General features: G+C 33.3%; 105 protein-coding genes, 3 tRNA genes, 3 rRNA genes and 1 pseudogene (2 of these 112 running past the window's edge). 57 read left to right on the forward strand and 55 right to left on the reverse strand.

The annotated features are described in order from the left end of the window. Positions 1 to 630: the 5' portion of a polysaccharide deacetylase family protein gene (locus C8C83_RS14260; RefSeq protein WP_121330051.1), read on the reverse strand. 231 nt of this gene lie to the left of the window's left edge; 630 of the gene's 861 nt are visible here — the first part of the coding sequence; it begins with the start codon at positions 628 to 630; its stop codon lies beyond the left edge, outside the window. Positions 631 to 1,038: 408 nt separating this feature from the next. Here C8C83_RS14260 and tgt point away from each other — a divergent pair, with 408 nt between their 5' ends. The 13 genes from tgt (at position 1,039) to C8C83_RS14325 (ending at position 13,956) form a co-directional block, all read left to right on the forward strand. Further along, positions 1,039 to 2,169 carry a tRNA guanosine(34) transglycosylase Tgt gene (gene tgt / locus C8C83_RS14265; protein ID WP_121329134.1) on the forward strand — a complete coding sequence of 377 codons (1,131 nt, stop codon included), beginning with the start codon at positions 1,039 to 1,041 and terminating at the stop codon, positions 2,167 to 2,169. A 68-nt stretch (positions 2,170 to 2,237) separates the two neighbouring features. Next, the gene (locus C8C83_RS14270; protein ID WP_121329135.1) at positions 2,238 to 3,326 is read left to right on the forward strand and encodes an LptF/LptG family permease; all 1,089 of its coding nucleotides are present in this window, start codon (positions 2,238 to 2,240) and stop codon (positions 3,324 to 3,326) included. Further along, a complete protein-coding gene (locus C8C83_RS14275; RefSeq protein ID WP_121329136.1) occupies positions 3,313 to 4,200 on the forward strand; it encodes a DMT family transporter in 888 nt (295 codons plus the stop codon). Before C8C83_RS14270 ends, C8C83_RS14275 begins: the two co-directional genes overlap by 14 nt. A 111-nt stretch (positions 4,201 to 4,311) precedes the next feature. After that, positions 4,312 to 5,265, forward strand: a complete 954-nt coding sequence (locus C8C83_RS14280) for an acetyl-CoA carboxylase carboxyltransferase subunit alpha (RefSeq protein ID WP_121329137.1) — start codon at positions 4,312 to 4,314, stop codon at positions 5,263 to 5,265. A gap of 140 nt (positions 5,266 to 5,405) precedes the next feature. After that, positions 5,406 to 6,950 carry a replicative DNA helicase gene (gene dnaB, locus C8C83_RS14285; protein WP_121329138.1) on the forward strand — a complete coding sequence of 515 codons (1,545 nt, stop codon included), beginning with the start codon at positions 5,406 to 5,408 and terminating at the stop codon, positions 6,948 to 6,950. 135 nt (positions 6,951 to 7,085) lie between these two features. Next, complete coding sequence (locus C8C83_RS14290; protein ID WP_121329139.1) at positions 7,086 to 7,472, forward strand: hypothetical protein; 387 nt, start codon at positions 7,086 to 7,088, stop codon at positions 7,470 to 7,472. Continuing rightward, on the forward strand, positions 7,473 to 8,108 hold the full coding sequence (locus C8C83_RS14295; protein ID WP_121329140.1) for a hypothetical protein: 636 nt from the start codon (positions 7,473 to 7,475) through the stop codon (positions 8,106 to 8,108). Positions 8,109 to 8,124: 16 nt separating this feature from the next. Beyond that, entirely contained in the window at positions 8,125 to 8,889 is a 765-nt protein-coding gene (locus C8C83_RS14300) for a hypothetical protein (RefSeq protein ID WP_121329141.1), read from the forward strand. A gap of 126 nt (positions 8,890 to 9,015) precedes the next feature. Then, positions 9,016 to 9,756, forward strand: coding sequence for a hypothetical protein (locus C8C83_RS14305; protein WP_121329142.1), 741 nt, complete (start codon positions 9,016 to 9,018; stop codon positions 9,754 to 9,756). Between the two features lie 129 nt (positions 9,757 to 9,885). After that, entirely contained in the window at positions 9,886 to 10,626 is a 741-nt protein-coding gene (locus C8C83_RS14310) for a hypothetical protein (RefSeq protein ID WP_121329143.1), read from the forward strand. A gap of 160 nt (positions 10,627 to 10,786) precedes the next feature. After that, entirely contained in the window at positions 10,787 to 11,578 is a 792-nt protein-coding gene (locus C8C83_RS14315) for an ATP-binding protein (RefSeq protein WP_121329144.1), read from the forward strand. 110 nt (positions 11,579 to 11,688) lie between these two features. Then, positions 11,689 to 12,354 (forward strand): response regulator transcription factor, encoded by a 666-nt coding sequence (locus C8C83_RS14320; protein WP_121329145.1) that lies wholly within the window; start codon positions 11,689 to 11,691, stop codon positions 12,352 to 12,354. A 342-nt stretch (positions 12,355 to 12,696) separates the two neighbouring features. After that, entirely contained in the window at positions 12,697 to 13,956 is a 1,260-nt protein-coding gene (locus C8C83_RS14325) for an asparagine synthetase B (protein ID WP_121329146.1), read from the forward strand. Here the strand turns inward: C8C83_RS14325 and C8C83_RS14330 are convergent, their stop codons facing one another. The 12 genes from C8C83_RS14330 to thrS form a co-directional block, all read right to left on the reverse strand. After that, positions 13,957 to 14,760, reverse strand: a complete 804-nt coding sequence (locus C8C83_RS14330; RefSeq protein WP_121329147.1) for an endonuclease/exonuclease/phosphatase family protein — start codon at positions 14,758 to 14,760, stop codon at positions 13,957 to 13,959. It abuts the gene before it with no gap. Positions 14,761 to 14,871: 111 nt separating this feature from the next. Then, complete coding sequence (locus C8C83_RS27235; RefSeq protein ID WP_158598155.1) at positions 14,872 to 15,039, reverse strand: hypothetical protein; 168 nt, start codon at positions 15,037 to 15,039, stop codon at positions 14,872 to 14,874. A gap of 145 nt (positions 15,040 to 15,184) precedes the next feature. Further along, positions 15,185 to 15,853: a response regulator transcription factor gene (locus C8C83_RS14335; RefSeq protein ID WP_121329149.1), complete on the reverse strand. Its 669-nt coding sequence runs from the start codon at positions 15,851 to 15,853 to the stop codon at positions 15,185 to 15,187. A 12-nt stretch (positions 15,854 to 15,865) separates the two neighbouring features. Beyond that, the gene (locus C8C83_RS14340) at positions 15,866 to 17,641 is read right to left on the reverse strand and encodes a tetratricopeptide repeat-containing sensor histidine kinase (protein WP_121329150.1); all 1,776 of its coding nucleotides are present in this window, start codon (positions 17,639 to 17,641) and stop codon (positions 15,866 to 15,868) included. A gap of 2 nt (positions 17,642 to 17,643) precedes the next feature. Further along, the gene (locus C8C83_RS14345) at positions 17,644 to 19,419 is read right to left on the reverse strand and encodes a tetratricopeptide repeat-containing sensor histidine kinase (RefSeq protein ID WP_121329151.1); all 1,776 of its coding nucleotides are present in this window, start codon (positions 19,417 to 19,419) and stop codon (positions 17,644 to 17,646) included. Between the two features lie 2 nt (positions 19,420 to 19,421). Then, positions 19,422 to 21,146: a tetratricopeptide repeat-containing sensor histidine kinase gene (locus C8C83_RS14350; RefSeq protein ID WP_233566080.1), complete on the reverse strand. Its 1,725-nt coding sequence runs from the start codon at positions 21,144 to 21,146 to the stop codon at positions 19,422 to 19,424. A 161-nt stretch (positions 21,147 to 21,307) separates the two neighbouring features. Next, the gene (locus tag C8C83_RS14355) at positions 21,308 to 21,742 is read right to left on the reverse strand and encodes a carboxymuconolactone decarboxylase family protein (RefSeq protein ID WP_121329152.1); all 435 of its coding nucleotides are present in this window, start codon (positions 21,740 to 21,742) and stop codon (positions 21,308 to 21,310) included. 78 nt (positions 21,743 to 21,820) lie between these two features. Continuing rightward, positions 21,821 to 22,381, reverse strand: a complete 561-nt coding sequence (locus tag C8C83_RS14360) for a cyclic nucleotide-binding domain-containing protein (protein ID WP_121329153.1) — start codon at positions 22,379 to 22,381, stop codon at positions 21,821 to 21,823. Between the two features lie 149 nt (positions 22,382 to 22,530). Beyond that, the gene (gene rplT / locus C8C83_RS14365) at positions 22,531 to 22,875 is read right to left on the reverse strand and encodes a 50S ribosomal protein L20 (RefSeq protein ID WP_007810721.1); all 345 of its coding nucleotides are present in this window, start codon (positions 22,873 to 22,875) and stop codon (positions 22,531 to 22,533) included. 171 nt (positions 22,876 to 23,046) lie between these two features. After that, positions 23,047 to 23,244: a 50S ribosomal protein L35 gene (gene rpmI / locus C8C83_RS14370; protein ID WP_007810722.1), complete on the reverse strand. Its 198-nt coding sequence runs from the start codon at positions 23,242 to 23,244 to the stop codon at positions 23,047 to 23,049. Between the two features lie 104 nt (positions 23,245 to 23,348). Continuing rightward, positions 23,349 to 23,900 carry a translation initiation factor IF-3 gene (gene infC / locus C8C83_RS14375; protein WP_072974136.1) on the reverse strand — a complete coding sequence of 184 codons (552 nt, stop codon included), beginning with the start codon at positions 23,898 to 23,900 and terminating at the stop codon, positions 23,349 to 23,351. Positions 23,901 to 23,922: 22 nt separating this feature from the next. Next, complete coding sequence (gene thrS / locus C8C83_RS14380) at positions 23,923 to 25,869, reverse strand: threonine--tRNA ligase (RefSeq protein WP_121329154.1); 1,947 nt, start codon at positions 25,867 to 25,869, stop codon at positions 23,923 to 23,925. 1,170 nt (positions 25,870 to 27,039) lie between these two features. Here thrS and C8C83_RS14385 point away from each other — a divergent pair. The 6 genes from C8C83_RS14385 to pafA all read left to right on the forward strand — a co-directional run bounded on the left by C8C83_RS14385 (position 27,040) and on the right by pafA (position 34,644). After that, a 16S ribosomal RNA gene (locus tag C8C83_RS14385) occupies positions 27,040 to 28,553 on the forward strand. Between the two features lie 133 nt (positions 28,554 to 28,686). Further along, positions 28,687 to 28,760, forward strand: a tRNA-Ile gene (locus tag C8C83_RS14390). 107 nt (positions 28,761 to 28,867) lie between these two features. Beyond that, positions 28,868 to 28,941: transfer RNA gene (locus C8C83_RS14395), tRNA-Ala, on the forward strand. A 192-nt stretch (positions 28,942 to 29,133) separates the two neighbouring features. After that, positions 29,134 to 32,015, forward strand: a 23S ribosomal RNA gene (locus tag C8C83_RS14400). Positions 32,016 to 32,193: 178 nt separating this feature from the next. After that, positions 32,194 to 32,303 (forward strand): 5S ribosomal RNA (gene rrf, locus C8C83_RS14405). Together the 16S, 23S and 5S rRNA genes with 2 tRNA genes alongside form the textbook arrangement of a ribosomal RNA operon. A gap of 694 nt (positions 32,304 to 32,997) precedes the next feature. Then, a complete protein-coding gene (pafA, locus tag C8C83_RS14410; protein WP_121329155.1) occupies positions 32,998 to 34,644 on the forward strand; it encodes an alkaline phosphatase PafA in 1,647 nt (548 codons plus the stop codon). A gap of 135 nt (positions 34,645 to 34,779) precedes the next feature. On the opposite strand, the gene ald is transcribed toward pafA, so the two are convergent. Further along, complete coding sequence (gene ald / locus C8C83_RS14415) at positions 34,780 to 35,898, reverse strand: alanine dehydrogenase (RefSeq protein WP_121329156.1); 1,119 nt, start codon at positions 35,896 to 35,898, stop codon at positions 34,780 to 34,782. A 199-nt stretch (positions 35,899 to 36,097) separates the two neighbouring features. Between ald and C8C83_RS14420 the strand changes: the two genes are divergently transcribed. Continuing rightward, complete coding sequence (locus tag C8C83_RS14420) at positions 36,098 to 36,556, forward strand: Lrp/AsnC family transcriptional regulator (RefSeq protein ID WP_041516998.1); 459 nt, start codon at positions 36,098 to 36,100, stop codon at positions 36,554 to 36,556. A gap of 62 nt (positions 36,557 to 36,618) precedes the next feature. On the opposite strand, the gene C8C83_RS14425 is transcribed toward C8C83_RS14420, so the two are convergent. Further along, positions 36,619 to 38,067, reverse strand: coding sequence for a glyceraldehyde-3-phosphate dehydrogenase (locus C8C83_RS14425; protein WP_121329157.1), 1,449 nt, complete (start codon positions 38,065 to 38,067; stop codon positions 36,619 to 36,621). A gap of 219 nt (positions 38,068 to 38,286) precedes the next feature. After that, on the reverse strand, positions 38,287 to 39,687 hold the full coding sequence (locus tag C8C83_RS14430) for a trypsin-like peptidase domain-containing protein (RefSeq protein ID WP_121329158.1): 1,401 nt from the start codon (positions 39,685 to 39,687) through the stop codon (positions 38,287 to 38,289). 139 nt (positions 39,688 to 39,826) lie between these two features. On the opposite strand from C8C83_RS14430, the gene dapF reads away from it, so the two are divergent. The 4 genes from dapF to C8C83_RS14450 all read left to right on the forward strand — a co-directional run bounded on the left by dapF (position 39,827) and on the right by C8C83_RS14450 (position 43,509). Next, positions 39,827 to 40,609: a diaminopimelate epimerase gene (gene dapF / locus C8C83_RS14435; protein ID WP_121329159.1), complete on the forward strand. Its 783-nt coding sequence runs from the start codon at positions 39,827 to 39,829 to the stop codon at positions 40,607 to 40,609. 93 nt (positions 40,610 to 40,702) lie between these two features. Further along, entirely contained in the window at positions 40,703 to 41,236 is a 534-nt protein-coding gene (locus C8C83_RS14440; protein ID WP_099709223.1) for a GNAT family protein, read from the forward strand. Positions 41,237 to 41,246: 10 nt separating this feature from the next. Then, entirely contained in the window at positions 41,247 to 42,287 is a 1,041-nt protein-coding gene (mltG, locus tag C8C83_RS14445) for an endolytic transglycosylase MltG (RefSeq protein WP_121329160.1), read from the forward strand. A 574-nt stretch (positions 42,288 to 42,861) separates the two neighbouring features. Next, on the forward strand, positions 42,862 to 43,509 hold the full coding sequence (locus C8C83_RS14450) for a peptidoglycan-binding protein LysM (protein ID WP_099709221.1): 648 nt from the start codon (positions 42,862 to 42,864) through the stop codon (positions 43,507 to 43,509). Positions 43,510 to 43,561: 52 nt separating this feature from the next. Here C8C83_RS14450 and scpA read toward each other — a convergent pair whose 3' ends face one another. From scpA to dnaA, 10 genes are all read right to left on the reverse strand, one after another. After that, entirely contained in the window at positions 43,562 to 45,700 is a 2,139-nt protein-coding gene (gene scpA / locus C8C83_RS14455) for a methylmalonyl-CoA mutase (protein ID WP_121329161.1), read from the reverse strand. A 12-nt stretch (positions 45,701 to 45,712) separates the two neighbouring features. Further along, a complete protein-coding gene (locus C8C83_RS14460) occupies positions 45,713 to 45,916 on the reverse strand; it encodes a hypothetical protein (RefSeq protein ID WP_121329162.1) in 204 nt (67 codons plus the stop codon). A 44-nt stretch (positions 45,917 to 45,960) separates the two neighbouring features. Beyond that, positions 45,961 to 47,325, reverse strand: coding sequence for a methylmalonyl-CoA mutase subunit beta (locus tag C8C83_RS14465; protein ID WP_132011794.1), 1,365 nt, complete (start codon positions 47,323 to 47,325; stop codon positions 45,961 to 45,963). 16 nt (positions 47,326 to 47,341) lie between these two features. Continuing rightward, positions 47,342 to 47,677 carry a septum formation initiator family protein gene (locus C8C83_RS14470; RefSeq protein ID WP_121329163.1) on the reverse strand — a complete coding sequence of 112 codons (336 nt, stop codon included), beginning with the start codon at positions 47,675 to 47,677 and terminating at the stop codon, positions 47,342 to 47,344. A gap of 153 nt (positions 47,678 to 47,830) precedes the next feature. Continuing rightward, positions 47,831 to 48,439, reverse strand: coding sequence for a uridine kinase (gene udk / locus C8C83_RS14475; protein ID WP_083695767.1), 609 nt, complete (start codon positions 48,437 to 48,439; stop codon positions 47,831 to 47,833). 257 nt (positions 48,440 to 48,696) lie between these two features. Further along, positions 48,697 to 49,578, reverse strand: a complete 882-nt coding sequence (locus C8C83_RS14480) for an SDR family oxidoreductase (protein ID WP_165877239.1) — start codon at positions 49,576 to 49,578, stop codon at positions 48,697 to 48,699. A gap of 77 nt (positions 49,579 to 49,655) precedes the next feature. After that, a complete protein-coding gene (locus C8C83_RS14485; protein ID WP_121329164.1) occupies positions 49,656 to 50,783 on the reverse strand; it encodes a methionine aminotransferase in 1,128 nt (375 codons plus the stop codon). Positions 50,784 to 50,838: 55 nt separating this feature from the next. Beyond that, positions 50,839 to 51,552 carry an SAM-dependent methyltransferase gene (locus C8C83_RS14490; protein WP_072973224.1) on the reverse strand — a complete coding sequence of 238 codons (714 nt, stop codon included), beginning with the start codon at positions 51,550 to 51,552 and terminating at the stop codon, positions 50,839 to 50,841. 91 nt (positions 51,553 to 51,643) lie between these two features. Then, on the reverse strand, positions 51,644 to 52,111 hold the full coding sequence (locus tag C8C83_RS14495; protein ID WP_121329165.1) for a low molecular weight protein-tyrosine-phosphatase: 468 nt from the start codon (positions 52,109 to 52,111) through the stop codon (positions 51,644 to 51,646). Between the two features lie 9 nt (positions 52,112 to 52,120). Beyond that, on the reverse strand, positions 52,121 to 53,548 hold the full coding sequence (dnaA, locus tag C8C83_RS14500) for a chromosomal replication initiator protein DnaA (protein ID WP_041517015.1): 1,428 nt from the start codon (positions 53,546 to 53,548) through the stop codon (positions 52,121 to 52,123). A 186-nt stretch (positions 53,549 to 53,734) separates the two neighbouring features. Here dnaA and C8C83_RS14505 point away from each other — a divergent pair, with 186 nt between their 5' ends. Next, complete coding sequence (locus tag C8C83_RS14505; protein ID WP_121329166.1) at positions 53,735 to 54,139, forward strand: thioesterase family protein; 405 nt, start codon at positions 53,735 to 53,737, stop codon at positions 54,137 to 54,139. A gap of 31 nt (positions 54,140 to 54,170) precedes the next feature. Here C8C83_RS14505 and C8C83_RS14510 read toward each other — a convergent pair whose 3' ends face one another. The 3 genes from C8C83_RS14510 to ribD form a co-directional block, all read right to left on the reverse strand. Then, a complete protein-coding gene (locus tag C8C83_RS14510; protein WP_121329167.1) occupies positions 54,171 to 54,803 on the reverse strand; it encodes a YigZ family protein in 633 nt (210 codons plus the stop codon). A 204-nt stretch (positions 54,804 to 55,007) separates the two neighbouring features. Beyond that, the gene (locus C8C83_RS14515; protein WP_121330054.1) at positions 55,008 to 55,610 is read right to left on the reverse strand and encodes an HAD family phosphatase; all 603 of its coding nucleotides are present in this window, start codon (positions 55,608 to 55,610) and stop codon (positions 55,008 to 55,010) included. Next, positions 55,603 to 56,652, reverse strand: a complete 1,050-nt coding sequence (ribD, locus tag C8C83_RS14520) for a bifunctional diaminohydroxyphosphoribosylaminopyrimidine deaminase/5-amino-6-(5-phosphoribosylamino)uracil reductase RibD (RefSeq protein WP_121329168.1) — start codon at positions 56,650 to 56,652, stop codon at positions 55,603 to 55,605. Before ribD ends, C8C83_RS14515 begins: the two co-directional genes overlap by 8 nt. A 108-nt stretch (positions 56,653 to 56,760) precedes the next feature. Here ribD and C8C83_RS14525 point away from each other — a divergent pair, with 108 nt between their 5' ends. The 3 genes from C8C83_RS14525 (at position 56,761) to C8C83_RS14535 (ending at position 58,920) form a co-directional block, all read left to right on the forward strand. Next, positions 56,761 to 57,246, forward strand: a complete 486-nt coding sequence (locus C8C83_RS14525; protein WP_121329169.1) for a GNAT family N-acetyltransferase — start codon at positions 56,761 to 56,763, stop codon at positions 57,244 to 57,246. 86 nt (positions 57,247 to 57,332) lie between these two features. Continuing rightward, positions 57,333 to 58,187, forward strand: coding sequence for a peptide chain release factor N(5)-glutamine methyltransferase (gene prmC / locus C8C83_RS14530; RefSeq protein WP_121330055.1), 855 nt, complete (start codon positions 57,333 to 57,335; stop codon positions 58,185 to 58,187). 499 nt (positions 58,188 to 58,686) lie between these two features. Further along, positions 58,687 to 58,920: a hypothetical protein gene (locus C8C83_RS14535; protein ID WP_121329170.1), complete on the forward strand. Its 234-nt coding sequence runs from the start codon at positions 58,687 to 58,689 to the stop codon at positions 58,918 to 58,920. A gap of 731 nt (positions 58,921 to 59,651) precedes the next feature. On the opposite strand, the gene C8C83_RS14540 is transcribed toward C8C83_RS14535, so the two are convergent. Next, positions 59,652 to 60,896, reverse strand: coding sequence for an ABC transporter permease (locus C8C83_RS14540; protein ID WP_121329171.1), 1,245 nt, complete (start codon positions 60,894 to 60,896; stop codon positions 59,652 to 59,654). Positions 60,897 to 61,084: 188 nt separating this feature from the next. Between C8C83_RS14540 and hisS the strand changes: the two genes are divergently transcribed. The 12 genes from hisS (at position 61,085) to C8C83_RS14600 (ending at position 72,128) form a co-directional block, all read left to right on the forward strand. Beyond that, positions 61,085 to 62,512: a histidine--tRNA ligase gene (hisS, locus tag C8C83_RS14545; protein ID WP_121329172.1), complete on the forward strand. Its 1,428-nt coding sequence runs from the start codon at positions 61,085 to 61,087 to the stop codon at positions 62,510 to 62,512. A gap of 315 nt (positions 62,513 to 62,827) precedes the next feature. Continuing rightward, positions 62,828 to 62,898 (forward strand) — tRNA-Trp (locus C8C83_RS14550). Between the two features lie 361 nt (positions 62,899 to 63,259). Then, positions 63,260 to 63,838, forward strand: a complete 579-nt coding sequence (locus tag C8C83_RS14555) for a nucleotide exchange factor GrpE (protein ID WP_121329173.1) — start codon at positions 63,260 to 63,262, stop codon at positions 63,836 to 63,838. 79 nt (positions 63,839 to 63,917) lie between these two features. After that, entirely contained in the window at positions 63,918 to 65,027 is a 1,110-nt protein-coding gene (dnaJ, locus tag C8C83_RS14560) for a molecular chaperone DnaJ (RefSeq protein ID WP_099709207.1), read from the forward strand. Between the two features lie 165 nt (positions 65,028 to 65,192). Then, entirely contained in the window at positions 65,193 to 66,113 is a 921-nt protein-coding gene (locus tag C8C83_RS14565) for an ATP-binding cassette domain-containing protein (RefSeq protein ID WP_121330056.1), read from the forward strand. A gap of 101 nt (positions 66,114 to 66,214) precedes the next feature. Beyond that, positions 66,215 to 67,531 carry an ABC transporter permease gene (locus C8C83_RS14570; RefSeq protein ID WP_121329174.1) on the forward strand — a complete coding sequence of 439 codons (1,317 nt, stop codon included), beginning with the start codon at positions 66,215 to 66,217 and terminating at the stop codon, positions 67,529 to 67,531. A gap of 111 nt (positions 67,532 to 67,642) precedes the next feature. Further along, positions 67,643 to 68,806, forward strand: coding sequence for a sigma-54 dependent transcriptional regulator (locus C8C83_RS14575; RefSeq protein WP_121329175.1), 1,164 nt, complete (start codon positions 67,643 to 67,645; stop codon positions 68,804 to 68,806). Positions 68,807 to 68,908: 102 nt separating this feature from the next. Then, positions 68,909 to 69,574 carry a DEAD/DEAH box helicase gene (locus C8C83_RS14580; protein ID WP_121329176.1) on the forward strand — a complete coding sequence of 222 codons (666 nt, stop codon included), beginning with the start codon at positions 68,909 to 68,911 and terminating at the stop codon, positions 69,572 to 69,574. Between the two features lie 81 nt (positions 69,575 to 69,655). Next, entirely contained in the window at positions 69,656 to 70,471 is an 816-nt protein-coding gene (locus tag C8C83_RS14585) for an alpha/beta fold hydrolase (protein WP_121329177.1), read from the forward strand. Positions 70,472 to 70,491: 20 nt separating this feature from the next. After that, the gene (locus C8C83_RS14590) at positions 70,492 to 70,710 is read left to right on the forward strand and encodes a DUF2007 domain-containing protein (RefSeq protein WP_089350858.1); all 219 of its coding nucleotides are present in this window, start codon (positions 70,492 to 70,494) and stop codon (positions 70,708 to 70,710) included. Between the two features lie 74 nt (positions 70,711 to 70,784). Further along, complete coding sequence (locus C8C83_RS14595) at positions 70,785 to 71,588, forward strand: Cof-type HAD-IIB family hydrolase (RefSeq protein ID WP_121329178.1); 804 nt, start codon at positions 70,785 to 70,787, stop codon at positions 71,586 to 71,588. 12 nt (positions 71,589 to 71,600) lie between these two features. After that, positions 71,601 to 72,128: a GNAT family N-acetyltransferase gene (locus C8C83_RS14600; protein WP_121329179.1), complete on the forward strand. Its 528-nt coding sequence runs from the start codon at positions 71,601 to 71,603 to the stop codon at positions 72,126 to 72,128. A 114-nt stretch (positions 72,129 to 72,242) separates the two neighbouring features. On the opposite strand, the gene C8C83_RS14605 is transcribed toward C8C83_RS14600, so the two are convergent. After that, positions 72,243 to 72,764 (reverse strand): hypothetical protein, encoded by a 522-nt coding sequence (locus C8C83_RS14605; protein ID WP_121330057.1) that lies wholly within the window; start codon positions 72,762 to 72,764, stop codon positions 72,243 to 72,245. 491 nt (positions 72,765 to 73,255) lie between these two features. Here C8C83_RS14605 and mtaB point away from each other — a divergent pair, with 491 nt between their 5' ends. After that, positions 73,256 to 74,590, forward strand: coding sequence for a tRNA (N(6)-L-threonylcarbamoyladenosine(37)-C(2))-methylthiotransferase MtaB (gene mtaB / locus C8C83_RS14610; protein ID WP_121329180.1), 1,335 nt, complete (start codon positions 73,256 to 73,258; stop codon positions 74,588 to 74,590). A gap of 300 nt (positions 74,591 to 74,890) precedes the next feature. Here the strand turns inward: mtaB and C8C83_RS14615 are convergent, their stop codons facing one another. From C8C83_RS14615 to C8C83_RS14670, 12 genes are all read right to left on the reverse strand, one after another. Next, positions 74,891 to 75,400 (reverse strand): hypothetical protein, encoded by a 510-nt coding sequence (locus C8C83_RS14615; protein ID WP_121329181.1) that lies wholly within the window; start codon positions 75,398 to 75,400, stop codon positions 74,891 to 74,893. A 105-nt stretch (positions 75,401 to 75,505) separates the two neighbouring features. Further along, positions 75,506 to 76,222 (reverse strand): 3-ketoacyl-ACP reductase, encoded by a 717-nt coding sequence (locus tag C8C83_RS14620; protein ID WP_121329182.1) that lies wholly within the window; start codon positions 76,220 to 76,222, stop codon positions 75,506 to 75,508. Positions 76,223 to 76,334: 112 nt separating this feature from the next. Next, on the reverse strand, positions 76,335 to 76,922 hold the full coding sequence (locus C8C83_RS14625; protein ID WP_121329183.1) for a phospholipid scramblase-related protein: 588 nt from the start codon (positions 76,920 to 76,922) through the stop codon (positions 76,335 to 76,337). A 302-nt stretch (positions 76,923 to 77,224) separates the two neighbouring features. Next, positions 77,225 to 79,354, reverse strand: a complete 2,130-nt coding sequence (locus C8C83_RS14630; protein WP_121329184.1) for a VWA domain-containing protein — start codon at positions 79,352 to 79,354, stop codon at positions 77,225 to 77,227. 35 nt (positions 79,355 to 79,389) lie between these two features. Beyond that, positions 79,390 to 80,361 carry a hypothetical protein gene (locus tag C8C83_RS14635; protein ID WP_121329185.1) on the reverse strand — a complete coding sequence of 324 codons (972 nt, stop codon included), beginning with the start codon at positions 80,359 to 80,361 and terminating at the stop codon, positions 79,390 to 79,392. 2 nt (positions 80,362 to 80,363) lie between these two features. Next, entirely contained in the window at positions 80,364 to 80,864 is a 501-nt protein-coding gene (locus C8C83_RS14640) for a sigma-70 family RNA polymerase sigma factor (RefSeq protein WP_121329186.1), read from the reverse strand. Between the two features lie 305 nt (positions 80,865 to 81,169). After that, complete coding sequence (locus C8C83_RS14645; RefSeq protein WP_121329187.1) at positions 81,170 to 81,796, reverse strand: hypothetical protein; 627 nt, start codon at positions 81,794 to 81,796, stop codon at positions 81,170 to 81,172. A 9-nt stretch (positions 81,797 to 81,805) separates the two neighbouring features. Then, complete coding sequence (locus C8C83_RS14650) at positions 81,806 to 82,276, reverse strand: hypothetical protein (protein WP_121329188.1); 471 nt, start codon at positions 82,274 to 82,276, stop codon at positions 81,806 to 81,808. A gap of 307 nt (positions 82,277 to 82,583) precedes the next feature. After that, a complete protein-coding gene (locus C8C83_RS14655) occupies positions 82,584 to 83,006 on the reverse strand; it encodes a hypothetical protein (protein ID WP_121329189.1) in 423 nt (140 codons plus the stop codon). A gap of 5 nt (positions 83,007 to 83,011) precedes the next feature. Next, on the reverse strand, positions 83,012 to 83,365 hold the full coding sequence (locus C8C83_RS14660; protein ID WP_121329190.1) for a hypothetical protein: 354 nt from the start codon (positions 83,363 to 83,365) through the stop codon (positions 83,012 to 83,014). Positions 83,366 to 83,389: 24 nt separating this feature from the next. Beyond that, entirely contained in the window at positions 83,390 to 84,226 is an 837-nt protein-coding gene (locus C8C83_RS14665) for a hypothetical protein (RefSeq protein WP_121329191.1), read from the reverse strand. A gap of 24 nt (positions 84,227 to 84,250) precedes the next feature. Then, entirely contained in the window at positions 84,251 to 84,901 is a 651-nt protein-coding gene (locus C8C83_RS14670; RefSeq protein WP_132011795.1) for a hypothetical protein, read from the reverse strand. A 229-nt stretch (positions 84,902 to 85,130) separates the two neighbouring features. Between C8C83_RS14670 and C8C83_RS14675 the strand changes: the two genes are divergently transcribed. The 6 genes from C8C83_RS14675 to C8C83_RS14700 all read left to right on the forward strand — a co-directional run bounded on the left by C8C83_RS14675 (position 85,131) and on the right by C8C83_RS14700 (position 93,031). Continuing rightward, a complete protein-coding gene (locus C8C83_RS14675; protein ID WP_121329193.1) occupies positions 85,131 to 86,012 on the forward strand; it encodes a PPK2 family polyphosphate kinase in 882 nt (293 codons plus the stop codon). A gap of 195 nt (positions 86,013 to 86,207) precedes the next feature. Next, on the forward strand, positions 86,208 to 87,659 hold the full coding sequence (locus C8C83_RS14680) for a hypothetical protein (protein WP_121329194.1): 1,452 nt from the start codon (positions 86,208 to 86,210) through the stop codon (positions 87,657 to 87,659). Positions 87,660 to 87,754: 95 nt separating this feature from the next. Beyond that, the gene (locus C8C83_RS14685; protein ID WP_132011796.1) at positions 87,755 to 89,536 is read left to right on the forward strand and encodes a cytochrome c peroxidase; all 1,782 of its coding nucleotides are present in this window, start codon (positions 87,755 to 87,757) and stop codon (positions 89,534 to 89,536) included. Between the two features lie 590 nt (positions 89,537 to 90,126). Further along, a complete protein-coding gene (locus tag C8C83_RS14690; protein ID WP_233566082.1) occupies positions 90,127 to 90,726 on the forward strand; it encodes a porin family protein in 600 nt (199 codons plus the stop codon). Between the two features lie 125 nt (positions 90,727 to 90,851). Next, positions 90,852 to 91,901 carry a histidine kinase gene (locus C8C83_RS14695; RefSeq protein WP_121329195.1) on the forward strand — a complete coding sequence of 350 codons (1,050 nt, stop codon included), beginning with the start codon at positions 90,852 to 90,854 and terminating at the stop codon, positions 91,899 to 91,901. Positions 91,902 to 92,320: 419 nt separating this feature from the next. Continuing rightward, positions 92,321 to 93,031, forward strand: coding sequence for a LytTR family DNA-binding domain-containing protein (locus C8C83_RS14700; protein WP_199174556.1), 711 nt, complete (start codon positions 92,321 to 92,323; stop codon positions 93,029 to 93,031). A 2-nt stretch (positions 93,032 to 93,033) separates the two neighbouring features. On the opposite strand, the gene C8C83_RS14705 is transcribed toward C8C83_RS14700, so the two are convergent. Together C8C83_RS14705 and C8C83_RS14710 are read right to left on the reverse strand one after the other, a co-directional pair. Next, complete coding sequence (locus tag C8C83_RS14705; RefSeq protein WP_121329196.1) at positions 93,034 to 93,969, reverse strand: DUF6268 family outer membrane beta-barrel protein; 936 nt, start codon at positions 93,967 to 93,969, stop codon at positions 93,034 to 93,036. Between the two features lie 171 nt (positions 93,970 to 94,140). After that, complete coding sequence (locus C8C83_RS14710; protein WP_121329197.1) at positions 94,141 to 94,683, reverse strand: hypothetical protein; 543 nt, start codon at positions 94,681 to 94,683, stop codon at positions 94,141 to 94,143. 188 nt (positions 94,684 to 94,871) lie between these two features. On the opposite strand from C8C83_RS14710, the pseudogene C8C83_RS14715 reads away from it, so the two are divergent. From C8C83_RS14715 to C8C83_RS14725, 3 genes and pseudogenes are all read left to right on the forward strand, one after another. After that, positions 94,872 to 95,144: pseudogene (locus C8C83_RS14715) on the forward strand (MATE family efflux transporter); the annotation flags it as partial. A gap of 219 nt (positions 95,145 to 95,363) precedes the next feature. Then, entirely contained in the window at positions 95,364 to 95,591 is a 228-nt protein-coding gene (locus C8C83_RS14720; protein WP_056247475.1) for a hypothetical protein, read from the forward strand. Positions 95,592 to 95,663: 72 nt separating this feature from the next. After that, entirely contained in the window at positions 95,664 to 97,598 is a 1,935-nt protein-coding gene (locus C8C83_RS14725) for an LTA synthase family protein (RefSeq protein WP_121329198.1), read from the forward strand. 71 nt (positions 97,599 to 97,669) lie between these two features. Here the strand turns inward: C8C83_RS14725 and meaB are convergent, their stop codons facing one another. The 5 genes from meaB to C8C83_RS14750 form a co-directional block, all read right to left on the reverse strand. Beyond that, the gene (gene meaB / locus C8C83_RS14730) at positions 97,670 to 98,767 is read right to left on the reverse strand and encodes a methylmalonyl Co-A mutase-associated GTPase MeaB (protein WP_165877240.1); all 1,098 of its coding nucleotides are present in this window, start codon (positions 98,765 to 98,767) and stop codon (positions 97,670 to 97,672) included. A 162-nt stretch (positions 98,768 to 98,929) separates the two neighbouring features. Further along, complete coding sequence (locus C8C83_RS14735) at positions 98,930 to 99,571, reverse strand: NAD(P)H-binding protein (RefSeq protein ID WP_121329200.1); 642 nt, start codon at positions 99,569 to 99,571, stop codon at positions 98,930 to 98,932. Between the two features lie 57 nt (positions 99,572 to 99,628). Further along, entirely contained in the window at positions 99,629 to 100,036 is a 408-nt protein-coding gene (locus C8C83_RS14740) for an Rrf2 family transcriptional regulator (RefSeq protein ID WP_121329201.1), read from the reverse strand. 154 nt (positions 100,037 to 100,190) lie between these two features. Then, positions 100,191 to 100,655, reverse strand: a complete 465-nt coding sequence (locus C8C83_RS14745; RefSeq protein WP_121329202.1) for a hypothetical protein — start codon at positions 100,653 to 100,655, stop codon at positions 100,191 to 100,193. Positions 100,656 to 100,709: 54 nt separating this feature from the next. Beyond that, complete coding sequence (locus tag C8C83_RS14750) at positions 100,710 to 101,276, reverse strand: Crp/Fnr family transcriptional regulator (protein WP_121329203.1); 567 nt, start codon at positions 101,274 to 101,276, stop codon at positions 100,710 to 100,712. A gap of 319 nt (positions 101,277 to 101,595) precedes the next feature. Here C8C83_RS14750 and C8C83_RS14755 point away from each other — a divergent pair, with 319 nt between their 5' ends. Beyond that, positions 101,596 to 102,507, forward strand: a complete 912-nt coding sequence (locus C8C83_RS14755) for an AEC family transporter (RefSeq protein ID WP_121329204.1) — start codon at positions 101,596 to 101,598, stop codon at positions 102,505 to 102,507. Between the two features lie 112 nt (positions 102,508 to 102,619). Continuing rightward, entirely contained in the window at positions 102,620 to 103,258 is a 639-nt protein-coding gene (locus C8C83_RS14760) for a peroxiredoxin (RefSeq protein ID WP_121329205.1), read from the forward strand. A gap of 84 nt (positions 103,259 to 103,342) precedes the next feature. Here the strand turns inward: C8C83_RS14760 and C8C83_RS14765 are convergent, their stop codons facing one another. Together C8C83_RS14765 and purB are read right to left on the reverse strand one after the other, a co-directional pair. Further along, positions 103,343 to 105,592 carry a cation:proton antiporter gene (locus C8C83_RS14765; RefSeq protein WP_121329206.1) on the reverse strand — a complete coding sequence of 750 codons (2,250 nt, stop codon included), beginning with the start codon at positions 105,590 to 105,592 and terminating at the stop codon, positions 103,343 to 103,345. A gap of 242 nt (positions 105,593 to 105,834) precedes the next feature. Further along, positions 105,835 to 107,181, reverse strand: coding sequence for an adenylosuccinate lyase (gene purB / locus C8C83_RS14770; protein ID WP_121329207.1), 1,347 nt, complete (start codon positions 107,179 to 107,181; stop codon positions 105,835 to 105,837). Positions 107,182 to 107,415: 234 nt separating this feature from the next. Here purB and C8C83_RS14775 point away from each other — a divergent pair, with 234 nt between their 5' ends. After that, on the forward strand, positions 107,416 to 109,662 hold the full coding sequence (locus C8C83_RS14775) for a tetratricopeptide repeat protein (RefSeq protein WP_165877241.1): 2,247 nt from the start codon (positions 107,416 to 107,418) through the stop codon (positions 109,660 to 109,662). A gap of 32 nt (positions 109,663 to 109,694) precedes the next feature. Here the strand turns inward: C8C83_RS14775 and C8C83_RS14780 are convergent, their stop codons facing one another. Together C8C83_RS14780 and C8C83_RS14785 are read right to left on the reverse strand one after the other, a co-directional pair. Beyond that, positions 109,695 to 110,387 (reverse strand): sterol desaturase family protein, encoded by a 693-nt coding sequence (locus tag C8C83_RS14780; protein ID WP_121329210.1) that lies wholly within the window; start codon positions 110,385 to 110,387, stop codon positions 109,695 to 109,697. Further along, entirely contained in the window at positions 110,384 to 111,085 is a 702-nt protein-coding gene (locus C8C83_RS14785) for an NAD-dependent deacylase (RefSeq protein ID WP_121329211.1), read from the reverse strand. The genes C8C83_RS14780 and C8C83_RS14785 overlap by 4 nt, the downstream gene beginning before the upstream one ends. Before the next feature lie 677 nt (positions 111,086 to 111,762). On the opposite strand from C8C83_RS14785, the gene cysC reads away from it, so the two are divergent. The 4 genes from cysC (at position 111,763) to C8C83_RS14805 (ending at position 114,811) form a co-directional block, all read left to right on the forward strand. Further along, positions 111,763 to 112,296, forward strand: coding sequence for an adenylyl-sulfate kinase (cysC, locus tag C8C83_RS14790; protein ID WP_121329212.1), 534 nt, complete (start codon positions 111,763 to 111,765; stop codon positions 112,294 to 112,296). A 124-nt stretch (positions 112,297 to 112,420) separates the two neighbouring features. Further along, positions 112,421 to 113,104: an aspartyl/asparaginyl beta-hydroxylase domain-containing protein gene (locus tag C8C83_RS14795; protein WP_121329213.1), complete on the forward strand. Its 684-nt coding sequence runs from the start codon at positions 112,421 to 112,423 to the stop codon at positions 113,102 to 113,104. A gap of 11 nt (positions 113,105 to 113,115) precedes the next feature. Beyond that, on the forward strand, positions 113,116 to 114,084 hold the full coding sequence (locus tag C8C83_RS14800; RefSeq protein WP_121329214.1) for a sulfotransferase family protein: 969 nt from the start codon (positions 113,116 to 113,118) through the stop codon (positions 114,082 to 114,084). A gap of 64 nt (positions 114,085 to 114,148) precedes the next feature. Then, positions 114,149 to 114,811: an RNA methyltransferase gene (locus tag C8C83_RS14805; protein WP_121330059.1), complete on the forward strand. Its 663-nt coding sequence runs from the start codon at positions 114,149 to 114,151 to the stop codon at positions 114,809 to 114,811. A gap of 103 nt (positions 114,812 to 114,914) precedes the next feature. Here C8C83_RS14805 and C8C83_RS14810 read toward each other — a convergent pair whose 3' ends face one another. Continuing rightward, on the reverse strand, positions 114,915 to 115,343 hold the 3' end of the coding sequence (locus tag C8C83_RS14810; RefSeq protein ID WP_199735291.1) for a YARHG domain-containing protein. Its footprint extends 492 nt past the window's final position; the window shows 429 of its 921 coding nt (coding positions 493-921); its start codon lies off the right edge, out of view; it ends in the stop codon at positions 114,915 to 114,917.

Here is a 115,343-nt window from a genome sequence, read left to right on the forward strand (position 1 = left end):
TCTTAGTTCACCTTTTTCGAAGTCGCTGAAATATCCAATTAAAAGATTGTCGGCTACGAGTGTGTTTTCGAAATTATATTCTTCGTTAGATAAACTGATAGATTCTACAAATTGTTTGTTGATGAAAACGGGTAAATTATAAGTTCTTCCGAGTTCTTTGTAGATTTCTAAAATTTCGGGAGTTACGCCAACGCTGCACATATGTGAGTCGAGATGTGTAGGCTTGATTCCGAATTGTAAAGCTTTTTCGATTTGTGCCGTAAGTTCTTTTTTTATTTCGGAAAGTTTGGCGTTGTTTTTAAAATCTGCTCTGGTTTTGTAGAAATAGCCGTTTTTGTCGACTAAACTTGAGACTTCTTTGATTGGAAGAACTGGACCAAATTTGTAGTTTTCCCATTCGCAAGTCAGCGTTAAGTGAATTCCGCAATCATAATTTGGATTGTTTTTGGCGAATGTTGCCATTTCAAAAAACCACGCGCACGGAACCATTATACTATAGGAGTTTACAGATCCGTTTTGTAGCGTTTTTATCGTGGCTTGATTTTCGGAATGTGATAATCCTGCGTCGTCGGCATGAATGATTAATAGTTTTGTGTTTTCGGGATATCCAAGTTTTTGAGCTAAGTTCATTTTTTTGTCTTTGTTGTGGTGAATAAATGGCACGCGGATTTTTGCAGATTTAAACGGATTTTTTATTGTTATGCTTTTGCTTTGCGGGGCTTCGACTTCGCTCAGCCTGAGATAAGGTTTATTCAAATTTAGAAATTTCTAATGGAACTTTCATGTCTTTTTTTTGCGTTAGGGATAGAAACGGATAGCCCACAGCCTGACGAAGGAAGTGCGAGGACTTGCAGTGGATAGCCCGACCGAAGGGAACGCCCAAAGTATTTAAATTGCAATTATAGAAATTTAAAACTCCAAGTTTCAGGTTTTCTTTGTTTCAGGTTTCAAGTTGATTATCTAATTTTCTAATTGCCAAATTATCTAATTTATTTTCCCTGAAATTAGCTTATCTTTGCCGACTGAAAAAAGAAACAGATGAAGTTTGATTTATTACAAAAAGATCCGCAGTCTAAAGCTAGAGCGGGAAGTATTACTACAGATCACGGCGTAATTGAAACGCCTATTTTTATGCCTGTTGGAACGGTTGCTTCTGTAAAAGGTGTACATCAGCGTGAGCTAAAAGAAGATATTAATCCGGATATTATTCTGGGAAATACATACCATTTATATTTACGTCCGCAGACTGAAATCCTTGAAAAAGCTGGTGGATTGCATAAATTCATGAACTGGGATCGTAATATTTTGACGGATTCTGGTGGTTATCAGGTTTATTCTCTTTCGAATAATAGAAAAATTAAGGAAGAAGGAGTAAAGTTTAAATCGCATATTGATGGTTCGTATCACTTTTTTTCACCGGAAAGTGTAATGGAAATTCAACGTACTATTGGAGCTGATATTATTATGGCTTTTGATGAATGTACGCCTTATCCTTGTGATTACAGATATGCACAACGTTCAATGCATATGACGCACCGTTGGCTGGATCGTTGTATTAATCATTTGGACAAAGTGCCTTATAAATATGGATATGAGCAAACGTTTTTTCCAATTGTTCAAGGAAGTACTTATAAAGATTTACGTCGTCAATCTGCAGAATATATTGCCAATTCAGGACAACAAGGAAACGCTATTGGTGGTTTGTCTGTAGGAGAACCTGCGGAAGAAATGTATGCAATGACTGAGGTTGTTTGCGAAATTCTGCCAGAAGATAAACCGAGATATTTAATGGGAGTTGGAACTCCGATTAATATTTTAGAAAATATTGCGTTAGGTATTGATATGTTTGATTGCGTTATGCCAACTCGAAATGCCAGAAATGGTATGTTATTTACTGCAAACGGAACAATTAACATCAAGAATAAAAAGTGGGAAGCTGATTTTTCTCCAATTGATGAAATGGGACACACTTTTGTAGATACTGAATATACAAAAGCTTATTTGCGTCATTTATTTGCTGCTAATGAGTATTTAGGAAAACAAATTGCGACGATTCATAATCTTGGTTTTTATATGTGGTTGGTTCGTGAAGCCAGAAAACATATCTTAGCAGGAGATTTCAGACCATGGAAAGAAATGATGGTTAAAAATATGAGTCAAAGACTTTAAAAATATGTTTATTTGTTTAATCGTTTATTCGGTTAAACGATTAAACAAATAAACGATTAAACTTTACTATGCTGACGATAATAGATAAGTATATTTTAAAAAGATATTTAGCGACTTTTTCGGTGATGATATTACTATTTATTCCAATTGGAATTGTAATTGATGTCTCTGAGAAGGTTAATAAAATGCTTGAAAACAAGATTCCGTTTACTGAAATCGCGATTTACTATTATAACTTTACCGTTTATTTTGCGAATTCATTATTCCCGATTTTTTTGTTTTTATCAGTAATTTGGTTTACCTCAAAACTGGCAAATAACACGGAGATTATTGCGATTTTGAGCTCTGGAATTTCATTTACACGTTTCTTAAGACCATATATTATTGGTGCTTCAATAGTGTCAGTTTTTGTGCTTTTGATGGGATTTTTTATTGTTCCTGCTGCCAGCGAAGGTTTTAATAATTTTAGATATACGTATTTAAAAGGAGGTGGTAAAACAGAGATGATGGGGAATAATACAAATGTGTACAGGCAGCTTGATGATAACGATTTTATTTTTGTAAATAGTTTTAACGAAGAGTCTAAAACCGCTTTTAATTTTTCGTTGGAGCATTTTGAAAAAGATATATTGACTTATAAAATTACTGCAAGTCGTATTAAATGGGATCCAAAAGCGAAGACCTATATTTTATATGATTACACTAAAAGAACCATTGGAGACTTGAACGATGTAATTGAAAAAGCACCGGAAAAAAAGGTGGCTTTTAAATTTGAGTTGGCCGATTTAACTCCTGTAGTTTATATTGCAGAAACGCTTCCGCTTGGAAAATTAATTGATTTTATTGAAAAAGAACGTAAAAGAGGTTCCGGAAATATTAATACCTATTTAGTGGTACTTTATAAGAAATATAGCTTACCGGTTTCGGCTTTTATTTTGACCATTATAGCAGTGGCAGTTTCGTCAATGAAACGTCGCGGTGGTATGGGAACGAATTTGGCTATTGGAATTGCGATTGCATTTTCTTTTGTTTTCTTTGATAAAATATTCGGTACTCTTGCCGAAAAATCTACATTCTCACCTTTATTAGCCGTTTGGTTTCCAAATATTGTTTTTGGAATTCTGGCGGTTTACTTATTACGCAATGCGAAACGATAATTTAAAAAGTTATTTAAATCTACATTTAATTGTTTTTATCTGGGGTTTTACAGCCATTTTGGGCGCTTTAATTACAATTGATGCCGAAAATTTGGTTTGGTTTAGAATGCTTCTTGCTATGATTTTTTTAGGAGCATTTATTGTCTATAAAAAACAATCTTTTCAAGTTCCGATAAAAGAACTTTTTAAACTGATTTTTGTTGGTTTACTGATTGCTTTGCATTGGATATTCTTTTTTAAAGCAATTCATGTTTCTAATGTTTCAATTACACTTTCGATATTTTCTTTGGGAGCATTTTTTGCCTCTTTATTAGAGCCGCTTTTTTACGGGAGAAAAATATTATTTTATGAAGTTTTCTTCGGATTAATTATAATTGCCGGACTTGCTTTGATATTGCAAGTGGAAATTAAATATCTTACAGGTGTTTATTATGCATTGGCAGCTATTATTCTGGGTGTTTTATTTACTCTGATGAATGGTAAATTAATTTCAGATCATGAACCGTCTGTTATTACATTTTATGAATTTGGTGCAGGAGTTTTCTTTATTTCTCTTTATTTTTTAGTTCAGGGAAAATTTACTGCCGATTTTTTTACAATGTCATTAGATAACTGGATTCTATTACTCGTTTTGGCATCTGTTTGTACGGCTTATGCATTTACTGCTTCGGTAAAAGTTATGCAGAAATTAACGCCTTATACGGTGATGTTAACAACTAATTTAGAGCCTGTTTACGGAATTATTCTGGCTTATTTTATTCTTGGAGGAAAAGAAAAAATGAGCACAGAATTTTATATTGGAGCCATTATAATTGTAATTACAGTTATCTTAAATGGCGTTTTTAAACATTATAAAAATAAGAAAGAACTGTAATAGTTTACTTATTTTTAAATCACAATTTGATACTTTACTAACAATTAACTGTGCCAATGATATAATATTTTTATATTTGCGGTTCGATTTACAAACAAAATTCAAAAATCCATGGAATATTTAGATTTTGAGCTTCCAATCAAAGAACTTGAAGAACAGTTAGAAAAGTGTGTTATTATTGGAAAAGAATCTGATGTTGATGTAACACCAACCTGCAAGGAAATCAACAAAAAATTAGTAGAAACTAAGAAAGAAATATACAAAAACCTTACGGCTTGGCAACGTGTTCAATTGTCAAGACATCCAAATAGACCTTATACTTTAGATTATATCAGAGCAATTTGCGGTGAGACATTTTTAGAACTTCACGGAGACAGAAATTTTAAAGATGATAAAGCTATGGTTGGCGGACTTGGAAAAGTAAACGGACAATCGTTTATGATCATTGGTCAGCAAAAAGGTTTTAATACAAAAACACGTCAGTACCGTAACTTTGGTATGGCAAATCCTGAAGGATACCGTAAAGCTTTGCGTTTGATGAAAATGGCAGAGAAATTTGGTATTCCGGTTTTAACTTTGGTAGATACTCCGGGTGCATATCCAGGACTTGAGGCCGAAGAAAGAGGACAAGGAGAAGCTATTGCGAGAAATATTTTTGAAATGGTTCGTTTACAAGTGCCAATTATCACAATCATTGTTGGTGAAGGTGCTTCTGGTGGAGCTTTAGGAATAGGTGTTGGAGATAAAGTTTATATGTTAGAGAATACTTGGTATTCTGTAATTTCTCCAGAATCTTGTTCTTCGATTTTATGGAAAAGCTGGGAGTACAAAGAACGTGCTGCAGATGCTTTAAAATTGACTTCATCTGATATGAAAAAACAAAAATTAGTTGATGATGTTATTCCGGAACCACTAGGAGGAGCGCACTATGATCGCGAAACTACTTTTAAAACAGTTGCCGAATACATTACCAAAGGATATAATGAATTGAAAGACTTATCAACAGCCGACTTAATTGCCCAAAGAATGGACAAATACAGTAACATGGGCGAGTATAAAGAGTAAATTCTTACAAGATTGATTAAAATCCGAAGCCTTACAGTTTCGGATTTTTTTTTGGTTATGAACAAAAATCACTTATTTATAAACAATTAATAGTTATAACTCGATAGCGATCTCTTTTTAAATTTCGCTACTTTCGCCATATGGAAAATTTCAAAAATGCAAACCCTGCAAAGGTAGATAAAACCACAATTATCAGTTTAGAAAAAGGAAAATTACCGCCGCAAGTCCTTGAATTAGAGGAGGCAGTTCTTGGTGCGATGATGATTGATAAAAAAGGGGTAGATGATGTAATTGATATTTTACAGGCTGATGCTTTTTATAAAGATTCACATAAATTTATTTTTGAAGCAATTGTTCAGCTTTTTACCGAAACACAGCCAATTGACTTGCTGACCGTTTCGACCCAATTGAAAAAAAATGGAAAACTGGAATTAGCCGGTGGAGATTTTTATTTAATTCAGCTTACGCAAAAAATCGCGTCTTCAGCGCATATCGAATTCCACTCACGTATTATTCTTCAAAAATTCATTCAAAGAAGTTTGATTCGAATTTCGTCTGAAATTATCGAAGCGTCTTATGATGAAACTGCAGATGTATTTGATTTGCTGGATCAAGCCGAATCAAAATTATATGAAGTAACACAAGGAAATATTAAACGTAGTTCTGAAACTGCACAGAGTTTAGTACTTCAGGCTAAAAAGAAGATTGAAGAAATTGCTAAACAAGAAGGTTTAAGTGGTGTTGAAACTGGATTTCATAATCTTGATAAACTGACTTCAGGATGGCAACCCAGCGATTTAATTATTATCGCGGCGAGACCTGCGATGGGAAAAACGGCATTCGTACTTTCGATGGCGAGAAATATTGCTATTCAGTACGGGCATGGAGTGGCTTTGTTCTCTCTGGAGATGGCATCAGTTCAGTTAATCACGAGGCTTATTTCGTCAGAAACAGGATTATCATCAGAGAAATTACGTACTGGTAAATTAGAACCTCACGAGTGGGAAATGTTGAGTACCAAAGTAAAAAACTTAGAAAAAGCTCCTTTGTTTATTGATGATACGCCATCGCTTTCTATTTTCGATTTAAGAGCAAAATGTCGTCGTTTAGTTTCACAGCATGGTATCAAAATTATTATTATTGACTATTTGCAGTTGATGACTGCGGGAGGAAATAATAAAGGTGGAGGAAATCGTGAGCAGGAGATTTCGACAATCTCCCGAAACTTAAAGGCCTTGGCAAAAGAGCTAAACGTTCCGGTAATTGCACTTTCGCAGTTATCGCGTGCCGTTGAAACGCGTGGATCCAGTAAACGTCCTTTGCTTTCGGATCTTCGTGAATCTGGGGCGATTGAGCAGGATGCGGATATTGTATCGTTTTTATACCGACCAGAATACTACAAAATTGAAGAATGGGATGATGATGAGGCATCGCCAACTACCGGTCAGGCCGAAATTATGATCGCGAAACACCGTAATGGTGGTATTGAGAATATTCGATTGAAATTTATAGGACATCTTGGAAAGTTTGATAACCTTGATGATTTTTCAGGTAGTTATGATGATTTACCGTCAAAAATGAATCATGATGACAATCCATTTATAACTAAAAATTTACCATCAGCAAATGAAGCATTTGGAAGCAACCTGAATGATGATGATGATGATAGTGATGTTCCATTTTAACAAATTATTAAAAAGCCTTATTTTAAGGCTTTTTTTGTATTCAAATGTTAAAATTCTTAATAAAATTCTGTAGTTTAGCAATTCGATTGTCTAAACAGTCGTCTATTAACTTGTAACCAAAAACAAATTTATATTATGGCAGATGAAAACAAATTAAAAGAAGGGGATACTCAAATTTCTTTAGTAACAGCACAAGAATGGGTAAAAAATTGGAAAGACCCAAAACAAAATGAAAATAGAGTTAAGGTAGATTCGTACCTAATTCCAGTGCAAAATTTAGCGCTTGTTCTAGCTCAGGGAATTGATGCTGCAAGAGCATATGTTGGAATTAATAGTAAAGGAGCACAAACTTTAATGATTGTGGGAACAAAGTATGATCCTAAAACAGGTATTTATGTAGATATGATTCCTACTGGTAGCGGTGAAGAAGAAATACTTTCTGCAATTCCTAGTGCGATTTACGATTTTACAGAACCAAGCCCTCCAGGTAAAGCTGATCCAAGTAGTCCGCTGAATGTATAAATGCGGTCATTTTTTGTAAATGCGGGATATATTCTTTTATTGATTAATTTCTTATTATTTGTATTTGGCTTTTTTAAGAATGGAAAAGCTTATAAAATTTTTACTGTTTATTTATTTGTGATAATTGGTGTTCAGTTAAGTGCTTATATTTTTAAAGAGCTTTACAATAACAACCTCTTTTTATCGCATATTTATTTTATAGGACAGTTTATATTATTAAGCTTGTTTTATCTGGAATTAGTAAAAGGCGAATTTCAAAAGAAAGCAATAAAGATAGGTTTTGTATTAGTTCTATTGACTCTGGCGATTCAATACGGATTAAAAACTGAACTTTTTTTTAAGTTCAACTTATACGAAATCTTTATTACTTCGTTTTTGCTGATTATATATGCAACGTTTCATTTCTACAACATGTTAGATGATAAAAAAGAATTTTATTTTATTAACATGGGCGTTTTATTGTACCTCTTTGCAAGTACGATTTTATTTCTAGTTGGAAATTTAACGGTAAAATTCAGTGACAATTTCAATATGATAACATGGATGCTGAATGCAATTTTATACGTTGTTTATCAGCTGTTTGTATTGTATGAATGGAAAGTGATTTTTTTTAGTAAAAAAGCGATTAATACTTAATTAATAATCATTATTGATGAAAAAAAGAAGTTTATTAGGTGCTGCTCTGGCAGTGCTTTTAATGTTCTCTTGTCAAAAAGAGAATTCGCAGGAAAATAGTTCTTTGGTTTCAAAAACCGAACAAGAGAATTGGCAAACCGCAAAACTGGATGCTAAATTCGCAGCTTCTCAAAAACAAGTTACAGCATACTTATTTCAAACTGACGCAATGGCTAAACTGGTCGAAACACCAAATGTAGAGTACGTACAGTTTGTTTTGGGTTATAGTGACAATACTTTACAGATCAAAGTTATTGGAGTTGATAAAACCGGAAAAGAATTTGCAAGTGTTGATTCTAAGATTCTTAACGAAACTTCTGATATCAATAAATTGTCTACATTAAAAGCATCAAACAGCAAAACAAGCAAGGGAAGTGCTCTTTTAAATGATCACTTAATTTTGCCTAACGTTGCACTTGATGGTATCAATGCGTGGCAGAAAAAATTAAATACCGTGTCAGATTTAGACGAAGTACTTTCTTATGAAGGTGCCCGTTTTAAATATTATACTTTAGAAGCTGCAGTCATTGCCGATATGGTAAAAGACAAAAATAATGCAAACATTGGTTTGTTTTTAGGACTTAATCCTGTTGGAAAAGTAACTACCATTTTGATTGGATTAGATAAAAATAATTCAATTAAAAAAACTTCTTTTAATGGTAAAACAGCGAGTGTTGCAGATGTATATGATGCAACGCGTCCTTGTCCTCCTTATGGGGATCCAGTTCCTGGTAATCAATAATTAGAATATTTTAAGATTAAAACAATTAATAAATGGCTATTGGAATGAATGTTTTGATAGCCATTTTTTTTGAATATTTCAGTATAAACTGAAATGTCTATTATGTTTAACTAATAATTACTAATAATGAAAAGAACCAGTTTATTAGGTGCTGCCTTGATAGCACTTTTAATGTTCTCTTGTCAAAAAGAGAGCTCACAAGAGAATAGTTCCGTAGTTTCAAAAGTGGAGCAGGAGAATTGGCAAACGGCAAAGTTGGATGCTAAATTCGCAGCGTCTCAAAAGCAAGTTACAGCTTATTTATTTCCAACTGATCAAATGTCAAAATTGGTTGAAACGCCAAATGTAGAATTTGTTCAGTTTGTTTTGGGTTACAGTGATAATACGTTACAAATCAAAGTTATTGGAGTTGATAAAACAGGAATAGAACTGGCAAGTGTTGATTCTGAAATTCTTAAAGATGCTTCTGATACAGATAAATTGGCAGCATTAAAAACATCAATTACTAAAACAAGCAAAGGAACAACGCTTTTAAATGAGCATTTGATTTCACCTGATGTTGCTTTGGATGGTATTAATACATGGCAGAAAAAATTGTCTGCTGTTTCTGATTTAGACGAAATACTTTCTTATGAAGGCGCTCGTTTTAAACATTACAGTTTAGAAAGTGCTATTATTGTTGATATGCTTAAAAACAAAAAAAATGTAAATATTGGTTTGTTTTTAGGGCTTAATCCTGTTGGAAAAGTAACTACTTTTTTGATAGGATTAGATAAAAACAATTCAATAAAGAAAGGATCATTAACAACTAAAGAGGCTGATGCTGGTGATGTATATGACGGATTGCGTCCTTCACCACCATATTAATAGTTAAAATATTCCAGATTAACTACAATTAATAAATGGCTATTGGAATGAATGTTTTGATAGCCATTTATTTTAAATATTTCAGTGTAAACTGAATTGTCTATTATGTTTAACCAATAATTACTAATAATGAAAAGAACCAGTTTATTTGGTGCTGCCTTGATAGCACTTTTAATGTTCTCTTGTCAAAAAGAGAACTCGCAAGAGAATAGTTCCGTAGTTTCAAAAGTGGAGCAGGAGAATTGGCAAACGGCAAAGTTGGATGCTAAATTCGCAGCTTCTCAAAAACAAGTTACAGCTTATTTATTTCCAACAGATCAAATGTCAAAATTGGTTGAAACGCCAAATGTAGAATTTGTTCAGTTTGTTTTGGGTTACAGTGATAATACTTTACAAATCAAAGTTATTGGAGTTGATAAAACAGGAATAGAACTGGCAAGCGTTGATTCTGAAATTCTTAAAGATGCTTCTGATACAGGTAAATTGGCAGCATTAAAAACATCAATTGGTAAAACAAGCAAAGGAACAGCACTTTTAAATGAGCATTTGATTTCACATGATGTTGCTTTGGATGGGATTAATACATGGCAGAAAAAATTGTCTGCTGTTTCTGATTTAGACGAAATACTTTCTTATGAAGGCGCTCGTTTTAAACATTACAGCTTAGAAAGTGCTATTATTGCTGATATGCTTAAAAACAAAAAAAATGTAAATATTGGTTTGTTTTTAGGGCTTAATCCTGTTGGAAAAGTAACTACTTTTTTGATTGGGCTTGATAAAAACAATGCGATTAAAAACTCTTCTGTTACAGCTAAAGAAGCTGATGCTGGAGATGTATATGACGGAGCACGTCCTTCACCACCATTTTGAGTAATTAGAATTTACAATTAATAATCTCTGTCAAAATTTATGTTTTGACAGAGATTTGTTTTTATCCTGGAATGTTTTAAAGTAAGAATTAGATTAAATGCAATATATTTGATTTTGTAATTGATGAATAATAATATTAAAAATAAAGCTTCCCGATTGTATGAGTCCAAAAGTAATTCCAGAATCCGAAATCGTAGCAACTGTAATATTTAGTTGTGTTTCCTTTTTATTGATGGGACTTGTTTTGGTCTTGTTTTTCTATTTCTCCAGAAAGAAAATTGTCCAAAAAGAAATTGAGAATAAGAACTTAGAAATCCAATATCAAAAAGATCAATTGTATGCGATTATTGTGACTCAGGAAGAAGAGCGTAAAAGGATTGCTCAGGATTTACATGATGATATTAGTTCTAAACTTAATATTGTTTCGCTAAACAGTCATTTACTTACTGCACCAGATCTAACAGAAGCTGAAACATTGGAAATTACCGGAAATATAATTGCATTGACAACCAAAGCACTTGAAAATTCGAGAAAAATAGCCCATAATTTATTACCGCCAGTTTTTGAAAAATTCGGGTTGAATGCGGGTGTTGAAGAATTGTGCGAAGAATTTGAAAGTAGTAAAGCAATTAAAACTTATTATAAAAATGAAATTGATTTTGAAGAGGAAGACATTGACCGTCATTTGCACATTTTCAGAATTTTACAGGAATTAATGAATAATTCATTGCGTCATGGAAAAGCAACCGAAATTTGGATTGCTTTTAAAAATATAAACGGAATTGATACCTGTAATTATGAAGATAATGGAGTAGGTTTTGACAGCAAAAGTATTGAAAATCAAAAAGGTTTAGGCATGAAGAATATTGATAGCCGTATTTCGTTTTTAAACGGAACAATCAAAATAAACTCTGAAGTTGGTAAAGGAATAAGTGTAATTTTTACTTTTTAACTTAAAATTGAATAATAAATAGGTTTTTCACATAATATAATGAGGGATTACGTATTTGTTTGGTTCATATTTTGTAATTTCGGCAGACCAAACGACCAAAAATAAAAAAAATGAGTGCCGCTATTAAAATTGCTTTAGTCGATGACGAAGTTTTGTTCCGTAAAGGGATTTCTTTTTTGTTGCAAAGAGAAGATAATATCGAGATCGTTTTTGAAGCCTCAAATGGCGAAGATCTTATTTCTCAATTACAAGAGATCGAAACAAAACCGGATATAATCATAATGGATTTAAAAATGCCAGTATTAAATGGTGTTGAAGCAACAAAAATAATTAGAAAATTATTTCCCGAAATTAAAATAGTTGCTTTAACCAGTTATGATACAAAGTCATTTATTGCCAATATGATTCAGGTTGGCGCTGTTGCATATTTGATAAAAAATACAACACCAAAAGATTTAATCAGAACTATTAATGAAGTCCATAGAAAAGGATTTCATTATAATGAAAATGTTTTAAGAACAATACAAGAGACAATAGTTTCGTCTAAAAATACAAAAGGTAATTTAGAAACTAGTTTTCTTTCGCCACGCGAAATAGAAATTCTACAACTTATTTGTCAGCAAAAAACAACTTCAGAAATTGCTGAACATCTTTATTTAAGCCCACGAACCGTTGAAGGGCATCGCAATAATTTATTACTTAAAACAGAATCTAGAAACATAGCTGGTTTAGTAGTATATGCAATTCAAAACGAAATTGCAGATCTCACACTTTAATTTAGCTGGCTAGAAATTGTATTGATAAAACATAATATAAAATAATTGTCAGTACTAGTAAACATAGGCCAATTTTCTGCATTGCATTTAATCCCTTTGGTTGGTTATTACTATCATTAAACTTCATTGGTTTGGTTTTTTTTCATTGATTAGTTTGATGATCCGGGATAGCAAATTTAGTTAGAAATAGTTTTACCGGTCCACGTGTTTTTACCTGTTTTTGCAAGTTAATCAAGGCATTATTTATTTGATTTCGTATTTAACGTTTGAACTTGCTATAAAACTAGAGTTCTATTGTGTTTTTTGGCGCTTCCTTTATATCTTTACTAAAATAATTTTCTAATGAATAAGAGTTTAGTTTATATTTTCATATTTCTATTTTCATTTACGGCAAAAGCTTCGTTTATTTTGTTACCAATGGACGAGACAACTCAGCAAAATCATTTAAAAGCATATGGAATTACTTATTGGTGTTTAAGTAAAGATTATAAAGCAAGTTGGCTGCTCAATTATAGAGGAGGTTCATTTTTACTGCCTGATGTTGCCGAAATTAGAAAAGAATGTCAGATTCGTGGTGTTAGTTTTGAGGTTCTTTCAGATAGTGAAGAAGCTTCAATTCTGGAAGAAATATCAAGTCCATCACAAAATATGGAATCTGTTATTCTCGAAAAAGCTCCTAAAATTGCAGTTTATACTCCTAAAGGAAAGCAACCTTGGGATGATGCAGTGACATTAGTTTTGACATATGCCGAAATTCCTTTTACACCAATCTATGACGAAGAAGTTTTAACCGATCAATTATTGCTTTATGATTGGCTGCATTTACATCACGAAGATTTTACGGGACAATACGGAAAATTTTATGCAGCTTACAAAAATACGCCTTGGTACATTGATCAAAAGAAGGATGCCGAAGCTCTGGCAACAAAACTAGGTTATGCCAAAGTCTCACAAGAAAAAGGTGCTGTTGCAAAAAAAATTAGAGATTTTGTAATAGGTGGAGGTTTTATGTTTGCTATGTGTTCAGCAACAGATAGTTTTGATATTGCGTTAGCTGCCGATGGAGTTGATATATGTGAAGCTATGTTTGATGGTGATGCCAGTGATTCAAATTACCAATCGAAGTTAAATTATTCAAATTCATTTGCTTTCAAAGATTTTGTTTTAGAAAGAAGACCTGAAGTTTATGAATTCTCAGATATTGACATGACCACAAAGCGAAGAATTCCCGTTGAAAAAGATTATTTTACACTAATGGAATTTTCGGCAAAATGGGATCCAATTCCAAGTATGTTGTGCCAGAATCATACACAATTAGTTAAAGGTTTTATGGGACAAACAACTTCATTTGATTCCTCATTAATAAAATCGAATGTTTTGGTTATGGGTACTTGCGAACTAAATGGCGAGTCGAGATATATTCATGGTGAAAAAGGAAAAGGAATGTTTACTTTTTTTGGAGGCCATGATCCTGAAGATTTTCAACATCAGGTTGGAGATCCGCCAACAGTTTTAGATTTGCATCCAAATTCTCCGGGTTACAGATTGATTCTTAACAATGTTTTGTTTCCGGCTGCAAGAAAGAAAAAGTTGAAAACATAGTTAATTTAGAGAAAATTCAAACCATATAGGAATATGATCTGATATTTTTCTGGCTTCTTTTAAGGAAAGAAATTTTTTATGAAATGAAATTATACCTGAATTAATATATTTTGTAGACTGAGATTTATAGAATATGTTATCAAATTCAGAAGCTAAACAATTATCAGCGATACATTTTTGTTTTAAAGTGGTTTTTTGATTCTGTAAAGAAGAATTATATCCCATTTTTTTTAAAGGATTAAAAACAGTATGTGATTGGGGACAATTAAAATCTCCAAGAAATACTAAATTTAAATCCGGGTATTCTGCGGGTAAAAACTTAAAATATTTAATTTCTGTTTCGGGTTGTTTGCTTTTAGTAATAGCATGAAAACTGACCAGTGTTATGGTTCTTTTGTCAATTTCGAAAGTGGCAAAATAAGGTTCCCGATCAATTTCTTCATGATATTTTTTTTCGAGCCAGGTATTTCCTTTTAGTTTTATTTTGGAAGTTTTCCAGATAAAAGCATAACGCTCTCTTTTGTAACTACTGCTACTAGTTGGGTCGCTAATGCGATAATCCCATTTAGCACCTTTTTCATTTAGAATTTCTGTGAGTTTTGCAACTGCCTGAGCGCCGCCATAACCGGCAACAACTTCTTGAATTGCAATAATGTCATAGTTATTTATGGTATTGGCTATAAAATTTAATTCAGATTCAGATTTTGATTTACCAAAGTTTTCTAAATTCCAGGAAAGAATTTTAGTTTGTGAAAAAGAGAAGAAATAAAAAAATAAAAGAATAAAGCTAAGAGTATTTTTCATGCAGAATTTTAAAGAATCAAATATAAGCATTTCAAAATTTGGCAATAATTTCTTTTATTCTAATTGTATGATTTTTTTAGAATCAACAATTGAGAAAGATTGAAAATAGCTTTATTCTTTTCTGTATCTGTTTTTTAAAGCAGTTGTAATAATTATAATTTGTAAAACAAGAAGGGCCGGAATAAATATCATTTTCCAATCTACTTCGATCCATCCTGTTTTTTCTGAAATGAAAGCAAAACTCATTGATAGTAAAATACAAAGAATCATAGTTTTCATAATAATTTTATTTTTAGTGGTATTAATTTTGGAGACCAAATTAATTCTATATCTTGGTTTCATTTGGCTAGTTATATAGATTATGTGCAAATCTATAGTTATATTAGAGTATTTCCTTACGGGAATCCGTAAAGGGCAATAAAATTTAAACTAAACCAAAATCTTTAGCAATTGCAATTAAATGAACATTGTTATTTGCCTTGAAATATATTTTTAGTTTATTGATCCTTTTCTCGATACTACTTGTTCCATTTGGAGTTATGCAAGAGGCTTTAAATTCATTTGAAATATGCTCTAAAATATACCCTTGTGCTAAAAGTTGTAAGATTGAGATGTCATATGATTCAATTTCGATAAGAGCTTTATCATTAAAACTAAAAGATAAATCAGAAGAAAGTATTTTTTCTTCATTTCTAAAAGTTCCTTCAATTGCATTTCTTAGTTCTTCAATACTATTTCTTCCTTTCGAAACATAAGCATTAATTCCCAAATCATTAAAAAGCGACTTTATTCGATAAGATTTGTCTTCAATAGAGAAAATTATTTTTTTTAATTTTGGCTGAACAGTGTTTACAGCTTTTATTAAATCTTCACCATTAGTAAGAGTCGTCTTTCTATGATCTGTTTTAAAAGACAAATCACTTATAAGTAAATCGTATGGTTCATTGTCTAATAATGCTTTTTTTACTTTTAATAAGCCATCGTCACAATACTTCACATGATGAATTGTTGGGATTTTAAGGTCTTCAAGTACTTGTATAACGGCTATACTTATACTATCTAAATCTTCGGCAACTAAAACTTTTTTGAACATATTATATTTTGTTTAAATGGGTAAAGTGAAACTTAACTTAAAGCCTTTTTCATAATCAGGGTCAAAAATAATAGTTCCATTTATAGTTTTAATACGGTTTTCCACATTTTGTAGTCCATTTTTTAAAATTAGATCATTTTTATTGACTCCAATGCCGTTATCATTGTAAGTAACGACTATATTTTTTTCTATTATTTTAAAGGTAATACTTATTAATGTTGCCTGACTATGCTTTTTCATATTTAGAAACAGTTCTTGTAAAACCCGATAAAGGACTATTTTTTTGTTTTTCTCGATTTTGCTCCACAAAACTGAATCAAAACCATTTAGTAAAATATTATTTTTAGGTGTTTTAAAGCCGGCAATCATTTCTTTTAATGCTGCAGGATAATTTTCATTTGTTGTTATTTTACTGTTTTCTTTCGATATGTTTCTTGCTCTTAAGTATATATTCTCTAAATTGGTTAAGAGATGTTCTTTGTTTTCAGTTAATTTCAGATCTCTATTTTCTGCAAAAGCCATAGTTTGATAAACATCATTAGCGAGTTCATCATGTAACTTTTGTGATATTCGTAATTCACTTTTAAAAACAGCATCGTCTTTTTCTTTTTTTACTTTTTCTTTTAAGTGGAAATAAAGAAACGCCACAAGCCCAAGGATAAATGCAATTATAATGTAAGCAATAATAATTCGTTTTTTTTGTCTTTCTAATTGAAGCTTATTTTCAGCTTTCTGATCCTTAAGTTTTAGATTTTCTTCTTTGTCTTTTTTAGAAGTATACTTGATATTTGTGAACTGATTTTTTGCAGTTTGTTTTGCAATACTAACGCTATCAACAAGTCTTAAATAAGATAATGAATGTCGTTTTAAATCAGCACCTTCGCTGCGTTTGATTAGTAATCCTAATGCTCCAATTTCATCTGTGGCATTATTTAATTTTGACGCATGATTATAAGCTTTTTGGGCATATTCTCTCGATAAATTTGGATTAGTTTTTTCAAAATACATCGAAAGATATGAATACGTTGTCACCAATCCTTCCTGAGTTTCTGGTTTTAATCTGATCTTTAATGCTTCGTAAAAATAGTTTAATGCTTTTTTTTGATTTCCCAGTTTATAGTAACAAAAGCCTAAATTATTTATTACGAAAGAGTAATTATTATGATTAATAGCGTCATATTTTGAAATATTTTTTTGTGAAGCCAGAATATTAAAGATATCCATGGCCTCTTTATATTTCTCTTGATTCATATAAACAGCCGCTAAATTATTTAAAGCGATATATTTTCTCCATGCGCTAGTTTTCAGGTTTATAGCTTTTTTGAAGTATATAATAGCATTGGAGCTGTCATAATTATCGGTGTAGTTAATGCCTAATAAATTATATACTATCCATGAGTATCTGGGATTTTTGATATGTTTTAAATAAGGTAGTGCTTCTGTCGCATTTGCTTCGCTGGCAATATAATTTCCTTGTTGCAATTGAAGCTCAGCAATACAAGATAAAGCATATACATAATCGATAGCATTTTTATTAGGATCACAGAGTTTTTTAGCTTTAGTGAAAACGTAAATCGCGCTGTCTTTTTTATTGGTATCAAAATATACATCTGCAATATCTGATAGTCTTTTTATTTCGGCACTATTATCTTTTGATATTGGTTTTACTGGATTTTCATTTTTATACGATTGATATAATAACAAAGAGCCTCCTAATAATAGAAATTGTATTATTAAAAGATATTTTAAGATTGTTTTATTGGGAATGAAACTTAATTGCTTTTTCATGATCAGATAGGGAATTTAATAAAAACTTTAAATCCCTTTTCTGGCGCAGAATCAATATCGATTATTCCTTTAATTGCCAAGATTCTATTTTCAATATTATGCAGTCCATTTTTAAATGTTATGTTATTAAAATCAATACCTTTTCCGTTATCCGTATAAGTTATTACAGCATTATTATTAGTCTTTTTAAAGCTAATACCAATCAAAGTTGCATTACTGTGTTTTTTCATGTTTACAAGTAATTCTTGCAATACCCTATAAATAGTTACCTTTTTAGTGTTTTCAACTTCGTTCCATGAAATACTTTCCAGACCATTCAAAAGTATATTGATATTAGAAGTGTCAAAACTTGAAATCATTTCTTTTAAGGCAATATTATAATTCCCGTTGGTTACAATTGTGCTGTTTTCTTTTGAAATATCTCTCGTTCGAGAGTATATTATATCGAGTTTTTTTAATAGTTTATCTTTATTTTCTCTAAGTTCAAGATCTTTCTCATTAGCAAAAGACAGTGTTTGATAAACATCATTTGCCAGTTCATCATGAAGTTTTTTAGATATTTGCATTTCGCTGTTATGAACAGCTTCATTTTTTTCTTTTCTTGATTTGTAGGTTAAGTAAAAATAAAGAAATGTAAGTAGTGCAAGTATGAGTAATATTATGACATATAGAATTATGTTCCTTTTCTTCTCTCTCTCTATTTCTAATTCATTTTCTACTTTTTGAACTTTAAGTTGTAGGTTTTCAGTTTTATCTTTTTTGGAAGTATACCTCATATTAGAAAACTGATTCTTTGCTTTTTGCCTCGCTACATTAGTACTGTCGGAGATTTTGATATAATTTAATGTGTATTTTTTCAAGTCACTTCCTTTGCTATTTTTAATTAGTAAGGTTAACGAGGCCGTCATCCCGCGTATATCGTTTATTCTTGATGCTTCTTCATATGCTTTTTCTGCGTAAGTTTTCGCTAATTTAGTGTTGGTTTTTTCGTAAAAATCAGAAAGATGTTGGTAACTTGTAATTAATATGTTTTCGGGCGGAAGTTTTAGTCTAATTTCTAAAGCGTCGTGAAGGTAAATTGATGCTTTTTTAGAGTCTCCCAATTTATAGTAGCAGTAACCTAGATTATCTATTACATAAGCATAGATGCTTTTGTTTATATCTTTGTCTACTGATGTTTTTTGTTGAGTTGCCAGTATTTCGAGAATCTTCTTTGCTTTTTTATATTTAAATTGGTTCATGTAAACAGCGGCTAAGTTATTTATAGCCATATACTTTCTCCATGTTGTTGTTTTTAACGCTATGGCTTTTTTAAAGTATAAAGTTGCATCGATATAATCATAAGTATTCGTGTAGTTTATTGCCAATATATTATAGACCAACCATGAATATCTAGGGTTTTTGATATGTTTTAAATAAGGTAAAGTTTCTGTTGCATTTGCTTCACTGGTAATAAAATCGCCTTGATAATTTTTAATTTCGGCCATGCTATATACTGCATAAACATAATCGATAGTATTTGTTTTAGGATTACAAAGTGTTTTGACTTTGTTGAAATAAACATAAGATCTTTCTAAATTGTTTGACTCAAATAAAACATCTGCAATATCTGTAAGTCTTTTTATTTCGGTGTTATTATCTTTTTTTATCGGTTTTGCTGGATCTTCATTATTATAAGATCGAAATAAAACTATAGAACTTCCTAATAATAGAAATTGTATTAGTATAAGATGCCTTAAGATTGTTTTGTTCGGAATGAAATGTACTTGTCTTTTCATGATTAAACAGGAAATTTAATAAAAACGTTAAATCCCTTTTCCGGAACAGAATCAATATCAATTATTCCTTTAATTGCCAGAATCCTGTTTTCAACATTATGCAGTCCGTTTTTAAATGTTATTGTATTAAGGTCAATACCTTTTCCGTTATCGGTATAAGTTATTGCAACATTATTATTGGTCATTTTAAAAGTAATACCCACCAAAGAAGCATCGCTGTATTTTTTCATATTTACAAGTAATTCTTGTAATACCCTGTAAATTGTTATCTTTTTATTCTTTTCAATTTCATCCCATGGAATACTTTCCAGACCATTCACTAGTAAATTAATGTGAGGAGTATTGAAACCGGAAATCATTTTTTTTAGATAGAGTATATATTTTTCCGAAGTCACAATTGGGCTGCTTTCTTTAGAAATATCTCTCGTTCTTGAATATATAATATCCAGATTGTTTAATAATTGTTCTTTGTTTTCTGCTAACGAAAGGTTTTTGTTTTCTGCAAAAGCCATCGTATGGTAAATATCGTTAGCGAGTTCATCATGTAATTTTTTTGCAATACGTGTTTCACTCTTATAGGTAGCTTCAATTTTTTCGCGATTTCCTCTGGAAGTTAAATAGAAATAGAGGACTAAAATTAGACTTAGACTTAGAACAATAATTATGTACGAGATAATATTTTTGTTTTTTTGTCTTTCTAACTGTAATTCATTTTCTACTTTATATGTCTTGAGTTTTAAGTTTTCGTTTTTTTCTTTTTTGGAATCGTATTTAATTTTAGCAAATTGGTTTTTTGCTTTTTGCCTTATTTCAAAAACGCTATCAACAAGATTAACATACATTGTCGAGTACTTCTTTAGTTCTTTATTAGTGCTATTTGTGATTATTATCTTTAGAGAAGATAGTTTTTCGTCAGTATTATTTATAGAACTAAATTTTTCATAACTAAGAAGCATATATTTCTTTGCCAGCGAGGGATTGCTTTTTTCGTAGAATTTTGCAAAATGCATATAACTTTTTCCTAAGTCAAAAGGATTGTTTTTCTTTTTTCTAAGGTGTAGACTTTTGTTGAGAAAGTAAAGAGCTTTTACTGTATCATTAGTTTTGAAGTAGCAAAAACCAATATTATCTAAGGCTCTTCCCTGAAATATAGTATCATTAATGACTTCCTTCTTTAATATTAAAGACAGGAAAATTGAAAGAGCTTCTTTGTGTTTTCCTTCTTCCATCAATATAACAGCTATATTGTTTTTGGAAACAAGTTTACGCCATTCTTCTGTTTTTAATTCTAAAGCTTTTTGATTGTATAATATTGCTTTGTTATAGTCATAAGTATTTAAGTAGTTGATGCTTTGAATAACATAAGAATTCCATATCTGAGGAGTCTTTTGTGCATATTTTAAATACGGAAATACTTCTGTAAGTGTAGTTTCGCTTCCTGCATAATCCGCATGCATTTGCTGAATTTCAGCCATGCGATTTAATGTAGCTACATAATAGTCGGCATTGGTTATTGGATTACAAATGAATTTTGCCTTATTATAATAGTAAAATGCACTATCTAATTTATTGTTATTAAATAATGTGTCAGCAGTAGTAATTGCTTTTTGAACTTCGGCTTTTGTGTTTTTTTGTTGAGGAATTTTAAAATCCTTTTCTTGGCAGGATAAAAAAAATAGAAAAGTAAAATATATATATAGAGTTGAGCGCAATCTTTTTGGTATCATGCGTCAAAAATAACTATTTTTAGCTTTTAAAAAAGAGTATAAATACGGTATTTTGTGTGTTTGCCTAATTCTTTAGTATCTTAGTCTTGTCTAGTAGTATATACAAGAAAAACCTTTATTACGAGGTCTTTCTTGTAAATTTATTATAATATTATATTGTTTTATGCAGCTCTCATTCCTGTTGCTATTGCTAATCTGTTCCATGAATTAATGGTTATAATCAATAGAATAATTTCAGCAAGATATTTTTCATCAAATAGATTTGCAGCATTTTGATATACCTCGTCAGAAACGTGATTTGTAATTAAAGTTACTTGTTCTGTTAAAGCTAAAATTGCTTTTTCTTCTTCAGTATAAATATCAGCTTCGCGCCATGCATTTAGTAAATAAATTTTTTGCTCAGTGATTCCGTGTTTTCTACCATCAGCAGTATGCATGTTGATACAGTAAGCACAACCATTTATTTGAGATGCGCGAATTTTAATTAGTTCTTTATGAACAGGAGTTAATGAAGTAGTAGAAATGTATTTTTCTAAATTCATTAAAGCTTGATAAGCTTCTGGAGCAACTGTTGGGATAACGATTCTTGATTTCATTTTGATTATTTTTTAATGTTTGATACAAAGGTCTGGCATCTTTACATTAAAAAACTTGAAGTACTTCAAGAAATGAATTTAGATCTTTCCAGCTCTAATTTTACTCATAAATTCTGCAGAGAAATCAAGATAGGAGTGTGGAACTCGTTGTACAAACTCCGGATAAAAATCATTAAAATGATGGTACCTTTCTTCTGCCGACATAGTGAATAAAAACTTAATTCGCATTTGTGCAGCACCAAATGATTTTTGAGATACAATCCTGAAGTAACGTTCCAGTTTAGGAATCTCAATCAATAGCGATTCAAGGACAGATTTTTCAATTGCAATAACTTCTGTATTTTCAACAGCCTGAATATAAAAGTGTGATGCGACATGATTGTGATAACTTAAGTAATCAGTAATCCACCAATTTTCAATCCCGAACTGAAGTGTTTGCTCACTTCCTCTGGAGTTAATGATATATTGACGCATACATCCTTTTACGATGAAATACATCGTGTCACAAACCTGTCCTTCTTTTAATACGTGATCTTTCTTTTTTATAGAAGATAAAATTAAGCAAGATTCCAGAGTATCAATTTCTGAAGGTTCTAATGTTATAAATTTTTCTATATGTTGAAAGAGTGCTGTAAACATGAAGATAATCGTTTATACAAATGTACTTTTTAAAATTCAATTTGTAAAAGCATCTTTTTAAGGAATGGGGTTGAAAGCAAAAAGCCACTCGTTGTAACGAGTGGCTTTTCTATGATAAGTAAGTAATCTAAATTGAGTTTATAAAACGTTTATTTTACTTTATTAAGTATTGCTTTGAAAGCTTCAGGGTGGTTCATAGCTAAATCTGCAAGAACTTTACGGTTCAATTCGATTCCATTAGCTTTTACTTTCCCCATGAATTGAGAATAAGACATTCCTTCTAATCTAGCTCCAGCGTTGATACGTTGAATCCATAAAGCACGGAAATTTCTTTTGTTTTGTTTTCTATCGCGGTAAGCGTAGCACATTGCTTTCTCTACTGCATTCTTAGCAACTGTCCAAACGTTTTTACGTCTACCAAAGAAACCTTTGGCTTGCTTCATTATTTTTTTTCTTCTTGCTCTTTTAGCAACTGAATTTACCGATCTTGGCATAATTTTAATGTGTTTTTGTAGCAGGCGTCCTGAATTGAATCAAAGGAACTTAAAAGCCATACTCCAAGGTTATATAAATAATTTTTTAACCTAAAGACTATTAGTCAAAAGTTTTTAAAGTCGAATGTCGAAAGTCTTTAAGACTTTTGACTTTACAACTTTAAGACTTAATTAAATAATTCTTAATTGTTGTTTGATGCTTTTCATATCTGTAGAGTGAACTAGCGCTGAGTGTGTCAAAGCTAATTTACGTTTTTTAGATTTTTTAGTCAAGATGTGACTTTTAAAAGCATGCTTTCTTTTAATCTTTCCAGAACCAGTAACTTTGAAACGTTTCTTGGCGCTAGATTTTGTTTTCATTTTAGGCATTTTTCCTAGTGTTTTAATTTATTCTTACTTACTTATTTTTTTAGTTGTCAGTCTCGGTTTTCAGTTTACAGTGCGAAAACTGAAAACTGCGACTGCAAACTGTTTTACTTTTTCTTCTTCGGAGCAATGAACATAATCATTCTCTTACCTTCCAAAACTGGCATAGCTTCTACTTTACCATGTTCTTCTAAATCTGTAGCTAAGCGTAGTAATAAAATCTGTCCTTGATCTTTATAGATAATAGAACGACCTTTAAAGAATACGAAAGCTTTTAGTTTAGCACCTTCTTTCAGGAATTTCTCAGCATTCTTTCTCTTAAATTCATAATCATGCTCATCAGTCTGAGGACCAAAACGAATTTCTTTAACTACAACCTGCGTAGACTTAGCTTTTAAAACCTTATCACGTTTCTTTTGTTCGTAAACAAATTTCTTGTAATCCATGATTTTACAAACCGGCGGTTCAGCGTTTGGCGAGATTTCAACCAAATCCAATTCAAATTGATCTGCTAAACGTAAAGCTTCTGCAAGCTTAAATACACCTGGTTCGATGTTTTCGCCTACTAATCTTACTTCTTGTACACCACGAATATTATTGTTTATTCTGTGTGCATCTTTTTTTTCTACTCGAGGTTGGTAACCTCTGTTGCTTCTTATTGCTATGACTTTATAATTTAAGTTAAACTGTAAAAACTTTTAATGTCTTTTTTATTTCTTCGTTTACAATAGCGACAAATTCATCAATTGTAACTGTAATATTCCCTTTTCCTTCTTGCCCGTGACGACGGATCGAAATAGTTCCGTTTTTCTCCTCTTCCTCACCTACAATAAGCATAAACGGTATTTTTTGCATTTCGGCATCTCTAATTTTCTTACCAATAGTCTCGCTTCGGTTGTCAATTAGGGCGCGAATTTCGTGATTTTCTAGCAAATCTAAAACTTTTTTAGCATATATTTCGTATTTCTCGCTCAAAGACAAGATTATAGCTTGTTCCGGCATTAGCCAAAGTGGGAAATTTCCTGCTGTATGTTCTAGTAAAATTGCGATAAAACGTTCCATCGATCCAAAAGGAGCTCTATGAATCATAACAGGGCGATGTAATTCATTATCAGCGCCTTTGTATGTTAATTCAAAACGTTCAGGAAGGTTGTAATCTACCTGAATAGTTCCTAATTGCCATTGTCTTCCTAAAGCATCCTTAACCATAAAGTCAAGTTTTGGACCATAAAAAGCAGCTTCGCCATATTCAACAACTGTATTCAATCCTTTGTCAGCTGCAGCATTGATAATTGCATTTTCAGCTTTCTCCCAGTTTTCGTCAGTACCAATATATTTATCTCTGTTCTCTTTATCTCTTAACGAAATTTGAGCAGTAAAGTTTTCAAAACCTAACGAACCAAATACATAAAGTACAAGGTCAATTACTTTTTTAAATTCCTCATCTAATTGCTCCGGAGTACAAAAAATATGCGCATCATCCTGAGTAAACCCGCGTACACGAGTCAAACCATGTAATTCACCAGATTGCTCATATCTATATACAGTACCAAATTCAGCATAACGCTTAGGTAAGTCTTTGTACGACCAAGGTCTCACGTTATAGATTTCACAGTGGTGAGGACAGTTCATTGGTTTCAATAAAAACTCTTCGCCTTCTGCAGGAGTATGTATCGGCTGGAAACTATCAGCACCATATTTCGCATAGTGACCAGAAGTAACATAAAGCTCCTTTTGACCAATATGTGGAGTAACCACTTGCTCATATCCAGCTTTCTTTTGAGCTCTCTTTAAAAATTGTTCCAAACGATCTCTAAGCGCAGCACCCTTAGGTAGCCATAAAGGTAAACCTTGTCCCACTTTCTGAGAGAAAGCAAACAATTCAAGTTCTTTACCTAATTTACGGTGATCACGACGTTTAGCCTCTTCAAGAAGTTCAAGATATTCAGTTAGATCCTTTTGTTTTGGGAAAGAAGTTCCGTAAACACGAGTTAGCTGTTTGTTTTTTTCATCACCTCTCCAGTAAGCACCGGCAACACTCATGATTTTAAAAGCCTTGATAATACCAGTATTCGGGATATGTCCACCTCTACACAAATCAGTAAAAGTAGCATGATCACAAAACGTAATAGTTCCGTCTTCAAGATTCGAAATTAATTCAGTTTTGTAAACATTGTCTTTGTACATGGCCAAAGCATCCGCTTTACTAACCGGACGCATTTTAAATTCGTGTTTCTCTCTCGAGATTTCAAGAACACGATCTTCGATCTTTTTAAAATCAGCTTCAACAATTTTCTGATCTTCAAAATCAACATCATAATAGAAACCGTTAGCAATTGCAGGTCCAAGAGTTAATTTAATTCCAGGATACAATTCCTCAAGAGCTTGCGCCATTACGTGCGAAGTCGAATGCCAGAAAGCTTTCTTGCCTTCCGCATCATTCCAAGTATATAAAATAAGACTACCGTCGGTCGTCAATGGAGTTTCGGTTTCTATTGTTGTACCATTAAAAGATGCCGAAATCACGTTTCTTGCAAATCCTTCACTAATGCTTTTAGCGACCTCCATCGGAGTTACGCCCGAAGCAAACTCTCTAATTGACCCATCGGGTAAAGTAATCTTAATCATTGTTTATAATTTTGTGAATGCAAATATAACGCATTACAGAAATACATACAATACATATATTCATGTTTATACGATAATATGTAAGACTAAATTTCATAATTATTTTTAGAGCTATTTATTCATACTATATAACAGGGTTTGGTAATGCTGTCTGATAAGGTTCTACAAGGAACTTAGGTAATATGATAATTGTAAAACCACACTCCTTATATATAAGTAATAATCTCGATCCACAACCCGACAGATTTTCATCCCGAGGTTTCGGGACTGTGGGGTTTATTATTTGTACATATATATAAGAGTAGTCTTTGTCCAGCTGAGCGAAGTCGAAGCTTTTACGATAAGTATCAGGAGCTATTTCCCGCTATCCACTTCAATCTTTTGTGCCGAACCCCGGCACAAAAGGATTTTCGCTATTATCGGGGCTAGGGCAGAGGTTTTCAAAAGAAAGATCAGTCATGAAAATAAAAACTTAGCGCCTTTGTGCCTTTGCGAGATTAAAAAAGCCAAAGAAATCAAGTATAACGTCTTTGTGAGATTAATAAAACTCCAGTAAACTCCAGTTTAGCGATCTTCTTAAAACGCATCCAAACAAAAAGAGCCTTTGCATCTTTGCGTTAAAATCGCCCCAAAAGCATAAAATCCCAAAAACAGAGAAAAAACTTTGAGTTGTAAAAAACGCCAAACCAGCTACTTATAAAATATATTGAAAATAGTTTAAATAAAAGCTTGGATAAGTGAATAAAGGTGCTACTTTTGCACCCGCAACAGCGATAGACGTTCACTGAAATACTGACAAGCAAACGAATTAAAACGGAAAATTTATTTTCAAAAAAGATTTAAAAAAGCTTGTGAGATTCGAAAAGGGATATTACATTTGCACCCCGCAAAACATGGAAAGTTCATTGAAAGATTGGTAAGTTGAGAAGTTAAAAAGAAACGAAAATTTTCTTTAAAAAAACTTCAAAAAACATTTGCCAGTTAGAAATACTTTTTCTACTTTTGCACCCGCTTTGAGAGACAAGCGAAACAAAAAAGAAACACGTTCGTAGACATATTGAATTGACAGCCGTTTTAACAGAGATGTTAAAACAAAAGAATAAGAGTAATAGAATCGAGAGATTTGAAAAGAACCGATAGAGAAAACATCGCAATATAATATTAAAATATACGATGAAGAGTTTGATCCTGGCTCAGGATGAACGCTAGCGGCAGGCTTAACACATGCAAGTCGAGGGGTATAGTTCTTCGGAGCTAGAGACCGGCGCACGGGTGCGTAACGCGTATGCAATCTACCTTTTACAGAGGGATAGCCCAGAGAAATTTGGATTAATACCTCATAGTATAGCTGAATCGCATGATTCTACTATTAAAGTCACAACGGTAAAAGATGAGCATGCGTCCCATTAGCTAGTTGGTAAGGTAACGGCTTACCAAGGCTACGATGGGTAGGGGTCCTGAGAGGGAGATCCCCCACACTGGTACTGAGACACGGACCAGACTCCTACGGGAGGCAGCAGTGAGGAATATTGGACAATGGGCGCAAGCCTGATCCAGCCATGCCGCGTGCAGGATGACGGTCCTATGGATTGTAAACTGCTTTTATACGAGAAGAAACACTCCAACGTGTTGGAGCTTGACGGTATCGTAAGAATAAGGATCGGCTAACTCCGTGCCAGCAGCCGCGGTAATACGGAGGATCCAAGCGTTATCCGGAATCATTGGGTTTAAAGGGTCCGTAGGCGGTTTAATAAGTCAGTGGTGAAAGCCCATCGCTCAACGGTGGAACGGCCATTGATACTGTTAAACTTGAATTATTAGGAAGTAACTAGAATATGTAGTGTAGCGGTGAAATGCTTAGAGATTACATGGAATACCAATTGCGAAGGCAGGTTACTACTAATGGATTGACGCTGATGGACGAAAGCGTGGGTAGCGAACAGGATTAGATACCCTGGTAGTCCACGCCGTAAACGATGGATACTAGCTGTTGGAAGCAATTTCAGTGGCTAAGCGAAAGTGATAAGTATCCCACCTGGGGAGTACGTTCGCAAGAATGAAACTCAAAGGAATTGACGGGGGCCCGCACAAGCGGTGGAGCATGTGGTTTAATTCGATGATACGCGAGGAACCTTACCAAGGCTTAAATGTAGTTTGACCGATTTGGAAACAGATTTTTCGCAAGACAAATTACAAGGTGCTGCATGGTTGTCGTCAGCTCGTGCCGTGAGGTGTCAGGTTAAGTCCTATAACGAGCGCAACCCCTGTTGTTAGTTGCCAGCGAGTCATGTCGGGAACTCTAACAAGACTGCCAGTGCAAACTGTGAGGAAGGTGGGGATGACGTCAAATCATCACGGCCCTTACGCCTTGGGCTACACACGTGCTACAATGGCCGGTACAGAGAGCAGCCACTGGGCGACCAGGAGCGAATCTATAAAACCGGTCACAGTTCGGATCGGAGTCTGCAACTCGACTCCGTGAAGCTGGAATCGCTAGTAATCGGATATCAGCCATGATCCGGTGAATACGTTCCCGGGCCTTGTACACACCGCCCGTCAAGCCATGGAAGCTGGGGGTGCCTGAAGTCGGTGACCGCAAGGAGCTGCCTAGGGTAAAACTGGTAACTAGGGCTAAGTCGTAACAAGGTAGCCGTACCGGAAGGTGCGGCTGGAACACCTCCTTTCTAGAGCCTCAAATGTTAGTTGACTTGTCAACACGTTGAGGAAAAAAGATGTCTATTTATAGGTTTTGAATATTAAGATTCAATTACTCTTGCTGTTAATTTAAAAAAATAATGAAAAACTTAAGAAAAACAGAGTCTCGTAGCTCAGCTGGTTAGAGTACTACACTGATAATGTAGGGGTCGGCAGTTCGAGTCTGCCCGGGACTACTATTTAACTTAAGAAAGGAAATTCTGGAAGTTGGAATTCACCAAAAGAAATTAGAGAAGAATTAGAAATCTAAAATCTGAATTCTACAATCTAAGATTTAAGAAATGGGGGATTAGCTCAGCTGGCTAGAGCGCCTGCCTTGCACGCAGGAGGTCAACGGTTCGACTCCGTTATTCTCCACAAATTTAGTCGAAAGACTAAAGTCTGAAAGTCAAAAGTATGACTTTATGACCTTAGACTTTACAACTTTCGACATAAATAAAGTTCATTGACATATTGAGATAAGAAAATAATAAAAAGTAGAAAGCGTTTTTTACAATTTATTGTAGAAAACAAAAAAAAACGGTCTTGTTTTAAGTAACAAGATTGGTACAATAAGCAAAATAAGGGCGTATGGGGGATGCCTAGGCTCTCAGAGGCGATGAAAGGCGTGATAAGCTGCGAAAAGCTACGGGGACGGGCACACACCGATTGATCCGTAGATACCTGAATGGGGCAACCCACTATGTTGAAGACATAGTACACCGATAGGTGGGCAAACCCGCTGAACTGAAACATCTAAGTAGGCGGAGGAGAAGAAAACAAAAGTGATTCCGTAAGTAGTGGCGAGCGAACGCGGATTAGCCCAAACCAATGATGTTACGGCATTGTTGGGGTTGTAGGACCACGACATTTTATGTACAAGGAACCGGAAGTTACTGGAAAGTGACGCCATAGAGGGTGATAGCCCCGTATGGGTAACAAGTATAATAGATAGTGGTATCCTGAGTAGGGCGGGGCACGTGAAACCCTGTCTGAATTTGGCGGGACCATCCGCTAAGGCTAAATACTCCTGAGAGACCGATAGTGAACCAGTACCGTGAGGGAAAGGTGAAAAGAACCGTGAATAACGGAGTGAAATAGATCCTGAAACCATACGCTTACAAGCGGTCGGAGCCCTTTCGTGGGGTGACGGCGTGCCTTTTGCATAATGAGCCTACGAGTTAACGTTGCTGGCAAGGTTAAGTGGTTAAGCCACGGATCCGTAGCGAAAGCGAGTCTGAATAGGGCGCTTTAGTCAGTAGTGTTAGACGCGAAACCGTGTGATCTACCCATGGGCAGGATGAAGCTGTGGTAACACACAGTGGAGGTCCGAACCGGTTGACGTTGAAAAGTCTTCGGATGACCTGTGGGTAGGGGTGAAAGGCCAATCAAACTCGGAAATAGCTCGTACTCCCCGAAATGCATTTAGGTGCAGCGTTATGTTTAAAGTTATATAGAGGTAGAGCTACTGATTGGATGCGGGGGCTTCACCGCCTACCAATTCCTGACAAACTCCGAATGCTATATAATGTTTCATAACAGTGAGGGCTTGGGTGCTAAGGTCCAAGTCCGAGAGGGAAAGAACCCAGACCATCAGCTAAGGTCCCCAAATATACGCTAAGTTGAAAGAACGAGGTTTGTCTGCCCAGACAGCTAGGATGTTGGCTTGGAAGCAGCCATTCATTTAAAGAGTGCGTAACAGCTCACTAGTCGAGCGGACGAGCATGGATAATAATCGGGCATAAGCGTATTACCGAAGCTATGGATTTACAAGCAATTGTAAGTGGTAGGGGAGCATTCTAACAGGGTTGAAGGTGTATCGTAAGGTATGCTGGACTGGTTAGAAAAGAAAATGTAGGCATAAGTAACGATAATGCGGGCGAGAAACCCGCACACCGAAAAACTAAGGTTTCCACAGCTATGCTAATCAGCTGTGGGTTAGTCTGGTCCTAAGGCGAACCCGAAAGGGACAGTCGATGGCTAACGGGTTAATATTCCCGTACTACTAATTACTGTGATGGGGTGACGGAGTGATGAAAGCGCCGCGAACTGACGGAATAGTTCGTTGAAGTACCTACCTATAAGATCTGCAGGCAAATCCACAGATCTTGGGGAAATACGATAGTACTCGGAGTCTTCGGACAAAGAGATAGTGCGCCTAAGGGCTTCCAAGAAAAACCTCTAAACTTCAGGTAATTAGTACCAGTACCGTAAACCGACACAGGTAGTTGAGGAGAGAATCCTAAGGTGCTCGAGAGATTCATGGCTAAGGAATTAGGCAAAATAGACCTGTAACTTCGGGAGAAAGGTCGCCAGCGCAAGCTGGCCGCAGTGAAGAGGTCCAGGCGACTGTTTATCAAAAACACAGGGCTCTGCAAAATCGTAAGATGAAGTATAGGGCCTGACACCTGCCCGGTGCTGGAAGGTTAAGAGGAGATGTTATCTTCGGAGAAGCATTGAATTGAAGCCCCAGTAAACGGCGGCCGTAACTATAACGGTCCTAAGGTAGCGAAATTCCTTGTCGGGTAAGTTCCGACCTGCACGAATGGTGTAACGATCTGGACACTGTCTCAGCCATGAGCTCGGTGAAATTGTAGTAACGGTGAAGATGCCGTTTACCCGCAGTGGGACGAAAAGACCCTGTGCACCTTTACTATAGCTTAGTATTGACCTTGGATAAATGATGTGTAGGATAGGTTGGAGACTGTGAAGTGGCGTCGCCAGGCGTTGTGGAGTCATTGTTGAAATACAACCCTTTGTTTATCTGAGGCCTAACCCCATATTGTGGGGGACATTGCTTGGTGGGTAGTTTGACTGGGGTGGTCGCCTCCAAAAGAGTAACGGAGGCTTCTAAAGGTTCCCTCAGTACGCTTGGTAACCGTGCGTAGAGTGCAATGGCATAAGGGAGCTTGACTGAGAGACATACAGGTCGATCAGGTACGAAAGTAGAGCATAGTGATCCGGTGGTTCCGCATGGAAGGGCCATCGCTCAAAGGATAAAAGGTACGCCGGGGATAACAGGCTGATCTCCCCCAAGAGCTCATATCGACGGGGGGGTTTGGCACCTCGATGTCGGCTCGTCACATCCTGGGGCTGGAGAAGGTCCCAAGGGTTGGGCTGTTCGCCCATTAAAGTGGCACGCGAGCTGGGTTCAGAACGTCGTGAGACAGTTCGGTCTCTATCTACTGTGGGCGTTAGAAATTTGAGTGGATCTGATTCTAGTACGAGAGGACCGAATTGGACAAACCTCTAGTGTATCTGTTGTCCCGCCAGGGGCACCGCAGAGTAGCTACGTTTGGAAGGGATAAGCGCTGAAAGCATATAAGCGCGAAACCCACCACAAGATGAGATTTCTTTTAAGGATCGTGGAAGATGACCACGTTGATAGGCTATAGATGTAAAGGCAGTAATGTCATAGTCGAGTAGTACTAATAATCCGTAAGCTTATGTACACCTTTTCCCGCACCGCAAGGTGCGGGGAGAAACTTTCTAAAATAGTAAATAAAAGTACTTTTCTTTATCTCAATATGTTAAAATATTTGCTCGACGCAAGAGCAGTTGATGGTTAATAGTTGATAGTTGTTGGAGAAATCCATCAACCGACAACCAAAAACCAACAACTAAAAACCTTAAGGTGGTTATTGCGGCGGGGCTCACCTCTTCCCATCCCGAACAGAGTAGTTAAGCCCGCCTGCGCAGATGGTACTGCAGTTATGTGGGAGAGTATGTCGTCGCCTTTCTTTAAAGAATCCTCATCATTTATGTGATGAGGATTTTTTGTTTTATATGACTTTCTTAAAATAGCTGGTTTACCGCGAAGGGCGCAAAGTTTTTTTGTTATAGATCACGCTCATTAAACGCAAAGTTCGCAAAGCTTTATTAATATAGCTTTGCGAACTTTGCGTTTGTATAAAACCTTACGAATAAAAAAAACTTTGCGTCCTTTGGGGTTAAAATAATTAGTCAATGCAAAATATTTTATGTTTCTGCGCAGGTTTTTGTGTTGATCCAAAGTACGCTTAGAGGTGTTTTCTGTATTTAAATGTGTCTGGATATTTAAAGTGCGCAAAGCTTTGTTTTAGTACCGCATACAATACAAATGAATGAAAAGTCTTTTTAAGGATTGGAATTTTATCCCGAAGTTTTAGAATTGGAATTTCTGATAAAAAGTAAATCTCTTTTTAAACCGGAGCGCGTTAGAGATGGAAGCGATATCCTTTTGTGATAAACCAGACTTCTTCTGTTTTATTAAACTTCTATCACAAAAGATTTAGCGCACAGCCCGACCCGCCGCGGAGGGAAACGACATAAGTAGAAAACTACTTTTGCGAATTATTTTTTGTTAAATAAAAGTCAATTTTGTGTTTTAAATTATCGTGAGTTAGCCTTTTAAAATGTGAATCAGTATTTTTGTGTAAATATTATAATTTAAGTATGAAAAAAAGTATTGTATTGTTGACATTGTTTGTTATCTCAAATTTAAGTGCTCAACAGCGCCCTAAGTTGGTTGTAGGTATTGTAGTTGATCAAATGAAAATGGAATATTTATATCGGTTTTCGGATGATTTTTCTCCAAATGGATTTAAGAGATTAATGGATAATGGATATACTTTTCAGAATATGCATTATAATTATATGCCAACTTACACTGCTCCGGGACATGCTTCAATTTATACTGGTACAACTCCATCGACTCACGGAATTGTAGGTAACGAATGGTTTAGTAGAACTCTTGGTAAAGAAATGTATTGTACTGATGATGCATCTGTAAAAACTGTAGGGGACGGAACTGTGGAAGAAGGTGCAATGTCTCCAAAAAATCTTCAAAGTACTACTATTACGGATGAAGTAAGAATGGCTACTAATTTTCAAGGAAAAGTTATTGGTATGAGTCTTAAAGATCGTGGAGCAATTTTGCCGGCAGGTCATTTTGCTAACTGGGCTTTTTGGTATAGTAAAACAGGTTCTTTTATTTCAAGTACATTTTATGGTGAGAAATTACCGGAATGGGTTACTGAGTTTAATAGTGAGAAACATTACATGCCTTACATTAATAAAGGATGGGATTTGTACAAACCAGCTTCAACTTATAACGAAAGTTTACCTGATAACAATCCGTATGAAGGAAAACTTTACGGAAGTGCTGCTCCAGTTTTTCCATACGATCTAAAAACGATGTATGAGAAAAATGATGCAGGAGTTTTACGAGCTACTCCTTTTGGTAATGATTTGTTAGCTGAATTTGCTAAAAGAGCTATTGAAAAAGAAGAATTAGGAAAAGATAATATTACTGATTTCTTAACAGTTAGTTTTTCTTCTACAGATTATGTAGGACATTTGCTAGGGCCACGTTCTATGGAACTTCAAGATACTTACTTAAGATTGGATCAAACTATTGCAGACTTTTTGGCTTATCTTGATAAAACAGTTGGAAAAGGGAATTATTTATTATTCTTAACTGCTGATCATGCAGGAGCTGAGAATGTTATTTACTTGAAAGATCGTAAATATAATGTTGATAATTATCCTTCAAAAGATGTTAAAAAGAGTTTGCAAGACTTTTCTATAAAGACATTTGGTGTTGATTTGATTTTGAATTATTCGAACTTTAATATCTTCTTCAATAAACAAATCATTAAAGACAAAGGTTTAGATCTTGTGAAAGTAAAACAAGCTTTTAAAGAGTTTTTGATTTCACAACCGCAAGTTAAGAGAGTATATACTGAAGAAGAAATTTTAGCAAATTCCGGAAATGATTATTACTTAAATTTTGTTGCAAAAGGATACGATGTAACTCAGGATGGTGATATGATAATTATCGATAAACCTGGTGATATCGAATATTCGACTACAGGAACATCACACGGAACGCCTTATAGTTATGATACTCATGTTCCTGCGATTTTTTACGGATGGCATATTAAAAAAGGAGAATCACATGATAAGAAAGCTATTACTGAGATCGCTCCAACAATTGCTCAAAAAATAAAGGTTAGTTTTCCTAATGGAACCGAAGCAAAAGTATTGCAAGAAGTTTTAGATGAGAAAAATGATAAAAGCGAGAAAAATGATAAAAAATAGTTCTCTCTATTTTTTATAAAGAATAAGCCTGTCATAATTAGTGACAGGTTTTTTTATGTCAAAAAAAAGGCTTTTCAATTAAGAAAAGCCTTTTTAAATAGTGTTTGTATAGTAAGCACTTATTTTAATGTTAGCCTATGCGTTTGCTAACACTAATTCTTCATTAAAAGGAAGATTCCAAGCTTCAGCAACTCCTTTGTAAAGAATTTTTCCGTTTGCAATATTTAATCCTTTTTTCAATTCTTCATTTTCGTTACATGCTTTTTCCCATCCTTTATTAGCTAATTGTACTGCATATGGCAAAGTAGCATTTGTTAAAGCTAATGTAGATGTATAAGGTACTGCACCTGGCATATTAGCCACACAGTAGTGAACGATATCATCAATAATAAAAGTAGGGTTTTCGTGAGTTGTAGGAGTACAAGTCTCAATACAACCACCTTGATCAACAGCTACGTCAACAACAACAGTTCCCGGACGCATTAATTTAAGCATGTCACGAGTGATTAAGTGAGGTGCTTTTGCTCCTGGAATTAAAACTGCTCCAACGATTAAATCAGCTGTAGCGATTGCTTTTGTGATGTTATAATGGTTAGACATTTCTGTACTTACGTTTGCTGGCATAATATCATCTAAATGACGTAAACGTGGCAAGCTTAAATCCATGATAGTTACCTGAGCACCTAAACCAGCAGCCATTTTTGCAGCTTGAGTTCCTACAATTCCTCCACCAAGTACTAATACTTTTGCTGGTGGAACACCTGGTACACCTCCTAAAAGGATTCCTCTACCTTTTAATGGTTTTTCAAGATATTTTGCTCCTTGTTGAATAGCCATACGACCTGCAACTTCAGACATTGGAACTAATAATGGTAAACTACGGTCTGTTTTTTCAACAGTTTCGTATGCTAAACATACAGCACCTTTCTCAAGCATTGCGTGAGTTAATGGCTCAGATGAAGCGAAGTGAAAGTAAGTAAATAATAATTGATCTTTTTTGATTAGTGGATATTCAGAAGCGATTGGCTCTTTTACTTTGATAATCATCTCAGCAATTGCATATACTTCTTCAATAGTTCCAAGAACTACTGCACCTGCAGCTGCATATTCATCATCAGCAAATCCGCTACCTAGACCAGCAGTTGCTTGTACATAAACTGTATGACCATGCTTTTTCATTTCAGAAACACCAGCTGGAGTTAATGCTACACGATTCTCATTATTCTTAATTTCTTTTGGAACACCTATTATCATTTTGTTATGTTTTTTAGTTTTTTGTAAATTGTTTTACAAATCTACAGATAGAGAATATATTATTGATAATGGCGCATTAAATAAGAAAATATTATTTTATTTCATACTTTTACAGAAATTTATTCTTTTTAAGATCAATTTTACTTCCTCAAAAAGAAAAAATGACTAAATTTTAGTACTCATAGAAAACGTTTTCGTTATGGCTTTAGATGAAATAGACAAAAAAATCTTACGACTTTTACAGGAAAATGCGCACTACACTTTAAAAGACATCGCAAACAAGATTAATCTATCGTTAACACCTGTTCATGATCGTGTTAAACGTCTTGAAAAAGAGGGTGTTATAGAAAAATACGTTTCGATTTTAAACAAGAAGAAATTAGGCAATAATCTCACTGTTTATTGTCAGGTTACCTTAACAAAACAAACTTACGATACCTCCGAAGGATTTAATCAGTCAATTTTGAATTTACCAGAAGTTGTTGAGTGTAATTATGTTTCGGGAAATTTTGATTATATGCTCAAGATTATTATTCCAGATATGGAAAGTTATCACCATTTTCATCAAAAAAAATTATCAATTTTACCGGAAGTTTCTCTTATTAATACCGTTTTTGTTATTTCAGAAGTTAAGAGTACAACTGTTTTACCTATTTAAATAAAAACAAAAAACCACCAAGAGAAATTGATGGTTTTAAGAATAGTGGTTTTGGTCTTATATTAATAGTAAGTATAACGTCTTACTTTGGCAATATACTTTGCTAAACGAATTACTTGATGACTATAGCCATATTCGTTATCATACCAGATATAAAGTACAATGTTTTTTCCGTCCTTAGAAACAATTGTAGCATTACTGTCGTAAATTGAAGGTGCAGAAGTCCCAACAATATCAGAAGAAACTAATTCATTATTCAATGAATATTTAATTTGTTCTACCAATTCCCCTTCAAGGGCATATTTTTTCATGATTTTATTAATTGCAGGAATTGAAGTCGCTTTCTTAACTTCTAAATTCAAGACAACTAAAGATCCATTCGGAACAGGAACACGAATAGCATTCGAAGTCAGTTTTCCTTCTAAAGATGGTAATGCTTTAGCAACCGCGCTTCCGGCACCAGTTTCAGTAATTACCATATTTAAAGCTGCTGCTCTGCCGCGACGATATTTTTTATGCATATTATCAACCAAATTTTGGTCATTTGTATAAGCATGAATAGTTTCCAGATGTCCTTTGACAACACCTAAAGTATCTTCGATTACTTTTAAAACTGGTGTAATAGCATTTGTAGTGCATGAAGCTGCTGAGAAAATATCATTTTCGTCAGGATTATATTCATTATGATTTACACCGTGTACAATATTTGGAATCCCTTTTCCGGGAGCAGTCAATAAAACCTTGCTAACACCTTGTGAGGTTAAATGTCTTTTTAAAGCTTCTTCGGTGGTAAAAACTCCGGTATTATCAATAACTAAAGCGTCATTGATTCCGTATTGTGTATAATCAATTTCTTCTGGAGAGTTTGCTGCAATGATATGAACGGTTGTTCCGTTAATAATCAAAGCATTATTTTTTGCGTCGGCAATTACAGATCCTTGAAAGTCACCGTGAATAGAGTCGTATCGCAATAGAGAAGCTCGTTTCTCTAAACTTGATGCATCACTTTTATCACGTAAAACAATTGCTCTCAAACGCAATTGATTTCCTTTTCCGGTTTTAGACATTAGCTCTCTTGCTAATATGCGCCCAATTCGGCCAAAGCCATATAAAACAACATCTTTAGGCTGAATTTCTTCAGATGATTTGGCTTTTTTTAGTTTATCCAAAACAAAATATCTTGCATCTGGATATTTTTCATCTTCTAAACGATATTCATAAGTAAGTTTTCCAAGGTCTAATTTTGCAGGTGGAAGATCTAGTGAAAGAACAACTCTTGCAATTTCAACCGAGTCAAAAATAGTAATTGGCTTACCTACAAATTCGCCTGCGTATTGATGTAAATTAATAATATCGCTGACATTTTTATCCAATAATTGATTTTTGAATAAAACCATTTCGATGGATTTATCATACCATAAATCGCTTATGATTTTGATTAATTCGACACCAGCTCTTCTTCGGTCGACTTGTAATGATACCTCTTTTTGGTACAACGTTTTTTTGCTCATAATTGATTAAATTGAAAAAAGAAAAACACAAATATTTTTTAATTTTGCGCAAAAGTATCCATTTCAATCGATTTCGTGAACTATTTTATGATTTATTTTTGAAAATAAAAAAGCCACCTTATTATTAAGATGGCTTTTTTTTAGTTTTCAGTTTCGGTTTCTGTTATCAGTTTTTTGCGACTGTAAATTGTGACTGAATACTGTGACTGTAAACTTTGATTAAATGATAATTCTAAGAATTTCTCCATTTTTATTTATCATTTCAAGACGTACACTTTGTCCTTCGTCTTTTTTACTTAAAAGTTTAGAAACGCTTTCGATATTTGTTGCTTTTACATTGTCAATACTCAAAATAATATTGCCTTGTAATTCGTTTTGATACTGCATAAGATTTTCATTATTGATGTTTTTGATTTTTACACCATAATCAATTCTGAATTTCTTTTTATCCGAAGCATCGATATTTTCTAATTCGATTCCTTTGAATTCAGTACTGTAAAATTCATTTTTACTTAATGTTACAGGAACGGTTTTCGTTTTTCCGTCTTTTATATAAGTTACTTTAACAACATCATTAGGACGTTTTGTATTAATGTAACCCGAAAGATCTGCATAAGTTGCAATATTCTGTTCATCAAGTTTTACAATAATATCACCTTTTGCAAGACCTGCTTTTTCGGCACCGGAATTTTTAGATACTTTACTAATATAAAAACCTTGTGTTTCTGTAATACCTAATTCTTTTGAAGCTGTACTATTTAATTCGCCACCTTCAACACCTAGAATTCCTCTTTGAACATTTCCAAATTCCATAATATCTTCGATTATTTTTCGAGCAATATTAGAAGGAACAGCAAATGAATATCCAACATAAGAACCGGTCATTGACGAAATCATGGTATTAATACCAATCAATTCACCTCGTGTATTTACTAAAGCACCACCACTGTTTCCAGGGTTTACTGCAGCATCAGTTTGAATAAACGACTGAATTCCTTTTGCATCTAAATTTCTGGCTTTCGCCGAAACAATTCCGGCAGTTACTGTCGAAGTCAAATTGTACGGATTACCAACTGCCAAAACCCATTCTCCAACTTTTACATTATCAGAATTGGCGAAAGCAGTATATGGAAGTTTTTCGTCTGCATTAATTTTTAGCAACGCGATATCCATTTTAGAATCCGTTCCAATAAGTTTTGCAGGATATGATTTTTTATTATTTAATGTAATTTCAATTTCTGTCGCGTCCTTAATTACGTGATTATTGGTCACAATATATCCGTCTTCAGAAATGATGACTCCTGATCCGGTACCAACTTGCTCTTGTTGTTGTCCGCCTCCATAACCATAGAAAAATTCCATCATAGGATTTGTAACTGTTCTTCGCGAAACATTTTTTACGTGAACAACAGTATGAACAGTCTTATCTGCGGCAGCTGTAAAATCGACAGTTTCGGCAGCTAAACCAACATTTTTACCAAAAGAATCGGGGGCAAGAGTAACAACAGAATTTCCTCTTCCAAAAAAAGAATTGTTGCTCTCAAATAATAATTTGTAAGCACCAAGGGTAGTTGCACCGCTAAGGAGTGAAACTAAAAATAAGGTTGAAAATCTTTTCATAATTACTATTTATGTTTAAGTTATTTTAAGTAAAAATATATCAAAAAAAAGCTGTTGTAAAGTGGTTTAACGCTCTTTAACATTGATTAACATTTCATTAATTATTTGTTCGTACTTTTGTGTAACTAATGTAAAAAAAATGCAAATAGAATTTTATAAATATCAAGGTACCGGAAACGATTTTGTAATGATTGATAATCGCTCAAATTTCTTTCCAAAAGAAGACATTAAATTAATTGAGCGCCTGTGTGACAGACGTTTTGGTATTGGAGCCGATGGACTTATTTTATTAGAAAATGACTCCGAAACTGACTTCAAAATGGTTTATTATAATTCCGATGGAAATCAAAGTTCCATGTGCGGAAATGGTGGTCGTTGCCTTGTCGCTTTCGCTAATCAATTAGGAGTAATTGAGAACAAAACAACCTTTATTGCGACAGATGGTTTGCATCATGCATCTGTGGGAGACGATGCTATTATTTCGTTACAAATGATCGATGTTGATGAAGTGCAAAAGAAAGATTCATACACTTTTTTAAATACAGGTTCTCCACATCATGTTCAGATTGTTGAAGATTTAGAGCATTATAATGTAAAAGATAATGGCGCTGCAATTCGTTATGGTGAATTATATGGAGAAAAAGGAAGCAATGTTAATTTTGTAAAGAAAGTTGACGAGAGTACTTTTTCGCTTCGTACTTATGAAAGAGGTGTAGAAGATGAAACTCTGGCTTGCGGAACTGGCGCAACTGCCGTTGCAATTGCAATGAATGCTATTGGAGAAACGAATAAAACTTCTATTAATTTAAATGTTGAAGGTGGAAAACTTGTGGTTTCTTTTGATAAAATAGGGGATCATTTTACAAATGTTTTCTTAACCGGACCCGCTAAATTTGTTTTTAAAGGAACAATAGAAATTTAATAAATGATGTCAGTCTGAGCGGAGTCGAAGACAAATTCTACATTCCAGGAAGAATAATCTAAAATCATCAATCTAAAATCTGAAATAAAATTAATGATTACACTCAAAGGAGAAAATATTTATTTACGTGCTTTAGAACCCAATGATTTAGAGTTTGTTTATGCAATGGAAAACGACGAAAGTATTTGGGAAGTAAGTAACACACAAACACCTTACAGTCGTTTTTTAGTTAGGCAATATCTCGAAAATGCACAGCAGGATATATATGAAGCTAAACAACTGCGTTTGGCAATTTGTCAGGATGTAGATTTTCCAGCTATCGGATTGATTGATTTATTTGAGTTTGATCCTAAAAATAACAAAGCAGGAATTGGAATTGTTATCCAAAAAGAAGAGAATAAAAGACAAAATGTAGGTTCTGAGGCATTAGAACTTTTGATCAAGTATTCTTTTCATAATTTAAATTTACATCAATTGTATGCAAATATTGCTGTAGGAAATGTAGCAAGTATAGCTCTTTTTACTAAATTTGGCTTTGAGAAAATAGGAATTAAAAAAGATTGGATTTTGCTAAATAACCACTATCAAGACGAGGCAATGTTTCAATTAATTAACAAACAAATTTAAAATTTACACTTTGAGCCTAAAAAAAATAATCACAATAACTGCTGTAGCCGTAATTTCAGCCTTAATGATTTACGGATTTGTTTTAATTAGTCAAATTTTCAGCGCCAATACTAAATTCGAAGAAAAAGAATTATATGTATACGTTCCAACGGGAGCTAATTATACTGATGTCAAAAAAATATTAGAACCGTATATCAAGAATTTTGAAAATTTTGAAATGGTTGCTAATAAAAGAAGCTATCCTGAAAATGTAAAGTCAGGTCGTTTCTTGCTTAAGAAAGACATGAATAATATGGACTTAGTCCGTGCAATGCGTTCAAATGTTCCTGTAAAATTAGCATTTAATAATCAGGAGCGTTTAGAGAATTTTGCAGGAAGAGTTGGTTCTGAGATCGAAGCAGATAGTTTATCATTAATGAAAGCTTTTAAAGATTCAACTTTCTTAGCAAGTAATGGTTTCAATGAAGACAATGTTTTTGCGATGTTTATTCCAAATACTTATGAGATTTACTGGAATACTTCTGCAGAGAAATTCCGTGATAAAATGATCAAAGAGTATCATAATTTCTGGACTGCAGAAAGAATTGAAAAAGCAAAAAAACAAGGTTTAACACCTGTTCAGGCTACAATCTTAGCTTCTATTGTTCATAAAGAATCAGTAAAGAAAGACGAAAGACCTCGTATTGCAGGAGTTTATTTGAACCGTTTACGTTTGGAAATGCCATTACAAGCAGATCCGACTGTTATTTATGCTTTAAAGTTGAGAGATAACAATTTTGATCAGGTTATTAAAAGAGTTTTTTATAATGACTTGATTATGAAATCTCCATATAACACTTACGTGAATGTGGGACTTCCTCCAGGCCCAATTGCAATGCCGGATATTACAGCCCTTGAAGCAGTTTTAAATCCTGAAAAGAACGATTATATCTATTTCTGTGCTAGTGTTGAACGCTTCGGATATCATGAATTTGCTTCTACATTGGCAGAACATAATGTAAATGCAAAGAAATATTCGGACTGGATTGCTAGTCAAGGAGTAACGAGATAGTTTTTAATTATCTTAAAAATATTTAGAAAACCGAAGTTTAAAGCTTCGGTTTTTTTATGACCTTTTAATAGATGTTCTCCAGATGAAATCATATGATTTTAGTTAACAATAAAGCAGATTAATTAATCTGTTATTTTCTAATTTTTAAGATCCTTTTTAGAGTTTATAATTAAAAAAGAAATAGAACTATATTCTCTTTTTGATTTATTCATAAAAACATAAAATTGGAGTAACGCAAATTTTACTTTTGCTGCCGATTGTTAAATAATTGCATTAAAACAATATTTTATATTCATAAAAAACATTAAAAATGTGTAGGTTTTATCTTTCTATTTTAACAAATTTGATAAAAAAATGATAAAAATGACATTTTTTGAATTTCTTTTTTGATGGTTTTGGAGTAAAATATTAGTCTTGCCCGAACGCTCGAAAACTGCATCAATAAAGGGATTGAAGAGGATATTTGTAATTTCAAAATTATGTAAATATCTGGTATTCAGTATTGTTTTGTATTTATTATCTTTGCATCGTAGAAATTTCAAGAGGGTGACAGCGTTTTGAAGAAAAACAATTTATGATAAAGAAATGGTATTTTTATGCGAGTTTGATCGTTATTATTACATTTTTAAGTTTGGGTTTTAAACCCTTTAATCTAGAAACCAAACCTTGGTTTTTAATAGAAAAAACAGATGGATCTGAATATATATATCCATCGCTCGAAGAGGATGATTATCCTACTTTACACAAGTTAAATGTCCCATTTACAGGAAAACGTCTTATAGGTTTTAAAGAAGCCGTTGCCTTTAAAGAATCACAAGGAAAATACCGACTGGTAAATTCACTTGGTTACATGGGAAAATATCAATTTGGAACCCAAGCATTAAGATCAATTGGTGTTCAAAATAAGAAAGCCTTTTTAAAAGATCCAGCCTTACAAGAAAAAGCATTTATTGCGTTATTGTCCAAAAACAAATGGATTCTGCGTAATGAAATTGAAAGGTATGAAGGGAAAATTGTCAATGGTATTGCAATTACCGAATCAGGAATTTTAGCCGCTGCACATCTTGGAGGCGCAGGTTCAGTTAAAAACTTTTTCAAAAACAAAGGAAACAGGCATTTTAGAGATGCTTACGGAACTTCTTTGAAAAGTTATCTGAAAGCCTTTGGCGGATATGATCTTTCTTATATTGAAGCAGATAGTAATGCTACAATACACGATTAAACATCAAACAAAAAACAAAAAATCCCGATAATTCGGGATTTTTTTATGTTTATTAGTCAATTAAGATTTCCAGAATTTTAATTGCCGCTTCACTAATTTTAGTTCCAGGACCAAAAACAGCTACTGCACCAGCATCAAATAGAAATTGATAGTCTTGCGCCGGAATTACACCGCCAACAATTACCATAATATCTTCACGACCGTGTTTTTTAAGTTCTTCAACAACTTGCGGTACTAATGTTTTATGTCCTGCGGCCAAAGATGAAACGCCTAATATATGTACATCATTTTCCACAGCCTGTTTAGCAGCTTCTGCTGGAGTTTGAAATAGCGGACCAATATCAACATCAAAACCTACATCTGCATAACCTGTTGCGACTACTTTTGCGCCACGATCATGCCCGTCTTGTCCCATTTTGGCAATCATGATTCTGGGACGTCTACCTTCTTGTTTTGCAAAGGCATCTGCTAATTGTTTTGCCTTTTCAAAATTTTCGTCATTTTTTATTGCTGCACTATACACACCGCTAAAGGATTTAATTTGTGCCTTGAATCGACCAAAAATACTTTCGAGAGCATCGCTAATTTCTCCTAAAGTCGCTCTGTTTCGAGCAGCTTCAATAGCAATTTCCAATAAGTTTCCTTGTCCGGTTTTTGCACAAAGTATTAATTTTTCCAGTGATTGATTTACTTTTTCAGTATCTCTCGTTGCTTTTATTTCCTGAAGCCTTTCTACTTGTTGCTTACGAACCATTTGGTTGTCAACATCCAGAATATGCAAAGGATCTTCTTTTTCTAATCTAAATTGATTTACACCAACAATAATATCTTGGCCGCTATCAATTCGGGCTTGTTTTCTTGCCGCCGCTTCTTCAATTCTTAATTTAGGAATTCCTGCTTCGATAGCTTTTGTCATTCCGCCTAACTCTTCTACTTCTTCGATTAGTTTCCAGGTGCTTTTTAGGATTTCATTTGTCAAACTTTCCACATAATAACTTCCTCCCCAAGGATCAACTGTTTTGGTTATTTTAGTTTCTTCTTGTAGAAATATTTGAGTATTGCGTGCAATTCTTGCCGAAAAATCTGTTGGTAAAGCAATTGCTTCATCAAGTGCATTAGTATGTAAAGATTGAGTTCCTCCAAAAGCTGCGGCAGTTGCTTCAATACAAGTTCTTGCTACATTATTAAAAGGATCTTGTTCTGTTAAGCTCCAGCCACTAGTTTGACAATGTGTCCGTAAAGCTAAAGATTTATCACTTTTAGGATTAAATTGCTGTACTAATTTTGCCCAAATCATTCTGCCGGCACGCATTTTAGCGATTTCCATGAAATGATTCATTCCAATTGCCCAAAAGAAAGAAAGGCGAGGAGCAAACTCGTCAATAGTCATTCCTGTAGAAAGTCCGGTTCTGATATATTCTAAACCATCTGCTAAAGTATAAGCCAATTCAATATCGGCAGTTGCTCCGGCTTCCTGCATATGATATCCAGAAATCGAGATAGAATTGAATTTCGGCATTTTCTTGCTCGTAAACTCAAAAATATCTGCAATTATTTTCATCGAAGGCGTTGGTGGATAAATATAAGTATTACGAACCATGAACTCTTTTAGAATATCATTTTGGATTGTTCCGGAAAGTTTTCCAATGGCAACACCTTGTTCCTCAGCTGCAACAATATAAAATGCCATGATAGGTAAAACCGCACCATTCATTGTCATCGAAACAGACATTTCGTCTAATGGAATCTGATCGAACAATACTTTCATATCTTCAACAGAATCTATTGCAACGCCTGCTTTTCCAACATCACCAACAACTCTTTCATGATCAGAGTCATAACCGCGATGTGTTGGTAAATCAAAAGCAATTGAAAGTCCTTTTTGTCCGGCAGCTAAATTTCGTCTGTAAAAAGCATTACTTTCTTCTGCGGTTGAAAATCCTGCATATTGGCGAATTGTCCACGGACGTCTTACGTACATCGTTGCGTAAGGTCCGCGCAAGTTTGGTGCAAATCCTGCTCCAAACTCAAGAAACTCCAAATCCTCAATATCTTTTTCAGAATAGGTTTCTTTTAGTTCGATTCCTTCTGCTGTAAAAAAGCTCTCAGAAGTTAAATGTTGATCTTTATAATCAGCATTTAACTTGTCACTTTTAACATCTAACTTTATATGTTTAAGGTCTTTTCTCAATTGTAAAAAATGTTATTTAAATAGGTTTAAATCACTTTCAATTTCGTTTAAAAAATCATCAATATCAGTAGCCTTATTTGGATCTTTTAAAAAATTTTCTGTTCTTTTTCTAACTTCATCAATTTGCCATTTTAGAATTTTAGATTTGCTATTTTGAAGAGGTAAAATAGTTATAGAACCGTCTTCAACTGATAATATTTGTCTAATTGCTTCCATAATTATTTAGGTTTATATTCAAGTATGAGAATTTGAAATCTATATTATTCTAATTCTAAACGTTCCTGTTCTAGTTTTTCGGCTAATCTTTTTTCGATTATTGGTGTAATTAATGTTTTTCTTGGTTTTATTTTTACAAAAGGGAACAATTCTAAATCATGTTTCATTTTGTCGTCTTTATTAGGGTATTTATTCGTTCCTAGCAAAACTTCTTTTTTAGAATCGAACAAGTCCTGTTCTTTTGTTGCACTTTCCTGAATCTTCTTTTTGATAGTTCCATCGTTTAAAAGTTTCAGGAATCCACCACTAGCTTCAATATCTTTAAATAAAGTCAAACTTTTTTCGGCCAATTGTGCAGTCAAAGTTTCGATGTAATAACTTCCGTCAGCCGGATTATTTACTTTGTCAAAATAACTTTCGTGTTTTAAAACCAATAATTGATTTCGGGCGATTCTATCTCCAAATTCATTGTCTTTATGGTACAAAGAATCATAAGGCAGGTTGGCAACTGCATCTGCACCACCTAAAATTGCCGACATACATTCGGTTGTGGTACGAAGCATGTTTACATTGTAATCGTAAATCGTTTTATTTCGTTTGGTTGGCGTTACCAAAAAGTGACATTCTATATCAGGATTATATTCTGAAGCGATTAATTTGAAAAGCATTCGTAAAGCTCGAAGTTTTGCAATTTCAAAGAAATAATTTGTTCCAACTGAAATTTGAAAAACAATTGGTTTTGAAATAGTGCTCAAGCGATTCAAATATTCGTTTGCATGCCCTAAACTATACGCAATTTGTTGCGTGATATTTGCACCTGAATTTTGATATAATCCTAAATCTACGCTTAATAGCGAAAGATTTGTAGTTGTTTTTGAAATGTTTTCAATCGTTTCAAAATTATTTTTATCAGATGTAGTAAACCAATTTCCTTCTCTTGCAAAATGACCAATTGGATCAATATTACAATAAAAATTCGCTTTTTTCTGAATCGAAATGGTGTCTAATAATTTTACGAAATCGATTGAAATAAAGTTCAAATTAAAGTAAATGGTTCTATTTTCTAAAGGAAGAGTTTCTAATAATTTTTGAACATCGATTTTTTCGTTTTCTATTGTAAAACGTAAACTTTCTGCGCCTCTTTCGATAGTGTTTATAGCTCTTTGAATCGATTTTTCGATATCGTATACAAAGATGTTTTGACAAATTTTGAAATTTGAAGCATTGGTTTTTACTGGTGCTGATTTAGAAAATTCGTCAATATGATAGAAAGGTTTTACCTGAATATCTTCTGGAGAGTTCCAGATTACGGTTTCGTTATAATCAGCGCCATCTAATTCAAACTGAATTTTTTGTTTCCATTGTTTGGATGAAATCGGATTAAAATCGTCGAACAGGGTAGTAGCCATTGGGTTTTATTTCTGATTATTCTTTAGTATCTTGAATGGTATCTCCTTCAAATTGTATAATGTAAATATCTTCGCTGTCTTTTTTCATGAAGTACTTTTCGCGAGCATATTTTTCTATTTGTTCAGGGTTTTGAAGTTGTTTGATCTGTTCCTGATCTTTTTTTATCTCGTCCTGATAATATTTTTTATTGTCTTGTAATTCATTAATCTGTCCGTCTAAAAAACGATGGTCAAAATAAGAGTAATTGTCTAAAAACAACATCCAGACCACAAAAAACAGTAAAACCCAAACGTATTTGTTGCTCACTAATTTGAACCAGCGCTTGCCTTTATATGGATTTTTTAGTTTCATTTTCTCTTTAACAGATTACTTCTTATAAATTCGATTGGTGTTCTAGCTCCTATGGAGCCGGTATCCTTTTTATCCGCCGCGGCGGATAAAAAGATAAAGGCGAGAGCGGGTCCCGATAGCTATCGGGATTATGCAATAAATTTACGATAAAAATTATGAAATTCGTTGATTAATTACGGCACGAACTACATCAATTGCTACGGTATTGTATTTATCGTTTGGAATAATAATATCGGCAAATGCTTTTGATGGCTCGATAAATTGCTCGTGCATAGGTTTTAAAGTGTTTTGGTAACGGGTTAAAACCTCGTCGATGTCACGTCCGCGTTCTGAAATATCTCTTTTTAAACGACGAATTAATCTTTCGTCAGAATCTGCGTGAACAAATACTTTGATGTCACAAAGATCACGTAACTCAGGATTTGTCAAAATTAAAATCCCTTCAACAATCATAACTTTTCTAGGATGTGTTGATACAGTATCGTCAGTTCTGTTGTGTTGTATGAAAGAATATACGGGCTGATCGATAGTTTCTCCAGCTTTTAATGCTTTTAGATGTTTAACCAATAATTCAAAATCAATGGCACGTGGATGATCGAAATTAATTAATGCTCTTTCGTCAAACGATAAATTATCGGTTTGTTTATAGTACGAATCCTGAGAAATTACGCCCACTTCAGTGTCTGGTAATTCATTCATGATTTGGTGTACTACTGTCGTTTTTCCACTTCCTGTTCCTCCTGCAAGTCCAATAATGAGCATATAATTTTTGTTTGATATTTGTTTGGCAAAAATAATAATTTAACTGAATTGAATAAAAATATTAACGAATTAAACCATATAAGTGATATAAGTAAATTTAAGCAAACATATATTTAAACAATTTATTACTTCATTGAAATTATATCACTTATATGGTGAAAAACATAAAAAAAATCCCGAAAGTAAAACCTTCGGGATTTAGTGCAATCAGTATAGTTTTAATAATAAAATATTCTGAATTTAGTAAGCACGTAAAATTATTTATTCTTTTTTGCTTTTATCATCATTTCAAGCTGATCCCAAAGTTCTTCCGGAATTGCTTCAAGTAAATTAAATTGTCCGGCACCTTTTAACCATTCGCCACCATCGATTGTGATAACGTCTCCATTTACATAAGCTGAAAAATCAGAAACTAAATAAGCAGCTAAATTTGCTAATTCCTGATGATCACCAACACGTTTCAAAGGCACTTTTTTTGCCATATCAAACTTTTCGGCAAGATCTCCAGGCAATAATCTGTCCCACGCACCTTTTGTAGGGAATGGTCCTGGAGCAATTGCGTTAGAACGAATTCCGTATTTTGCCCATTCTACTGCTAAACTTCTTGTCATTGCAAGAACTCCGGCTTTTGCGGTAGCACTTGGTACAACATATGCAGAACCTGTCCAAGCGTAAGTTGTTACAATATTTAAAATCGTAGTTGATGTTTGTTTAGTATCAATCCAGTGTTTTCCAAAAGCTAGTGTACAGTTTTTTGAACCTTTTAATACGATATCTATAACAGTATCAAATGCATTTGCAGATAAACGTTCTGTAGGAGAAATGAAATTTCCTGCCGCATTGTTCAAAAGAACATCAACTTTTCCGAAAGTTTTTAAAACTTCCTGAAGCATATTTTCTACTTCTTCATAATGACGAACGTCACATTGAAGTGGTAAACATTTTCCTCCGGTTTCAGTTTCAAGTTCCGTGGCAGTGTTTTTAAGCTTTTCTAAATCTCTTGAAGTAATCGCTACCTGAGCTCCTAATTCTAAGAAGTATTTGGTCATAGCTTTTCCTAAACCGCTTCCTCCACCTGTAACAACAATGACCTTACCTTTTAAAGCGTCATCTCTTAACATTTTATCTGTATAGCTCATATTTTTTTCTTTTGATTACAATATTAAATAAATAAATAGGATGCACGCATAATAATGTTATAAAATTTTAATAAACTTTATATATTACCTAATTTTTTTGCTGCAGATTCTAAAGTGAAATTGTCTTTAGCGAAGCAAAAACGTATTAATTTTTGGTCTTTATGGTCAGAATAAAAGGTAGAAATAGGAATCGCAGCAACGCCATGATCTGTAATTAGTTTTTTGCAAAAAGTTACATCGTCTTCATTTGAAATATTTGCATAAGAAGCAACCTGAAAATAAGTTCCTTCGCAAGGTTTTAATTCAAATCGGCTATTTTGAAGTAATTTTTGAAAATAATCTCGCTTCTCCTGATAGAATTTTCCAAGTAAATTTACATCAACAATATCTAAATATTGGCTTATTGAAGCTTGTGAAATACTATTGACGCTAAAAACTAAAAACTGATGTACTTTTTTGATTTCTTTCATTAAATGTTCCGGAGCAACTGTATAACCAATTTTCCAACCTGTAATGTGGAAAGATTTTCCGAAAGAAGAAACCATAATACAACGTTCTAAAAGGAAATCTTTGGTGTGTGCAGAAATATGTTTTTCTTCGAAAGTGATGTATTCGTAAACTTCATCAGATAAAACGAGAATGTCAGGGTGTTTTGAAAGTAATCTTTTGAGTTGAAGAAAATCGTCTTCTGTCAGGATTTTTCCAGTTGGATTATGCGGATTGTTGATGATAATCATCTTGGTTTTTGATGAACACGCTTTTTCAATCGTTTCCCAATTTGGTGTGTAATCGTCATTTAATGCTACGCGAACGGGTTTTGCATTACATAGTAAAACAGGGGATTCATAAGAATCATAACTCGGATCCAGAATAATTACTTCATCATCCGTTTTAATTAAAGCTAGAATCGTAGTAAAAATTCCCTGAGTTGCTCCGGCAGTAACCAAAATTTCTGTTTCAGGATTAATGGTTCTGTTATAGGAACTTTGAACTAATTTTGCAATTTGATTCATCAAAGGCGGGAAACCTGCCATTGGCGTATATTGGTGAACATTTTCTTTAGCTAATCTTGCGATAATATCAGTTAATCTTTCGTCTACCGGAAAATTTGGAAATCCCTGCGAAAGATTTATAGCATTATATTCAGCTGCCATTTTAGACATTACTGTAAAAATACTGGTGGTAACATTTGGAAGTTTACTCATGATAAAGTTTGATTAGGGGAAAACTTGTGAGTACAATATAGGATAATTTTTACGATTACATTTTATGAATAATAAAAATTGTTGGTCTGTTGTGTAAATCTACTTTTAGTTTTTTCCAATCAGAAACACGCATTGTTTTAATAAATTCTGTTGGTAACGTAATATCAGTTGCAATGCAAAGATGAGTCGAAGGATTTACGATTTGTAAAATATCTTCCACTAATTTATTGTTTCTATAAGGAGTTTCTATGAAAATCTGAGATTGATTTTTATCCTGAGATAATTTCTCAAAATGTTTTAATGCCGATTTTTTCTCGTCTTTATCAATTGGTAAATATCCGTTGAAGGTAAAACTTTGTCCGTTCATTCCGGAAGCCATCATTGCTAATAAAATAGACGAAGGACCAACTAAAGGTACAACCTGAATTCCTTTTTCATGTGCCAATTTTACAATTACAGCACCAGGGTCTGCAACTCCGGGGCAACCGGCCTCGCTCATTAAACCTACATTTTTTCCTTCTAATAATGGTTTTATAAAATCTAAATGTTCACTTGGTTCAGTGCGTTTATTAAGTGTGAAAAGTATAAGTTCGGATTGTTTTTTCTCTGGAGAAACTGCTTTTATAGATTTTCTGGCTGTTTTTTCGTTTTCAACAATATAATGATCTATAAAATCAATACTTCTTTTTACGGTTTGCGGCAAAACATCCATCGGATCGCTTTCGCCCATTGTTGTTGGAATTAAATAAAGTTTTCCTAGAAGTTTCATGTGCGTTTTTTTAAGTGATAAAACGGATTTTATAAAAATAGAAATTTCTTTTCATGATTTTTCTTGAAAGAAAAAGATGAAAAGAATTAATTTATGAGTGTGCTTTGATTAGTTTTTTGGCAATGATTTCAGCAACTTCGTCTAACATTTGATAAACATTGTCAAAACCATTAACGGCTCCGAAATAAGGGTCTGGAACATCTACGTTTTCGTCCGGAAATAACTCATTTAAAATAAGTTGAACTTTGTTTTTGTGTTCCGTCGTTTTGGCTAAATGAATGACATCGCGATAATTTGAATTATCCATAACGTAGATATAGTCAAATTCGTCAAAATCAGAAGTTTTAAATTGTCTGCCTTTTTGATTCTCAATAGATAAACCGTTTTTTTTAGCAACTGCAATAGAGCGCTTATCCGGAGCGTGACCAATATGCCATGATCCTGTTCCTGCAGAATCAACAATAAATTTATCTTGGGGCAATTTTGATGCTAAAATACCTTCGGCTAAAGGCGATCTACAAATGTTTCCCAAACAAACCATTAAAACTTTTACTGGCATGATTCGCGTTTATAGCGTTAATTTTTTGTTGATGTCTTCGACAAATTTCTTGAATTGTTTATCTGTAGAAACTAAATTGTCTACAGTTTTACAAGCGTGTAATACCGTCGCGTGATCGCGATCTCCAATTTGTGAACCAATATTTGCCAAAGATGCTTTAGTAAATTTCTTTGCAAAGAACATTGCCAATTGTCTCGCCTGAACAACGTGCCTCTTTCTGGTTTTAGATTGAAGTGTTTCAATATCCAACTGAAAATAATCAGACACAATTTTCTGAATATAATCGATAGAGATTTCTCTCTTAACGTTTTTAACAAATTTCTCTACAACGCTTTTTGCTAACTCAATCGTAACTTCTTTTTTGTTGAAAGAAGATTGTGCGATTAATGAAATAATAGCGCCTTCAAGTTCACGAACATTAGATTTAATATTACGGGCAACATATTCAATAATATCTTCCGGCATTTCAACACCATCACGATAAAGAATGTTTTTTAAGATCGAAATTCTGGTTTCATAATCCGGCTGATGTAATTCAGCAGATAATCCCCATTTAAAACGAGACAATAAACGTTGCTCAATATCCTGCATATCTACAGGAGCTTTGTCCGAAGTCAAAATTACTTGCTTTCCGTTTTGGTGCAGGTAATTGAAAATATGGAAAAATACGTCCTGAGTTCCTGATTTTCCTGATAAAAACTGAACATCATCAATAATCAAAACGTCGATTAATTGGTAAAAGTGAATAAAATCATTACGATTATTCTTTTTTACCGAATCAATATATTGTTGTGTGAAAATTTCGGCAGAAATATATAAAACCGTTTTTTCAGGATATTTGTCTTTTACTTCTACACCTATAGCGTGTGCTAAGTGTGTTTTTCCTAAACCAACTCCACCAAAAATCAATAACGGATTAAATGATGTTCCTCCAGGTTTATTGGCTACAGCCATACCTGCAGAACGAGCCAAACGGTTTGAATCTCCTTCTAAGAAATTATCAAAACTGTAATTTGCATTTAACTGCGATTCAATTTTAAGATTTCTAATTCCGGGAATTACAAACGGATTTTTAAGTTCAGGATTTAAGTTTTTAAACGGAGCATCAACCTCTTGCGGTTTCATTGGCACTCTGTTGGCACTTGGCAACTGTTCGGTAAACGGTTGTTTATTGCCATAAGTGTTCTCCATTTTAATTTTATAGAGTAACTTTGCGTTTTTTCCCAGTTCTTTGGTAAGCGCAACTTTCAATAATTTTACGTAATGTTCTTCTAGCCATTCGTAGAAAAATTTACTTGGTACCTGAATATATAATGCGTTGTCGGTTAGCTCAACTGATTTGATTGGTTCGAACCAAGTTTTGTATGCTTGATCTTGAATATTGTCCTTTATAAAAGACAAACAGTTTTCCCATACCGATTGAGCAGTTTTAGTCATAGATTCAGATAAATTTTTTATTATTGATAAAGATTCTCCTAATAAAAAAGGAGCAATTTTATTCCGTATTTCGGGATAACAAATATGTGAACAAATTTCTGTAAAAAAAAATATTTTGCCCTCTAATTTTATAAAAAAAAGTTGTAAGTAAACTTTTTCAAATTAATTTTTTTTAATCGATATATAATGAAAAATCATCAAACGCAAGTGCGTGTTCGTTACTCAGAAACTGACCAAATGGGAGTCGTTTATCACGGAAATTATGTTCCATATTTTGAGATAGGACGCGTGGAATGGCTTAGAAATAAAGGGATTTCGTACGCAAGTATGGAAGAAAGCGGAATTGGATTGCCGATTGTTTCTATGCAAATAAATTATAAAAAATCGGCGCGTTATGATGAGCTCTTAACGATTCATACTACTTTCAAAAGTCAATCATCTGTTAAGATTGAATTCGACTGCGAGATCTATAACGAGGCGAATGAGTTATTAACAACTGCAGTGTTTATTTTAGTATTTATTTCGTTAAAAACAGGTCGTCCAACAGCACCTCCAGATTATATTTTAGAATTATTTAAAACGCTTGAATAATTGTTAAAACGAGCTGCGTTTTAATGTTAATTTAGATAATTTTAATATCGATTTCAAACATTAAATCAAAAATGTCGAATATAGATTCGGCATTTTTTTTGCGCGTTTTTGTCGTTATTTTACCAATTGGAAGACCGGAATCTTCATCGATTTCCATTTCCTGAGACGTAATTTCCAGTTTTTTTTCTTTAATAACTCGCATTACTTTGTTCATGTTTTTATAATCAAACGAGATTAAAAACTGAACGTCAATTGTTTTTTCCACAATTTCGCAAACTTCCAGAGTCGTTTGTGCAGTTGTTTTATAAGCTGCAATCAAACCGCCAACGCCTAATTTAACGCCTCCAAAAATTCGAACTACAACTACAAGAACGTTTGTTACACCAAAAGATTGTATTTGTCCATAAATTGGAGCGCCAGCCGTATTGCTTGGTTCACCGTCATCATTGGCTCGATAAGAAATTTTTGGTGCTGTACCTAATTGATACGCATAACAAAAATGTACCGCATGGGGATGTTGCTTTTTAAGATTTTCGATGATAGGTTTTACTTCATCTTCATTTTCTATAGGAAAAGCATAGCCAAAGAACTTACTTCCTTTTTCTTTAAAAAGAACTTCCTCTGATTCAAAAGCAATGGTTTGATACGTATCGTTATATTCCAAAAGTAAATTTCTAAATTATGTTTTATGTTTTTTTAGCCACGAATTGCACGAATCTACACGAATTATTATGATAAAGCTTTGCGAACTTTGTATTCTTTTCAGCTCAAACCTTTGCAAACTTTGCGTAAATCTTTGCGCTCTTTGCGGTAAAAATGCGCCACAATTATAAAATCATTTAATCTGTCGCAAAAAAGCATACATTAACTACAATATTTTTTTATCAAATAAATCAACAACATCTTCCTGACCAACTTGCAAATTCCAAACGTGAATTCCTAAAGCGGCTGCGGCATCTGTGTTTTCTTTTTTATCATCTACAAATAAAGTTCGTTTTGGCGACAATTCATGTTTGTTGATTACATATTGAAAAACATCTGCATTTGGTTTTCGCATTCCAATTTCAAAAGAAAAATAGACTTTTTCAAAACATTGATAGAAATCACTGTAAAAGGAAATTCCGCTTTTGTTTTCGAAAGTTTCAATATGAATCGAATCTGTATTACTTAAAAGAAAAAGTCGGTATTTTTTAGAAAGCATTTGTAAAAACTCTAAACGGTACAAAGGGAAATCTGCCAAAACCGCATTCCAGGCTTCCAGAATTTCTTCGATAGATGCATTTGGAAGTTCTTTTTGAAAACCGGCTAAAAAATCGTCATGCGAAATATCTCCAGTTTCAAACAAAAGATTTAGACGATCCAAGTCTGAATTCCATTCTGTCATGCCTAATTTCTGTAATCCCGAAATAGTTGCTTGTTTATCTAAATTGATAAAAATGTCTCCAAAGTCAAAAATTATAGTATCAATCATGATTTCTAACATTTATTAATTCGTCATTTTGAATGTAAGTTTTCGTTACATTCTTCATTTGAAGAACTGGTGCTTTTGTTCCGTTTTCGAAAATTGTATTTCCGACAAAAATGCGAGCTTCATCCCAAATATTTTGATCTATAAAAGATTGTAAAGTTTGCAAACCACCTTCTATAATAATAGACTGGATTTGATTTTGATATAAAACGGACAAAATCTGCGGTATTATATTTTCATCAAAATAAATTCTCTCAAAGGTAGTGTTTTCTGATGATAAGTTAGTTTCTGATTTTGTAAAGATGATGGTTTTTACACTGTTATCAAAAACAAAACTGTCTTTTGAAATTCGGTTATTTTGATCTAAAACAACTCTCACAGGATTATTTCCGGACCAATCTCTGGTGTTTAATTTAGGATTGTCATCGATAACAGTTTTTGTTCCTACTAAAATTGCCTGTTCTTCACTGCGCCATTTATGAACCAATTGTCTTGAATATTGATTTGTGATCCAAATAGGTTTTCGATCCTGATTAATTTCTTTTTCAGGAGACAAAAATCCATCTTGACTTTCTGCCCATTTTAATATAATGTAAGGTCTCTTTTGCTGATGAAAAGTAAAGAAACGTTTGTTGAGTTCATTGCATTCTTTTTCTAAAACACCAACGATAACATTTGCTCCGGAAGCAATTAATTTTTTGATTCCGTTTCCTGCCACTTTTTCATTAGGATCAACAGTTCCCACAACGACATTCGGAATTTTATGTTCGATAATTAAATCGCAACAAGGCGGAGTTTTTCCAAAATGACTGCACGGTTCTAAGCTCACATAAATAGTTGCTTTTTTCAACAGCGATTTATCCTTTACAGATCGAACTGCATTTACTTCCGCATGTGGTTCACCGGCTTTTTTATGCCAGCCTTCACCAATAATTTTACCATCATAAACAATTACACTTCCCACCATTGGATTTGGATATGTAGTTCCAAAGCCATTTTGTGCCAATTCTATGCAGCGTTTTATATATTTTTCATGTATATTCACGGTACAAAAGTAGTTATTTTTGTTTAGTCCATATAGTTATTGGACTAGTTAAGGAACTATCGAAAAAGTATTTTTACTTTTGTAGATATGTCGCACGAATAGAGAAATATGAAAAATTGGATTATTAGAACAATTAAAAAAGAAGACAATCAGGCAGTTGCACAATTAATACGATCTGTTTTTGATGAAATGGAAATTCCAAAAGTAGGTACAGCATACGAAGATCCATATTTAGATTTAATGTTTGAAGAATATAACAAGCCCAAATCGGCTTATTTTGTAGTTGAAAACGAAGGAAAAATTGTGGGTTGTGCCGGAATTGCACCTTTAGAGAATGGAGCTCCAGAAATTAGTGAATTGCAAAAGATGTATTTTTTACCCGAAACACGAGGTTTGGGAATTGGAGCTAAAATGATGGAGAAATGTTTAGACGAAGCAAGAAATTTTGGTTTTAAAAAATGTTATATTGAGACAATGCCTTTTATGCACGCTGCTCAAAAATTATATAAAAAATCAGGTTTTGAATATTTAGATACTCCATTAGGAAATACAGGGCACAGTTCTTGCCCAGTTTGGATGTTGAAATTGTTGTAGAATGAAAATGTAGTAAATTAGGTTTTGCAATATTTAATTGGAAAGAAAATTAGCTTTTGCTGAAAAGTAATACTCAAACACCCGGAATGAAAATTAAACAATACCGTACTCAATTTATAAAAGAATTAGCCCCTTTTTACGATGCTTACGAAGCAGAAAGTTTTTTCTATTTGATTTTAGAAGACAAGCATCAGTTACGACAAATTGATTTGGCTTTAAATCACGAATTGACTTTCTCTGAAAGTGATTTTGTAGTTTGGGATTCCTTATTAGCACAATTAAAACAAGAAGTTCCAATTCAGTATTTGCTGGGGAAAACCAGTTTTTATGGTTTGGATTTTGAAGTAAATGATAACGTACTTATTCCTCGTCCTGAAACGGAAGAATTGGTAGAATGGATTATCAACGAAAATTCTATTGAGAATAAAACCAAAAAAATAAAAATTCTGGATATTGGTACCGGCAGCGGATGTATAGCAATTTCATTGGCTAAAAATCTTCCGAATGCTGAAGTCTATGGTTTTGATGTTTCGAAAAAAGCGATTGAAACGGCCAAAAGAAATGCGATAAACAATAAAGTCGATGTTACTTTTATGTTTCAGGATGTTCTGGAATTAGAAGAATTGAGATGTAAATTTGATATTATCGTTTCGAATCCACCATATGTTCGTAATTTAGAAAAAGAAGAAATCAGAAAGAATGTCCTGGATTATGAACCACATTTGGCACTTTTTGTCGATGATAATGATGCTTTGATTTTCTATCGAAAAATTGCGGAATTAGCGAAGAAAAATTTTCTGGAAAACGGAAAATTGTATTTCGAAATTAATCAGTATTTAGGAAAAGAAATGACTGATTTATTAGAAAAAATGGATTTTAAAAACATAGAACTTCGAAGAGATATCTACGATAATGATCGAATGATGAAAGGAAGTATTTAGTTTTCAGTTTTCAGTTTTCAGTTTTCAGTCGCAGTAAGCAGTGAAAACTGAAAACTGAAAACTGAAAATTAATTATGTAAGGAGTTTTGATAGTGTTACTTACATTTTTTTTTATAATTCTATTTCTGGAGCTAATCCCGCACCCGAGCCTGAAAGTGCGAACTGGCAAAGCAATCCGTTTCAATCTTTTGTGTCCGCCGCGGCGGACACAAAAGGATTTCCACTTCTATCGGGGCTAGGGCAATCATTTTTAGATAAACATTTTCGTTAAGTTTCTTTTTCAATAGAAATGACATTGTTAAAGTTTAGAGATAAATATTTTTTGTAATCATTTTCGTTCTTTTTGAGGTATCTTTGAAGCCCTAACCTTTAAGACTATGAATTCGATAAAATTTTTACCCGTGTGGTATGCTGGCGGTATTGGAAACAACCGTAACGCTCTTAAAGGCGTAGGACAGCTAAGCTGCGCGGGTTTTATATTTCCCTAAACTTTAAGATTATGAGTACAAACACCCTTTCAAAAGAAGCCGAAACAAGGCTGATTGATTTTTTTAGCAAATCCGTCGATCCGCAAAGTTTAGCAAAAAAAATCCGAAAATTAAATTACATTCTTGCTCTAAGTATAATGCGAGATTGCGAAACTCTTGAAAACAATAAAATAAATATCGAAGATGGGTTTTATTGGCTTAATGAATTAGCCGAGATTCTAAATCCTTATTTGGATGTTGAGTGATTAAACAAGAAAAGGCTGTTAATTAGAACAGCTTTTTTGCTTTATGATAGTTGTAAAATTTTTACCCGTGTGGTATGCTGGCGGTATTGGAAACAACCGCAACGCTTTGACGGCGTAGGACAGCTAAACTATGCGGGTTTTATATTTCCTAAATTTCAAGATTGAGTTTTACGTTTTCTACATTTCAAGATTAGGATTGCGAACATCTTTGTCAAAGTTTTAAACTTTGACAAAGATTGTACTTACTAAACTGAATAGACTCCGGCTTTAGCTGGAGGTCATTAAGTTAAGCTTTTTGTACTGTGATTTTTCTTTAAATCCGAAGTTTAAACATAATATTGTCATTTCGACAGAGGAGAAATCACACGCGATGATCGACAAAGATTGGTGATTTTCTTTGTGGGGTTTCTAGTGTGATTTCTCCTCTGTCGAAATGACAAAACCTTTGCGGCTTTGCGACTTTACGTGATTTTTTTTAGACATAATTGTCTTAAAAAAGCTTAACTTAAAAAAGCTGAAGGCTCTTCAATTTAGGAAGTCTCAAAGGAGAAGTCTTAAAAAACATAAAAGCTCTAATCTAGCCCCGATAGAAGTGAAAATCCTTTTGTAGCGGGGTTCGCAACAAAAGATTGAAATGAATAGCGGGACAAATGGTCTTTTGAATTCATTAATTTATGCTTCAAATATTTAGTAAGAAACTGAAAACTGAGGCTGCGACTGAAAACTAAAATTTATTCATAGCGTAAAGCCTCAATAGGATCAAGTTTTGAAGCTTTTATTGCAGGATATAATCCCGAAACAATTGCAACCATAAAACTTGTGGCAAAAGCGGCAAAAATAGCCATCCATGGAATCACAAATGCAAAACTCATTGCGGCTGCAAAACCAAAACCTATTAGAATTCCCAATACAATTCCGACCAAACCGCCAATTTGTCCAATCAATAAAGTTTCGATAAAAAACTGAACTGAAATGGTAACTTTTGTAGCGCCCAAAGCCTTACGAACACCAATTTCTCGTGTACGTTCTGTAACCGAAACAATCATGATATTCATCAAAGCAATTGAAGATCCTAAGATGGTAATGATACTAATAATCCACGAAGCCCAACCTAAATATTTGGTGATTCCGAGGATTCTGTTGATTAAATCGTCGCTTCGTCCAATACCAAAATTATTATCACGAACAGGACTTAGTTTACGAACTCTTCGCATCGTGCTTGTTGCATTATCAACCGCTTCGTCTAATAGTTCTTTTTTAGAAACCATTACACTCATCGTGTAATTAATGTTTGGAGCCGTAAATAAAGATCTCGCTACTTGTATAGGAATTAAAACACGTAAATCCTGGCTGTGACCAAAAGTTGATCCTTTTTCTTTTAAAACGCCAATTACTTTAAAACGAGCGCCACGAATAGAGATAACTTTGTCAATTGGGTTAACATCTTTTAATAATCCTTTTTCAAAATCAGAACCCACAACGCAGGAATAAGTATTGTTGTCGATATCAAATTGATTGAAAGAGCGTCCAGAAGTAGTTTCTAAACCTGAGTTTCCAATATAATGTTCGTCAACTCCCAGAATAGTAATTTCCGGATCTGTTTTTTGATCTGCATATTTAACTTCAGCCTTTGATGAAGCGGTAAACGAAAGAGAAGTTTCGGTAAAAGGATATTTGTATTTGTTTTTGAAAGCTACAGCTTCGGGATATGAAATAATTGGATTTATGACTTCACGTTCATTTCCACCACGATTTCTAACCGTATTTTCGTATTGATTAATATTGAATGTGTTAGCGCCCATTGAAGCAAAATTGGTCGAAACGGTATTTTCAAGCGCTGTTACAACAGTAAGGATTCCTACCAAAGCAGTAATCCCAATTGCAATAATTAGTACGGTAAGTATGGTTCGTAATAATTGTGTTTTGATAGAACCAAAAGCAATTCGGATATTTTCTCTTAATAATTTTAGCATCATGACCAATTTGTCACGAAAATACGTTTTTTGTTACAAGTTTGTTTTCGAACAGGCATTATTTATTTTAAAAAATAAGATATTTGCAGACGATTTGAGATAATGAAATCCAAACAATCTCAGGAAGCTTTGAGTTTTCGGCTTTAAGCCAAATCTAAAATCTAATATCAGAAATCTAAAATAAAACAGAAATGGCTTCAAAACCAAGTATACCACAAGGAACAAGAGATTTTTCGCCTGCAGAGGTGTCAAAACGTCAATATATTATTCAGACCATAAAAAGTAATTTTGAGAAATTTGGTTTTCAGCCTATTGAAACGCCATCTTTTGAAAACTCAGATACTTTAATGGGGAAATATGGTGAAGAAGGTGATCGTTTGATTTTTAAAATATTGAATTCGGGTAATTTTTTCTTCAATAAAAATAAAATTGACTTACCTGAATCTATAGAATCACTACAAGTTAATTCGGCAGAAACAATCAATCTTGAGCAAAGAATTGAGCTGAATAAATTTACAGGAAAAATTTCTGAAAAAGCATTACGTTACGATTTAACAGTTCCGTTTGCGAGATACGTGGTACAACACCAAAACGAAATTGAATTTCCATTTAAAAGATATCAAATTCAACCGGTTTGGAGAGCTGACAGACCACAAAGAGGACGTTACAGAGAATTTTATCAATGTGATGCCGATGTTGTTGGTTCAAAATCATTGTGGCAGGAAGTTGAATTGGTTCAATTGTATGATACCGTTTTTACTTCTTTAGGATTAGAAGGTGTGACGATTAAAATCAACAACAGAAAAATATTATCAGGAATTGCCGAAGTAATTGGCGCTTCAGATAAATTGATTGATTTTACAGTGGCTCTGGATAAACTGGATAAAATTGGTGAAGACGGTGTTAAAAAAGAAATGATCGAAAAAGGTATTGCTGAAGAAGCGTTGGTTAAAGTTCAACCACTTTTTAGCTTTACAGGAACATTTTCAGACAAGATAAATCAGCTTTCAAGCTTATTGGTTGAATCTGAAGAAGGAATGAAAGGAGTAGAAGAGCTGAAATTTATTTGTGACAATGTGGCAACTTTAGGTTTGGCAACTGCGACATTAGATCTTGATGTTACTCTTGCTCGTGGATTAAATTATTATACCGGAGCTATTTTTGAAGTAGCGGCTCCAAAAACTGTTTCAATGGGTTCTATTGGCGGTGGCGGAAGATACGATGATTTGACTGGTATTTTTGGTTTGAAAAATATGAGTGGCGTTGGAATTTCTTTTGGTTTAGACCGAATTTATTTGGTTCTGGAAGAATTACAATTATTTCCGGAAACTGTTGCAGCAACATCAAAAGCATTGTTTATTAATTACGGAGATGCAGAAGCTTTGTATGCTTCACAAGCAATTCAGAAGTTAAGAAAAGAAAATATAAAAGTGGAACTTTATCCGGATAATGTAAAAGTTGGAAAACAATTTCAATATGCAGATAAACGATTAATTCCATTTGCAGTAATTGCAGGTGAACAAGAAATTGCGTCAAATTCATATTCGCTTAAAAATCTAGTTTCAGGAGAACAGATTTCTGTTGATTTTGAAGGATTAAAAGCTGCTCTATTGGCTTAAATTTTAAATTCGTGGCGAAATTAACCGCAAAGTGCGCTAAGATTTAATTTTACTTCACGCATACAAAACACAAAGTTCGCAAAGCTTGATTAACACAAAGCTTTGCGAACTTTGTGTTTTTATAAAACCATACTTTATAAATCTTAGCGATTATTTCGCAAAATTTTTGTTTCGATTCGAAAATATAGATTTCACAAAGCTTTGATGTTGATTGTGTTAATGAATTTTGGCGTTTATTAGCTTAAATCTTTTTGAAATTTGCGTGAAATAATTGGTGGAAAAGAAAAAAAAGCGTTTAATTTGCGACCTCAAGTTACGGGCGTAGTTCAAGGGTAGAATAGCGGTCTCCAAAACCGTTGATGGGGGTTCGAATCCCTCCGCCCGTGCAAAAAATATAAAATAACAACAGTTATTAAGTATTTATAAAACGCCTTCAAGGACTAAAGGTAAAAGCAAAAAAAAAGCTTCGTCTCAAATAGGCGAAGCTTTTTTTAATATAAGGTAAACTTGAATTAATAATTATTTATAAAGCCGAGGCCAACCCTTAAATTCAATTTTGATAGGTAATAATTTATATTCTGATTAGGATATCAAATATAGTATAAACTATAACGTAATAGTCTTAAAATTATACTAAATTTTAAAGTGCTGATTTTTGTTTTTAAATTGCTCATTGTTAATAAAGTGACAATTTGACATTTTAAAAGATTTGGCAGTACTTTTGCAATCCAAAAGAAAGAATAAAAAATGAAGTTTAAGAATATTTTTAAAAATAAAAGTAATATGACTACGGAAAATACAGAATTCGATCAGGAATTAGATGAAGTAACGTTAGAGAACAATGCCAACGGAGAGCAATTGATTGTTGAAGAATTAAGTGTTGAAGAGCAATTGGCTCAAGACTTGGCAAAAGAAAAAGATAAGTTCTTGAGATTATTTGCAGAATTTGAAAATTACAAAAAAAGAACTTCAAAAGAACGTATGGATTTGTTTAAAACAGCAAACCAAGAGGTTTTATTGGCAATGTTGCCAGTTTTAGACGATTTTGACAGAGCAACTGTAGAAATCAACAAGTCTGAAGATGAGAATTTGAAAAAAGGTGTTGAGTTGATTCACGAAAAATTAAAAAGCACTTTGGTTTCTAAAGGTTTAGAGCAAGTTGAAGTAAGAGCAGGTGACGCTTTTAATGCTGATTTTGCTGAGGCAATTACCCAAATTCCAGCTCCGTCTGATAAATTAAAAGGGAAAATTGTTGATGTTATTGAAAAAGGATACAAATTAGGAGACAAAATTATTCGTTTCCCTAAAGTAGTAATCGGAAACTAAAAAATGCAAATAAAATTCTAAAAGCCAGTTTTTTAAGTATTGGAATTTGGAATTTATAGTTTGGAATTTAAACCTAATTATGAAAAAAGATTTTTACGAAATACTAGGCATTTCAAAAAATGCTGACGCTGCTGAAATTAAAAAAGCTTACCGAAAAAGTGCTTTGAAATATCACCCGGATAAAAATCCAGGCGACAAAGAGGCAGAAGAAAACTTTAAATTAGCTGCAGAAGCTTATGAAGTACTAAGCGATCCTAACAAAAAAGCAAAATACGACCAATACGGACATCAGGCTTTTGATGGTTCTGGAGGTTTTGGTGGTGGCCACGGTGGTATGAATATGGATGACATTTTCAGCCAGTTTGGTGATATTTTTGGTGGAGGATTTGGTGGTTTCGGAGGCGGAGGCGGAGGTCCTCGTCGTGCTAAAGGAAGCAATCTTCGAATCAAAGTAAAATTGACATTAGAAGAAATTGCAAATGGTGTTGAGAAAAAAGTAAAAGTAAAACGTAAAGTTCAGGCTAAAGGTGTAACATACAAAACGTGTTCGACTTGTAACGGTCAAGGACAAGTAATGCGTGTAACTAATACTATTTTAGGAAGAATGCAATCTGCGTCAACTTGTCCTACTTGTGGTGGTTCAGGTCAGATTTTAGATAAAAGACCTTCTGAAGCAGATGCACAAGGAATGGTTCAGGAAGATGAAACTGTATCAATCAAAATTCCTGCTGGAGTTGTTGATGGTATGCAATTGAAAGTTTCTAACAAAGGAAACGATGCTCCGGGAAATAGTATTCCTGGTGATTTAATTGTAGCTATCGAAGAGTTAGAGCACGAATTTTTGAAACGTGAAGGTGAAAACATTCACTATGATTTATACATCAGTTTTCCAGAGGCGGTTTTAGGAGTTTCTAAAGACATTGAAGCGATCAACGGAAAAGTTCGTATTAAGTTAGAAGAAGGTATTCAATCCGGAAAAATCTTAAGATTAAAAGGAAAAGGAATTCCAAGCATCAACGGATACGGAAGCGGTGATTTGTTAGTTCATGTTAATGTTTGGACGCCAAAAACACTTAATAAAGAGCAAAAACAATTTTTTGAAAATGCTCTAACAGACGAACACTTTGTGCCAAGTCCTGAAAAATCAGAAAAATCATTTTTCGAAAAAGTAAAAGATATGTTTTCATAAACAGAACTTTTTCTGAAATAGTTAAATAATAATATAAAAACCCATTCTAGTGTAAATTAGAATGGGTTTTTTGCATTAATAATGTAAAGTTTCGGTGTGAATTATTTACTTTTACACACGCAATACCACAAAGGTCAAACTGACGCAGAAAATCTTAAAAATAGCATGAGCAACTTACTCGAAGTACATAAAGTCGTAAAACAATACGGTGATTATGTAGCGCTTAACGAAGTTTCATTAAATGTGCCAAAAGGTAGTATTTATGGACTATTAGGTCCGAATGGAGCTGGAAAAACTTCCTTAATCCGAATTATAAATCAAATTACACTGCCAGATAGTGGTCATGTAATTCTTGACGGAGAAAAACTGCAACCAAAACATGTGCAGACTATTGGTTATCTTCCGGAAGAAAGAGGATTGTATACTTCTATGAAAGTAGGCGAACAATGTTTGTATTTGGCGCAAATGAAAGGACTTTCTAAAGCTGAAGCTAAAATACAACTAGAATATTGGTTTGATCGTTTAGGAATTCAGGGTTGGTGGAACAAGAAAATTCAGGAACTATCAAAAGGAATGGCGCAAAAGATTCAGTTTGTAGTTTGCGTATTGCATAAACCTAAATTGCTAATTTTTGATGAGCCTTTCTCGGGATTTGATCCCGTAAATGCAAATGTCATAAAAGATGAAATTTTGGCATTAAAAGAACAAGGTGCAACAATTATATTTTCGACACACCGAATGGAAAGTGTTGAAGAACTTTGTGATCACATTGCTTTAATTCATAAATCAAATAAGTTAATTGAAGGTAAATTAAGCGATGTAAAACGTCAATTTAGAACCAATAGTTTTGAGGTTGGAATTTTGACAAGTAATGTAGAAGGTTTGATGTATGATATCACACAAAAGTTTACCGTTTCGCCAGCAAATTTTAAATCACTAAATGATGACTTAAAATTAGATATTCAAATAGGAAACGCAACGCCAAATGAGTTATTGAATATATTGACTCAAAGAGGGCAAGTGACACATTTTGTAGAAAAAATACCAAGTGTAAACGATATATTTATTCAAACGGTAACTGGATAGATTTTTAGATCGTTAGACTTCTTAGATTCTTAGACTGAATCTGGAAATCTAAAAAAAATCTAATAATCTAAGAAGTCTAAAAATCTAACAATCTAAAATAAATGAGTATAATTTCATTAATTATAAAAAGAGAGTTTATTGCAAAAGTTCGCAATAAATCTTTTGTTGTCATGACTTTTTTAAGTCCGTTATTGTTTGTGGCAATTGCTGGATTTATTGGTTATTTGAGTTCGATGAAAGCCGAAACCAAACAAATTGCAATTCACGACGAAACGGGTTTGTTTGCCAATGATTTTATCAAACAAAATAAAAAAGAGGCTGAATTTAAATATCTGAATTTATCTGAAATTGATGTAAAAGCATTAAAAGACAGTATTACAAATGAAAGTTTTGACGGTTTAATTGTTATTCCAAAAACAAATAATCTAAAAGATTTAGAAAGCAAAATTGAGTTTATCTCGAATAACAGTCCAAGTATTGTTTTTATCGAAAAAACGCAAGATGTTATTGCTGAGAAAATTACCAAAATCAATTTAGAGACAGCAAAACTAGATACTTTAGCAATTGAAAAAGCACAATCTGCGGTTAATATTCATTTGGTAAAAGCTTCAGGAGAAGAAAGTTTAAAAGGATTAAATGAAATAAAAATTGGTATTGGCGGAGCATTCGGATATTTAATTATGATGTTTATTATCATTTACGGAAATATGGTAATGCGAAGCGTAATCGAAGAAAAAACAAACCGAATTATAGAAATCATTATTTCGTCAGTAAAACCATTTCAGTTGATGATTGGTAAAATTATCGGAACTTCGCTTGCAGGATTATTACAATTTATGATTTGGGCGATAATTGGTTTAGGATTAATGTTTGCAGCGTCGGCATTTTTTGGAGTGAATGTTGGTCCAACAGCAAGAATTTCACCGGAATTAATGCAAACAGCACAACACGAAATGTCGGGAACCGCACAAATGTATATCAGCGAATTATGGAATTTACCAATTGCAAGTATCTTAATTGGATTTGTAATTTATTTCATTGGAGGATACTTTTTGTACAGTTCGTTTTATGCCGCGATTGGAGCAGCAGTTGATAATCAAACAGATTCGCAACAGTTTCTTTTGCCTATTATTATGCCACTTATTTTAAGTGTTTATATCGGATTTTTTACGGTTGTAAATGATCCACACGGAACAATTGCTGTAGTGTTTTCAATGATTCCGTTGACTTCGCCAATTGTGATGTTAATGCGACTTCCGTTTGGAGTGCCGTGGTGGCAAGTTGCGATTTCGGTATCATTATTGTTTGCTACCTTTTTCCTTGTTGTGTGGTTCGCCGCAAAAATTTACCGAATTGGTATCTTAATGTACGGCAAAAAACCAACATGGAAAGAATTGTATAAATGGCTTAAATATTAATTTTTAAAAGGTGCTAAGGTTCTGAGGAACTAAGTGGTTAAGGTTTTCTTTAGCTACTTAAAATAAAAACTCAGAACCTTAGCAGCTCAGAACCTTAGAACCTCAAGAAAAATGAGTAAAATACTAATTATAGAAGACGAAGCATCGATCAGAAGAGTTTTGGTAAAAATTTTATCAGAAGAAAATGATACCTATCAGGTAGATGAAGCGGAAGATGGAGTTGCAGGTCTTGACAAAATAAAAAACAACGATTACGATTTGGTTTTGTGCGATATCAAAATGCCAAAAATGGACGGTGTTGAGGTTTTAGAAGAAGCAAAAAAAATAAAGCCGGAAATTCCGATGGTTATGATCTCTGGTCACGGCGATATGGAAACGGCAATTCATACGATGCGTTTGGGAGCTTTTGATTATATCTCAAAACCACCGGATTTGAATCGTTTATTGAATACAGTTCGTAATGCTTTAGACAAAAAACAACTTGTAGTTGAAAATAAAATTCTAAAGAAAAAAGTCAGTAAAAACTACGAAATGGTAGGTGAGAGTGAAGCTATTAATCATATTAAAGTGATGATTGATAAAGTAGCTCAAACAGAAGCGAGAGTTTTAATTACGGGACCAAACGGAACCGGAAAAGAATTGGTAGCGCATCAATTACATGAAAAAAGTGAGCGTGCTAATTATCCTTTAATAGAAGTGAACTGTGCGGCGATTCCAAGTGAATTGATCGAAAGCGAATTGTTTGGTCACGTAAAAGGTGCTTTTACATCAGCGGTTAAAGATCGTGCCGGAAAATTTGAAGCAGCAGATAAAGGAACTATTTTCTTAGATGAAATTGGCGATATGAGTCTTTCGGCGCAAGCCAAAGTTTTACGTGCTTTGCAGGAAAGTATGATTACCAGAGTTGGAGCCGAAAAAGATATCAAAGTTGATGTTCGTGTTGTGGCTGCAACCAATAAAGATTTAAAAGTTGAAATTGCCGAAGGTCGTTTCCGTGAAGATTTATACCATCGTTTGGCTGTAATTTTGATTAAAGTTCCGCCATTGAACGAAAGACGTGATGATATTCCTGCTTTGATTACGCATTTTACAGAGAAAATTGCTTCAGAACAAGGAAATGCTGTGAAAGTATTTTCGGCGCCAGCCATTAAATTATTACAAGAATACGATTGGACAGGAAATATTCGTGAACTTCGAAATGTAGTGGAAAGATTGATTATCTTAGGTGGAAATGAAATTTCTGAAACCGACGTAAAAATGTTTGCAAGTAAATAGGTTGCTTTGCGCAATAGGCTTTAGGCTTTAAGCTTTAGGCTTTTTAAATTATAAATAATTTTTGCTTATGGCTTATTGCCTAAAGCTTAAAGCATAAAAAAAATGAAACTAAAAAAAATAAACGAGAAGTTACAAGACGCTTTAATAGAAAATGGTTTAACAGAAGCAAATATCTTGCAACAAGAAACTTTTTCGACCATAAAAAGTGGTGCAGATTGTATTATTCTTTCTCCGGCAGGAAGCGGAAAATCGACTACAATTGTCTTGAATGTAATTCAGCAATTGGCTGGTCATACTGAAGAATCGCCACGTGCTTTGATTTTTGTAGAAGATAAAACCAAAGTACTAGAAATGGTAGAACTTTTTGAAAAATACGGTAAATTTTCTAATCTTGAAGTTTATGGTGTTCACGATAAAGGCGACATGGATTATGATAAAAACTATATTTCGACAGGAATTGATGTTTTGATTGGAACGCCAAATAAATTGAGCGATATGTTTACCACTGCAGGTTATAATGTAAATCGCTTGAAAATGTTTATTATCGACGATGCAGATCCTATGTTGAAATTACGTCATGAAACTAAAATCATGCGTATTTCGAACAGTATCACAAAAACACAACGTATTATTTTTGCTGAACAATTGACAGAGCGTATCGAAATTCTGGCAGATAAAATGATGCTGGAACCTTATTTATTCGATATGGATGAAGAAGGCGAAGACGAGCTTGACGAAGAAGAAGATGAGGTTCAAGAGGAAGAGTAATTGAAAAGTCGCAGTCTCAGTTTTTAGTTTACAGTATTGGACTGAAAACTGTGACTGAGACTGAAAACTAAAAGATAATTTATGGAAATAATAAAGACATTTAAATTTTTGACGATTGTTCTTTTAGCGTTTTTCGTTGTGATTTATGTTGTTATTGTTTCCTATGTCTATTTCAATCAGGTTGAAATGGTTTTCTTGGGTTCGAAACTTTCGAAAGATTATAAGTTTGATTATCAACAGAAATTTGAAGAATTAAACATAAAGTCTTTTGATGGCGTAAACCTAAACGGACTTTTGTTTAAAGCAGAAAATTCAAAAGGATTGGTTTTTTATCTTCATGGAAATGCCGGAACATTAGAAACCTGGGGGAAAATTGCAAAAGTTTATACCAATTTGGGATATGATATTTTTATTTTAGACTACAGAAGTTTTGGTAAAAGCGAAGGTGAAATTGAGAACGAAGAGCAGTTAAATAAAGATATTTCTATTGCATACAAAACAGTAACGAAGCGATATCCTGAAAATAAAGTTATTATTGCAGGTTATTCCATTGGTTCTGGATTGGCAACTATTTTAGCCTCTGCGAATCATCCAAAAGCTTTGATTCTGCAATCTCCTTATTATAGTTTTACGGAATTGTCGAGTACGAGAGTACCGTTTTTTCCGAATTTCATGAAGAAATTTAGCTTAGAAACTTATGGGTATTTGCCTAAAGTCAAAGCGCCAATTTATATTTTTCACGGAATGAAAGATCAATTGATTCCTTATGAAAATTCAGTTCGTTTAAAAGAACTTTTGAAAGATAAAGTTCATCTATATCCTTTAAAAAATCAGGAACATAGTTTCATGAATGAAAACCTTGATTTTCAAAATCAACTCAAAATAATATTAGAATAACTATATAAAAATAAAATGTCATGGGATTAATGAAAGTGTATTCAGGAAGTGAAGTTTTAGCACTTGCTTTACAAGAAAGATTAGAAGAAGCGGGAGTAGAAACAGTAAAAAAAGATAACATTCAATCTGCACGTTTAGGCGGTTATGGTGGATCAGATTTAGCAGTTGAAGTGTTTATTCAGGAAACAGATTTTGCAAAAGCAAATCCGGTAATTGAAGATTTTAGAATGAGTATCTAAAAGAAGTTTTCAGTTTTCAGTCGCAGTTTACATTGATTGCCGCGACTGAAAACTGTGACTGAAAACTAAAAAACATGCAATATAAAATGTTAGTGCTCGACATGGATGATACCTTGTTGACAGACGATCATAAAATTTCGGATTTAAATAAAAAAGTACTTCTTGAAGCGCAGGCAAAAGGTGTTTATGTGGTTTTGGCTTCTGGCCGACCAACATCTGCAATGACCGCTTATGCGAAAGAATTAGAATTAGACTTGAATAATTCTTATATTATTTCCTTTAATGGCGCTATAATCAGTACAGTAAAAGATGATCTTGTACTATTTGAACAAAGTTTAACACCGGAACAAATTCATGATTTATACGATTATAGTATAAAAATGAAAACACATATTATCACTTATATTGATGGTGCAATTGTAAGTGAAACCGATTCAGAGTATATCGAAATTGAAAAAGAAATTACCGGATTGCCACATCATAAAGTGCCAAGTTTTAAAGATGCAGTTACTAAGCCTGCTGTGAAATGTATTTTATTGGCAGAACCTTCTTATTTAAAAGAATTAGAAAAAGATTTAAAATTGGCAATGCCGCATTTGAGTATTGCAATGTCAAAACCTTTCTTTCTTGAAGCTGCGCAAAACGGAATTGATAAAGCTGCAAGTTTAAAACTTTTGGCAGCAAAGCTAAATATTCATCAAAGTGAAATTATTGCTGTAGGAAACGTTGGAAATGATTTAACGATGATCGAATATGCCGGACTTGGAGTTTGGGTTGATAATGTAACGCCTGAATTGCGTGACAGAGCCGATGTAATTGTTGCTTCAAATAATGATAACGGCGTTGCTGAGGTTGTGCAACGCTATATTCTAAACTAAATTATTTTTGAGATGAAAGAGCCAATAGAAACAGAACGATTGCTTTTGAGAGAAATACAAATGTCAGATGTTGACGGAATGTTTGAATTGGATTCTAATCCAAACGTGCATCTTTTTGTTGGAAATAAACCCGTAAAAAATATCGAGGAAAGTATTGATTATGTCAAAAATGTTCAACAGCAATACAAAGACTTCGGAATTGGTCGTTATGCTGTTATTCTCAAAGAAACCAATGAATTTTTAGGCTGGTCCGGAATTAAGTTTATAACCAATGAAATCAATAATCATAAAGATTTTTATGAAATTGGATATCGTTTCATCGAAAAACATTGGGGAAAAGGATATGCAACTGAAGCTGGAAAAGCTTTTATAGATCACGCTTTTAATGTAATGAAAGTTGATGCTGTTTACGCTTATGCAGATGCAGGAAATGAAAACTCAAGAAGGATTCTGGAAAAGCTAGGTTTACGTTATGTAAACTCTTTTGAATATGACGAAGAATTGGAAGTTTGGTATGAAATGAAAAATCCAAACTTATAAAAATCCTAAGAAATGCGTTCCAAATCTTTGTAAACTTAACTCCTTTAAGATTTGCAAAGATTTGGAAAACAACTCGTAGTTTTTAATACTTGAAAATAATCGGAGTATTAAATATTATTTTTTAGCTACAGAAACAAAATATTTATTTCCGTCACCCATTGTAAGTTTTACACGCTCATCGCAAAGATCGATTGCAAAGTTTACGCTTTCATAACAGCTGCAAGTAGTATTTTTGTCTTTAGACATTTCAGTTTTACAATTGTTATTTTTGAAAGTTGCCAATTGTGGAGTGTACAAGCTTACTAAATCAGTAGAAGCTGTCACTAATGAAATGATACTTGCTGAATTGTTATTCATAATTCGGTAAACAATTCTATCAGTATAATTTACCTCGTTTACTGTTACCTTACGGATATAAGTATAAGATGTAGATTCTGCACTCGGCTCTTTTACTTCAAATTTAAATCCAACCGCACGAATTGCAATATCAAATTGTGATTGAGAGTTTAAGCTCGCCCAATTTGTCAATGTACTAATAGATGGAAATGGATTAGCAGGAGCTGGAGCAGCAGTTTGCGCCTGAGAGCTAAATAAGGTTAAGAACATCAAGCAGATTGTGGGTAAAAATGCTTTCATATGGAGTTTTAATTTATAATTGTTGCCTACTCTTTCTGGTTTTCGGCTTTCCCATTTTTTATAATAACAAAACAACAACATAACGAGGGAAAATCAAAATTGTTATGAGCAAATTATTATTAAAATAATATAATTTTAGTTAACCTTTTTTTAGAGAAGTGAAATTACTTCCAAAAACTAACTTTGCAAAGTTAAATGTAAGAAAATTTCAATTTAATTATTGAAAAAACGTATTTAATCGATATTATTTGCGTTTAATCGATGTTTTGTCATTTTATTCTTATTGAAATGTTAAGTATATTTATAACAGATAAAATTTACAGATAATTATTTTGGTTTAATTTACAGCTATTTAAATATTGGTTTGTCTCAAAATGTTGATATATAGTATATTATTGATTTTATTTTAAAGAATATTGTACGTAAATTTGCAAACTCTTCAAAAGAGATGTAAATATAATATCTTACTACTTAAAATGTAGTTTATTCCCATGGAAAATAGAAAAAAAGTTGCCTTTTATACGCTTGGTTGCAAATTGAATTTCTCAGAGACTTCTACAATTGCCAGAAACTTCAATGACGAAGGTTTTGATCGCGTTGATTTTGAAGAAGTGGCTGATATTTATGTTATCAATACCTGTTCAGTTACAGAAAATGCTGATAAGCAATTTAAGCAAGTCGTAAAAAAAGCAATGAAACTTAATGATAAAGCTTTTGTCGCTGCCGTAGGTTGTTACGCACAATTGAAACCAGAGGAATTAGCAAATGTTGATGGTGTTGATTTGGTTCTTGGAGCTACAGAAAAGTTTAAAATCACGGACTATATTCACGATTTGAGCAAAAACGATATGGGTGAAGTTCATTCCTGCGAAATTGCCGAAGCTGATTTCTACGTTGGTAGTTATTCTATTGGTGACAGAACTCGTGCTTTCCTGAAAGTTCAGGACGGTTGTGATTATAAATGTACGTATTGTACAATTCCATTAGCGAGAGGAATTTCAAGAAGTGATGCATTAGAAAATGTACTGCAAAATGCTAAAGAAATTTCGGCACAAAACATCAAAGAAATTGTTTTGACAGGAGTAAATATTGGAGATTACGGAAAAGGAGAATTCGGAAATAAAAAACACGAACATACATTTCTTGATTTAGTTCAGGCTTTGGATAAAGTGGAAGGAATTGAGCGTTTGAGAATTTCATCAATTGAGCCGAATTTATTGAAGAATGAAACAATTGATTTTGTTTCTAAAAGCAGAACTTTTGTACCTCATTTCCATATTCCGTTGCAATCAGGAAGCAATGATATTTTGAAATTAATGAAACGTCGTTACTTACGTGAAGTTTACACAGAAAGAGTAAACAAGATTCGCGAAGTAATGCCGCACGCTTGTATTGGTGTTGATGTTATTGTTGGTTTCCCTGGTGAAACTGATGAGCATTTTCTTGAAACTTACCATTTCCTGAATGAAATGGATATTTCTTATTTACACGTTTTCACTTATTCAGAAAGAGACAATACAGAAGCTGCAAATATGTCCGGAATTGTTCCTGCAAATGTGAGAGCTAAACGTAGTAAAATGTTACGTGGATTATCCGTTAAAAAACGTCGTGCTTTTTATGAAAGTCAATTAGGATCTAACAGAACGGTTTTATTCGAAAGTGAAAATAAAGAAGGATACATTCATGGTTTTACCGAAAATTACGTAAAAGTAAAAACGCCGTGGAATCCTGAATTAGTAAATACATTGCAAGAAATCAATTTGACAAAAATCGACGAAGATGGAAGTGTTCGTTTAGAGTTTTTAAATAAGTTAGCGGAAGCGTAGTTTTTTGATCTTTGTCAAAAATCCGTTGTTGCAAAATTCCGGAATTTTCAAGAACGTTCCGAAGGAACAAAATATATTGTAGGGATGGATTTTAATCCATCCTACGCATAGTTTTGTCATTTCGAGCGAAAGGAGAAATCACGCTAGAAACTCGACAAAGATTGACCGCTTAGTTTGTCATTGCGAGGAACGAAGCAACCACACTAACAATATAAAAACAGAAAAGCCCTTTAATAAAAAGGGCTTTTCTGTTTTTATACCTTTGTCAAAGTTCAAAACTTTGACAAAGGTTATAATAAATTATTTCTGTTCCTGCGGAATCACCAATTTCAAAGAATTAATATAATCCGTATCAAATTCAATAACTCTGATTTTTTCAGGATTAAAACTTAATTCTCCACCAAACTGACCTCTTATATCCAGAAAATCAATGGTAAGTTCTTCTTCGTTCAGTTCAATTAGTTTTCCTAAATAAGCCGATTTTGCTGATTTCTTCGAAATTTGAAAAATTCCGTATTTATTATTTACATAATTCAGAATAGAACTCAAATCTCTAATCGGAATAATATCTTCTGCATTTGTTTTTAAACCTTTTAAGCGAATTACTTTTTCAGTAAATTCAAGATCCTGATCTCTATGAACCGCTTCGATATTTTTGTTTTTAAGAATCACAAAACCGTCAAGAATAAAATCCTCGGGATTGTTTCGTAGTAAAATCCAATCATCAGAATAATCAATAAGAAATCCGGTAAAAAGTTCTTTTTTATCCGTGAATTCTATTGAAATTAATTGTCTTAGGTATTGTTCCATTTGATGTTTGTTTAAGGCATTTAAAATCTTTGGCAAAGTTTAAACTTTGACAAAGATGGTCCGTTTTGAAAGTCTCAATATTTTTTAAATTTGAGATTTGTAGTCTTAAGGATTTGTAGACCAGATACTGCTGTTTTTTATAAAAACTCTGCGGTTTAATTTAAGTTGCGCAACGATCAATTCAGCAACATCTTCAGATTGCATTACTTTTTCAGGATTTCCATCAGTTAATTTTAATTCGATAGCTAAATCAGTTGCAACCGTACTTGGAGTTAAAGCCGTAACACGAATGTTGTGTTTTCTCATTTCGTGCATCAAAGAATCAGTTAATCCAAGAACAGCAAATTTTGACGCACTATAAGCACTCGTCAAAGCATTTCCGTTTAATCCTGCTGTCGAAGAAATATTGATAATATCACCTGTTTTTCTTTCGATCATATTAGGGATAACGGCACGAGTTGTATAATAAGTTCCCATTAGGTTCACCTGAATGATTTTCTCCCAGGCTGAAGGTTCTAATTCCAGAAAATTTCCAAAAGTACCAATTCCGGCATTATTGATTAAAATATCAATATGTCCAAATTCGGCTAGAGCCTTTTCTACAGCGCTATTTATAGAATTAATATCAGAAACATCAGCAGTTAAAGCCAATGATTTCACACCTAGTTTAGAAGTTTCAATTGCTAGTTGATCAATGTCAGTTTGAGTTCTTGCAATCAAAATCACGTTTACACCTTCTTCTGCCAATGCAATGGCGATAGCTTTTCCAATTCCTTTTCCGGCACCAGTAATTAGCGCATTTTTATTTTTTAAGTCTGTCATGATTTGTTTTTTAGAAATGCAAAAAGCATCATTTTAGTAACACAAAAATACAGTTTTTGCTTCCTAAAATGATGCTTTTAGCTATTTTCTTAATCTAAGTTTAACAAACTTTTTATTCTTTCAGAACCATATCGATGCACATTATAGCAGCAAGAATTAATTGTCTAAGCGGAGAATCCTGTGCTACGTTTTCTTCAATTTGTAGTACATAATTGTCAGCACTTGTAAAAAGCTCTTTACCCATTCCTGCCCATTTTTTGCTAACCTGAGCAAGTTGTTTATTTTCATGGCTGAATTTAAAATCCCATCCCGTCCATTTTCCTTGTAAAGTAGCAACAGGTTTTTCGTTTTTGTCTAAAATTTCAAATTTCCCACCAATAGTAAAGAATTTTTGTTTGAATGTTCCAACAAGACGATCTTTCTCATCAAAAATTTCAACAGTCGAACGAAAGATTGCAACGCCACGTTTTACAGAAATTATTTTCTCGCCGGAAGCCGTTGTGATTTCAATATCAAAAGGTGTCGCTCTTTTATATTCTGTAAAACGAAGTATTTTGGTAAAAAATCCGAGATTATTTTCTCTGCAATTCATTATGATTTGATTGCTTTCCGGATCGTAAATATCATAATTGTTAGCGGCTTTAAACATTCCAATGTGTTCTTTTACAAGAAATAAATTCTGATTTAAAATGGGATTCATGAAATTTTGTTTGAAAATTATTTATAAATATTTAGTTGATCTCTCTGAGCAGAGAATTTCAAAAGGAGACCAAATGTAATAAAATATCTATTAATATTAATCAAGAATTGAAATGTGCTGTTAGGTACTAAATATTGGTAGTCATATCGGTTCGAAATTCGTTGGCGTGCGGCAGGTACGCAACAATATCATAACCATTTCGTACCTACGGCACGCTGAATTTATTCTGTTTTTTTCTACCAATATTTAGTGCCTAACGGCACATTTCAACTTTCAATTATTGATCGACACTATTAATAAATCTATATCGCCGATTGAACAAGACGAATAAATTCGGCCTTATAACCTTCAGAATCTTTTGATAATCCTTGTTTTGCTAATTTTAGAATGTCATCAGACGATTTATTCGAAATAAGTTTTGAATCTCTCAATTTCAATCCAAACCATGCAACCGCAGTACTAAATTTAAAATCATCTGAAGCTTTGTTTAAAGCAACCGATTTGTTCTCAATTACATTTACCATTTCGATACTTTTATCGCCGTCAGGTTTTTTGTAGCGAAATTTTATTGTTGCAAGTTCATTACTATAATTACTTCCGGTTTCCTGTACTTTAGTATATTTTAAAGCATCAGGTTGTTGGTTCAGATAATCGCTTTCGACACCTGCCGGAATAATTTCGTATAAAGCCGTCACAGTATGATTACTTCCTAATTCGCCTGCGTCAATTGCGTCGTTTTTAAAATCTTCCGGACGTAGTTTTCGGTTTTCATATCCAATTAAACGATACGCCTGAACTTGTTTCGGATTAAATTCTATCTGGATTTTCACATCTTTTGCAATAGCAAACATCGAGCCTTTGAATTCTTTTCCTAAAAAACGATTTGCTTCCTGAATATTATCAATATAAGCATAGTTTCCGTTTCCTTTATCGGCCAAGGTTTCCATTTTACTGTCTTTATAATTCCCCATTCCGTAGCCCAGACAAGTTAAGAAAACCCCCGTTTTTCTTTTTTGTTCAATCAATTTTTCCATATCAGAATTTGAAGAACTTCCAACATTAAAATCACCATCAGTTGCCAGAATTACTCGATTGTTCCCGCCTTTAATAAAGTTCTCTGCAGCAATTTTATAAGCCAATTCTATTCCGGCGCCACCAGCAGTACTTCCTCCAGCTTGTAAATTTTCTAAAGCATCATTTATAGTTTCTTTCTCATCTCCGGAAGTTGGAGGCAAAACCATTCCGGCTGCTCCGGCATAAACAACGATTGCAACTTTATCTTTTGCTCTTAATTCGTTTACCAGAATCTTCATGGATTGTATTAATAAAGGCAGTTTGTTAACATCTTCCATAGAACCGGAAACATCAATTAAGAAAACCATATTTGAAGCCGGCAAATTCTCTGTAGTAATATTTTTTCCTTGCAAACCAATTCTAAGGATCTGATTTTTTGTATTCCAAGGAGAATCGCTTAATTCAGTATTGATCGAAAAAGGATGCTGATCTTTTGGCTGAGGATAATTGTATTTAAAGAAATTTACCATTTCTTCAACACGAACGGCGTCTTTAGGAACCGCTTGTCCATTATTGATGAAACGTCTGATATTAGTATAAGAAGCATTGTCAACATCGATAGAAAAAGTAGAAAGAGGTGCCGTTTTTGGGCTTTCGAATGCATTTTCTACAAAAGCGTCATAATCTTCCTGATTTGTCGAAACTGGTGGAGTAGGATGTAGAATATTCAATTTGGCATCAAGTTCTTTCTCCGTAAGATTTTTATAAATTCCGCTTTTAGTTTCTAAAACAACAACACCATTTGAAGCTTTATTTCCATAAACAGCTGTTGCATCTTTATCTTTTAAAACTTTAACATCCTGAACATCGTTTGGATTAATTTTAGCAAATTGTTCCGACTTTACTGGAATTCCATCAAGAATATACAAAGGTTCATTTTTAGCTAAAATTGGTGATGCGTCTCTAATTGCTTCATTTTGATTTGAATCGTATTGAACATATCCAGATGAAACAGCAACACCGGCAACTACACCCTTAGCCGTTTGGTAAGAAGCTTGAGTAGTTACTTTTCTATTTTTTTTCGAACCTGTATAAGCAGTAACGACAACTTCTTGCATATTTTGATTTTCTTCATGTAATTTAACATCGATAATGTTTTTGTCTGCAACAGTTTCTGTTTGAGATTTATATCCAATAAAGCTGAACAATAAAACATCGCCTTTTTTAGCCTTAATACTATATTTTCCGTCAAAATCACTATATGCTGCTATTTTTGTCTTTTTCACCTGGATTGTCACACCTGGAATTGCCTGTCCGCTTTCATCTGAAATCGTTCCTGTAATTGTTTTTTCCTGTGCTGATACTACGAAACATATAAGCATAGAAAGGGCTAATGAAATAAGTTTTACGTTTTTCATGGTAGTAATTTTTAAATTAAAAAAATGTTTTTTTGCTAGTTTTTAGCGGCTGGTTTTCCTGTTTTAGTAGTAATAATTACAACTCCTTTTTTTCCTTTTTCGCCATATTTTGATGTAGCTTCCAGATCTTGAAGTACAGTAATGGTTTTAATTTCCTGTTTGTTCAAAGGAGCATAAGGACTTGTTGGATTTGTACCAAATAAATCATTTTCAGAATAATAGATGCCATCAATAATATACAAAGGCTGATCTAATATAACTAGAGAGTCTACATTTTCCGGCTGTAAATTTGGAAGTTCTCTCTGCATCATTTTATCTCTCTTCTCATCGTCGCTATGAGACATTGCATTGCCGTTTAAAACAATTAAGGGTGCGCTTTTTTTAGCCATCGAAGCTTGTTTTTCTGCTGCATACGCAACTTTAGCAGATTCTCTTTGTACAATTTTTCCATATCCAAAATTTTGTACATCTTTTGCATTATCGGTTGTGGTTTCTTCTTCAACATTAGAATAACCGGATTGTGAAGATACTGGCGCGGCAATTTGACCCGCAACAGGCGCAGCAGCTACGTCTGCAGCAATAGCATTACTTACAGGAACTTGAACTTCTTGTAAAGCTACTTGTGGTTCGGCATTAATTGGCATTTCTATGATTTTTGCAGCTTCTTCTTTGGAAATTAATGGAGAATCTGTGGCAACAACAGCTTTATTTTTTTCTAAAACAGGATTCTGGATTGTTTCTTTGGAATCTTCATTTACCACAACTTTCGGATTTTGAGTTGTATTGATTTTGTCTGATTTCAGAAACTGAACTCCCAATGAGATTAATAATAAAAGTGAAGCAGCGATTGCAATTTTTTTCCATAGCGAAATGGCTTTTTTATCTTCTTTTTTGTCCAGTTTGTCTTCCAGACGCGACCAGACTTTTTCCATTCCTGGAAAGTCTTTTGATTCCGCGTTGTGTGCGGCATCTTTAAATTTATCGAATATTTTATCTTGATTGTCCATGACTACTTTGCTTTTTGATAATACAATTTGTTTACTAAATCCTTTAGCTTGGTTTTTGCGGCATTCAATTGTGATTTCGATGTGCCTTCGGAAATATTTAGCATTGCAGCTATTTCTTTATGTCCAAAACCTTCTATGACAAAAAGGTTGAAAACAGTTTTACAGCCGTCCGGAATATGGTTTAGTAAATTCAGTAAATCTTCTTCTTCTAAAGCGTTAACTTCTTCTGTAAAAGGTTGCGCAAGCAATTTGACATCATCAAGATACATGTTGAAATTTGTATTCTTCTTGATAGTTGCCAAACAATGGTTGACGGTTATTTTTCGCGCCCAAGCCTCAAAAGCCAGAACTTCTTTGAGTTGTTCCAGTTTTGTGAATATGGTGTAGAAAGCGTCAGCCATAGCCTCTTCGATTTCTTCTTCCTTTTTAAGGTATCGTTTGCAAACGCGATACAATTTTGGAGCCATATGCTCATAAACCTGACGCTGAGCATCGCGGTTCATTTTTTTGCAGTTAGAAATTAGCGTTTCGTTTATCACAATTGTTGTCTTTCTTATATAGAGAGATGAAAAGATAAAAAGGTTGGGAAGGCAGTGAAAAAAAGTTTTTTTAAGGCTCAGAGATACAAAGATACAAAGGTTTTTTGTACGCGTGTATTTTGTAGAGGCGCGTATTCTGTAGAGACGCACAGCAGTGCGTCTTTGGTTCATTATATTTTATGGTGTATATTCTTTGCGGGAGACGCACTGCTGTGCGCCTCTACATATATAGGAATGAATATATCTTCTTTATAATTAATTAAAAGAATTTATTCTCCTAAACAAATGTCATTATAGAATTCTACAATTTCATTAATTTGATTATAACCCAATTTATTATCTTTTATTCTTTTGACTAAAGAATCGCAGTCAGCAAAAAAACTTGTTGTCGTTTTTTTCCAATTCGAAAAAACTCCGGAATTTATATAAGTTGGATATTGATCTTTTTTTCTTTTTACATAGAATAATTCTCGATATTGTTCTGTTCGATAAGCATAACTATTTATGTTATTTGTGCCATGAGTTGATATTGCAGTTTTCTTTGTGATATTGGGATCTGTGAAAATCTGTGTTTTTTCCATTTTATAAAGATTAACTTCACCTTCAACAATTAGTTCAAGTAATTCCGGATCATCAAAAGAGTTTAGTTTAACGTATTCATAAGTTTGTACAATATCAAATCCAATAAATTTGATTTTACTCACATTTTCATAATCCCAAGAATCAGCTTTATCATCAGCAGAAATTTTGAATTTTATTTTGTTGTTTTTTAAAGAAGCAAGACCTTCGATTGAATCTCCGTCTTTAAAATAAATTATAGCATCCTGTGTTTGAGAATAAGTTTGAAAGCTTATAAAGAATAGGAGTATTAAAATGCTTTTGTAAAATTGTTTCATAAAATGCGATTAATTTTTATTTGCTGTAGTTTGATACCATTTCTCAATCTTTCTAATAGATTCTTCGTCTGTTTTGGGATTACAATTCAAACCTAAATTGATTTTTGTATTTGAGATATAAGAGTTTAAAAAAATTATTGCAAAACCTCCAATTTCAGCATCTTCAAATGAAAGAAAGGAGGAGTAAGTATGTTTATATCCACAACATTTTTCTTTGGATCTTATAATTGACATTAAGTATTGAACATCATTTGGTTTTACCCAATTTTCAGGAAAATCTCCATCCATTGTTACAATATTTATTTGGGTTTTATTATATCTCTCTTTAAAAAGTGTGATAAAGGATTTTGGGTTTAGATCTTTTGCATCTATAGTTTTAGAGTAGTCTATTTTTACTCTGTTTACTTTAAAATCATAAAACAAATAACCACCAATCAAAAGAATGGAAACTATTAGTAATGAAAGAATTATTTTTCTCATGGAAACGAGTATTATTTAATTAAGATTCTAAGTCACAAATATTCAAAACGTTGTTAGGGATGAAAAAATTATCAATACGGAATTCTATAAAAGTTCCAAAGGAACGAATTATATTGTAGGGATGGATTTTAATCCATCCTAACGGTTGATAGATAATCTTTGTCATTCCGAGGCACGAGGAAACTCCGTAAGTAGCTCGATAAAGATTCGCGATTTTGATTGTGGAGTTTCTTGCGGAGTTTCCTCGTGCCTCGGAATGACAAAAAGCAAGAAGGTCTTACTTAATAAGAAAACTCAATTTAAAAATCTATTGCTTCTCGTAACTCTTAATTGTATAAATTTTCCCTCCATTTAAAGTAAAATCAGCTAGATTTTGTTCTTTAATTTCTTCTAATTTCATTTTGCATTCAGGGCATTTTTTGAAAATTTTATTATTTTCATCACTATGGTTTTTCAAAAAAATCAAATTTTCTCTATTTATAATAAGTTTTAATCGATTGCTGATTTCATCTTCATTTAAATTACTGTAATTCTGAAATTCATGTAACGTCAGTTTGGTAATAAATAACTCTTTTTTTGCTACTTCAAAAACACCAATTATTCCAAGGAAATTCATTGCCCAGGAACTTCCGATTATTTTAAAGCATAAAGTTTCTAAATTGCAATTGAAGCACTTAAGATCTATAATCGTTCCGCTTGATATGTCTTCATCATTAAAATAAAATTTCATCTAATTTAAATGTGTTTTTCTAAAATCGTAAAAAAATCCTGCTTAAACTCTATATCTGATTCTTCGTTCTTTATTCTGAAAGTGCTAATTTCAGGGATTATTCCAATTGAGAAATCTTCTAAATCTGTACTTTTTAAAATCAAATTATAAATAGGCATTGACATTGTTGTAAATTTCTTGTTGTCATTTTCCTTAAAACTAAATTCTTTTAAAATACCAATAATTTTATTTTTGTTATCTGTATCAAGTAGAATTTCTTTTGGATTGACAACATCGTATTTATTAATGATTAACTGGGTAATTTTATTTATGTCAATTAATTTTTTTGACTCTAAAAAATCCAACAATAGTATTCCCATCCTTTTTTGATTTCTTTTATTATACTATTTAAGAGGCAAAGTCAATTTAAAAATCTTAGTTTCTAACAATTCAGTATCATTATCTTCACAAAGTAAAAACTCAATTTTATCATTTGATTTTTTGTAGAAAGTCAAACCTTCGAATTTATTGGTTGAAGTTATTTTTTGAGTGAAATCTATTTTCATGGTTTTAAGATCAATTCGACCAATGAAACTGCCAAGGATTTCGCCGTCGTCGTAGGTTGATTTTGTGTCTTCGGTTGTGGAAAGGAAATAGATTTTATCTTCGACTAAAATAGCATCAGTAAAACTGGAACGAATACCTTTTATTTTTGGAAGTTTATAATTGGTTGCAACCAATGCAAATTCTTCGCCGAGACTTTTAGCGTGAATCGTGAAAATCGTGTTTTTGTTTGAAATTCCGTTGCCGCGATTGAATAAATACCAGTTTTCGCCGTCGAAAATTGCGCCTTCGAGATTAAAGTCTTCCGGTTTTATTTCGCCAAAACTTTGCATTAAACCGTATAAATCGACCAAATTGTTTTTCTGTAATACAGATTTGTTTTTAAGATCAAACTCAATCATCTTGTTTCGGTTTTCTGTCGAACCGGAACCAAATACATATAAGGTATCGTTGTGATGTGTTAACGATTCAAAATCCGGTTTTAAGTTTTTTGGAATATTTTGCGTTGGATTGTCAATTAAAGCGTGTTGGTTTAATTGCTGATTTTGCATGTTGTATTCGTATAAATATCCGCTATTATCGCCTATGATATATAGTGAATCGTTATTGAAGAATAATCCTGATGCTGAACCGATTCCGATGATTTGAAATAATATTTCTAAAGTGAATTTTTCCATGAATGTTTTATTTTGTACTCTTTGTTATCTTGATTTTATCTTTTTAAATGTATTATTTTTTTCTGCTTCGGAAGTTATTTTTTCAAGAATGTCAACGATTAATTTACTTTTTAAGTTGATATTATTTTGGTAATTAATATTTATGAGTTTTTCGTCCTGTTTTTGTAAATCAAATTTATCAAATAGTTTTTGTGTTTTTTTTCCGTTTGTAATTATCTGTAAGATTTGAAAATATGAATTGCCTACGCCAATCGTATATTTTGTTTTCTTTGACTTTTCAATAGCTATATATTGGAATGGTTTAACTTTCTCATTTTCAATTATACTTTTATTAGAAGAATAAATTTCCCAAAAAGTATCATTTTCTATTAAGATGTTTGAATATTCGTAACAATAATTAATTTTTGAAAAATAGGTTTTTCCTTTTTCTTTCCAAAAGATATAAATAGGGTGATTTGTTAAATCATCAAAGCAAACTTCTTTACCGTCATCGGATGAATAATCTATAATTTTAAGATCTCCGGCATGAAAACTTTCATAAGCAAATAGAGTGTCTGTCTTTTGAGTTTTAATGAAATCTGAAACGAATTCATTAAGACTATGTTTTTGATTGGTTTGGGCATTTCCAGTGATTTTTACAAACAAGAAAAGTAAAATTAAAAGCTTTTTGGTCATTAAGAATTTTAGTGTTTGATAATGTTCTTTTGAAAATCATTGCCTAGCCCTGATAGTAATGAAAATACTTTGAGAAGAAATTGTGATTTTTTCTTGACGAAACAAAGCGACCAGCGGAAGCTCTTGTTATGGCTTAGAAAAATACAATTTATTGAAAAAGTATTGTAATGAATAGCAGGAATATGCTTCGTAAAATTACTATATTTACTATTATAAAAATTGATAAATTATGAAATCTATTGATCCGAAAGATTTTAAAGTTACAGATAAAATAAAGTTATCGAAGATTCCGACTTTGCTGGATATCGATGCTGATAGTGACGAAAAAGAAGCCAAACTAGATAAAGTGCAGGCTAAATTGAGTGATTTGCAAGATGTGATGTATGCACATAATAAGTATAGTGTTTTGATTTGCCTGCAAGGAATGGACACTTCGGGAAAGGATAGTTTGATCAGGGAAGTTTTTAAGGAATTTAATCCGCGTGGAGTTGTGGTGCATAGTTTTAAAACGCCAAATTCGTCTGAACTGGAACACGATTATTTATGGAGACATTATATTGCGTTGCCGGAAAAAGGGAAGTTTGCCATTTTTAACCGTACGCATTATGAGAATGTTTTGGTTACGCGTGTGCATCCGGAATATATTTTGGGGGAGAATTTGCCGGGAATTAATTCGGTTGATGATATCACACCAAAATTTTGGGAAAACAGAATTAAGCAAATCAATAATTTCGAAAAGCATATTTCGCAAAACGGAACTATTGTCTTAAAATTCTTTTTGCATTTGAGTAAAGAGGAGCAAAGAGAACGTTTGTTACGCCGTTTGGAAGAAGGAAAACACAATTGGAAGTTTTCGCCGGGAGATTTGAAAGAACGTGAACACTGGAAAGAATATCAGGAATATTATGAGGAAGCAATAAACAAAACGTCGACTGATTATGCGCCTTGGTATATTGTTCCTGCCGATGATAAAGAAATGGCACGATATATTGTAGCCAAAATTATCTGGGAAGAAATGCAGAAACATACGGATATTAAGGAACCGGAATTGGACGATAAGATTAAAGCCAATATCGAAATGTATAAACAACAATTGAAAAAAGAGCCATAAAGTAAGGCTCTTTTTTTTGGCTTATGTTAATGGTGTTTTATGAATGTTTTGTAGTACTAAATTAATGTTAATTTTTTTGGGGTCAAAATATGCTTTTTGACCATTGTCTTGTTTTTTTGATAATATCGAAGTGATTTTTAGTTAAAGTGTAAGGGGTTACTTTGTAAAAAAATAAAAATTAAACATTAAAGCGAGATGAAAAGAATTATTTTACCCCTTATTATTCTTGGATCGTTGATTACATCATGTAATAACGACTCTAAAGATCAGGATGAAACAACAAGTGTTGTATTAAAGGACCAATCTGTAACGCCAAGTTTGTTGAAGGCAAAATCAGGTTTTGAAGACTTAAAAATTTATTCTCTTTTTAGTTCAGATGATGTTTTTGCAGATAGTCCAAAATTTGTTTTTGGAGGTTCTGCTGATGGTTCAGGTTTGTTAAAAAATACTGATGGAACTTTTACTTTTTTAGTAAACAACGAAGACAATTTTGCGGTTTCAAGAATTACATTAGACAAAACATTCAAACCTACAAAAGGAGAATATTTATTAAATTCTAGTGGAGGAACCTGGAGACTTTGTGGCGCAACAATGGCTACACAAGCTGAGCACGGTTTTGGACCACTTTATTTAACTTGTGGAGAATCTGGAGAAGAGTCTCGTACACATGCTTTAGATCCTTACGCAAGCGCTGGTGGTGCATCTGTATCTAAAGAATTAGCAGGATTTGGTCGTTTAAGTGCAGAGAATGCTTTACCATTACGTTCTTCTGCTTACAAAGGAAAAACTGTTGTTGTAATTGGTGATGATGATTCTGGAACTTACGGAGGTCAGGTTTTTATGTATGTATCTAATACTGTTGGTGATTTGACTAATGGTACTTTGTATATGCTAAAAAGAAACGATGACAATCAAAGAGAAAAAGATATGGAAACAAGCAAAACTTATCCTGTATCTTTTGTAAAAATCGAAAACCACAAAACTTTAACTGGTGCTCAAATCAATGCTTCTGTAAATACTTTGAAAGCGGTTAAATTTGGTCGTGTAGAAGATTTAGATTACCGTAAAGGTGGTGACAACGCAGATCGTGAATTGTATTTTAATGTAACTGGACAAAATACAACCGGAACAAATGCTGATGCTTCAAGAACTAAATATGGTAGAGTTTACAGATTAAATCTTGATGCGGCTGATCCATTAAAAGGAACTTTAGAAGTTGTTCTTGACGGAGATAATCGTTCTGGAATTGCTGGTAAATTTCAAAATCCAGATAACATTTGTGTGACTAAAAACTATGTTTATGTTCAGGAAGATGCAAATGGATATGGTGACGAAACTCACGATGCTTATATCTATCAATACAATATTGCTACAAAAGATCTTAAAGTTGTAGTAGAATTAGACCACCGTCGTACTGCAACAGATGCTGCAAAATACAATGTAGGTGGAACTTCAAAATTTGGAGATTGGGAATATGGTGCTTTAATTGATGTTTCTGAGCAAGTTGGTATCGCTGATACTTTTATGTTGAGCGTTCAGCCACATACTTGGACTGGTGAGAAATACAAAAGCCCTGATGGAGGAACAAATCGTCCTAACGAACAACAAGCAAGTCAAATCGTAGTTATTAAAGGTTTAGCGAGATAAATTTTTAAAACGTTACAAAACAGCAATCCACTACTTCAGTTTGAGGTAGTGGTTTCTGTTTTTCTAAATATTCCTCTTTTAATCGGTATTACATCATGAAAAAAATATATTGTTTGTTATTCTTAGTAACATTTGTTGCTTGTCAGAAAAAAAACAAACATCAGGAAGTAAATGAATTGTTTCAGTCAGATATTACTTTATTGATCGAAAAAGTCGCCAAACTTAAATATTCGGTACAAGAAGATTCTACCGAAGCACAGATTCAGAGACAATTTCTGGAAGCACATCAGAATTATAAAAAGGTCGAAATGATAAGTGAGTATTATTCGCCCGCAGTTTCTAAATCGATCAACGGACCAGCAATCCCGGAGTTCGAAGAAAATGATAAAGTGACCGTTCAGGCCGAAGGTTTTCAGGTTATTGAGGAATTGGTTTTTCCGAAATATAACAGAGCGAGCAAAAAAGAGTTACTTCAGGAATTGGGCGTTTTATCAGCAAATTTAACTCGGTTAGTAAAAGTTTCAAGTTCTAATGAATTGACAGATGCGCACGTTTTTGATGCGATGCGATTAGAAGTTTACAGAATTATTACTTTAGGAATTACCGGTTTTGATTCTCCTGTTGTTTTAAATTCACTTCCGGAAGCATTCGTTTCTTTAGAAACAATCGAAAAATATTATAAGGTTTATCTCGAAGATAAGTCAGTTTCCGATGCAAAACAAGTTCTTGCAGTTTTAGAAAAAGGCAAGAAGTATTTAAAAAACAACAAAAATTTCAATGCTTTTGATCGCGCTTATTTTATCAAAGAAATCGCGAATCCGTTAAGTCGTGGATTGTATAAAACACAATCTGAATTGGGAATTTCATTAATGAAAGAACAAAGGGGTTTGAAAGTAACAGCACAAACTTTATTTGACAAAGACGCTTTTGATCCCGAAGCTTTTTCGGGTTTCCCCGATTATAAAACAACGTCCGAAAAAATTGCTTTAGGGAAAAAGTTGTTCAATGATCCTATTTTATCCGGAAACAATACGCGTTCTTGCGCTTCGTGTCATCACGCCGATAAAGCGTTTACGGATGGTTTGGAAACAGCGGTTTCATTAGACGGAAAATCAATGATTCAGCGTAATACGCCAACATTAAATAATATCGCTTTTCAACGTGTGTTTTTTGCAGATTCGCGAGTAAGTTATCTCGAAGATCAGGCTGTTGCCGTAATAAAAAACGAAAATGAAATGCATGGTTCTCTGGAGAAATCTGCTTTGGCGATTCAAAAGAAAGCTGGTTATGTAAAGGAATTCGAGAAAGCTTTTCCGAAAGGAGAAATCAATGAATTTGCAATCAAAAATGCTTTAGCATCTTACATTCGTTCGTTAAGTCATTACGATTCAAAGTTCGACGGATATATGCAAAACAAAGCAACCTTTACAGCCGATGAAAAAGCAGGATTTAATCTGTTTGCCGGAAAAGCCAAATGTGCAACTTGCCATTTTATCCCATTAACAAACGGAACTGTTCCGCCAAATTTTGACAGATCTGAAAGTGAGATTTTAGGCGTTCCCAATAAAAATAAAAAGCTAGATGGCGATTTAGGAAAATTTGTGATTACGGGAGCAGCGATTCATAAATACTCATTCAAAACTCCGACGATTAGAAATATTGAACTTACAGCGCCTTATATGCATAATGGTGTTTATAAAACGATGGAAGAAGTGATAGATTTTTATAATGAAGGCGGAGGTTTAGGTAAAGGTTTCGATCTCCCAAACCAAACTTTACCCGAAGATAAATTGAACCTGTCAGATCAAGAAAAAAAGCAGTTGATTGCTTTTATGAGAACGTTGACGGATAGGACGTTTGTGGAGGAAAGAGAATAGAATAAAGATGTTAGAAGCAAGAAGCAAGATTTAAGGTGGTTTTGGAATTCTCTTGTTATAAATGTTGATTCTTGTTGTTTATAAAGGGTTTACGTATAGCTTTGCGAGCTTTGTATTCTTTTTGTAAGCTAACAACTTCGTGGACTTTGCGGTTAAATTTTTTGCCACAAATTGCACAAATTAGCGCGAATTTTAAATTTCAAGATATTGCTTTGCGAGCTTTGTATTCTTTTTCCAAGCTAACAACTTCGCGAGCTTTGCGAAAAACCTTTGCAAACTTTGCGGTAAAATTTTTTTGCCACGAATTGCACAAATTAGTGCGAATTTTTAATCTCGAGATATTGCTTTGCGAGCTTTGTATTCTTTTTGCAAGCTAACAACTTCGTGAACTTTGCGTAAATCTTTGCGAACTTTGCGGTAAAATTTTTTCGCCACGAATTTCACAGATTCCATATATTAATCCGTGCAATTCGTGGCAAAAAAACTTTAAATAATTCCATTGGTCAAAAGCCAAATGCAGTTCATCAAACTAATTTTAATAGCGTTTTAGGTTTGTGCTCCTTTGCATCAAATTAATAAAAACTATTATCATGAACATTTACAAATTAGTATTACTAATCACTATTTTCTTAGTGAGTTTGATTTCCTCAAAAGTTACAGCACAATCTCCGCTTCCAATTCATGTGGGGATAAAAGGAGGTTCTAATTATTCTGAATTGCCGGTTACAGATGGCTTTAGCTCAAAATATGCAGCGGGTTATTTTGTGGGAGCAATGGGAAGATTCGATTTTAAAAGATTCTATATTCAAAATGAACTCTTGTATAGTGAGAAGTCTTCGAAAATTGAGAAAACTTCATTGACAACTTCTGGAAATGCAAAATGGAGAAGTCTCGAAATGCCTTTGTTAATAGGTTACAAAGTAATTGATCTTTCGACTTTGAATGTGAGAGTTTTTGGAGGAGGAGTTTATTCTTATGTTCTGGATGAAAATATTTCGTCATTAAATCAACTTAAAAACTCTTATACAAAATTCAACAAATCTAATATTGGTTATCAGGTTGGAGCAGGAGTCGAAATGTGGAAATTTACCTTAGATTTCGTTTATCAAGGCGGACTGAATAATCTAAGTAAAGACTTTAATTCTAAAACAGATTCCTTTAATGTAAGTGTTGGATATTTTTTCCTATAACTTCACAATTTATCGGTTAACCTTAAGCAGCAGCAAAGAATCTTTTTGGTTCTTTGCTGTTCGTTTAGAAAATATAGGGTTATTTTTGAACTAAAAAATTCTCATAATTTACTTACTTTTTTTTGATGACTATAAAATATAAAAACCGGCATTGGATATTTTTAATCTTTTTCTGGTTCATACTTGGTATTACGATTTGGGCGCAATTGATAGCTGATTATGGAATAATGTCGGCTATACGTCAGTCGTTTTTAATATTATTAAGCGCTATTGTTTTGGCACATTTTCTTAGTGATGTAATGCTTCCTAAGGCATTACGCAAAAACAAAATGACACTATTTGCAGTACAGGCTTTTGTTGTAGTGCTGCTTTTGTCCTTTTGTCTGGCTGTGATTTATGCTGTTTTTTCCGATTCGCACACACGTAACCGACTATATCCGGAAGAAGCAAATATGGCTACTATTGAGTTTTTGTGGGCTCGTTTTTGCGGAAGCATTCCAGCTGCACTTTTGATTTGTGGAACCGCTTGCGGACTTCGATTTTATCAGGAACATAATGTGATCGAAAGAAATCACGCCGAATTAAAACAAGTTCACTTAGAAGCTCAGATAAAAATCTTGCAAGATCAAATCAATCCGCATTTGATGTTTAATATCTTGAATCATATTCACATTTTGATGCAAAGCAACGTCGAATTAGCTTCGGTATTACTAGTTCAGTTTTCGGATATTTTAAGGTATCAATTATATGAATGTAATAAAGAATACGTTGCGTTGCATCTTGAAATTAAATACCTGAAAGATTTAATTGCCGTAGAAGAAACCCGTTGGGGAAATGAATTAGAGGTAAAAAGCAAATGGAATATCGAAGACGGTCATCTTCAGATTGTACCTTTACTTTTGGTTCCATTAATAGAAAATGCTTTTAAACATGTATCAAGACTTCCAAACCATAAAGGATACGTGCATTTATCATGCGAACAAATAAATAAACAACTGATTTTTAAAATAGAAAACTCTTATACAGAACAATACAAAGTTCCTTCTAAAAATCAAGGTTTAGGGCTCGAAAACGTCAAAAAAAGATTATCGATTCAATATCCCGAAAAACATCATTTAGAGATAAAAAATACAGATTCAGATTTTACCGTAAAAGTGATCTTAGACTTAAAATAAAAAAAAGCTTTTTCCACAGATTATAAAGATTAAAAGGATTTTTTTTACCACGAATTTCACAAATTTTCACTAATTAATCCATTTAGTTATGTAGATAAAGCTTTGTGAACTTTGCATTCTTTCAAAAGTCAAAACTTTCCGAACTTTGCGAAAAACCTTTGCCAACTTTGCGGTAAAATTTTCGCCACTGATTAGAAGGGTTTTGTAGAAGAGGCAAGAATAAAGTAGTAAGAATAAAGTAGCAAGATGAAAGAAGCAAGAGTAAAGAATATAGAATATAGAGGAAAGAATATAGAATAGAGAAAAAAATCTACTTAATCAGCAAAATCTGCGAGAGACCTTTTTTATGCCATAATACGAAACCTGAAACAAAGAAAACCTGAAACAAAACAAACAAAATAAACCTGAAACAAAAAAATATGAATATGAAATGTCTCGTTATTGACGACGAACCAATTGCAAGAAACGGAATCGTAGATTTTGTTTCAAAAATTGATTTTCTTGAAGTTGTTGGCACTTGTGCTTCTGCTTTGGAAGCGACTTCGTACATTCAGGATAAACAAATTGATTTACTGTTTCTGGATATAAATATGCCATATTTATCCGGATTAGAATTTTTAGAATCTTTGGATAATCCGCCGTTAGTTATTTTTACTACCGCTTATTCAGAACATGCTTTGGATGGATATCGCCTGCAAGTTGTTGATTATTTGCTGAAACCAATTACGTTTCAGCGTTTTTATCAGGCTTCTTTAAAAGCAAAACAATGGCATCAAATGATTTCTCCAAAGCAAAATCAATTAGATCCGTTTCTTTATGTTCGTCAGGAAGAAGGATTTCAAAAGATTTCGTGGGTAGATATTTTATACATCGAAGGAATGCAAAATTATGCCAAACTTCATTTTACAGATAGAATTCTCGTGATTCATCAAACTATGATTTCATTAGAAGAAACACTTCCAAAGGAAATTTTCTTTAGAATTCACAAATCATTTCTAGTCAATATTACACACATTGATTCCGTTTCTGGCGGACGATTGTTTGTGAAAGGACAAGAACTACCTATTTCAAGAACACGCCGTGAAGCATTATTGAAAGAGGTAGTTTATAAAAATCTATTGAGCAGATAAATCTAGAATTGCCATTTTAAAGCTAAAGCTGCATAAAAGGTTGTCGTAAATCTTGGGTTTGCCATATCTTTTTCTTTGAACATATTTTTTATTTTTCGGTCATTGGTAGAGAACGATCGAGCCAAAGTACTTCCTGCTGTAGGTTCAAATGTCCAATGTTTACCAAATTTAAGCTGAGGTCTTAAACCCGCAATAATTTGTTGATATCCAAGTAACATCGATTTGTTTGTCGGATTTATTTCAGCAGTCATTCCGCTAAGTTCAACAACTGTTTTTAAGTCAAATGTTTCAGACATTCTGTAACCTAATTCTAAACCTTCGGGAAAAGCAACTTTAAAATGTAGCGCGCCTTTAGATTCCCAATTAAAGTAAATTCCCGGAAGTACCATTGGAACACCAAAACTATTGGTTAAAACCGGTCCAAAACCAAAAGCCAAATTAGGATTGAATTGTTTGATAAAAAGAACGCCACCTTGTATCAGAATATCATCTTTATTGATTTCGACCATATCTGTATAAACACCTACAGAAGCCATAACTAAAATGGACCACGACGGAGAAATTGATCTCAAATGTTTGACTCCAATTTGTGCGTTTAAAAGTTCATCGGGAAAACCGTTTGGAATTTCTACAGGAAGATCTCGTAGATCATAATTTTTGTTTTCCATTTTGGCATAAGCTCCCTGAAGCACGATCGACCAAAGTTGGGGATGATTGTATTTGTCCATTTTCATGGAAAGCGGGATTTCTACAGAAAGCTGAGCTCTTTTAAAATTACTTTTGGCGTCTGTTTTAGCACTGTCAATTGGTCGTACATAATTAGAAAACGGAACATAATCTACTTTAAATTCTCCTGAGATATTTTGTTGTGCTCTTGCAGAAATTGTAACCAATAAAAAAATAAATAATTGCGATAGATAAAAAACTGTCTTGTTCATGATTTTGATTAATTTTTCTGCGAAGTACAACGTTCTTCATTAATCAGAAAAAATCATTTGACGACTGGTCTTTATCTTTTGACCAAATGCATAAAAACACAAAACCCGACAGACTATGCGATCTGTCGGGTTTGTTACCAAAAACAAAAATAATAAATTAAACCTTTACTTTTATAAATCAAAACCATAGGCTAGACGTAAAGCCACTTGGTTGGTTTTGAATTTGTTATAGTCCTCATAACGGACACTAATATCAATGTACTTGTTGGCGTATCCAATTCCTGGCGCCCATAAAAAAGTGGTTTGATCGTAACCGTTTGTAACGGCAAAACCAGCACCAACTTCACCTAAAACATAGAATTGATCTTCCCAGATAAAAGCTTTAAAACCAGCTTTTGCCGGAATAAAACCAAGATCTTTTACATCAACTCCGTTTTCATCTTTTCCCATAAACAAATTGGTAAAACCAGTTGTTAAGGTCAACGAAGTTCTTTTTGATAAATCATACTGTAAACGAACATCTCCACCCAAAGACCAATCGTATGCATTGTCAGTTGGTAAACCTCCGTTAAGTCCAAATCCCAATCTGAAGCCCTGATCGTATTTTTTGATTTCTCCTTCAGATTTGGTCAACGTTGTAGTGTCTTGAGCAAACGTGGTATTGGCGTATAATAAAGCGAAAGTCGCTAGGCAGAACATTTTTAGATTTCTCATGACAATTTTTTTTGAATTTATAATGTTGTAAAAATAGTAGCAAGGTCTTCGGGCGTTGTTATATAATTTTTTGAAATTGTTATATAATCTCGAGGTTCATTAAAAATGACTTAATATTTGCTTATGTTTTTAATAGTGTCAAAGAATTCAAAGCTTCTGACTATCTTTGCCGACTAAAAAGAATAGAATTGAATTTAAAGCAGTGCGTTAAAGAATTTTCATACAATTTAAGAGTAGCATATCCCATTATATTAGGTATGTTTGGACATACTTTAATAGGTACTGTCGATAATATAATGGTAGGGAAATTAGGAAGTACTGAACTTGCGGCAGTTTCATTAGGAAAAAGCATGGTTTTTATTGCAATGTTGTTAGGAATTGGATTCTCAACCGCAATTACCCCAATTGTTGCAGAACGTGATGCCGAAAAAAACGATTCTAAAATTCGTGCAGCATTTCATCTTCATTTCCTGACCAAAAAATTAATCAAAAATTCAGTTTCAAATAGTTAAATTTGAACCTTATAAAAAAACAAAATACAACAGATTAAATGATTTCTTAAAATGATATGCTAAATCTGTGATAGGAAAAATAAATAATTAAGCCAAATTGCCAAGATTGATACAGATTATAAAATCTTTTTAATCAGTGACAAAAAAACAAAACATAAAATAAATAATATGGAATTACCTAAATTTTTACTCGGAGATAATACTGACTTTCCAGATGATATTTTCATCATTCACCTTGATTATCCTAGATTTATAATCAACTTAAAAGATGATGAGGTTGAGTTTATGGAAGAAGCAGAAGATCTTGACGAAGCCGAATTAAATGCTGAAATGGAAGGTTTAATTGTTCTTGCTAATGAATTTTATGACCGTGAAATAACGCGTTACGAAGAGTAGACACACACATTATAAGCCTTATAATACGTTTTACAATATTTCTCAGTCAAAAAATATTTTTAAATCTTTCTAATGAAAAAATTAAGTTATTTAAAACCCATTTTCAATTTTATAGCAATTGGATTGCTAATTACTACTTTAAGCCGAATATTTTTGTTTTTTATTTTTAAAGACAGAGTAGTAGAAACACCAAATTTCTGGTATATTTTTCCAATCGGTCTCCGAATGGATTTAATTTTATTGTGTTATTTATCATTTCTGCCGGCAGTTTTAATTACTTTCTTACCGAATAAAGCATTAAAATTCACCAATAAACTTCTGGTGATTTATAGCTTTTTATTCCTGTTTCTGGTTCTTTTTGTAGAATTGGCAACACCTGATTTTGTAAAACAATACGATACGCGTCCAAATAAGATATTCTTAGATTATCTGATTTATCCAAAAGAAGTTGTTGGAATGCTTTTAAAAAGTTATCTGACTTCTATCATTGTAACATTCTTAATTTTGGGAGTTGTTCTGTATTTTGCTTTCAAAAAAGGGAAAAAATATTTCTACACAACCAGTACGGACTTTAAGTTTAAACTAATGATTTTTCCATTATTAGCTTTCTTATTGTTTTTTGGAGCACGTTCAAGTCTTACGTCAAAACGCCCGATAAATGCGAGTAATGCTGTTTTCTCAACAGATCAACTGACAAATACTTTGGGATTAAATTCATTTTATACAGTAGCTTTTGCAGCTTATTCGATTAAAAATGAAGGAAACACCAAGATGTATGGTAAAATGGATGAAGCCGAAGCAATTGCTCGTGTAAAAAAATACATGATTGCCGGACCAACTGATTTTACAGATGCTGAGATTCCGTTTTTGCACGTTCAACAACCGGATACCGTTTTAAAGAAACCTTATAACTTGGTTATCTTTTTACAAGAAAGTTTAGGAGCTGAATACGTTGGTATTTTAGGCGGAAAACCATTAACGCCGGAATTTGATAAATTATCGAAAGAAGGTTTATTGTTTACCAATTTATATTGTACAGGAACAAGAAGTGTCCGAGGAATTGAAGCGGTTGTAACCGGATTTTTGCCTTCACCATCAGAAAGTGTAGTAAAGTTAGGAAACTCACAACAAGGATTTTTTACTTTGGCAGAAGCCTTAAAACAAAAAGGATACGACACCAGTTTTATTTACGGTGGAATGGCGAATTTTGATAATATGGCTTCGTTTTTCAACGGAAATGGTTTTGAGGATATAGTAGATCAGGAAGATTTTGAATCTGATGGAAATAAATATGCTTTCAAAGGAACCTGGGGTTATTCAGATGAAGATTTAGTTACTAAAGCAAACAATTATTTTAAAGCAAAAGGCGATAAACCTTTCTTTTCATTAATGTTTTCGACTTCAAATCATGAGCCTTTTGAATATCCTGCGGGAAGAATCAAACCTTATGATACAAAACCAGCAACGGTAAATAATGCCATGAAATATGCTGATTTCTCTATTGGGAAATTCTTCGAAATGGCGAAAAAAGAACCTTATTTCAAGAATACTATTTTCATCGTAATCGCGGATCATAACACAAGAACATATGGAAAAAATTTAGTGCCAATTAATAAGTTCCATATCCCGGCTTTAATTATGGGACCAGGAGTTCCAAAAGGAGTTTCGTATAGTAAATTGGCAAGTCAAATTGATATTCCGCCAACATTGTTGAGTTATTTAGGACTTTCGTTTGAAACACCAATGGTTGGAAGAAATCTAAATAAACTAGATCCAAAAACGCAAGGAAGATCAATCATGCAGTTTAATGATATCAACGCATTCAGAGTAGAAAATCAAGTTGTAATCATGCAGCCAAATTTGAAACCTCTGCAATTCGAAATCAAAAATGATACAACTTTGATTCCGGTTAAATTAAATGAAGAATTAGCAAAAGATGCTTTGGCACATGTAATTACAGCAGGAAATTTATATAGAGAAAACAAATACAAGTTGAGGAAAAAATAGGTTCAGAGGAAGATAGTTGCAAAGGTTCAGAGAAACAGGATGTAAAAAACCTTTGTAGCTTTGAACCTTTGTTACTTTATACCTTTATTAAAATATATCGACAGCAAATTTTGAGCAGCTGCAAAAGGTGATATTTCATCGTTTTGCACTGCTTTTTTGTTTTGTTCTAATTGTGAAATAATCTCAGGCTGATTGTAGAAATTCAGTTTCAATTGTTCGTTTATGGTTTCCATCATCCAGAATTGATTTTGGTCTTTTCGCTTTTCGCTGAAGAAACCAGATTCATTAGTCATTTCAACATATTGAGAAATCGTTTCCCAGATTTCAGAAATTCCATCTTTTGTAATGGCGCTGCAAGTCGTAACTTTTGGCTGCCAATTTGATTTTTTTGGAGGAAATAAATGCAAAGCCCTATTGAATTCAAGTTTTGCCTGATTTGCTTTTTTGATATTATCGCCGTCAGCTTTATTGATTACGATCGCATCGGCCATTTCCATAATACCGCGTTTAATGCCCTGAAGTTCATCGCCGGCACCGGAAATTTTCAATAATAAGAAAAAGTCAACCATACTATGAACAGCAGTTTCGCTTTGTCCAACGCCAACAGTTTCGATAATTATAGTATCAAAACCAGCGGCTTCGCAAAGTATAATTGATTCACGCGTTTTGCGAGCTACGCCGCCTAGAGTATCTCCGGAAGCACTTGGTCTAATAAAAGCATTTTCATCTTTTACCAATTCTTCCATTCGGGTTTTATCACCAAGAATACTTCCGTGCGAAAGTGAACTACTTGGATCAACCGCCAAAACAGCTACTTTTTTGCCCAATTGCGTTAAATAACTTCCAAAAGCTTCAATAAAAGTACTTTTCCCAACTCCGGGAACACCCGTAATCCCAACTCGGATTGATTTATTAGCGTAAGGTAAACAACCATTTATAACTTCATTTGCTTTTGCAGCATGTTCTGGATTTGTGCTTTCGACCAAAGTAATCGCGCGACTTAATGCAGTTCTGTTTCCAAGCAAAATTCCATCGATTAATTCAGAAGAAGAAGGCTGTTGTCTTCTGTTTTTTTTAATTTGATGGATCGCAGAAACATTGGTGATTTCAGGAGGCGAAATTCCGGCTTTTTCTTGTAAGCTGCTTGATTGTTTTTTTGAACTGGACAAAATATACTTTTTGGTAGTGTAAAAGTACAGAAAACAAAAACAGTTTCAAAAAGTAAGTTTGCCACGAATTACACGAATTTTCACGAATTTGTTATGCGTATGCATTTAAAATTGAAAAGAATAATTAGTGAAAATTCGTGAAATTCGTGGCAGAAAAATAAATTAATAAGCAGCAGTAAAACGAACTTGATGATGTTTTGCGTTTTCAGTTTCGTCAGCAATTGCAACAGCTAAATCTTCTACAGAAAGAATACTTCTTTGTTCGTCATTAAATACTGGGTTTTCTAAACCTAAGCGGTATTTTCCTGTTCTTCCTGTTGTAATACCTTGGTGCATTTCTAAAGCTGGACTAAAAAATGCCCAATCTAAATCTTTTTCTTCTTTGATTACGTTAAGATAATCTCTTGCAGCAGATGCGGCTGCATAATATTCTTTTGGGAAATCAGGAGTGTCAACCGCTTGTACGCCTGGTGCTACGAATAAACTTCCGCCACCTCCGATAGTGATAAAACGCTTAACGCCAGATTTTTTTGCAGCTTCCTGAATTGCTTTTGATCCTTTATCAAAATCCTCTGTATAGTTAGGATTTGTCCAACCTGGATTGTAAGCGTTAATGATCACATCATTTCCTTTAAGTGTTTCTGCCAAAGCATCTACATTAAAAACATCAGCTTTTATCCATGTTACATTTTTAGTATCGTTTGGAGTTCTTGCAATAGCAGTAATGTCATGATTTCTGTTTGCTAATTCGTTTAAAATTGCTGAGCCAACAAATCCGGTTGCTCCAATAATTGCGATTTTCATAGTATATAATTTAAGTTTGTAATAAAAAATGTTACAGTTTTGTTCAAAAAAATGCCTTTAAAATTGATTAGAAAAATCTTCAAGTGAAATACCTTCTAATTGTAGACTAACTTTTTGATTCATATCAGCATATAAAGAACTTAGATTTTCATTGATCTTTTTTCCAACAGGACAATCAGGATTAGGCTGATTTTTTGCATATCCTAAGTTAATGGTTTCAAAGGTCATTTCAAATATTTCTTTTAATGTAATTTTCGAAGGATCGACAGACAGTTTTGTTCCGCCATTTTTACCTTCTTTGCTTTCTACAATATGATGTGCTTTTAAGTTGGCAATTTCTTTTCGAACCAAAACAGGATTCAAATTGATGCTTCCCGCAATATACTCAGATGACAAAAAATCATTTGGGTATTTTGTCAGCAAAGTCAAAATGTGAATCGTTATGGCAAATTTACCTGAAATCATACTGTAATAAATTATGTTACAAATGTAGAGAGGTTTTTTCGAATAAAAAAAGTTTTAACTAAAAATTAATGATACGAATGAGAATCACAGCTTAAAAACAAACAGGAATTTATACGCATTATTCGTTTGAATAACGCGTATTTCCCGGGATGAACTATTTGATTTTTGATTGATTTCTAATTGCAGAAAAATATACCCAGCCTATAAAAAGGAACTGTAACGGTATTCTGAACCATAGGTAAGAAGTGCCTTTTCCGCTATAATCCGCCGCTTGTAGATTTATATTGTGACAGGCAGCATAGATATTTGCAGGAAGAAGCATTATAAAAAATATGATAAGAAGTTTGCCGCTAAGCACTTTTGTAGCAGGAATTAAAAGCCAAACTGCGGCAATGAGTTCGATAATTCCTGTTACGTAGACAATTACAACAGGTGAGGGCAAAAAGGAGATCATCATCGCCATTCCTTTGGCAAAAGCAAAATGACCAATGGCTGTAAATACAAGCATCGCTGCCATAGCAATTCTTCCGGCAAGTGCTGTTTCAAATCTTTTAGTTATAAGTCTTATAATTAGCAAAGCAATTGCAAAAACTCCGAATAAAATAAATAAGGTTTCCATATCTTTTTTTATGCAAAGTTGCACGCAAAAGGAACCTTAAACAATGAACCTGGGTTAATAAATGCGTTTTCTTATTCGGCTCAACGCTTGTGGAGTAATACCAATATAAGAAGCAAGATACTTTTGAGGAATCTTCTGGATTAATTGTGGTTGCTCTGTAAATAAATTGCGATAGCGCTGTTCAGCAGAATCATTAAGAAGAGAAAGTTCTCTCTTAGTCTTTTTTAGAAATAAGCTTTCGCTTGCAAGACGACCAATTGTGTTACCAATTTTAGTTTCAGCATAAATGTCCTGAAGATCATTATAAGATATACGCCAAAGTACAGTATCAGCCAAAGCTTCAATGGTATAATGCGCGGGTAATCGTGTAATAAAGGAATCGTAGCCGCTTGCAAATTCGCCATCAAATACAAATGCAAAAGTAAGATCACTTTCTTCACGAGCGATATAATATCGGACTAATCCTTTCTCGACAAATGAAAGATAGTTTTCCAAATGGTCTTTTTTAAGTATAGCGGCTTTCTTTGGGAATTCCTCACGTATTAATTTTGAAGAAAAAGCGTCCCATTCTTCATCCGAAAGTTTTGCCATTCGCTCAAAATTGTCTCTTATTTGCTGCATTGATTTGTGAAATTATATATGAGTCCTTTAGGAATTGAAAGTTTCCAAATTGTGCCGTTAGGCACTAAATATTGGTAGTCATATCGGTTAGAAATTCGTTGGCGTGCCGTAGGTACGCAACAAAATGATATCTATTGCGTACCTACGGCACGCTAAATTTATTCTAATTCCCGTTTTTTACCAATATTTAGTGCCTAACGGCACATTTCAATTCTTGATTAGCATTACACATTAAAAGTAGCAAAAAATCTTTTTAAAGCACTACATTTTGTTTTATACATCAATGTATAAATGTCTATTTTTGTGACTACTCAACGCTATGAACAATTTTATTTTAATATTTTTCTTCCTGATATTAGGTTTGCTTTTACAAAGAGTAAAACGCTTTCCTACTAATATTTACAAGGTTTTAAATAAAATTGTAATTTATATTTGTCTGCCTGCAATTACTTTATATCATATTCCGAAAATAAAGTGGAGCAATGAATTGTTGTTTCCAATTGCTTCAGGTTGGATTTGTTTTATTTTGGCATTTGCTTTTTTTCATTTCCTGGGAAGAAAATTTGGGTGGTCGAACAAACTTATTGGCTGTCTGATTTTAACTGCCGGATTAAGCAATAGTTCTTTTCTTGGTTATCCTATAATTGAAGCTTTATTTGGAAAAAAAGGTCTAGAAACGGCTGTTTTGGTCGATCAACCCGGAACTTTTGTTGTGGTTTCTTCTTTGGGAGTTTTTGTGGCGGCTTTTTATTCAAAAGGAAGTCCGAATGCAATTAGTATTATCAAAAAAGTATTGTTTTTTCCACCATTCCTCACATTTGTTTTTGCTTGTTTAATGAATATTTCAGGCTATCAATTGAATATTAATATTCAGACTTTTTTATTAAAATTAGGAAGTTTGGTGACACCATTGGCACTGCTTTCAGTAGGATTGCAACTTCAATTTGATCGTAGAAGTCAGCACTGGAAATTTCTTCGACTTGGACTTTTCTTCAAGTTAATTCTAAGTCCGCTGTTAATCTTTGTTTTATATGTTTTTATTTTCAATCAACATTCAGAAGCTATAAAAGTTACTTTAATGGAAGTTGCTATGGCTCCAATGATTACTGGTGCAATTCTGGCTTCGACTTATGGATTAAAACCCAGATTAAGCAGTATGATGATTGGTTTTGGAATCCCAATTTCGTTTTTAACGCTTGCTATTTGGTACCTGATTCTTCAATTTATTTAGTAAACAGAACTAATTCTACAGGCAAAATAGAATTTTAACGAATTTTTAAAAAAATCGTGTTTTCTTTATCCCTTTTTTGACTAATTTTAGAGGAACTAAAAAAACGATAATTATGTCAACATTAAGATTAGGAGATATTGCTCCGGATTTTCATGCGGAAACGACCGAAGGACCAATCAATTTTCATGAATGGTTGGGAGATTCCTGGGGAGTTTTATTTTCGCATCCTGCAGATTTTACACCTGTTTGTACAACAGAATTAGGAACGGTTGCCAACTATGTTCCGGAATTTAAAAAAAGAAATACAAAAGTTATAGCGCTAAGTGTAGATGGTTTAGAATCTCACAAAGAGTGGATTAAAGACATTAACGAAACTCAAAATACAACCGTTAATTTCCCAATCATTGCTGACGAAGATAAAAAAATCGCAACTTTATATGATATGCTGCATCCAAATGCAAGCGAGAAGTTTACAGTTCGTTCTGTTTTTGTGATTGGTCCTGATAAAAAAATAAAGCTAACATTGACTTATCCAGCTTCTACGGGAAGAAATTTTGATGAGTTACTTCGTGTGATTGATAGTTTACAATTAACGGCAAACTATAGTGTAGCAACTCCTGCAAACTGGAAAGACGGTGAAGATGTAGTTATTACTCCAGCTGTTCCGGATAGTGATATTCCGGCTAAATTTCCAAAAGGACATACACCTATAAAACCTTATTTGCGTCTAACGCCACAACCTAATAAGTAATTTTTTAAGCTTCTAAGGTACTAAGTTTCTAAGACACTAAGAATTTAACCTCAGTACCTTAGAAACTTAGTACCTTAGAAGCTTTTATATAGGTATATTAATACTTTTCTTCGTTAATTCATTCATTCGTTTTTTATCTCCAACTACCCACACAATGTCATTTTTTTCTAAGATTAAATGCGATTCTGGGTTTAAAATACGATTACCATTTCTTTCGATTCCTACTACAAGACCGCCTGTTTTTGCTCTAAATTGACCAATGCTTTTTTGTATAAAATCTTCAGTAGAAATTTCTAATTGTCGCAAAACAATTTCAGTTTCATCTACATTATTTGCGGCTTCAACTTGTTTCTCTAAATAAGTGGTGAATTGCGTAATTTGCTCATCGGTACCAATAACACAAATTTCGTCACCAGGAAATAAGCGCTCATTTTTAGTCGGAATAGGAATCGTGACTTCACCACGTCGAATAAAAGCAATATTGATTCCCAGATTTTCACGAATGCGTAATTCTTCCAGCGTTTTACCGGCAAGATTTGATTCTTTTCCAATTTCAAAAATCGACATGTGACCATCCCAAGGCATTAAATTGGCATATCTTCTGTCAATTTTTTTGTTCTCACGATCGTTAAGGTTTTTCAAAAAGTGATTTTCAATTTTATGATATTGCTCGTTTAATTTCTTCGGAAACAATTGATACGCTCCAATTGCAATTATCAAAGCAATAAAAGCAATTAAAGGAGAGAAGAAAATGTTCAATAAAAATCCAATGAAAAATAAACCAAGGCTCATTCTGATTAAGATCAACATTAAAAGTGCACCACGATATTTGCGTTCTTCCCATAATTCATCGACTTCATTTACTTTTACGCGTCGTAGCGAAAGTGCCCATAAAAATGGTGCAATTACAACCAATGTAATCAATGCTGCTAATGTATTTCCAAAACGCGTATCAGCAACTAACGGAGCTACAAATTTTGATGACAATAAAATAATTGCCGTAATAATTATGGTATGTAGTATAATTTGAGTTACAGATGCACGAAGTACTACTTGCCATGTACTTACAGATTTAATTGCTTGTGCATTGACACTATAACGGTTGATGTTTTTAACCCATCTTTTAGGTAATTTTCTTTCCAGATATCCCGAAAACGGATCAGAATATTTAATCAAAAACGGAGTTGTAAAAGTTGTAATAGCAGAAACTGCCACAATTATTGGATATAAAAAATCGCTTGTCACTTTAAGCGTCATTCCAAGAGTTGCAATAATAAAAGAGAATTCCCCAATTTGCGCCAAACTCATACCGGTTTGAACAGATTGTTTAAGCGGTTGTCCCGATAATAGAGCTCCAATAGAAGAGCTGAATGCTTTCCCGAAAATGGTTAAAAGCGTAATAAGCGCAACCGGAAGTGCATAAGTAACCAAAGTTTCCGGATTGATTAACATTCCGACCGATACAAAGAAAACCGCACCAAATAAATCTTTTACAGGTTGAATCAAATGTTCGATTTTTTCTGCCTGAGTAGTTTCGGCAATAATTGATCCCATAATAAAAGCTCCCAAAGCAGGAGAGAACCCAACATTTGCAGCAAACATAACCATCATTAAACAAAGTGCTAATGAAATAATAAGTAACATTTCGTCTGTCAAAAGATGTTTTGCTTTCTTAAGAATTGTTGGAATAATGAAGATTCCGCCCAAAAACCATATAATTAAAAAGAAGACTAATTTTAAAACCGATTGTAATAATGCGCCGCCCGAAACCTGATCGCTAACTGCAATAGTAGAAAGCAAAACCAACATTAAAATTGCAACAATATCTTCGACAATTAAAGCACCAAATACAATTCCAACGAACTTTTTTCCTTTAACTCCCAGTTCATCAAACGCCCGAATAATAATAGTTGTTGACGATATCGAAAGCGTGGCGCCAAGAAAAATACTATCCATTTTACTCCAATCCATCCATTGCCCGACACAATAGCCAATAATGACCATAAACATAATTTGCGTTATGGCGGTGACCGAAGATGTTCCGCCAACTTTCATCAGTTTCTTAAAACTAAACTCGAGTCCCAAACTAAACAATAAGAAGATAACCCCAATTTCTGCCCAGACTTCAACACTTTTCATGTCAGTAATTGATGGGAAAAAATCAAAGTGGTTTCCGGCTAAAAATCCGGCAATAAGATATCCTAAAACAAGAGGTTGTTTTAGTTTTTTAAATATTAAAACGGCGATTCCTGCGGTCATCAGGATTAAGCCTAAGTCGCTAATAAGTGGTTGTAAATGGTGTGTAGATTCTGCAGCGGCGTTTAAGGCAATCATAAATTGGGATTTGTTTGTTTAGGAGCTAATCCAGCTTTCCATTTCAAGTTTTTACTCAAAAACACCTATTTTTTAATGCAGTTCCAGGAGCTTCCGTTGGTCGCTCTGTTCCTGCAAAAAAATATGGTTTTTTTCGCAAAAAGCTTTCCATTTTAATCTGGGCTAAAACCCTAACAAGATTTATAAATAAAAAAAGCTATCGATAAAGATAGCTTTTTTTGAGAAAATATTTTGTGATTTCTTTAAATTCCTGTGAAATTAGCAGGCGTTATCGCTAGTAATTCGTTCTTAATAGCATCAGAAACTTCTAAAGTTGCAATAAAATTATGAATTGCTTTTTTGTCGATAGCTTCGTTTGTTCTTGTCAAACCTTTCAAAGCTTCATATGGATTTGGATAAGCCTCACGACGTAAAATAGTCTGAATAGCTTCTGCAACTACAGCCCAGTTTTTCTCTAAATCTTCAGCAAATTTAGCTTCGTTCAATAACAATTTGTTTAAACCTTTTAAAGAAGCTTCAAAAGCAATAATAGTATGTCCCATCGGAACACCAATATTACGTAAAACAGTACTATCAGTTAAATCACGTTGTAATCTTGAAATTGGAAGTTTTGCAGCCAAGTGCTCAAAAATAGCATTTGCAATTCCTAAATTTCCTTCTGAATTTTCAAAATCAATTGGATTTACTTTATGTGGCATTGCAGATGATCCAATTTCACCGGCTTTGATTTTTTGTTTAAAATAATCCATAGAAACATACGTCCAGATATCACGATCTAAATCGATAATGATATTGTTGATTCTTTTTAAACCATCAAAAAAAGCAGCAAAATGATCGTAATGCTCAATTTGAGTTGTTGGAAATGAATGGTGTAAACCTAAATCAGTTTCGACAAATTTAGTTCCAAATTGTTTCCAGTCGATTTGTGGATATGCTACATGATGTGCATTATAATTTCCTGTTGCACCACCAAATTTAGCAGCAAACGGAACATTGAATAACAAACGCATTTGCTCTTCTAGACGTTCTACAAAAACCAAAATTTCTTTTCCTAAACGAGTAGGAGAAGCCGGTTGTCCGTGCGTACGCGCTAACATTGGAATGTCCTTCCATTCAACACTTAATTCTTTCAATTTAGCAATTAAAGCAATTAAAGAAGGCATATAAACCTGCTCAAAAGCTTCTTTTGTAGAAAGCGGAATAGCTGTATTGTTAATATCCTGAGATGTTAACCCGAAGTGAATGAACTCTTTGTATTGAGACAAACCCAATTTCTCAAAAGCATCCTTAATAAAGTATTCAACCGCTTTTACGTCGTGGTTGGTTACTTTTTCAGTTTCTTTAATCCAAAGTGCATCTTGAGTAGAGAAATTTTTATAGATATTTCTTAAGCTCTCAAATAAATCTGAATTTACACCAGAAAGTTGCGGTAATGGAACTTCGCATAAAGCGATGAAATATTCAATTTCAACTAATACGCGATATTTTATTAAAGCTTCTTCTGAAAAGAAAGGTGCTAAATTTTGAGTTTTATTTCTATATCTTCCGTCAATTGGTGATATAGCATTCAATTCGTTTAGAGTAGTCATTGTTATGTTGTTTTTCGAAAGCTGCAAATATAAACAGAATTTGGAGATTATAGGTAATGAATCTATTAATGTGATTATTAAAATAATGATTACTCTGAAAAATCTTTTTTTACAAATCTCTTTTATCTGTAAAGTATTTTAGAAGATATATACTTTGAAAATAATCCTTTAATAATTTGAAAGTTTTTTACTACATTTTTTGTAATATTGCATTTCTTTTGAAAAATGAAAAGTATGCCCAGAAAATCTTCGATTGCTATCATCTTATTATTCCTATTTGTCGCTTGTTTTGTCATGTTTAAAGTCTTTTTTGTAGATAAATGTATTTCCAGAGATGCTAAATATGAACCGGTATATTCAAAAAATACAGGCTACGTTGGCGATGAATCCTGCAAAAAATGCCATAAAACAGAACATCAGGATTGGAGAAAGTCAGATCACTATATGTCGATGCTTCTGCCAAGTGATTCGACAGTTGTTGGAGATTTTAATAATGTAACATTTACTGCTGATGGCGTTACGAGTCGTTTCTTTAAAAAAGGAAATAAATTCTATATCAACACAGAAGATAATGATGGTAAAAATCGGGATTTTGAAGTAAAATATATTTTTGGTTACAAACCACTACAGCAATATCTGGTTCAGTTTCCCGGAGGAAAATTACAAGTTCCCAGATTGAGTTGGGATGTTGATAAAAAGAAATGGTTTAACCAATATGCAGGTCAAAAAATAGCTTCGCACGATTGGCTGCATTGGACAGAGAATTCACAAAACTGGAATACAATGTGTTCTTCGTGTCATTCGACTAATCTTCATAAAAATTATGATTACAAAACCGATACTTATAAAACCAGTTACAGTATTATTAATGTAAGTTGCGAAAGTTGCCACGGTCCGGCTAAACAGCATATTGATTATGTCAGTGGAAGCAGTTATTCTTCGAAAAACAAAGTAGTTGGAAGTTATTTGAAATTGGGTAAAAAAACAGGACAATTAGAACAAATACTTGCTTGTGCTCCTTGCCATGCGCGATCTTCTATAATAAGCGAAGCACAAATAGAAAGTACAGATATCATAGACAATTACATTCCGCAGATTCCAAGTACGGAGTTTTTTTATGCCGATGGCCAGGTTAAAGAAGAGGATTATATTTATACCTCATTTTTGCAAAGTAAAATGTTTAGCAATGGTGTAAAATGTAGTGATTGTCACAATGTTCATAGTACAAAACTAAAGCGTCAAGGAAATCAAACTTGTATAGAATGTCATTCTCCTAAAAAATACGATACTTCAACGCATACTTTTCATGCTTCAGGAAAAGGCACTGAATGTGTAAATTGCCATATGCCCGGAAAATTATATATGGGTAATGATTTGCGTCATGATCATAGTTTTAGAGTTCCAAGACCAGATCTTTCGGCAACATACGGAACACCAAATGCCTGTAGTAATTGTCATGCTGATAAATCAAACAAAGTTTTGGCTGCCACGATAGAAAAATGGTATGGATCAAAGCCTAAATATCATTTCTCTGATGATTTAGTTCCGGGAAGTAAGTTAGACGAAAGTAGCGAAGCGCATCTTAGAAAGTTAATAAATAACAAAACTGCACCCAATATCATAAAAGCAACTGCAGTTTTTTATTTAGGAAGCATTCAGACGCAAACTAGTTTGAATACATTACTAAGATGTATTCAGAGTGAAGATTCTCAGATACGTTATCGGGTTTTGCGAAGTTTGGCAAATTTTCCGTCTTCTAATTGGATTGAAGCTGTTGGACCATTATTGTCAGATAAAGTTCGGGCAGTTCGTATTGCCGCAGCAGATCTTTACATCACAATTCCTCGAGAGCAGATTTCGAGTCAATATTCAGATGCTTTTTCTTCGGCACAAAAAGAGCTTAAAGATTTACTGGAATATCAAACTGATTTTGCAGTTGGAAATGTAATGATGGCAGATTATTATCTGAAATTAAAGGACTATGATAATGCCGAAAAATTTTATTGGCGGGGATTAAAAAAAGACAGTCAGACAAATTATGCCTTACTTAATTTATCAGTTGTTTATAATATGCAGGGAAAAAATGATAAGTCTCTTGAAGTTTTGGAAAAAGCTAAAAAGAATGATCCCAAAAACGACCGAATTTATTATAATTTGGGACTGCTTTATAATGAAATGAATAATAAAGCCGAAGCCGAAAAACAATTTGCAAAAGCAGTTGAACTAAAGTCTAACAATCCAAGAGTTTATTATAATTATGGTTTGATGCTAAATCAAAAAGGAAAATCTAAAGAAGCAGAAAATATTCTAAAAAAAGGAATTGCAATAAGTCCTTCTGCACCAGAATTGTATTATGCGCTCACTTTTGTATATTTAAAAATGGAGAATCAAGGAAAAGTTTTAGAAACCGCTACGAAATTAAAACAACTAGATCCTGATAATCCGGAATACCAAGACTTTTTTAGAAGATTAGGATTGTAGTTTCTGTAAATCATCAAAAATAAGCTAATAGGCTAAATTACTGTTCGGAAGATTTTATCCCAAATAGTAAAATAAAAACCATAATTATGAGATTGATTTTTGTGATGATTAGAATGAAATTTCGTTGTAGAAATCCATTTTGTAATAGAGCTTTTATACCAGAAATCAGGGAAAATATCGGTTTTTAAATGTCCAAATATTCCATATAATAAATTTAAAATCAGGTAAATGATAATACTCAGATAATTAAAATCTAAAATCGTAATTGAAAATAACCATATAATTCCAAAGCCCAAAGTCTCTATTGGATGCAGAACATACAAACTATAAACGCTCGTTTCGACATGCGTATGATGAAGCTTGTGAATGGGATAAAACCACTTTAAGTAATGCGCCAGAAAGTGGAAACAAAACATAAAAAAATCCATTACTACAATCAGCAATAAAGTATCTGTTATTACAGAAAAAATTGGTGGTGAGAAATCGATTTTGATAATGTTATAACGATACAATTCAAAACCCAAAAGCGTTATAAAAGTATTACAGATCAAGGTTGAAATAATCCATTTACGATCAGTTTTGTGCAATCTCGTATTGTCGAATTCGATTATTTTGGCAAGAACAACAGAAAGTAAGATCAGAATTAAATTTTCGATTAAAAACAAAATAAATAATGAAGCTAAATTATAATGCGTCAATTCCTGCAACCAACTTTCGAATATCATGCTGTCTTTTCTATTTCAAATAATCTCTCTCTTAATTCCGCTACACCTTCAGAGGCAACTTTTGAGATAACTTCAACTTTATTCTGAATATTAGGAATTGCGATTGGTTTTGGATCAATATAAAAAACGGGTGTAATACTATAGGTGTATGAAATTAATCCCGCAGCAGGATAAACTTGCAATGAAGTTCCGATAACGGCAAAATAATCGGCGGTTTCAGTAATTTCGATTGCTTCTTCAAGTGCAGGAACATCTTCGCCAAACCAAACAATATGTGGTCGCAATTGATATCCGTTTTCATCCAGATCGCCTGTATATAAATCGTCTTTCCAATCCAAAATCAGATTTCTGTTTTGTATGCTTCGTACTTTTAGTAATTCGCCGTGTAAATGCAAAACTTTTGTACTTCCCGCACGTTCATGCAAATCATCTACATTTTGAGTAATAATATGAACATCAAAATCCTGTTCTAATTCGGCTAAAATTCTGTGACCCAAATTTGGTTCAACTTCTTTAAGCTGCTGGCGTCTTTTGTTATAAAAGTCAAGAACCAATTCCTGATTTTTTCTCCAGCCTTCAGGAGTTGCAACTTCCATAACATCGTGACCTTCCCATAAACCATCACTATCGCGAAAAGTTTTTATTCCGCTTTCAGCGCTAATTCCGGCTCCGGTTAAAACAACCAATTTCTTTTTCATTACTTCTTTAAATTAAAAGATAAAAATAGTGATTTATACGAATTCAAACAGTCAAAGTTTATAGTTTATGCCGCTAGGCACTAAATATTGGTAGAAAACAATAATTGAAATAGATTTAGCGTGCCGTAGGTACTCAATTGCAATCGTTTTGTTGCGTACCTACGGCACGCCAACCCACATCGTGCCAAATAGCTACCAATATTTTGTACCTAAAGGCACATTTCAATTGTCGTTTTATTTTTTAGATGCCAATAGTGAACTATGAAAAGAAACGATTGAAAGTTTACGGTTTGTGCCGTTTGGCACTAAATATTGGTAGAATATATGAATTGAAATAAATTTAGCGTGCCGTAGGTACGCAATCAATGTCATTAAGTTAAGGGGAAATCTGCAAAATTAATTAACAGTTTAATCAAGAAAGTAATTAGGAAAATCCGTTTTTATCAGCGTTTTCGCTTTAGCGAATCAGTAAAATCAGCGTCTAATTTTGACGCGGATAAAACAGATTTACTTCGTAAAAACGCAGATAAAAACGGATTTTATTTTCTAAAAACTACATTTAATGACACAATTCTTTTTGCTATTTTTGGATGAACAATAAAAGCGTATTTATACTTATTGTTTCGGTATGTCAAATTATCTAGTTTTAATGCGGAATAAAACAAAAGTGATTTTCGATGATTTTAATACAATTTACAGGCTTATCAGGTTCAGGAAAAACGACATTAGCAGAGAATGTTAGGCAACTTTTAATTGAGAAAAGCTATAAAGTCGAAATAATCGATGGCGATGTCTACAGAAAAACAATTTGCAAAGATTTAGGATTTTCTAAAGAAGACAGATGCGAAAATGTCAGACGACTTTTTAATGTGGGGCAAAATTTTATCAGCGAAGACACAATCGTTTTAATGTCGGTTATAAATCCTTACGAAAGTCTGAGAAATGAATTGCGAACACATGAATTTGTGAGAACCGTATTTCTGGATTGTTCCATAGATAATTTGATTGAAAGAGATCCAAAAGGATTATACAAAAAAGCCTTGTTGCCGGATAATGACGTTAATAAAATAAATAATTTTACAGGAATAAGCGATACTTTTGAAGTTCCTGCAAAAGCTGATTTGGTATTAAAAACAGATGTTGAAACAGTACCTTTTTCAACTCAAAAGCTGTATAATTTCATTTTAAATAGCCTTCCTGATTTAGCTTAATTTTTAGAAATTAAAACTTCACACAGAATTTTTTTTGCCTATTTCTTTGATGATAAATCTTTTGTAAATTTTATATATTTACAAGTCATTTGGAATAGCGTCTAATTTAATCGTTTAAAAGTATATGAATCCTTCTTCCAGTAAACTTCCGATTTCTTTTTCAATAGATAAATTACAAAGTGAACTTGCGATATGCGAAAATGATCTTTGGACTCCGCATTTTAATACAGGGCGATATGAAGGAAATTGGACAAGCGTTTCTTTAAGATCGCAATCTGGTTTGATAAACGATATTACATCTTTTGCCAATAAAGGATATATAAATACGGAATTACTGGATCGCTGCCCTTATTTTAAAGAAATCATGGATTGGTTTCAATGCGAAAAAGAAGCCGTACGTTTATTGAGATTAGGACCTGGAAGCGAAATAAAAGAACATGTTGATAATGACACATCTTATGAAGATGGTTTTTTTAGAATTCATATTCCCATTATAACAAATTCTGAAGTTTATTTTTATGTCGATAAACAATTGGTTCCAATGAAAATGGGCGAGTGTTGGTATGCTAATTTTCAACTTCGGCATAGCGTAGAAAATAAAAGTTCAGAGCCACGAATTCATCTTACTCTGGATTGTATTCGAAATGATTGGTCTGATAAATTGTTTGCTGAAATGGGTTTTGATCTCAATTTTTCATCAGAAAAGAATCAGTATTCAGAAGAAATGAAGCAAAAGATTATCGCTGAACTTTCTTTAAATCCAACAGAAGCCGGAGCAAAAATTATCGCAAATTTATTAGCAGAATAAAATATATAAAAATGGAAAATATTGATCATCCTCTTTCAAATTGGATTCCTTATAAGTTGGTAGAAAAAGATAATGATGTTTATTTTGAATGGATTTATCTGGGAGATTTAAAATATGCAGATCCTTTTTTTGATGAAACAATTTCAAAATGCAGAAGTCATAATTATAATTCAAAGCGATTTAAAGTTGTTAGTTCTGTAGATAATCTCATTGATTGGTCAAACGAGTTAGTTTCGATAGAATTAAAATCATTAGTTTTTCATGTTTCGCGATGTGGCTCTACAATGTTGAGTCAGTCATTGGCTTCTTCTTCTGATAATATCACGATTTCTGAAGCTCCGCTTATTGATCAAATTTTAAGAAGTGATAATTTTGGTTTAGATAAAAAGACAACACTTTTAAAAGCTGTAATTTTATTGTTGGGACAAAAAAGGTTCCCGGAACAAAAGAATTTAATCATAAAGTTGGATGCCTGGCATATCTTCAATGCCGATTATTTGAGATCGATTTTTCCTGACATACCTTTTGCTTTGCTTTACAGAAAACCGGTTGAAGTTTTAAAATCACATCAAAAAATGATAGGAATGCATATGGTTCCAAATTTGTTGCCCCCAAGTGTTTTTGGAATTACTTCTAAGGAAATTAATGAAATTAGTTTTCAGCAATATAGTGCTCTTGTTTTAGAGAAATATCTTCAGGGTTTTGTAAATTTTTATCAAAGAGATCAAAATGTTACTTTACTTAATTATAATGAAGGAATGAGAAATGTCATAGAGAATTTTGTATCCTTTATCAATGTAGATTATTCTCCCGAAGAACTAGAGAAAATGTACGAACGTTTAAAGAAGCATTCAAAAAATGAAAGCCTTGTTTTTGAAGGTGATTCCTTTAAAGAAGAAGAATTGCAAATTGATTTTACAGCGGTTAATGAGCAGTACGAAAAATTAGGAAATACTCTTATTGAAAATTTAGAAGCCTGAAAATAAATCCAATTTTTTCTTTCTGCTTTATTTATAATGTATTTTTGTGCCAAATAAAATTGAAATGATTGATTTAGATTACCTCGCTTTTCTTGAGAATATATTAACTGATAACCGTAAAGAAAAATTTCTAAAAGTACTTGGAAACCGTACAAAGCATTTTACAATTGTTGTAGAAGATGTTTTTCAGATGCACAATACAAGTGCAGTTATGCGAAGCTGTGAAGTTTTTGGAATTCAGGAATTAAATGTTATCGAACAGCGTTACGGAAAAAAAATAGATAAAGAAATTGCAATGGGTGCCCAAAAATGGGTTGATATCCATCAATACGATTCAGTAAGCAATTGTATTTCGACTTTAAAGAATCAAGGTTATCAAATTATTGCGACTACACCACACGAAAATGATTGTTTGCTGGAAGATTTTGATATTACAAAACCAAGTGCTTTATTCTTCGGAACAGAAAGAGACGGATTATCAGAAGAAATTCTGGAAAAAGCAGATGGATTTCTTAAAATTCCGATGGTTGGTTTTACAGAGAGTTTGAATATCTCTGTTTCTGCCGCCATTATAATTCAAAATCTAACAAACAGATTACGTAATTCAGATATCAATTGGCAATTGTCAGAAGATGAAATTCTGGAGAAACGTTTGGCTTGGGCCAAAAATTCGATTAAAGATATTAAAAGAATTGAAGCTAGATATTTCGAAGAAAATCCGAGATAAAAGTTTGCCACGAATTCCACAAATTTTCACTAATTTTTTCTGTTCATACTTTGTAAAGTAAATTAATTCGTGAAAATTTGTGGAATTTATGGCCAAAAAAAAATTATCTTCCGAAAGAGTCGTAATTATCTTCGGCGTATTTTTCAAAACGTTTCAATAAAACGATGTTTTCTTTTTCAACCTCAGTTAATTGATTGTCTACATTAGTTGCGATAGGAACATACCATTCAACATCATCAAAAAACTGACGAACGGTTTTGGTTTTAAAAGTAAGTCCATGTCTGGCGAAAATGGTGTTTCTAAGAATTTCCAAATCTATTTTCTTTAAGTTTTTAACATCAGATTCTTTCAATTTTTGTGTTGATGAATTGATCTTAAAAATTTCTTCAGAAGCGGTTCTATAGACAGTTTCCATATACGGTTCTATTTTTTTATGAGATGTTGAATCTTCTCCCTCTTCTATATCTTCTTCGTATTCAGCATCTGTAACTAGTTCTTGTTTTGGGTTTTCATAATCAACATATGCATCTAA

The sequence above is a fragment of the Flavobacterium sp. 90 genome, from assembly GCF_004339525.1.
GTDB lineage: Bacteria > Bacteroidota > Bacteroidia > Flavobacteriales > Flavobacteriaceae > Flavobacterium.

What these genes read in the sequence shown, in the direction of transcription:
- tgt (WP_121329134.1), top strand. Translation starts at nt 1,039, where the DNA reads ATGAAGTTTGATTTATTACAAAAAGATCCGCAGTCTAAAGCTAGAGCG.
- C8C83_RS14270 (WP_121329135.1), top strand. Translation starts at nt 2,238, where the DNA reads ATGCTGACGATAATAGATAAGTATATTTTAAAAAGATATTTAGCGACT.
- C8C83_RS14275 (WP_121329136.1), top strand. Translation starts at nt 3,313, where the DNA reads ATGCGAAACGATAATTTAAAAAGTTATTTAAATCTACATTTAATTGTT.
- C8C83_RS14280 (WP_121329137.1), top strand. Translation starts at nt 4,312, where the DNA reads ATGGAATATTTAGATTTTGAGCTTCCAATCAAAGAACTTGAAGAACAG.
- dnaB (WP_121329138.1), top strand. Translation starts at nt 5,406, where the DNA reads ATGGAAAATTTCAAAAATGCAAACCCTGCAAAGGTAGATAAAACCACA.
- C8C83_RS14290 (WP_121329139.1), top strand. Translation starts at nt 7,086, where the DNA reads ATGGCAGATGAAAACAAATTAAAAGAAGGGGATACTCAAATTTCTTTA.
- C8C83_RS14295 (WP_121329140.1), top strand. Translation starts at nt 7,473, where the DNA reads ATGCGGTCATTTTTTGTAAATGCGGGATATATTCTTTTATTGATTAAT.
- C8C83_RS14300 (WP_121329141.1), top strand. Translation starts at nt 8,125, where the DNA reads ATGAAAAAAAGAAGTTTATTAGGTGCTGCTCTGGCAGTGCTTTTAATG.
- C8C83_RS14305 (WP_121329142.1), top strand. Translation starts at nt 9,016, where the DNA reads ATGAAAAGAACCAGTTTATTAGGTGCTGCCTTGATAGCACTTTTAATG.
- C8C83_RS14310 (WP_121329143.1), top strand. Translation starts at nt 9,886, where the DNA reads ATGAAAAGAACCAGTTTATTTGGTGCTGCCTTGATAGCACTTTTAATG.
- C8C83_RS14315 (WP_121329144.1), top strand. Translation starts at nt 10,787, where the DNA reads ATGAGTCCAAAAGTAATTCCAGAATCCGAAATCGTAGCAACTGTAATA.
- C8C83_RS14320 (WP_121329145.1), top strand. Translation starts at nt 11,689, where the DNA reads ATGAGTGCCGCTATTAAAATTGCTTTAGTCGATGACGAAGTTTTGTTC.
- C8C83_RS14325 (WP_121329146.1), top strand. Translation starts at nt 12,697, where the DNA reads ATGAATAAGAGTTTAGTTTATATTTTCATATTTCTATTTTCATTTACG.
- C8C83_RS14330 (WP_121329147.1), bottom strand. Translation starts at nt 14,760, where the DNA reads ATGAAAAATACTCTTAGCTTTATTCTTTTATTTTTTTATTTCTTCTCT.
- C8C83_RS27235 (WP_158598155.1), bottom strand. Translation starts at nt 15,039, where the DNA reads ATGAAAACTATGATTCTTTGTATTTTACTATCAATGAGTTTTGCTTTC.
- C8C83_RS14335 (WP_121329149.1), bottom strand. Translation starts at nt 15,853, where the DNA reads ATGTTCAAAAAAGTTTTAGTTGCCGAAGATTTAGATAGTATAAGTATA.
- C8C83_RS14340 (WP_121329150.1), bottom strand. Translation starts at nt 17,641, where the DNA reads ATGAAAAAGCAATTAAGTTTCATTCCCAATAAAACAATCTTAAAATAT.
- C8C83_RS14345 (WP_121329151.1), bottom strand. Translation starts at nt 19,419, where the DNA reads ATGAAAAGACAAGTACATTTCATTCCGAACAAAACAATCTTAAGGCAT.
- C8C83_RS14350 (WP_233566080.1), bottom strand. Translation starts at nt 21,146, where the DNA reads ATGATACCAAAAAGATTGCGCTCAACTCTATATATATATTTTACTTTT.
- C8C83_RS14355 (WP_121329152.1), bottom strand. Translation starts at nt 21,742, where the DNA reads ATGAAATCAAGAATCGTTATCCCAACAGTTGCTCCAGAAGCTTATCAA.
- C8C83_RS14360 (WP_121329153.1), bottom strand. Translation starts at nt 22,381, where the DNA reads ATGTTTACAGCACTCTTTCAACATATAGAAAAATTTATAACATTAGAA.
- rplT (WP_007810721.1), bottom strand. Translation starts at nt 22,875, where the DNA reads ATGCCAAGATCGGTAAATTCAGTTGCTAAAAGAGCAAGAAGAAAAAAA.
- rpmI (WP_007810722.1), bottom strand. Translation starts at nt 23,244, where the DNA reads ATGCCTAAAATGAAAACAAAATCTAGCGCCAAGAAACGTTTCAAAGTT.
- thrS (WP_121329154.1), bottom strand. Translation starts at nt 25,869, where the DNA reads ATGATTAAGATTACTTTACCCGATGGGTCAATTAGAGAGTTTGCTTCG.
- pafA (WP_121329155.1), top strand. Translation starts at nt 32,998, where the DNA reads ATGAAAAAAAGTATTGTATTGTTGACATTGTTTGTTATCTCAAATTTA.
- ald (WP_121329156.1), bottom strand. Translation starts at nt 35,898, where the DNA reads ATGATAATAGGTGTTCCAAAAGAAATTAAGAATAATGAGAATCGTGTA.
- C8C83_RS14420 (WP_041516998.1), top strand. Translation starts at nt 36,098, where the DNA reads ATGGCTTTAGATGAAATAGACAAAAAAATCTTACGACTTTTACAGGAA.
- C8C83_RS14425 (WP_121329157.1), bottom strand. Translation starts at nt 38,067, where the DNA reads ATGAGCAAAAAAACGTTGTACCAAAAAGAGGTATCATTACAAGTCGAC.
- C8C83_RS14430 (WP_121329158.1), bottom strand. Translation starts at nt 39,687, where the DNA reads ATGAAAAGATTTTCAACCTTATTTTTAGTTTCACTCCTTAGCGGTGCA.
- dapF (WP_121329159.1), top strand. Translation starts at nt 39,827, where the DNA reads ATGCAAATAGAATTTTATAAATATCAAGGTACCGGAAACGATTTTGTA.
- C8C83_RS14440 (WP_099709223.1), top strand. Translation starts at nt 40,703, where the DNA reads ATGATTACACTCAAAGGAGAAAATATTTATTTACGTGCTTTAGAACCC.
- C8C83_RS14450 (WP_099709221.1), top strand. Translation starts at nt 42,862, where the DNA reads ATGATAAAGAAATGGTATTTTTATGCGAGTTTGATCGTTATTATTACA.
- C8C83_RS14460 (WP_121329162.1), bottom strand. Translation starts at nt 45,916, where the DNA reads ATGGAAGCAATTAGACAAATATTATCAGTTGAAGACGGTTCTATAACT.
- C8C83_RS14465 (WP_132011794.1), bottom strand. Translation starts at nt 47,325, where the DNA reads ATGGCTACTACCCTGTTCGACGATTTTAATCCGATTTCATCCAAACAA.
- C8C83_RS14470 (WP_121329163.1), bottom strand. Translation starts at nt 47,677, where the DNA reads ATGAAACTAAAAAATCCATATAAAGGCAAGCGCTGGTTCAAATTAGTG.
- udk (WP_083695767.1), bottom strand. Translation starts at nt 48,439, where the DNA reads ATGCTCATTATTGGACTTGCAGGAGGAACAGGAAGTGGAAAAACGACA.
- C8C83_RS14480 (WP_165877239.1), bottom strand. Translation starts at nt 49,578, where the DNA reads ATGAGCTATACAGATAAAATGTTAAGAGATGACGCTTTAAAAGGTAAG.
- C8C83_RS14485 (WP_121329164.1), bottom strand. Translation starts at nt 50,783, where the DNA reads ATGAGTAAACTTCCAAATGTTACCACCAGTATTTTTACAGTAATGTCT.
- C8C83_RS14490 (WP_072973224.1), bottom strand. Translation starts at nt 51,552, where the DNA reads ATGAAACTTCTAGGAAAACTTTATTTAATTCCAACAACAATGGGCGAA.
- C8C83_RS14495 (WP_121329165.1), bottom strand. Translation starts at nt 52,111, where the DNA reads ATGCCAGTAAAAGTTTTAATGGTTTGTTTGGGAAACATTTGTAGATCG.
- dnaA (WP_041517015.1), bottom strand. Translation starts at nt 53,548, where the DNA reads ATGACTAAAACTGCTCAATCGGTATGGGAAAACTGTTTGTCTTTTATA.
- C8C83_RS14505 (WP_121329166.1), top strand. Translation starts at nt 53,735, where the DNA reads ATGAAAAATCATCAAACGCAAGTGCGTGTTCGTTACTCAGAAACTGAC.
- C8C83_RS14515 (WP_121330054.1), bottom strand. Translation starts at nt 55,610, where the DNA reads ATGATTGATACTATAATTTTTGACTTTGGAGACATTTTTATCAATTTA.
- C8C83_RS14525 (WP_121329169.1), top strand. Translation starts at nt 56,761, where the DNA reads ATGAAAAATTGGATTATTAGAACAATTAAAAAAGAAGACAATCAGGCA.
- prmC (WP_121330055.1), top strand. Translation starts at nt 57,333, where the DNA reads ATGAAAATTAAACAATACCGTACTCAATTTATAAAAGAATTAGCCCCT.
- C8C83_RS14535 (WP_121329170.1), top strand. Translation starts at nt 58,687, where the DNA reads ATGAGTACAAACACCCTTTCAAAAGAAGCCGAAACAAGGCTGATTGAT.
- C8C83_RS14540 (WP_121329171.1), bottom strand. Translation starts at nt 60,896, where the DNA reads ATGATGCTAAAATTATTAAGAGAAAATATCCGAATTGCTTTTGGTTCT.
- hisS (WP_121329172.1), top strand. Translation starts at nt 61,085, where the DNA reads ATGGCTTCAAAACCAAGTATACCACAAGGAACAAGAGATTTTTCGCCT.
- C8C83_RS14555 (WP_121329173.1), top strand. Translation starts at nt 63,260, where the DNA reads ATGAAGTTTAAGAATATTTTTAAAAATAAAAGTAATATGACTACGGAA.
- dnaJ (WP_099709207.1), top strand. Translation starts at nt 63,918, where the DNA reads ATGAAAAAAGATTTTTACGAAATACTAGGCATTTCAAAAAATGCTGAC.
- C8C83_RS14565 (WP_121330056.1), top strand. Translation starts at nt 65,193, where the DNA reads ATGAGCAACTTACTCGAAGTACATAAAGTCGTAAAACAATACGGTGAT.
- C8C83_RS14570 (WP_121329174.1), top strand. Translation starts at nt 66,215, where the DNA reads ATGAGTATAATTTCATTAATTATAAAAAGAGAGTTTATTGCAAAAGTT.
- C8C83_RS14575 (WP_121329175.1), top strand. Translation starts at nt 67,643, where the DNA reads ATGAGTAAAATACTAATTATAGAAGACGAAGCATCGATCAGAAGAGTT.
- C8C83_RS14580 (WP_121329176.1), top strand. Translation starts at nt 68,909, where the DNA reads ATGAAACTAAAAAAAATAAACGAGAAGTTACAAGACGCTTTAATAGAA.
- C8C83_RS14585 (WP_121329177.1), top strand. Translation starts at nt 69,656, where the DNA reads ATGGAAATAATAAAGACATTTAAATTTTTGACGATTGTTCTTTTAGCG.
- C8C83_RS14590 (WP_089350858.1), top strand. Translation starts at nt 70,492, where the DNA reads ATGGGATTAATGAAAGTGTATTCAGGAAGTGAAGTTTTAGCACTTGCT.
- C8C83_RS14595 (WP_121329178.1), top strand. Translation starts at nt 70,785, where the DNA reads ATGCAATATAAAATGTTAGTGCTCGACATGGATGATACCTTGTTGACA.
- C8C83_RS14600 (WP_121329179.1), top strand. Translation starts at nt 71,601, where the DNA reads ATGAAAGAGCCAATAGAAACAGAACGATTGCTTTTGAGAGAAATACAA.
- C8C83_RS14605 (WP_121330057.1), bottom strand. Translation starts at nt 72,764, where the DNA reads ATGAAAGCATTTTTACCCACAATCTGCTTGATGTTCTTAACCTTATTT.
- mtaB (WP_121329180.1), top strand. Translation starts at nt 73,256, where the DNA reads ATGGAAAATAGAAAAAAAGTTGCCTTTTATACGCTTGGTTGCAAATTG.
- C8C83_RS14615 (WP_121329181.1), bottom strand. Translation starts at nt 75,400, where the DNA reads ATGGAACAATACCTAAGACAATTAATTTCAATAGAATTCACGGATAAA.
- C8C83_RS14620 (WP_121329182.1), bottom strand. Translation starts at nt 76,222, where the DNA reads ATGACAGACTTAAAAAATAAAAATGCGCTAATTACTGGTGCCGGAAAA.
- C8C83_RS14625 (WP_121329183.1), bottom strand. Translation starts at nt 76,922, where the DNA reads ATGAATCCCATTTTAAATCAGAATTTATTTCTTGTAAAAGAACACATT.
- C8C83_RS14630 (WP_121329184.1), bottom strand. Translation starts at nt 79,354, where the DNA reads ATGAAAAACGTAAAACTTATTTCATTAGCCCTTTCTATGCTTATATGT.
- C8C83_RS14635 (WP_121329185.1), bottom strand. Translation starts at nt 80,361, where the DNA reads ATGGACAATCAAGATAAAATATTCGATAAATTTAAAGATGCCGCACAC.
- C8C83_RS14640 (WP_121329186.1), bottom strand. Translation starts at nt 80,864, where the DNA reads ATGAACCGCGATGCTCAGCGTCAGGTTTATGAGCATATGGCTCCAAAA.
- C8C83_RS14645 (WP_121329187.1), bottom strand. Translation starts at nt 81,796, where the DNA reads ATGAAACAATTTTACAAAAGCATTTTAATACTCCTATTCTTTATAAGC.
- C8C83_RS14650 (WP_121329188.1), bottom strand. Translation starts at nt 82,276, where the DNA reads ATGAGAAAAATAATTCTTTCATTACTAATAGTTTCCATTCTTTTGATT.
- C8C83_RS14655 (WP_121329189.1), bottom strand. Translation starts at nt 83,006, where the DNA reads ATGAAATTTTATTTTAATGATGAAGACATATCAAGCGGAACGATTATA.
- C8C83_RS14660 (WP_121329190.1), bottom strand. Translation starts at nt 83,365, where the DNA reads ATGGGAATACTATTGTTGGATTTTTTAGAGTCAAAAAAATTAATTGAC.
- C8C83_RS14665 (WP_121329191.1), bottom strand. Translation starts at nt 84,226, where the DNA reads ATGGAAAAATTCACTTTAGAAATATTATTTCAAATCATCGGAATCGGT.
- C8C83_RS14670 (WP_132011795.1), bottom strand. Translation starts at nt 84,901, where the DNA reads ATGACCAAAAAGCTTTTAATTTTACTTTTCTTGTTTGTAAAAATCACT.
- C8C83_RS14675 (WP_121329193.1), top strand. Translation starts at nt 85,131, where the DNA reads ATGAAATCTATTGATCCGAAAGATTTTAAAGTTACAGATAAAATAAAG.
- C8C83_RS14680 (WP_121329194.1), top strand. Translation starts at nt 86,208, where the DNA reads ATGAAAAGAATTATTTTACCCCTTATTATTCTTGGATCGTTGATTACA.
- C8C83_RS14685 (WP_132011796.1), top strand. Translation starts at nt 87,755, where the DNA reads ATGAAAAAAATATATTGTTTGTTATTCTTAGTAACATTTGTTGCTTGT.
- C8C83_RS14690 (WP_233566082.1), top strand. Translation starts at nt 90,127, where the DNA reads ATGAACATTTACAAATTAGTATTACTAATCACTATTTTCTTAGTGAGT.
- C8C83_RS14695 (WP_121329195.1), top strand. Translation starts at nt 90,852, where the DNA reads ATGACTATAAAATATAAAAACCGGCATTGGATATTTTTAATCTTTTTC.
- C8C83_RS14700 (WP_199174556.1), top strand. Translation starts at nt 92,321, where the DNA reads ATGAATATGAAATGTCTCGTTATTGACGACGAACCAATTGCAAGAAAC.
- C8C83_RS14705 (WP_121329196.1), bottom strand. Translation starts at nt 93,969, where the DNA reads ATGAACAAGACAGTTTTTTATCTATCGCAATTATTTATTTTTTTATTG.
- C8C83_RS14710 (WP_121329197.1), bottom strand. Translation starts at nt 94,683, where the DNA reads ATGAGAAATCTAAAAATGTTCTGCCTAGCGACTTTCGCTTTATTATAC.
- C8C83_RS14720 (WP_056247475.1), top strand. Translation starts at nt 95,364, where the DNA reads ATGGAATTACCTAAATTTTTACTCGGAGATAATACTGACTTTCCAGAT.
- C8C83_RS14725 (WP_121329198.1), top strand. Translation starts at nt 95,664, where the DNA reads ATGAAAAAATTAAGTTATTTAAAACCCATTTTCAATTTTATAGCAATT.
- C8C83_RS14735 (WP_121329200.1), bottom strand. Translation starts at nt 99,571, where the DNA reads ATGAAAATCGCAATTATTGGAGCAACCGGATTTGTTGGCTCAGCAATT.
- C8C83_RS14740 (WP_121329201.1), bottom strand. Translation starts at nt 100,036, where the DNA reads ATGATTTCAGGTAAATTTGCCATAACGATTCACATTTTGACTTTGCTG.
- C8C83_RS14745 (WP_121329202.1), bottom strand. Translation starts at nt 100,655, where the DNA reads ATGGAAACCTTATTTATTTTATTCGGAGTTTTTGCAATTGCTTTGCTA.
- C8C83_RS14750 (WP_121329203.1), bottom strand. Translation starts at nt 101,276, where the DNA reads ATGCAGCAAATAAGAGACAATTTTGAGCGAATGGCAAAACTTTCGGAT.
- C8C83_RS14755 (WP_121329204.1), top strand. Translation starts at nt 101,596, where the DNA reads ATGAACAATTTTATTTTAATATTTTTCTTCCTGATATTAGGTTTGCTT.
- C8C83_RS14760 (WP_121329205.1), top strand. Translation starts at nt 102,620, where the DNA reads ATGTCAACATTAAGATTAGGAGATATTGCTCCGGATTTTCATGCGGAA.
- C8C83_RS14765 (WP_121329206.1), bottom strand. Translation starts at nt 105,592, where the DNA reads ATGATTGCCTTAAACGCCGCTGCAGAATCTACACACCATTTACAACCA.
- purB (WP_121329207.1), bottom strand. Translation starts at nt 107,181, where the DNA reads ATGACTACTCTAAACGAATTGAATGCTATATCACCAATTGACGGAAGA.
- C8C83_RS14775 (WP_165877241.1), top strand. Translation starts at nt 107,416, where the DNA reads ATGCCCAGAAAATCTTCGATTGCTATCATCTTATTATTCCTATTTGTC.
- C8C83_RS14780 (WP_121329210.1), bottom strand. Translation starts at nt 110,387, where the DNA reads ATGATATTCGAAAGTTGGTTGCAGGAATTGACGCATTATAATTTAGCT.
- C8C83_RS14785 (WP_121329211.1), bottom strand. Translation starts at nt 111,085, where the DNA reads ATGAAAAAGAAATTGGTTGTTTTAACCGGAGCCGGAATTAGCGCTGAA.
- cysC (WP_121329212.1), top strand. Translation starts at nt 111,763, where the DNA reads ATGATTTTAATACAATTTACAGGCTTATCAGGTTCAGGAAAAACGACA.
- C8C83_RS14795 (WP_121329213.1), top strand. Translation starts at nt 112,421, where the DNA reads ATGAATCCTTCTTCCAGTAAACTTCCGATTTCTTTTTCAATAGATAAA.
- C8C83_RS14800 (WP_121329214.1), top strand. Translation starts at nt 113,116, where the DNA reads ATGGAAAATATTGATCATCCTCTTTCAAATTGGATTCCTTATAAGTTG.
- C8C83_RS14805 (WP_121330059.1), top strand. Translation starts at nt 114,149, where the DNA reads ATGATTGATTTAGATTACCTCGCTTTTCTTGAGAATATATTAACTGAT.